Annotated in this window: 84 protein-coding genes and 1 pseudogene (1 of these 85 running past the window's edge); 41 read left to right on the forward strand and 44 right to left on the reverse strand. The window is 68.6% G+C overall.

The genetic code is table 11. The features are described from left to right. Positions 1-271: 271 nt before the first annotated feature. Together G4D86_RS02290 and G4D86_RS02295 are read left to right on the forward strand one after the other, a co-directional pair. Complete coding sequence (locus tag G4D86_RS02290) at positions 272-844, forward strand: TMEM175 family protein (protein ID WP_163988877.1); 573 nt, start codon at positions 272-274, stop codon at positions 842-844. Positions 845-925: 81 nt separating this feature from the next. Further along, positions 926-1,891, forward strand: a complete 966-nt coding sequence (locus G4D86_RS02295; RefSeq protein WP_163988879.1) for a DUF4253 domain-containing protein — start codon at positions 926-928, stop codon at positions 1,889-1,891. A 150-nt stretch (positions 1,892-2,041) separates the two neighbouring features. On the opposite strand, the gene G4D86_RS02300 is transcribed toward G4D86_RS02295, so the two are convergent. The 3 genes from G4D86_RS02300 to G4D86_RS02310 form a co-directional block, all read right to left on the reverse strand. Next, complete coding sequence (locus tag G4D86_RS02300) at positions 2,042-4,306, reverse strand: RCC1-like domain-containing protein (protein ID WP_240359993.1); 2,265 nt, start codon at positions 4,304-4,306, stop codon at positions 2,042-2,044. Continuing rightward, a complete protein-coding gene (locus G4D86_RS02305) occupies positions 4,303-5,142 on the reverse strand; it encodes a hypothetical protein (RefSeq protein WP_163988881.1) in 840 nt (279 codons plus the stop codon). The genes G4D86_RS02300 and G4D86_RS02305 overlap by 4 nt, the downstream gene beginning before the upstream one ends. A 100-nt stretch (positions 5,143-5,242) precedes the next feature. After that, complete coding sequence (locus tag G4D86_RS02310; protein WP_163988883.1) at positions 5,243-7,282, reverse strand: hypothetical protein; 2,040 nt, start codon at positions 7,280-7,282, stop codon at positions 5,243-5,245. A gap of 114 nt (positions 7,283-7,396) precedes the next feature. Here G4D86_RS02310 and G4D86_RS52535 point away from each other — a divergent pair, with 114 nt between their 5' ends. After that, entirely contained in the window at positions 7,397-8,698 is a 1,302-nt protein-coding gene (locus G4D86_RS52535) for a hypothetical protein (RefSeq protein ID WP_240359994.1), read from the forward strand. 21 nt (positions 8,699-8,719) lie between these two features. On the opposite strand, the gene G4D86_RS02325 is transcribed toward G4D86_RS52535, so the two are convergent. After that, positions 8,720-14,563, reverse strand: coding sequence for an AAA family ATPase (locus G4D86_RS02325; RefSeq protein ID WP_338050584.1), 5,844 nt, complete (start codon positions 14,561-14,563; stop codon positions 8,720-8,722). On the opposite strand from G4D86_RS02325, the gene G4D86_RS02330 reads away from it, so the two are divergent. Beyond that, positions 14,528-15,331: a hypothetical protein gene (locus tag G4D86_RS02330; RefSeq protein WP_163988887.1), complete on the forward strand. Its 804-nt coding sequence runs from the start codon at positions 14,528-14,530 to the stop codon at positions 15,329-15,331. The two genes, G4D86_RS02325 and G4D86_RS02330, sit on opposite strands and share 36 nt — an antisense overlap. Here G4D86_RS02330 and G4D86_RS02335 read toward each other — a convergent pair. After that, positions 15,321-17,075: a hypothetical protein gene (locus G4D86_RS02335; protein ID WP_163988889.1), complete on the reverse strand. Its 1,755-nt coding sequence runs from the start codon at positions 17,073-17,075 to the stop codon at positions 15,321-15,323. The genes G4D86_RS02330 and G4D86_RS02335 overlap by 11 nt on opposite strands. A 983-nt stretch (positions 17,076-18,058) precedes the next feature. Between G4D86_RS02335 and G4D86_RS02340 the strand changes: the two genes are divergently transcribed. The 4 genes from G4D86_RS02340 (at position 18,059) to G4D86_RS02355 (ending at position 27,295) form a co-directional block, all read left to right on the forward strand. Beyond that, positions 18,059-19,741: an Ig-like domain-containing protein gene (locus tag G4D86_RS02340; protein ID WP_205519431.1), complete on the forward strand. Its 1,683-nt coding sequence runs from the start codon at positions 18,059-18,061 to the stop codon at positions 19,739-19,741. A gap of 207 nt (positions 19,742-19,948) precedes the next feature. Further along, positions 19,949-21,553, forward strand: coding sequence for a vitamin B12-dependent ribonucleotide reductase (locus G4D86_RS02345; RefSeq protein ID WP_163988891.1), 1,605 nt, complete (start codon positions 19,949-19,951; stop codon positions 21,551-21,553). A gap of 9 nt (positions 21,554-21,562) precedes the next feature. Beyond that, positions 21,563-22,171: a nucleoside/nucleotide kinase family protein gene (locus G4D86_RS02350; RefSeq protein WP_163988893.1), complete on the forward strand. Its 609-nt coding sequence runs from the start codon at positions 21,563-21,565 to the stop codon at positions 22,169-22,171. Between the two features lie 477 nt (positions 22,172-22,648). Beyond that, positions 22,649-27,295 (forward strand): sacsin N-terminal ATP-binding-like domain-containing protein, encoded by a 4,647-nt coding sequence (locus G4D86_RS02355; protein ID WP_163988895.1) that lies wholly within the window; start codon positions 22,649-22,651, stop codon positions 27,293-27,295. A 25-nt stretch (positions 27,296-27,320) separates the two neighbouring features. Here G4D86_RS02355 and G4D86_RS02360 read toward each other — a convergent pair whose 3' ends face one another. Then, positions 27,321-28,295: a phospholipase D-like domain-containing protein gene (locus G4D86_RS02360; protein ID WP_163988897.1), complete on the reverse strand. Its 975-nt coding sequence runs from the start codon at positions 28,293-28,295 to the stop codon at positions 27,321-27,323. Between the two features lie 71 nt (positions 28,296-28,366). After that, positions 28,367-28,807, reverse strand: a complete 441-nt coding sequence (locus tag G4D86_RS54220; RefSeq protein WP_163988899.1) for an integrase core domain-containing protein — start codon at positions 28,805-28,807, stop codon at positions 28,367-28,369. Positions 28,808-28,891: 84 nt separating this feature from the next. Between G4D86_RS54220 and G4D86_RS54225 the strand changes: the two genes are divergently transcribed. After that, the gene (locus G4D86_RS54225; RefSeq protein WP_163988901.1) at positions 28,892-29,029 is read left to right on the forward strand and encodes a hypothetical protein; all 138 of its coding nucleotides are present in this window, start codon (positions 28,892-28,894) and stop codon (positions 29,027-29,029) included. Here G4D86_RS54225 and G4D86_RS54230 read toward each other — a convergent pair. The 3 genes and pseudogenes from G4D86_RS54230 to G4D86_RS02380 all read right to left on the reverse strand — a co-directional run. After that, positions 29,011-29,280, reverse strand: a pseudogene (locus G4D86_RS54230) (IS3-like element ISMtsp5 family transposase); the annotation flags it as partial. The gene G4D86_RS54225 and the pseudogene G4D86_RS54230 overlap by 19 nt on opposite strands. Further along, on the reverse strand, positions 29,277-29,444 hold the full coding sequence (locus G4D86_RS54235; protein WP_163987983.1) for a hypothetical protein: 168 nt from the start codon (positions 29,442-29,444) through the stop codon (positions 29,277-29,279). The gene G4D86_RS54235 and the pseudogene G4D86_RS54230, both read right to left, overlap by 4 nt. A 180-nt stretch (positions 29,445-29,624) precedes the next feature. Next, entirely contained in the window at positions 29,625-32,540 is a 2,916-nt protein-coding gene (locus G4D86_RS02380; protein ID WP_163988903.1) for a serine/threonine-protein kinase, read from the reverse strand. Positions 32,541-32,566: 26 nt separating this feature from the next. Here G4D86_RS02380 and G4D86_RS02385 point away from each other — a divergent pair, with 26 nt between their 5' ends. Continuing rightward, the gene (locus tag G4D86_RS02385; RefSeq protein ID WP_163988905.1) at positions 32,567-33,274 is read left to right on the forward strand and encodes a sigma-70 family RNA polymerase sigma factor; all 708 of its coding nucleotides are present in this window, start codon (positions 32,567-32,569) and stop codon (positions 33,272-33,274) included. A 47-nt stretch (positions 33,275-33,321) separates the two neighbouring features. Here G4D86_RS02385 and G4D86_RS02390 read toward each other — a convergent pair whose 3' ends face one another. Then, entirely contained in the window at positions 33,322-34,752 is a 1,431-nt protein-coding gene (locus G4D86_RS02390; protein WP_163988907.1) for an FAM151A/B family protein, read from the reverse strand. Positions 34,753-34,999: 247 nt separating this feature from the next. Here G4D86_RS02390 and G4D86_RS02395 point away from each other — a divergent pair, with 247 nt between their 5' ends. The 3 genes from G4D86_RS02395 (at position 35,000) to G4D86_RS02405 (ending at position 42,369) form a co-directional block, all read left to right on the forward strand. Further along, positions 35,000-40,684 (forward strand): sensor histidine kinase, encoded by a 5,685-nt coding sequence (locus G4D86_RS02395; RefSeq protein ID WP_275899091.1) that lies wholly within the window; start codon positions 35,000-35,002, stop codon positions 40,682-40,684. 160 nt (positions 40,685-40,844) lie between these two features. After that, on the forward strand, positions 40,845-41,891 hold the full coding sequence (locus G4D86_RS02400; RefSeq protein ID WP_163988910.1) for a patatin-like phospholipase family protein: 1,047 nt from the start codon (positions 40,845-40,847) through the stop codon (positions 41,889-41,891). A 217-nt stretch (positions 41,892-42,108) separates the two neighbouring features. Next, on the forward strand, positions 42,109-42,369 hold the full coding sequence (locus tag G4D86_RS02405) for a FruA-associating protein, FapA (RefSeq protein ID WP_240359995.1): 261 nt from the start codon (positions 42,109-42,111) through the stop codon (positions 42,367-42,369). A gap of 58 nt (positions 42,370-42,427) precedes the next feature. Here G4D86_RS02405 and G4D86_RS02410 read toward each other — a convergent pair whose 3' ends face one another. Next, positions 42,428-43,213 carry an endonuclease/exonuclease/phosphatase family protein gene (locus G4D86_RS02410; RefSeq protein WP_163988914.1) on the reverse strand — a complete coding sequence of 262 codons (786 nt, stop codon included), beginning with the start codon at positions 43,211-43,213 and terminating at the stop codon, positions 42,428-42,430. 367 nt (positions 43,214-43,580) lie between these two features. Here G4D86_RS02410 and G4D86_RS02415 point away from each other — a divergent pair, with 367 nt between their 5' ends. Continuing rightward, positions 43,581-44,147, forward strand: coding sequence for a hypothetical protein (locus tag G4D86_RS02415; RefSeq protein WP_163988916.1), 567 nt, complete (start codon positions 43,581-43,583; stop codon positions 44,145-44,147). A gap of 85 nt (positions 44,148-44,232) precedes the next feature. On the opposite strand, the gene G4D86_RS02420 is transcribed toward G4D86_RS02415, so the two are convergent. Beyond that, a complete protein-coding gene (locus G4D86_RS02420; protein WP_163988918.1) occupies positions 44,233-44,664 on the reverse strand; it encodes a hypothetical protein in 432 nt (143 codons plus the stop codon). Between the two features lie 206 nt (positions 44,665-44,870). Next, positions 44,871-46,625, reverse strand: coding sequence for a hemolysin D (locus G4D86_RS02425; RefSeq protein WP_163988920.1), 1,755 nt, complete (start codon positions 46,623-46,625; stop codon positions 44,871-44,873). Positions 46,626-46,850: 225 nt separating this feature from the next. On the opposite strand from G4D86_RS02425, the gene G4D86_RS02430 reads away from it, so the two are divergent. Continuing rightward, entirely contained in the window at positions 46,851-47,681 is an 831-nt protein-coding gene (locus tag G4D86_RS02430; RefSeq protein ID WP_163988922.1) for an ion transporter, read from the forward strand. Positions 47,682-47,714: 33 nt separating this feature from the next. Here G4D86_RS02430 and G4D86_RS02435 read toward each other — a convergent pair whose 3' ends face one another. Next, on the reverse strand, positions 47,715-48,488 hold the full coding sequence (locus tag G4D86_RS02435; RefSeq protein ID WP_163988924.1) for a hypothetical protein: 774 nt from the start codon (positions 48,486-48,488) through the stop codon (positions 47,715-47,717). A gap of 201 nt (positions 48,489-48,689) precedes the next feature. On the opposite strand from G4D86_RS02435, the gene G4D86_RS53695 reads away from it, so the two are divergent. Then, on the forward strand, positions 48,690-50,297 hold the full coding sequence (locus G4D86_RS53695) for a peptidoglycan-binding protein (protein WP_163988926.1): 1,608 nt from the start codon (positions 48,690-48,692) through the stop codon (positions 50,295-50,297). A gap of 3 nt (positions 50,298-50,300) precedes the next feature. Here the strand turns inward: G4D86_RS53695 and G4D86_RS02445 are convergent, their stop codons facing one another. Together G4D86_RS02445 and G4D86_RS02450 are read right to left on the reverse strand one after the other, a co-directional pair. Then, complete coding sequence (locus tag G4D86_RS02445) at positions 50,301-51,302, reverse strand: metallophosphoesterase (RefSeq protein WP_420821834.1); 1,002 nt, start codon at positions 51,300-51,302, stop codon at positions 50,301-50,303. 119 nt (positions 51,303-51,421) lie between these two features. Continuing rightward, entirely contained in the window at positions 51,422-52,390 is a 969-nt protein-coding gene (locus tag G4D86_RS02450; RefSeq protein ID WP_163988928.1) for a deoxyhypusine synthase family protein, read from the reverse strand. 217 nt (positions 52,391-52,607) lie between these two features. Here G4D86_RS02450 and G4D86_RS02455 point away from each other — a divergent pair, with 217 nt between their 5' ends. Both G4D86_RS02455 and G4D86_RS02460 read left to right on the forward strand, forming a co-directional pair. Then, a complete protein-coding gene (locus tag G4D86_RS02455; protein WP_163988930.1) occupies positions 52,608-53,009 on the forward strand; it encodes a hypothetical protein in 402 nt (133 codons plus the stop codon). A gap of 117 nt (positions 53,010-53,126) precedes the next feature. Further along, complete coding sequence (locus G4D86_RS02460) at positions 53,127-53,276, forward strand: hypothetical protein (RefSeq protein ID WP_163988932.1); 150 nt, start codon at positions 53,127-53,129, stop codon at positions 53,274-53,276. A gap of 117 nt (positions 53,277-53,393) precedes the next feature. Here G4D86_RS02460 and G4D86_RS02465 read toward each other — a convergent pair whose 3' ends face one another. Then, positions 53,394-54,356 carry a hypothetical protein gene (locus tag G4D86_RS02465; RefSeq protein WP_163988933.1) on the reverse strand — a complete coding sequence of 321 codons (963 nt, stop codon included), beginning with the start codon at positions 54,354-54,356 and terminating at the stop codon, positions 53,394-53,396. 245 nt (positions 54,357-54,601) lie between these two features. Here G4D86_RS02465 and G4D86_RS02470 point away from each other — a divergent pair, with 245 nt between their 5' ends. The 3 genes from G4D86_RS02470 (at position 54,602) to G4D86_RS02480 (ending at position 57,192) form a co-directional block, all read left to right on the forward strand. Further along, positions 54,602-56,113: a hypothetical protein gene (locus G4D86_RS02470; protein WP_163988935.1), complete on the forward strand. Its 1,512-nt coding sequence runs from the start codon at positions 54,602-54,604 to the stop codon at positions 56,111-56,113. Positions 56,114-56,289: 176 nt separating this feature from the next. Beyond that, positions 56,290-56,649: a DUF1428 domain-containing protein gene (locus G4D86_RS02475; protein WP_163988937.1), complete on the forward strand. Its 360-nt coding sequence runs from the start codon at positions 56,290-56,292 to the stop codon at positions 56,647-56,649. A gap of 183 nt (positions 56,650-56,832) precedes the next feature. Beyond that, complete coding sequence (locus G4D86_RS02480) at positions 56,833-57,192, forward strand: PilZ domain-containing protein (protein WP_163988939.1); 360 nt, start codon at positions 56,833-56,835, stop codon at positions 57,190-57,192. A gap of 24 nt (positions 57,193-57,216) precedes the next feature. Here G4D86_RS02480 and G4D86_RS02485 read toward each other — a convergent pair whose 3' ends face one another. The 6 genes from G4D86_RS02485 to G4D86_RS02510 form a co-directional block, all read right to left on the reverse strand. Continuing rightward, a complete protein-coding gene (locus tag G4D86_RS02485; protein WP_338050585.1) occupies positions 57,217-58,233 on the reverse strand; it encodes an amidohydrolase family protein in 1,017 nt (338 codons plus the stop codon). A gap of 54 nt (positions 58,234-58,287) precedes the next feature. Then, positions 58,288-59,730 carry an FAD-binding oxidoreductase gene (locus G4D86_RS02490; RefSeq protein ID WP_240359996.1) on the reverse strand — a complete coding sequence of 481 codons (1,443 nt, stop codon included), beginning with the start codon at positions 59,728-59,730 and terminating at the stop codon, positions 58,288-58,290. A 2-nt stretch (positions 59,731-59,732) separates the two neighbouring features. Continuing rightward, positions 59,733-61,565, reverse strand: coding sequence for an ABC transporter ATP-binding protein (locus tag G4D86_RS02495; RefSeq protein ID WP_240359997.1), 1,833 nt, complete (start codon positions 61,563-61,565; stop codon positions 59,733-59,735). Positions 61,566-61,621: 56 nt separating this feature from the next. Then, entirely contained in the window at positions 61,622-64,507 is a 2,886-nt protein-coding gene (locus G4D86_RS02500; protein ID WP_163988943.1) for a type 2 lanthipeptide synthetase LanM family protein, read from the reverse strand. A gap of 3 nt (positions 64,508-64,510) precedes the next feature. Next, on the reverse strand, positions 64,511-64,699 hold the full coding sequence (locus G4D86_RS02505; protein WP_163988945.1) for a DUF6229 family protein: 189 nt from the start codon (positions 64,697-64,699) through the stop codon (positions 64,511-64,513). Positions 64,700-64,927: 228 nt separating this feature from the next. Beyond that, positions 64,928-65,428, reverse strand: coding sequence for a tetratricopeptide repeat protein (locus tag G4D86_RS02510; RefSeq protein ID WP_163988947.1), 501 nt, complete (start codon positions 65,426-65,428; stop codon positions 64,928-64,930). Positions 65,429-65,616: 188 nt separating this feature from the next. Here G4D86_RS02510 and G4D86_RS02515 point away from each other — a divergent pair, with 188 nt between their 5' ends. From G4D86_RS02515 to G4D86_RS02530, 4 genes are all read left to right on the forward strand, one after another. After that, positions 65,617-66,168 carry an RNA polymerase sigma factor gene (locus tag G4D86_RS02515; protein ID WP_240359998.1) on the forward strand — a complete coding sequence of 184 codons (552 nt, stop codon included), beginning with the start codon at positions 65,617-65,619 and terminating at the stop codon, positions 66,166-66,168. Next, positions 66,165-66,905: a hypothetical protein gene (locus G4D86_RS02520; RefSeq protein WP_240359999.1), complete on the forward strand. Its 741-nt coding sequence runs from the start codon at positions 66,165-66,167 to the stop codon at positions 66,903-66,905. Before G4D86_RS02515 ends, G4D86_RS02520 begins: the two co-directional genes overlap by 4 nt. Positions 66,906-66,936: 31 nt before the next feature. Further along, positions 66,937-67,464, forward strand: coding sequence for a hypothetical protein (locus G4D86_RS02525; RefSeq protein ID WP_163988950.1), 528 nt, complete (start codon positions 66,937-66,939; stop codon positions 67,462-67,464). 67 nt (positions 67,465-67,531) lie between these two features. Next, complete coding sequence (locus G4D86_RS02530) at positions 67,532-70,366, forward strand: CHAT domain-containing tetratricopeptide repeat protein (RefSeq protein ID WP_205519433.1); 2,835 nt, start codon at positions 67,532-67,534, stop codon at positions 70,364-70,366. Between the two features lie 45 nt (positions 70,367-70,411). Here G4D86_RS02530 and G4D86_RS02535 read toward each other — a convergent pair whose 3' ends face one another. From G4D86_RS02535 to G4D86_RS02550, 4 genes are all read right to left on the reverse strand, one after another. Continuing rightward, positions 70,412-71,149, reverse strand: coding sequence for a hypothetical protein (locus G4D86_RS02535; protein ID WP_163988952.1), 738 nt, complete (start codon positions 71,147-71,149; stop codon positions 70,412-70,414). 74 nt (positions 71,150-71,223) lie between these two features. Further along, positions 71,224-71,592 carry a VOC family protein gene (locus G4D86_RS02540; RefSeq protein WP_163988954.1) on the reverse strand — a complete coding sequence of 123 codons (369 nt, stop codon included), beginning with the start codon at positions 71,590-71,592 and terminating at the stop codon, positions 71,224-71,226. 68 nt (positions 71,593-71,660) lie between these two features. Continuing rightward, complete coding sequence (locus tag G4D86_RS02545; RefSeq protein WP_163988956.1) at positions 71,661-73,118, reverse strand: RtcB family protein; 1,458 nt, start codon at positions 73,116-73,118, stop codon at positions 71,661-71,663. 33 nt (positions 73,119-73,151) lie between these two features. Continuing rightward, positions 73,152-73,571, reverse strand: coding sequence for an archease (locus tag G4D86_RS02550; protein ID WP_163988958.1), 420 nt, complete (start codon positions 73,569-73,571; stop codon positions 73,152-73,154). A gap of 121 nt (positions 73,572-73,692) precedes the next feature. Here G4D86_RS02550 and G4D86_RS02555 point away from each other — a divergent pair, with 121 nt between their 5' ends. Continuing rightward, a complete protein-coding gene (locus G4D86_RS02555) occupies positions 73,693-74,382 on the forward strand; it encodes a phosphoribosyltransferase (RefSeq protein ID WP_163988959.1) in 690 nt (229 codons plus the stop codon). Positions 74,383-74,414: 32 nt separating this feature from the next. Here G4D86_RS02555 and G4D86_RS02560 read toward each other — a convergent pair whose 3' ends face one another. After that, entirely contained in the window at positions 74,415-75,932 is a 1,518-nt protein-coding gene (locus tag G4D86_RS02560) for a hypothetical protein (RefSeq protein ID WP_163988961.1), read from the reverse strand. Positions 75,933-76,060: 128 nt separating this feature from the next. Between G4D86_RS02560 and G4D86_RS02565 the strand changes: the two genes are divergently transcribed. Next, positions 76,061-77,368 (forward strand): glycosyltransferase, encoded by a 1,308-nt coding sequence (locus G4D86_RS02565; RefSeq protein ID WP_163988962.1) that lies wholly within the window; start codon positions 76,061-76,063, stop codon positions 77,366-77,368. On the opposite strand, the gene G4D86_RS02570 is transcribed toward G4D86_RS02565, so the two are convergent. Genes G4D86_RS02570 through G4D86_RS02580 form a run of 3 tightly spaced genes read right to left on the reverse strand, consistent with a single transcriptional unit; the run spans position 77,357 to position 79,469 of the window. After that, a complete protein-coding gene (locus tag G4D86_RS02570) occupies positions 77,357-78,127 on the reverse strand; it encodes a hypothetical protein (RefSeq protein ID WP_163988963.1) in 771 nt (256 codons plus the stop codon). The genes G4D86_RS02565 and G4D86_RS02570 overlap by 12 nt on opposite strands. Continuing rightward, positions 78,114-79,055 (reverse strand): MbnB/TglH/ChrH family RiPP precursor modification enzyme, encoded by a 942-nt coding sequence (locus tag G4D86_RS02575; protein WP_163988964.1) that lies wholly within the window; start codon positions 79,053-79,055, stop codon positions 78,114-78,116. The genes G4D86_RS02570 and G4D86_RS02575 overlap by 14 nt, the downstream gene beginning before the upstream one ends. An 18-nt stretch (positions 79,056-79,073) precedes the next feature. Next, positions 79,074-79,469, reverse strand: coding sequence for a twin-arginine translocation signal domain-containing protein (locus tag G4D86_RS02580; RefSeq protein ID WP_163988965.1), 396 nt, complete (start codon positions 79,467-79,469; stop codon positions 79,074-79,076). Positions 79,470-79,784: 315 nt separating this feature from the next. Between G4D86_RS02580 and G4D86_RS02585 the strand changes: the two genes are divergently transcribed. The 5 genes from G4D86_RS02585 (at position 79,785) to G4D86_RS02605 (ending at position 88,847) form a co-directional block, all read left to right on the forward strand. Continuing rightward, positions 79,785-82,313: a VIT domain-containing protein gene (locus G4D86_RS02585; protein ID WP_163988967.1), complete on the forward strand. Its 2,529-nt coding sequence runs from the start codon at positions 79,785-79,787 to the stop codon at positions 82,311-82,313. Positions 82,314-82,435: 122 nt separating this feature from the next. Further along, complete coding sequence (locus tag G4D86_RS02590; RefSeq protein ID WP_163988969.1) at positions 82,436-84,115, forward strand: ligand-binding sensor domain-containing protein; 1,680 nt, start codon at positions 82,436-82,438, stop codon at positions 84,113-84,115. Positions 84,116-84,234: 119 nt separating this feature from the next. Continuing rightward, positions 84,235-86,055 carry an aspartate:alanine exchanger family transporter gene (locus G4D86_RS02595; RefSeq protein WP_163988971.1) on the forward strand — a complete coding sequence of 607 codons (1,821 nt, stop codon included), beginning with the start codon at positions 84,235-84,237 and terminating at the stop codon, positions 86,053-86,055. 10 nt (positions 86,056-86,065) lie between these two features. Beyond that, on the forward strand, positions 86,066-87,700 hold the full coding sequence (gene aspD, locus G4D86_RS02600) for an aspartate 4-decarboxylase (protein ID WP_163988973.1): 1,635 nt from the start codon (positions 86,066-86,068) through the stop codon (positions 87,698-87,700). 13 nt (positions 87,701-87,713) lie between these two features. Next, positions 87,714-88,847: a type II asparaginase gene (locus G4D86_RS02605; protein WP_163988975.1), complete on the forward strand. Its 1,134-nt coding sequence runs from the start codon at positions 87,714-87,716 to the stop codon at positions 88,845-88,847. A gap of 49 nt (positions 88,848-88,896) precedes the next feature. Here G4D86_RS02605 and G4D86_RS02610 read toward each other — a convergent pair whose 3' ends face one another. Both G4D86_RS02610 and G4D86_RS02615 read right to left on the reverse strand, forming a co-directional pair. Further along, positions 88,897-89,670 carry a zinc-dependent metalloprotease gene (locus G4D86_RS02610; protein ID WP_163988977.1) on the reverse strand — a complete coding sequence of 258 codons (774 nt, stop codon included), beginning with the start codon at positions 89,668-89,670 and terminating at the stop codon, positions 88,897-88,899. Between the two features lie 323 nt (positions 89,671-89,993). Further along, positions 89,994-91,469 (reverse strand): MFS transporter, encoded by a 1,476-nt coding sequence (locus G4D86_RS02615; RefSeq protein ID WP_240360000.1) that lies wholly within the window; start codon positions 91,467-91,469, stop codon positions 89,994-89,996. Positions 91,470-91,610: 141 nt separating this feature from the next. On the opposite strand from G4D86_RS02615, the gene G4D86_RS02620 reads away from it, so the two are divergent. The 3 genes from G4D86_RS02620 (at position 91,611) to G4D86_RS02630 (ending at position 96,328) form a co-directional block, all read left to right on the forward strand. Then, a complete protein-coding gene (locus G4D86_RS02620) occupies positions 91,611-92,507 on the forward strand; it encodes a LysR family transcriptional regulator (protein ID WP_163988981.1) in 897 nt (298 codons plus the stop codon). Between the two features lie 132 nt (positions 92,508-92,639). Beyond that, on the forward strand, positions 92,640-94,640 hold the full coding sequence (locus G4D86_RS02625) for a hypothetical protein (RefSeq protein ID WP_163988984.1): 2,001 nt from the start codon (positions 92,640-92,642) through the stop codon (positions 94,638-94,640). Between the two features lie 176 nt (positions 94,641-94,816). Next, complete coding sequence (locus G4D86_RS02630) at positions 94,817-96,328, forward strand: DUF8189 domain-containing protein (RefSeq protein WP_163988986.1); 1,512 nt, start codon at positions 94,817-94,819, stop codon at positions 96,326-96,328. 710 nt (positions 96,329-97,038) lie between these two features. Here G4D86_RS02630 and G4D86_RS02635 read toward each other — a convergent pair. Next, positions 97,039-97,860 carry a hypothetical protein gene (locus G4D86_RS02635; protein ID WP_163988988.1) on the reverse strand — a complete coding sequence of 274 codons (822 nt, stop codon included), beginning with the start codon at positions 97,858-97,860 and terminating at the stop codon, positions 97,039-97,041. Positions 97,861-98,033: 173 nt separating this feature from the next. Between G4D86_RS02635 and G4D86_RS02640 the strand changes: the two genes are divergently transcribed. Then, entirely contained in the window at positions 98,034-98,567 is a 534-nt protein-coding gene (locus G4D86_RS02640) for a hypothetical protein (protein WP_163988989.1), read from the forward strand. A 431-nt stretch (positions 98,568-98,998) separates the two neighbouring features. Further along, positions 98,999-100,555 carry an amidohydrolase family protein gene (locus tag G4D86_RS02645; RefSeq protein WP_163988991.1) on the forward strand — a complete coding sequence of 519 codons (1,557 nt, stop codon included), beginning with the start codon at positions 98,999-99,001 and terminating at the stop codon, positions 100,553-100,555. Between the two features lie 108 nt (positions 100,556-100,663). Here G4D86_RS02645 and G4D86_RS02650 read toward each other — a convergent pair whose 3' ends face one another. Together G4D86_RS02650 and G4D86_RS02655 are read right to left on the reverse strand one after the other, a co-directional pair. Beyond that, positions 100,664-102,091, reverse strand: a complete 1,428-nt coding sequence (locus G4D86_RS02650; RefSeq protein WP_163988993.1) for a serine/threonine-protein kinase — start codon at positions 102,089-102,091, stop codon at positions 100,664-100,666. A 182-nt stretch (positions 102,092-102,273) separates the two neighbouring features. Continuing rightward, positions 102,274-102,951 (reverse strand): DUF6348 family protein, encoded by a 678-nt coding sequence (locus tag G4D86_RS02655; protein ID WP_163988995.1) that lies wholly within the window; start codon positions 102,949-102,951, stop codon positions 102,274-102,276. Positions 102,952-103,287: 336 nt separating this feature from the next. Between G4D86_RS02655 and G4D86_RS02660 the strand changes: the two genes are divergently transcribed. After that, positions 103,288-103,698 (forward strand): hypothetical protein, encoded by a 411-nt coding sequence (locus G4D86_RS02660; protein ID WP_163988997.1) that lies wholly within the window; start codon positions 103,288-103,290, stop codon positions 103,696-103,698. A gap of 202 nt (positions 103,699-103,900) precedes the next feature. On the opposite strand, the gene G4D86_RS02665 is transcribed toward G4D86_RS02660, so the two are convergent. Both G4D86_RS02665 and G4D86_RS02670 read right to left on the reverse strand, forming a co-directional pair. Further along, complete coding sequence (locus G4D86_RS02665) at positions 103,901-104,266, reverse strand: hypothetical protein (RefSeq protein WP_240360001.1); 366 nt, start codon at positions 104,264-104,266, stop codon at positions 103,901-103,903. Positions 104,267-104,473: 207 nt separating this feature from the next. Further along, positions 104,474-106,117 carry an insecticidal delta-endotoxin Cry8Ea1 family protein gene (locus G4D86_RS02670; protein ID WP_163988999.1) on the reverse strand — a complete coding sequence of 548 codons (1,644 nt, stop codon included), beginning with the start codon at positions 106,115-106,117 and terminating at the stop codon, positions 104,474-104,476. Positions 106,118-106,575: 458 nt separating this feature from the next. On the opposite strand from G4D86_RS02670, the gene G4D86_RS02675 reads away from it, so the two are divergent. Both G4D86_RS02675 and G4D86_RS02680 read left to right on the forward strand, forming a co-directional pair. Beyond that, positions 106,576-107,349, forward strand: a complete 774-nt coding sequence (locus tag G4D86_RS02675) for a hypothetical protein (protein WP_163989001.1) — start codon at positions 106,576-106,578, stop codon at positions 107,347-107,349. Beyond that, on the forward strand, positions 107,346-108,836 hold the full coding sequence (locus G4D86_RS02680) for a putative metal-binding motif-containing protein (RefSeq protein WP_163989003.1): 1,491 nt from the start codon (positions 107,346-107,348) through the stop codon (positions 108,834-108,836). The genes G4D86_RS02675 and G4D86_RS02680 overlap by 4 nt, the downstream gene beginning before the upstream one ends. Before the next feature lie 40 nt (positions 108,837-108,876). Here G4D86_RS02680 and G4D86_RS02685 read toward each other — a convergent pair whose 3' ends face one another. Further along, positions 108,877-109,821, reverse strand: a complete 945-nt coding sequence (locus tag G4D86_RS02685) for a hypothetical protein (RefSeq protein WP_205519434.1) — start codon at positions 109,819-109,821, stop codon at positions 108,877-108,879. Positions 109,822-110,245: 424 nt separating this feature from the next. Here G4D86_RS02685 and G4D86_RS02690 point away from each other — a divergent pair, with 424 nt between their 5' ends. Beyond that, the gene (locus tag G4D86_RS02690) at positions 110,246-110,524 is read left to right on the forward strand and encodes a hypothetical protein (protein WP_163989005.1); all 279 of its coding nucleotides are present in this window, start codon (positions 110,246-110,248) and stop codon (positions 110,522-110,524) included. 74 nt (positions 110,525-110,598) lie between these two features. On the opposite strand, the gene G4D86_RS02695 is transcribed toward G4D86_RS02690, so the two are convergent. From G4D86_RS02695 to G4D86_RS02710, 4 genes are all read right to left on the reverse strand, one after another. Beyond that, the gene (locus G4D86_RS02695) at positions 110,599-110,742 is read right to left on the reverse strand and encodes a hypothetical protein (protein WP_163989006.1); all 144 of its coding nucleotides are present in this window, start codon (positions 110,740-110,742) and stop codon (positions 110,599-110,601) included. Positions 110,743-110,851: 109 nt separating this feature from the next. Beyond that, positions 110,852-112,963, reverse strand: coding sequence for a hypothetical protein (locus G4D86_RS02700; protein WP_163989009.1), 2,112 nt, complete (start codon positions 112,961-112,963; stop codon positions 110,852-110,854). Positions 112,964-113,119: 156 nt separating this feature from the next. After that, positions 113,120-113,320 (reverse strand): transposase zinc-binding domain-containing protein, encoded by a 201-nt coding sequence (locus tag G4D86_RS02705; protein ID WP_163989010.1) that lies wholly within the window; start codon positions 113,318-113,320, stop codon positions 113,120-113,122. Positions 113,321-113,761: 441 nt separating this feature from the next. Beyond that, positions 113,762-115,343, reverse strand: the 3' portion of a protein-coding gene (locus G4D86_RS02710; RefSeq protein WP_205519435.1) for a peptide-N4-asparagine amidase. 44 nt of this gene lie beyond the right edge of the window; only the last 1,582 of its 1,626 coding nucleotides appear in the window; the start codon falls outside the window, past its right edge; its stop codon occupies positions 113,762-113,764.

Raw genomic sequence — 115,343 nt, forward strand, 5'->3', positions numbered from 1 at the left:
CTGTAGCCGTACGTCATGTCGTCGGCCATGGCGACCGCGCTCGCGGCCAGCGCGGGGTTCGTTGCCACCATCAGTGTCGCAATCACCAGGCTTCGTCGGGAGTTCATCGTGTCCTCTCCTCGTGTCTCGATTTCTACGCTCGAAGCCGAGGAAGGTTTTTCCGGTGATTCCTCGGGGACATTGCTGACCGGCGGGCGCCGCGAACAAGGTGCCCGCGGTGAGACCCGTGCTGCGCTAGGGTCAAGGCCTCCTGAGGCACTTCGGAGGTGAGATGGGCAAGGGTCGTCTCGAGGCGTTCAGCGATGGGGTGCTCGCCATCATCATCACCATCATGGTGCTGGAGCTGAAGGTGCCGCACGGCGACACGCTCGAGGCGCTGCGACCCCTGCTGCCCGTACTGCTCAGCTACGTGCTCAGCTTCATCTACGTGGGCATCTACTGGAACAACCACCACCACCTGCTGCACGCGACCCACCGCATCAACGGGCGCGTGCTCTGGGCGAACCTTCACCTGCTCTTCTGGATCTCGCTCTTTCCCTTCACGACGGCGTGGATGGGAGAGAACCACTTCGCGGTCTGGCCGGTGGCCACCTATGGCGTCGTGCTGCTGCTGGCCTCGCTCGCCTGGCCCCTGCTGCATCGCGAAATCCTGAAGGCGAACGCGAACGACACGGCGCTCGTCACGGCGCTGGGCCGCGGTCGCAAGACCCGGCTGTCCAGTGCGCTGTACGCCACGGCAGTGGCGCTCGCGTTCGTACGTCCGTGGCTCGCCTGTGTGCTCTACGCCACCGGCGCCCTGCTCTGGCTCGTGCCGGACCGCCGCATCGAGGCGCAGCTGCAGTGAGGCGCGCCCCGCTTCATTCGAAGCTGGTGGTTCTGGAGTAGCCCGGCATGCGGACATTCCTCCACCGACCGGCTCCGCCAGTTGTCCCTGCGGGAGGCACGGCTGCTGGACCCGTCGCTGGCGGTGGGGGCCCAGGTGGAAACCCCCACGGAGGGGGAGGCGCTCGCCTCCGTCCTCGAGGAGATGCGTCCCCGGGCGCTGCGGGCCCGCCTGCACAGCCCCGAGCTGGATGCCCAGGGCTTCGAAGCCCTGCGCAAGCTTGTCCCGGAGGTGCCCACGCCCGAGGCGCTCGAGGGCCTGGGGCTGGGGCCGCTGCATGCGCTCTACCCGGAGGGCTACGGCGTCCTCTGGGTGGACGTGCCCGGCGAGAAGGCGGAGCGGCTGTGGCACATGTTGGATGCCCGGGCGTCCCGCACCGGCTACCGCCCCGTGCTCCTCGGCGGCGATGAGAGTGAGCTGCTGGCGATGCCGCTCGCGTGGCAGCAGTACCGTGACGAGCTGCCGAGGGAGGTCTCCCCGAACGACATCGGGCTGCCCATGCACGAGGACCCGATGGATGACCCTCCGACGGTGCTGGCGCACGCCGAGCGCCTGGACGTGGAGGCCCTGCTCGCGAAGGCCCGCGCCGCCGCGTCGGACGGTGGCGACGAGGAGGAGGCGCGCGCGGCCCGCACGTCGCTGGAGGCCGTGCTCGAGCCGCTGTCCGGCGAGCCCCATGAGCGCGTGCGCGTGGCGCTCGTGCCCACCGATGCCGCGTGGAAGACGCTGGCCTATCTACCGGTCCTCATGCAGGCGGGAGAGTCCACACCTTCCCTGGTGAAGGTGGCAGCCATGTCGCGCCGCTGGGAGGAGCGCTACGGCGCCCGCGTCGCCTCCGTCCGCCCGGCCACCGTCGAGTGGGTGGTGGACCGGGCCCCGAAGGACCGGGCCGCCGCGCTGGCCCTCGCGCACGAGCACCTGGCGCTGCAACCCTCGGAGAAGGGCACGGCCGAGCAGGAGGCCGACGCGCTGATGCAGTCCACCACGTGGTACCTCTGGTGGGACTGAAGGCCGCCGTCTACCGGCCGGCGAACGAGCGCCGCTTCCGGGCCGCGGAGATGGCCAACCCCAGCAGCGACGGGTTCCAGCCCCGGCGACGCGGCTGGAGCCCGAGCGGGCCGGGAAGCCTCCGCTACGACATCGCCAGCCTTCAGCAACTCACCAGACTTGCCCCGGGGACAGTCGCCTGTCCGAGCTACCTGTTCCCAACTGGCCGGCATAGTTGTAGCCCCAACCCCACACGGTGCCGTCTGCCTTCAACGCCAGCTGGTGTTCTTTGCCCGCAGCCAAGGCGGCCACCCTGCTGAGGCCAGGTACCTGCGAGGGCCACAGCTTACCGTCGGGCGTCGTATAACCGCCCAGCCGGCCGTCGCGGTTGTTGCCCCAGGCCCAGACGGTGCCGTCCGCATTCAGCGCCAGCGATTGGGCGAAGCCCGCCGCCACGGCCACCACGCCGGTGGGGCCGGGCACCTGCGTGGGTGTCAGATGCCGGTAGGGCGGCGCATCGACCAGGCCGTCGGCGCCCCAGGCCCAGGCGGTACCGTCCGACTTCGCCACCAGCGAGAAGTGGGAGCCTGCGGCCAGGGCCACCACCCCGGTGAGGCCGGGCACCTGCGTGGGTGCCAGACGCAGAGTGGTCGTCCCATCGCCCAGCTCGCCGTAGGAGTTGCTGCCCCAGGCCCAGACGGTGCCGTCCGCCTTCAACGCCAGCGTGTGCTCTTCGCTTGTGGACAGGGCTACCACATCGGTGAGGCCGGGCACCTGCGTGGGTGTCAGACTCTGGGTGGGCGTCACATTTTCCAGCCCGCAGGAGCCCCAGGCCCACACAGTGCCGTCCGACTTCAACGCCAGCGTGCAGTTGTAGCCCGCAGCCAGGGCCACCACACCGATGAGGCCAGGCACCTGCGTGGGAATCAGACGCCGGGTGGTCGTCCCATCACCCAGCTGACCTTGGACATTGTCGCCCCAGGCCCACACAGTGCCGTCCGACTTCAACGCCAGCGAGTGGGTGTAGCCCGCGGCCAGGGCCACCATACCGGTGAGGCCAGGCACCTGCGTCGGCGTCGAACGCTGGGTGGCCGTCCCATCGCCCAGCTGCCCATATGTGTTGTCACCCCAGGCCCAGACCGTGGCATCGACCTTGAGTGCCAGCGAGTGGCCTTCGCCCGCAGCCGTTTCCTGGCAGTCCGTGAACTGGGAGGGACTTGGAGTGACGTAGATGGATGGGGCGAAGCCCCAAGCCCAGACGGTGCCGTCCGCCTTCAACGCCAGCGAGTGGCCTTCGCCCGCAGCCAGGGCCACCACACCGGTGAGGCCAGGCACCTGCGTGGGCGTCAGGCGCCTGGTTCTTGTCCCATCGCCCACCTCGCCGCTGGAGTTGTCGCCCCAGGCCCAGACGGTGCCGTCGGCCTTCAGGGCCAGCGAGTGGCCGTAGCCCGCAGCCAGGGCTACCACACCGGTGAGGCCGGGCACCTGCGTGGGTGTCAGACGCTGGGTGGTCGTCCCATCGCCCAGCTGCCCATATGTGTTGTCACCCCAGGCCCACACAGCGCCGTCCGACTTCAATGCCAGCGAGTGGGTGTAGCTCGCGACCAGGGCCACCACACCGGTGAGGCCAGGCACCTGCGTGGGCGTCAGGCGCCTGGTTTTTGTCCCATCGCCCAGCTGCCCATATGTGTTGTCGCCCCAGGCCCACACAGTGCCGTCCGACTTCAATGCCAGTGAGTGGCGGCCCGCAGCCAGGGCTGTCACGCCTGTGAGGCCGGGCACCTGGGCAGCCGTCGGGCGCTCTGTGGTGGTTCCATCGCCCAACTGGCCGTTGGTGTTTGCGCCCCAGGCCTGGACGGTGCCGTCGGCTGTCAACGCCAGCGAGTAGCTGTCGCCCGCAGCCAAAGCGGTCACGCCCGTGAGGCCGGGCACCTGCGCCGGCCCCAATTCGTGTCCCGTCTGGGAGCCCCATGACCAGACCGTGCCGTCCGCCTTCAGCGCCAGCGAGTGGGAATCTCCCGCAGCCAGGGCCACCACGTCGGTGAGGCCGGAAACCCGCGTCAGCGCCGTTCGCTCTGCATTCGTCCCATCACCCAGCTGGCCGGACCTGTTTTCTCCCCAGCCCCAGACCGTGCCGTCCGCCTTCAGCACCAGGCTGAAGTGATAGCCACCGGACAGGCGAGGACCGGACAAAGTCGGACCGGCGTCCCCGCCACCCGGCGTACCCGAGTCAGCGGTGCTACCGGCGTCCACCTGCCCAGCATCGAGGGTGCCTGAATCTCCGGTACCCGCATCCTCGCCCCCCGTCCCTTGCGTGCCACATCGCACCGGGTTCCGCAGGCAGAAGTCGCTCTGCTCCTTCTCGAAGTCGATACAGCCGGCAAGGACAGCCACCAGCGCCGCCGCCAGCACCATGGAATGGGTGTGCACCTTCATGGCCACCTCCCCTGCACGAAGGCGGACGTCCCATCCGTGCTCACGTCAATTCCCAGCGGCGGCGACTTCGAGGGCTGTCCCAGCAGGTACATCCCCGCGGAGATTCCCAGTCCCACCACGCCGGCACTCGCCAGGCTGAGTCCCACCCACTGGTAGGTCCGCCCGCGCGAGGCGCTGCGCTTCGCGTCTTCCAGCGTGGCGAGGCTCGCTTCATTGCCGCGCAGCTTGGACTGCTCGCTACGGGCCAACAGGTAGGACACCCCACCGCTCACGAGCAGCCCCCCGCCAATCGTGGCCGGCAGCCACGCGCGCGAGTGGCTCCCACGATGACCGCTCTCCTGCATGACGGGAGCAGCCGGTTGCGCCTGGGTAGCGGGAGGCGGCACGAGAGCCATCCGGCGCTGGGCCTCCGCCTCCAACTCGAGCTTCACCTGCTGACGCACGGCCTCGAATCGCTGCGTCACCTTGGGAGAGACGAGCACGGGCAGCTTCGCCTCGGGTTGAAGGAGGAGGGCCGCCTTGAAGGCCGCGAAGGCGTCGTCTGGCTTACCGAGGTCCGCCAGGATGACCCCTTCGTAGAGGGAGAGGAGCGCATCGTCCTCTGCACCATTCGAGAAGCGCCTTGCTTCGGAGAGTTGCTCCAGCGCGCGTTCATATTCGAGGTCGTCGTAGAGGCGGCGCGCGGAGAGCAGATGGTCCTGCACCCTCCCCTGCTCCTGGGCCTTCAGGGGCAGGGTGTTGAAGCCCAGCAGCAGCAGCGCGGCGACGATGCGGCTCCGCTGAACAGCGACGAGCCGCGATGATCGGCCCTCACGATGAATGGCCTGGATGTCCATGGAAGCCCTCGCGTGCTCGAGAAAGCGCCACCACACTACTAAAGCAATGCCCCTCATACGAGAGTGGAGGGTGCATGGGAGCACTCCGGACATGACGCTGTCACGGTGACGCGGGCACGACCGTCCACGCGCGCTCGACGGTCGCCGAGCCCCAGGTGAGGTGAACGGTAGACTTTCCCGGCGCGATGCCCTCCAGACACAGGCCATCGGAGAAGGACTTCCGGCTGAACACCAACGAGTCACCGCTGAGCGCCACGCGCGGTCGGGTGGGAGGCTGCCCGAGAATCACCACGCCGCCCACTCCCAGCGGAGTGAGCGCCGTCACGCACTTCGCCGTGCCCCCGGGCAGGGTCTGCGCCTCCAGGCGCCGGATGTCCGTGATTGCCGAGGCATCTCGCACCTGGATGGTCAGGGTGTCCGCCCCGAGGGGAGACGACACGGTCAGCGTGTGTGGCACCGCCCCGGAGGCCAGGGCATCGGGAGCGCTCACGCTGGAAAGGGCCTCGGGGGTATCGGTCGCGACGCGCAGCGGGGCAATGCCATGGAGCACGGTGCCATTCGCGCGCGTGTAGCTCGCGGCCACCGTCGCCTTCGAGCGGACGAACAGCTCCACTGAGGGACCTCGCTGCGCCGGACTCCCGGCCTCGGCGCGAAGGGTATAGGCGATGCGGTCCACCTTCCGGGCTTCGATGTCGAGCTCGCCCGTGTCGTCGAGGTTGTCAGCGTGGAACTCCAAGCCATGCGTGCCCTCGGCCAGGGGCTTCACGGTCATCACCATCCTGGAGCCCACGCAGGTCCCGCCCTGGAGGGCCAGCCCCGCGCTCGGCCCGGGCGGAAAGACAGTCCAATCCCACGCGGGGTCCTGCTGGAAGGTGAGCTTCTGCGGCGGCCCCAGGGAGATGGGCACCGGCGACAAGCCCAGCTCCAGCGAGAGCAGGAGCTTCGTCGTGAGCCCAACCCCCACGACCTGGTCCTCGCCCAGTACACCTCCGTCGGGGACGGGGTCGCGATGCTCGATGCGCCAGTCGGAGTCGATGTAGCAGTCCCCATCCAGGAGCCAGGGGTACTCGCACCTTCCGTCGGAGACGCTGCCAGGACACTCGCCGCCGCGAGGAATCTCCGCCACGAGCTCCGTGCCCCCATCCGGAATCACCGACCCGACAACGGGTGGCGTGCCTTCCTCCAAGCCGCCCGCGGAGAACGAGCGCGTCAGGCCGCGCCCATCTCCGAGCCGCGCGTCCACGTCGCATGTCTCCCGGCCCACCAGCTCGAACCGGAAGGCACGGCCCGTGAGGCCGAGGGGCAGCGGGCCGGCAATCTCCACGCCCGACAGGACCGGCGCACACTGATTCCCCGCCACGGTCACCGTCGCCTTCGCACCGGGGGCATGAACACAGACGGAGTGCCCTCCCGCCGTGGTCCCCAGGACGATGGCCCGCGGCTGCTTTCCGCGTGCGGGCTCCTCGGTCAACGTCAGCTCCAACATCTCCGGGGCGTAGACGAGGAACTCCAGGGTGCCACCGCCCACGAGCGCCCAGGAGTACGTTCCGGGCTCGGCGGGTGCGAGGGCCTCGCCCTTCCCGTCCACCTGCTGCTTCAGCACGAAGCCCGGCGCATCGACCAGCGAGAGGTCGCCCACCGTCAGCGACGTGTCTCCAGCGCTCGCCTGGAGGTCGAAGCCGAAGCGGCTGCCCGCGGGGACCGGATGCACGGCTCGGTAGCCGAACTCGTCACAGAGGACCGAGACGCGCGTCTGCGTGACGGTCATCGCCTGGAACCAGGCCTCCACGGTGTGGGAGGTGCCGCGCGGGTCGAGGTATTCGACGGTGAGCTTCCCCCTTCCCTCGGCCTTCGCCCTCATGCGGATGAGCGCGGCACCGGCCTCGACCCGTTGCTCCCCCAGCTCGATGCGGTCACCCGACATGGAGACGCTGACCAGCGTCTCGACGTCCTCGTCCGGGCAGACCCTCAGCGGAGGGGCGCCCACGAGGCACTCGCCAACGGACACGAGCACCTCCGCGCCCACGGGAAAGGTGAGGACCGGGACGTCGTCGTCCTCCTCGCTCCCCGGGCCCGCGCGGCCACAGCCCACGGACGAGAACACCAGGGCCAGCAGGAGGACACAGACGGAACGGAGCATGCGCCCACTCTATGCGCGCCCGGACCGGAAAGCCGAGCTCGCCTGCCTTCGGCACGCGTGAGGAGCGGGAGTGTTTCGTTTACCTCTCACGACTCCCGTGCGACGAAGCCCTCCATGCCCAACTGGAAGCACCTGCAGAAGCTCAATGGCGGCGAGGACATCTGGTACTCGGATCCCCAGCTCTCACTGAAGAACGAGGTATGGCTCTATTCGGCGGGAGGCGAGCTCCGGGTCTGGAGCGATGGAACCCTCCACAAGCCGGAGCCCAGGGCGCTGAAGCTCACCACGCCCGTGAAGGCGCGGTTCACGCTCTTCAAGCCGCTGTCGCTCCTCTTCGTCGACGTGGAAGTACGAGGGACCCAGGCGGTGGTCCGCCGCGGCACCATGAACGGCGCCTATCTCCTCTCGCTCGTGGAGTCGACAGATGTCGAAGCGCTGGTGGCGCGCTACCGGACGCTCGGCTTCCGCGACGGCAACCCCTGGAACGCGACGAAGAAGCGCGTGACGCTCCGTGAGTACGTGAAGGGGACATCGACCGGTTGGGCCATCTCCGTCGATGGGGACCGGACCATCGAGGGGTATCGCAACGAGACAGTCACCGCCAACCACGAGGAAGCCATCGAGCAGGCGGAGAAGCTCATTCGCGCCAAGGAGAAGGAGGGCTTCGTCCTGCGCACGGTCGATCTCCGGGATGCGAAGTATCCCAATCCCGAACCGAAGGCTCCGAAGGGCGCCCCGAAGAAGTCCCCCGTGCCCAAGGGCCCCTCCTTCGCGAAGCCCCAAGACGCCTACGCGGCCGTCGACACGGCCATCGCGATGCTGAAGGACCTCCACGAGCGCTTCCCCCGGGCGCACTTCGTCGCGGAGCAGTTGGACTTGAAGAAGGAGCCCGAGCGCATGGACTCCCTCGACCAGCAACTGTCCATCTTCAAGCGCGAATACAAGCACCGCATCGGGAGCTGGAACGGGGCGAAGGCGCTCAAGCCCAGGAAGAGCGAGTCGAGCTGGGACTACTTCCTGCGCGTGTACGGCTCCATCACCTGGATCGTGGACAACACCGTCGACAACGGCCTGCCCACATTCCCCTGCGGCAACGTCACGGGCGGCGGCTGGAGCTGCCTGGAGATCGCCGACGACATCTACGAAATCGACGGGCTCGTCGAGGCCACCGGGAACGAGGACCTGAAGAACCTCTTCGTGTTCCACGGTGGGTGGCACGTCGACCGGTCCTTCGCCTTTGACCACCGCACGAAGTCCCCGACGGGGGAGCACGCCGTCGTTCCGTTCGACGAGAGCCTGCAGGCGCTCCCCAAGAAGACGACTCCCGCGCGCATCCAGCCCTTCGGCTTGTGGCTCCACAAGCACGTGTCACGACTCACGAGCATCGCGGAGGAGAACCTGCGCGAAGGACTCTGAGCCAGCCTTCCGGGAGTGCTCTCAGTGCGGTCCAGGACGGGGCAGCTCCACCGTGAAGGTGGAGCCCACATTCTCCGTACTTTCTGCCCGCACCGTGCCGCCGAGCGCGGAGACGACTTCGCGCACGATGTAGAGGCCCAGCCCCAGGCCGCCGTAGTGTTTCACCGAGACGGCTCGCTCGAAGCGCTCGAAGACATACGGCAAGCGGTCCGGGGCGATGCCGATACCGGAGTCCTTCACCACCAGCCGCGCGGTGCCCTCCCGGGCCTCCACGACGATTTCAATCGGCTTGCCGGCGCCAAACTTGAGGGCGTTGGAGAGCAGGTGCGCCACGACCTGCTCCAGCCGCTTGCGGTCCCACCGGCCCACCACCGGAGCCTCGGCCTCGAGTGACAGCGGGCAGCCCGCCCGCGCCAGCTGCTCGCTGAAGCGCCCCGCCACCTTCCGGGCCACCGCCGCCAGGTCCACCTCCTCCGGCTGGAGGCGGAGGTTTCCCGCCTGGATGGCCGAGTCGTCGAGCAGCTCGTCGATGAGCCCCGTCAGCCTCTGCATGTGCCGCTCGGCGCTTCGGGAAGTGCGAGCCACGGCCTCGGGCGAAGCGGCGCCGGCGGCTCTGCCCAGCCCCTGCACCGACAGCTTCAGCGCGGTCATGGGTGTGTAGAGCTCATGCGTGGCAATGGTGAGGAAGTCGTCGCGCTGCCGGACGGCCTCCTGTGACTCCCGATAGAGACGGGCGTTGTCGAGGGCCAGGGCGGCCCGGCGGGCGAGCTCCTGGGCCAGCGTCACGTCCGCCTGGCCATAGCGGCGGCCCGGCTTCGCGGAAGCGAAGGTCATCGCCCCGAGCGTCCGCCCATGGGCGATGAGGGGCACCGCAATCGCCGTATGCGTGCCGAGCGCGCGGATGAGCTCCGCGTGCTTTGCGTCATGGACGGTGGTCTCCAGTAGCGTGTCCGGGAGCTCCGGCAGGAGAAGTGGCTCTCCCGTCCGCAACACCCGTCCTGCCGGCTGCGGCGAGTCCCAGCCGGGGGGATAGCGCGCGGCGAGCTCGCGCAGGACTTCCTCCTTCGCCGCATCCGCGTGGAAGCCCGCCACCCGCTTGAAATTGCCATTCGCCGCCACGTCGATGACGCACCAGTCGGCGAGGAAGGGGACAGCCAGGCGCGCCACCTTGGCCAGAGTCGCTTCGAAGCCCAGCGACTCGGCCAGGATGGCGCTCGCTTCGGCGAGGAAGCGCACCGTCGCCTCGGCGCGCTTCCTCTCCTCGAAGAGAAGACTGTTCTCCAGGGAGACGGCGATGTGCGACGAGAGCAGCTCGAAGACACGCACCCGCTCTGGCGTGAAGGCGTCGGTGGCCAGATTGTTCTCGAGGTAGATGACGCCCACGCGCCGCGCCTGCCGGTGGATGGGCACGGCCAGGACGGACTTGAGGGCCCGCTCGGCCACGTCGGAGTCCGAGACGAATGCCCCCTCCTGAGCAGCGTTGCCCAGGACGACGGCCCTGCCCGTGCGCCAGACGGCTTCGACGACGGAAACAGGAAGCCGTGGCTGCGCCCTCAGCGGTACCTGGACCTGGGAAACCTCCCCGGTGGCGGACACCACCGCCCGCACCACGGGCGCGCCCTCTTCCTCGAGGACGAGGAGGCCGCGCTCCGCGCCAGCCGACTCGAGGCAGATCCGCATGAGCTTCTCGAGGAGGCGCCCGAGCACCACCTCGCCGGAGAGCGTCTCGGCGGCCTTCAGCAGGGTGAGCACATCGAGGCCCACCTCCCTGCTTCCCGGTGTGACCGGGGTCCTCCAGCGCGGCACGCCTGGAACCACGAGCTGGGCGTGCTCCTCCTCGAGCAGGTGGACCTTGGCCGTCGCCCCCCACCGGGCGTAGGCGTCGATGGCTTCCGCGAGGTAGCGGCCGGCGACGTACGGCTGTGCCCGGGCCAGGTAGAAGCGGCCACACAGCTCGTTGGCGAGGGCCTGGTCCTGAAGGAAGCCCTCCCGGTGCGCGCCCTCCATGGCCTGGTGGTAGAGGCCTTCGGCCTCCAGATGTTTCCCTTCCAGCCGTGCCCGCTCCGCCGCGACGAGGTGGTGCTTGTGGCGAAAGTTCTCCGGGCAATTCCCGGCCCAGGTTTGGAGCCTCTGCTCCAGCGGCGCCATCCGGGCCAACGCGGCGGCCTCCTCGTCCGGGGAAGCTCCGCCCGCCAGCGCCGCCAGCGTCAGGGCGGAATAGAAGCAGTGCTCGAATTCATGCACCCAGCTCCGTACGAGCTCAATCCACTTCGCCGCGGCCTCTGACATCTGGAGGGCATGGGAAGGGTCGCCGAGGAGATACGAAGCCTGAAGGCGCAAGGTCGCATAGATGCAGCGGACCGTCGGATTCAGCCCGACCGAGGCAAGAAATTGCGCTTCGTCGAACTCGGCATCGTCGAAGCAGCGAGGCCTCGAGGTCCAACCCTTGAGGCAGCGAATCGCCTGGCGGGAGCCGAGCAGGTGTTCGCTCACCAGGCGGATGCCGGTTCTGCGGCTGTACGCCATGCCCTCCTCCACCACTGGGAGGATGCGGTCCAGCTCCGTCCCTTGCGCCATGAGCGTCCAGGTCAAGAACAGGTGGCAGTATGACGTGAACTGAAACTCTCCCGACTCGAGCCCCTTCGCCATCGCCGTACGCAGGAGTGGCACGCTGGAGCGGAGCGGTGCCCGCCAGGAGTTCATGGAGACGGCGAACACGAAGAGCGTCCGGGTCTCCAGCGCGCGGTCCCCGAACCTCCGGCTCAGCTCGACACCCATTCGGCCAAAGGCATGGGCCTTCGCATACTCGCCTTGAACCCTGGCGAGGATCTGGCCGTATTCGGCATACATCTGCGCGGAGATGACCGAGTGCCCCTGCTCCAGCGAGCAGCGGACCGCCCAGAGCACGAGGAGGGTGTAGAGCTTCGGGTCGGAGAGAATCGCGGCGGAAATCATGTCCGCGAGGAGCTGCTGCAAGGCCGCGGGTTCCGCGTCGTGCACCCGCGGGGCGTCGAGCAGATCATCCGGCGTGCGCCCCCCGAGGCGCTCCTCGACGGCCGTGAACGCCGCTCGGATGGCCGCATCGAAGTCCCGCTCGGGGAGCTCCATGCCGAAGAGACGCAGGCCCTCATTCCCCCATTGGAGCGCCCGCGAGAAGTCCGCTCGCAGGCTGTAGGCAACCACGCGGACGACATGGAGAGCCACCTTCTCGAGGCGTGACTGCGCATGCAGGAGAGCGGCCTCGACGAGCGCCTCTGCGTCCTCGGGGGTCGCGACGCGAAAGGCCAGCTCCGCCGCGTCCCGGTGCAGGCGGAACGAGAGCTCGTGCTGGGAGTGCCAGGCCTCCGCGGGGAGAAGGCAGAGCGCGTGCCGCAAGTATGCGAGCGCGGCCTCGAAAGCCGAGGAGGCCTTGGCCTTGCGCGCGGCCCTCTCGTTGAGCTCGGCCAGGTGCAACCGCTCCGTGTCCTCGCGCAGGAGGCTGGCGCCCCGGTTCAGCTGGTCGACGGCCTCGAAGAGACGCTCGCAGCCCTCGGCGCGGCCCTCCAGCAGGCTTCGCCCTATCTCGAGGTGCAGGGCCTTCCTTCTGTCGTCGGAGAGAAGAGAGTAGGCCGCCTGCTGGACGCGGTCGTGCGCGAAGCGGTACGAGGCCGAAGGGCCCGCGGCTGCATGGGCTGGCTGCTCCCGGCGGGCCGCCAGGCCCACCGGAGCGAGCAGTCCTTCGCGGATGGCCAGCCAGAGCGGCCGAGCGGCATCTTCGGGGCGTTGCGCCCGCACCCTGGCCAGCAGCCCGACGTCGAACTGACTTCCAAGGCAGGCGGCCACCGTCAGGGCCTCCTGGGTTTCGTCCGGGAGGCGCCGGATGGAGGCCACCAGGAGGTCCACCACATTCTCGGGGACCGGGGCCTCTGCAATCCGGGGAAGGTCCCAGGTCCACACGCCGGCGCCAATGTCGAAGACCAGGAGTCCTGCTGCCTGGAGGAACCTGAGGAAGCTTTGGAGAAAGAAGGGGTTTCCGGCGGTCTTCTCGACGAGAAGGGCGCCGAGGGGGCGGGCGCGCTCCGGTGAGGCGTGGAGGACATCGCAGAGCAGCGCCGTCACCGCGCCGGCCTGGAGCGGACCGACTTCCAGCGCATGGACCGTGATGCCTGCTTCCCGGATGGCCTGGATGGCCTGCACTGCCGGATGCGCCAGGCCCACCTCCTCACTGCGCCAGGCCACGAGGACGAGAAGATGGCGGATGTCGGAATCCAACGCGAGCACGCGCAGCAGCTTGAGCGAGCCCGAATCCACCCACTGCATGTCATCGAGGAAGAGCAGGAGTGGGTGTTCGGGTGTGGCCAGCGCCCGCATGAAGGACAAGAAGACGAGGCGGGTGCGGCTTTCGGCTTCAGTGGGGCCGAGCGGCGGGAGGGGCGGCTGCTCACCGAGGAACTGCTCGAGCTCGGGGACGAGCTCGGTGAGGACACGGCCATTCGGGGAGACGGCCTCCTGGATTCGCTGCCGCCACGCCGTGGCGACCGGCTCCGGCTCGCCCAGGAGCTCGCGCGCGAGCCCCCGGAACGCCTCGGCGAACGGGGCCAGGGGAACGTCCCCCCGCAGCTGGTCATACTTCCCGGAGAGGAAGCGTCCCCTGGCTTCGGCCAGGGAGCGTATCTCCTGCACGAGCGCCGACTTGCCGATGCCGGCCATCCCCTCGACAACGAGGAGCTCCTTGGCGCCCGCCACGCAGCGCGCGTATGCGTCTGTCAGCTCGGCGAGCTCTCGCTCCCGGCCGTACAGCCTGGCCCCGAGAGTGAGCTCGCGTCTGTCGAGGCGGGCGAGCTCGAATGGCACCACCCTGCCCGAAGCCCGCCACTGCCGCTGCACCTCCACGAGGTCTGCATGGAGCGCCTCGGCCGTCTGGTAGCGCCACTCGGGCATCTTGGCCAGCAGCTTGAGGACCATGTCGGAGAGCACCCCGGGGACCCGGGAGTTCGCCTCAGCGGGCGCAGCTGGAATCCGGGCCAGGTGGGCATGGACGACCTCCAGCGGGTCCTCCGAAGCGAAGGGCGGGGTCCCCACCAGCATCTCGTAGAAGGTGGCGCCCAGGGAGTAGAGGTCCGCGCGGTGGTCCACCAGGCGCTTCATCCGCCCTGTCTGCTCCGGCGCCAGGTAGGGGAGCGTTGCCTCGAGCTCTCCTGACACGCCCGCCCCCTGCGAGAGGCCGGTGAGCGTGGTGGCCAGCTCGAAGTCGACGAGGGTGAGGTGCGTCCCTTCTCCGAGGACGAAGTTCGCCGGGCAGAGGTCCCGGTGAATGACGTTGTGTCCATGGACGGCTGCGACGATGGCGGCCATCTGCACCGCCAGGTCGAGAAAGGTGTCCACCTCGAGGCGCCGTCCACGAAGCTTGTCCTGGAGACTGGAGGGCCCGGCGTCCTCCAGGACGAGCGCCGGCCTGCCATCGCTTGTCTCCAAGGCCAGCGGCTTGACGACTCCGGGCACGTCCAGCGCGGTGAGCAGTGCATATTCATGGCGCAGGAGTGCCTCGGCCCTTGGGGTGTCCTGCTCCGGCCGGACAGACTTCACGACGACAGGGTGCCCATCCCTGTCCGCCCGTACGACGACGTAGCCGGCGCCCAAGTGCAGTGGCCGGGCCACTTGAAGCGCTCCCTCTTCCATCACAAGGTAATCGTCGGCACGGGGCCACCCCTCCGCAAAGACGCCTGCAGCCGTGGCCCCGCGGGCCTCGCCGGTCGGATGCGGTAGAGGGGGGCAGACGTCTGTAGAGACCCGCTCGAACCGGGTGATGTGACGCGCTCCGGCCGTCGACATGCCATCATCCCGAGACTCATGTCCCTCCTGGATGCGCTGCGCGCCCGGCTTCATGACTCGGGCCTGAACCTGCTCGGCGTGGCGGACCTCGCCGGATATGACGCTCGGGTAGGAGCGGCCCGCCAGTCCCAGGCGTTGATGCCGGGAGCCCGCTCCATCGTCGTGGTGGGCAACGGGGGCGCGGCGCTGTGGCGGGCCTTCCTGGCGGACCTCGAGAGGGACACCCGCCGCCTCACGCACGAGCCCCACCCGCTGGAGGCCTTCGTGCATCGAGAGGTGCAGCGGGCGGACGCGGTTCTGGGGGACCTTGCGCGCCGGTGGTACTTCGCTGCGTCCGATGCGCCCTTCCAGGTGGACTTCCGGCTCCTCGGGTACCTCGCCGGGTTGGGGACCGACAGCCGGCTCCGGTTGCTGATGCATCCGGAGCACGGACCGTGGGTGGGCCTGCGAGCCGCCTGTTTCGTGGACGCGGTGCTGCCCGCCAGCACTCCGGGGGGGCCGGACCTCTGCTCCGGCTGCCCGGCGCCGTGCGTCTCCGCCTGTCCCGGCGGGGCCTTCCCCGGGGGCACCTGGGACGTGGACCGGTGCAGCACCTTCCACGCCGAATCCGTGCAGTGCGCCAACACGTGCCATGCCCGGTGGGCGTGCCCCCAGGGCGCCGCGTCGAGGTACCCGGTGGAGGCGCTCGCCTACCACGCCAACACCTTCCTCGGCCGGCGCGGGTTGAGGGAGCACCTCGGGGTGCCCGAGTCCGAGGACCGCTACCCGGGCACCCCTCCGCTGTGGGGGAGCTGGCGCTCCCGCATCGACGTCAAGGGGTGAGCACGACGTAGTCGAGCAGCGCCAGCGCGGCGTCGTCGGCCAGCAGTGGGTTGATGGACGGGCTCACCTCGCCCAGGTTGCGTGGCACGAACGTCCAGCCGTTCCACGGGTACACCTGACTGATGTGGGCGTAGTACGGGTCGCCGCGCACGCGGTCGTGGAGCAGCCGCTCGAAGTCCAGTCCGCGCTGCGCCTCCAGCCAGGAGGTGGAGCGCTGCGAGAGGTCGACCTCCGGCGCGGCCACCCAGTCGAGCACGAGGCCCGGCACCGTCCGCAGCTCCGCGCCGCTCCAGTCCACGTAGGTGCCGGTGTTCGGCTCATACGTCTCGGGAACCAGGCCCCACCAGCCTCCTCCGTGGACGCGCACGAGTCCGCCGCACAGGTCCTGCACGTGCACGACAGCCTCGTCGCGCCGGGCCACGGCCATCTTGTCGGCGAGCCAGCCGACGAGCAGCGTGGCGGCGAGGGTGTAGCGGGCGCTTCGGGTGGCCCGGCCCAGCTCCAGCAGGCCGGCGACGTTGTAGGTGGCGAACCAGGGCGACTGGAGGCTTCCCGTGCCCCACGGGCTGGCGATGCCTCCCAGCGCATGCAAGTCATCCTCGAAACGGTGGTCTCCCCAGGAGAACCATGCGGGCGTCGTCATGCGGGCCAGCAGCGCGTCCGCCGCGGCGACGGCCGCGTTCTGCTCGCCCGCCGCGAGCAGGAGCCGGAGCTCGGCACCGGTGGAGACCGGGTCCACCCCGGCGGCAGGCTGCTGCCGCAGCCAGGTGGCCGCGCGCAGGGCCCCCGCCCGGAAGTCGGCGGCCCCGGGCAGCGACGGCAGCGTGGACAGCTTCAGCAGCGTCACCCCGATGATGCCGGTGGTCATCCGGTTCGGGAACCCGTTGGCCGGCGCGACGCCGTAGGCCCAGCTTCCCTCCGGCTCACCCGTGGCGGTGCGCCGCTCCAACCGCAGCAGGAAGCGCCCGGCGCGCTCGACGGCGGGCAGGACGTGCGTGTCTCCCGTCAGTTGCGCATAGGTGGCGAGGACCTCCGCGAGCGCGGCGAAGTTGAAACCGGCGTGGCCGTTCCACCGCCAGGTGAGCACGTCATCGGCGGTGCCGAGCACGCCATCCACCCCGCCCGCCAGCGTGGCGGAGTTGGCGAAGGCCCCCGTCGCGTCCAGCGTGACGTCCTGCTGCGGGTCCGGGAAGTAGGACGACTGGAAGGTCTGCACCGCGCCCAGCCCCAGGGCCGTGCTGGGGAGCTGTTTGTCGAGAATCTGCTGCAGGAAGGCGTGCCGGAAGCGCTGGAGGAACGCAGTCCTGCCGGTCGCCTGGTAGGCCTTGAGCAGCGCCAGGGCCTTGTAGGCGGTGGGGTCCGCGAGCTGGAGGGAGATGTAGCCCTGACGGGTGAGCAGTCCCGCGTTGGAGGGGTCCTGCGGGTCGTCGTAGTTGAGGTAGTTGGACGACCAGTTGTCCCGGTGGATGTCGAAGCTCATCCCCTCCACCCGGGCACAACCGGGACCCGGGTAGAAGAAGGGCGACGGGTCATGCTCCTCGCAGGTGACGACGAACTGCTGGCCATACTCCACCGCCGTCAGCCCCAGCGCCCGCACCACGAAAGAGGGCCTGGCCGCGCCGGACACTTCGTCGGGCGCCTGCGCCGCGGCGGGTGCCGCCGTGAGCAACATCGCCACCGCCCAGCCCGCGCTCGAGCGCCACCGTGAGACGGCGCCCACCTCATGCCTCTTGGGTGAATGCAATGGTGTATCTCCTGTAAAGGCGAACACCGTAGCAGCCGGCTCCCACGGGAGGGGCCACGACGGCGCCGGGCGAGGGGGACGCGGGGTGGGATGGCGCGGTGCATCGACGCGGTAGCTTCCTTGCTGCCGGGAGCGCGTGGGGCTCTCGACGTCGACGGTAGCCCCGCGGTGCCTGCTCGAGTACGTAGGAATTCGCGTCCCGATGGAGGATGCGGCCACCACTGTTTCGGAGTGATGGGATTGTCTTCCCGAAACATTGTCATCACAATCCACAGCTCCCCCGCCTTACCAGCTGGAGGCTCCCATGTGGCGACTGCTGTGTGTTGTGGCGCTGTGCACTGTTGGACTCACGGCTTGCGGTAGAGATGACGCCGGAGCGAACGAAGCGAATGAAACGCTCGAGAGTCGCGAGCAGGGGCTCGCCTGCGAGGTCGAAACCGGCTACTGCCCTGGCGAGACGACCTGCCATTACCGCTCGGGGCGCTGTGTGAAGCGCTGCTTCAACGGCGCGTGTGACTATGCCGGCGACGTCTGCTGCACGCAGCCCGATGGCGAGCCATACTGCAACAGCCGCTGTTTCTAGCCGTCTGGCCCTCCGCGCTCAGGTGCGGCGGGACACCGCCCCCTTCGCCATGAAGGGGGTGGTGTCGGGCCGCGGACATGCCCTCGGGCGCAGGAGCGTGCGGGGCGCCGAAGAGAGCAGCGCGCCCACGCCCGGCTCCTCGAGCCAGCCATTCACCACGTAGGCGCGTGAGCTGTTCCACGGAGACGGGTCGCGGCATTCAGGTCCCGTAGGTCCCCAGGGGGGAAGTATGAACAGGCTGTTTGTGATGGCTGTCACGATAGGCGGAGCGCTGGTAGCAGGGTGCGGTGGCCTGGCGGAGGAGCAGCCCGCCCCCTCCCCTGCGCCAGCGTCAGAGGCGTCCGTTGTCTCCTCCAGTCAGGCGCGCATCTTCCCGGGGTTCGAGGAGACGCTCGCGTGCGTGCAGGCATACGTCGACGCGGGGACCTGCGACTGGGCGCACTGGAGCGAGATGTGGGAGGCGTGCGAGACCTATGACTACCCGGAGCTCGAAGACGGGTTCTTCATCGCGGAGGTGCAGGCAGGACGCTGCACGGCCGCCAACTGGCCCACGCTGCGTGCGCAGCTCGTTGCTTCGAGCCCTTCCGTCCTCGTGCGCGCCCATTGCAACGCCACCGCCGAGGTGATTCCCGGGACGGAGCTCGACGGCTGCGTCACCCTGGCTGGCACGGGCGCCTCCTACGTCAGCGTGGCGCCTGAGGAGACCGTGACGCTCTATGCCGGCGCGGGCTGCACCGGCGAGGCACTCACCGTCCAGGCCGACGCCAATCTGTGCCAGACCTCGTACGCCAGCGGCGCGGCCACGAACGACAACGTGAGGTCCTTCCGGATTGAGGAAGCCCAGCAGCGACCGTCGGCGGCACGCTACACCTGCGCCCCCGAGGAGACGACGTGCGTCGAGAGCTTCAACGGCGGACTGGCCTCGGTCAACTCGACACATACCGTCAAGATCGTCCGCGTCACCCAGGCGGGGCGCACCACCGCCTCGATAGCCGATATCAAGACCGACCTCCGGCAGCTGTATGACTTCTATGACATTGCGTCTCGCAACCAGGTGGGCCTGAGGCTCCTTGATGGGAGTCATCAGACCGTGAACGTGCCGGGCACCTTCAAGTGCGGGAAGGTGAGGCTCCGGGCCAGGAAGGCCAGCACCAACTCGGGCGCGTTCGTGACCGTGTTCATGCTGCCTCACGGGGTGTGCAACTTCTCGGACGCCGGCTCGCGCCACATCTTCCTCGAGGACACGCTGCAGCGGACCTACGCCCACGAGATCGGACACGTCCTCGGCCTCGCACATGGCGAGCGGGCCGAAGACGATGGCAGTGACCCGACCACGTACATGGGCAAGATGCCGTCGGACAACTACAACCTGCCGCAGCTGCACTGGCTGGGTTGGACGAACAAGGAAGAGCTCGTCCAGGTCAACTCGGCCATCGAAGACGGGAGCGCGTTCGACGTCACCATCCGGCCGGTGGACCGGAATGCCGACAACGGCAGTGGACTCCCGCTGGGCGCCGTCTGGGAAATCCCCACCACCGGAAATCGGGTGTTCATGGCCGTACCGAAGTCACGCACCACCGACTTGAACCAGGTTGACGGCGGCGGGGTGTACGTCTACCGCGCGCCCAGGTGCGAGGGCTGCACGGGCATGTCCATGTGGACAATTCGAGAAGCGCGGTTCGGCCCCAAGTCCAACTCGGGTCACATCGTCATGGACATCGTCATCTCGCCGGTGGCCTACAAGAGCCGCAAGATCACGGTGGAGGGGAAGGAGGTTGAGGTGTTCGACTCCGTCACGCTGCGCATCCGGCAGGCGGCTCCAGTGGTGCTCACTCCGGCCGCCGACACGGTGGCGAGTAGCAACCGGCCGACCTTCAGCGGGACCGCGCAGGCGGGCCTCAAGGTGAATCTCTTCGTGGATGGCGTCGGCATGGCCACTCCCACGGCCACCGCCGAGGGTACCTGGAGCTTCACTCCGGCCGCGGCGCTGGCGCCGGGGGCTCACACGGTGCACACCACGGCGACGGATGTGGAGGGCAAGATCAGCCCGAAGTCCAGCACCCACACCTTCACCATTCCCTGAGCGAAAAGGGCGCATCGGCCCGAGGTGCTGATGATGGATGCGGGACTCCTCTCCGACATCCTCACACAGCTACCAGAGGGTGCCGCTACTTGCCTTGCGTGCCTCCAGCACCAGTGGCTAGAGGCGTAAGCTGACTGTCAGCGCGGCCTGTCGTGCTGCGTTGGGTGCGAAGACGCGCGCAGGCGCGCCAGCGAAGGAGTGAGGAGCATGGAGTTCAACAGGAGCACACAGCTTCCTGGCCAGCCGGAGCGCAGTCCTTTCTTCCAGGTCCTCAGCAAGCGGGTGCTGCACCGTCATGCTGACAAGGGGTGGACAGGACTCGTGGAGCGGGTTGTAGCCCTTGCCGCGCAGGCCGAGGCCATGTGGAGGGAAGAAGACGAGGCGCTCTTCCTCGAAGAGCTGCGAGCGGCACTCACCGCTGGCGAGTTCTTACCGAACAGCCCCCTGCTGGTGAATGCAGCGGAGCCCCAGCGTCGGCTGTTCGCCTGCTTCGCGCTAGACGCGCGCCAGGATGTGGCCTGCTTCCTCGAGACGGCGAGCAAGGTGCACGATGGCATGGGCGGCGTCGGGTACACCCTCGACATGTACCGGGACAGCGCCTCCGTGGCGGACTTCATCCGCCAAGTGGATGAGTACACCGTGGCCCACCAAGAGGGGCGCCTGCGGCCTGCCTCCAACGCGGCCACCGTCGACATCGGCCACCCGGGGGCGGAAGCCATTCTTCAGCTTGCCGGGCAGATGAAGGTGACGAACCTCAATCTGGGGGTGTCCGACAGCTTCATGGCCGCCGTGGATCAGGGAACGCTCCAGGCGAGGGAACTGCTGCAGCGGCTGGTGCGCAGCATCCACGCCACAGGCCAGCCCGGGGTGGTGTTTACCGACCGCATACGCCGGGTGGCGAGGGACCCGGCGGCGCCCTTCGCGACCAACGTTTGTGGCGAGGCACCTCTGGCGGCAGATGAATCTAGCCTGCTCGGCTCCATCAACCTCGTCCAGCTCGTAGAGCGCAGCCCGAGTGGCGCATTCTGGCTGGATGAGGCGCGTCTCATCCGGTTGGCTCGCATGGGCGTGCGCTTCCTCGATGGGATGCATGACATCCACAACCACCCGTCTGAGCAGCTGCGCATCAACTCCCTGGCTACGCGCAAGCTTGGGGTGGGCGTCATGGGGTTTGCCCACATGCTGGCGTTGCTGGGCATGCGCTACGGTGAACCAGCCTCAATCCAACAAGCAGAACGCATTAGCAGCCTGCTGATGCAGGCCGCAGCGGCCGAATCGGAGCGGCTCGCGGCCATCCGTGGGGCCTATCCCGCGTGGGCGGAGGGCCGCGGTCTGCCCCAGCGCCGCAACGCATCCCTGGTGGCCATCGCCGGGACGGCTACGCTCGCCCTCCTCGTGGGAACGACGGGCGGCATCGAGCCGGTGTTCGGCCGCGTCAGCAGGTACACCGTGATGGGGGAACCCCTGGAACTGGTGGACCCGCTGGTGTCCTTTCTGGCCAGCCAGCAGGGACTCGGGGAGGAACAGGTGCGGCGGGCCATGCTTGGCGAGCCGTCGCTGCACGAGGTGGCCGCGGAGCTTGCTTGGCTCGTGCCCACGGCACACGAAGTGCCCGGGGAGGCGCACATCCGCATTCAGGCCGCCTTCCAGCGGCACATTGATGGCGGCATCACGAAGACAGTGAACTGCCGCCCGGACACCACCCTGACCGACGTCGAACACTGGCTTCGGCTGGCACACCAGGAGGGGTGCCTGGGGCTGACCATCTACCGGGACGGCTCTCGCCAGGGGCAACCCGTCTCCCGTGTATAGGAGGCAACCATGGCCAGCCCCCTCTTCGTCTCCTTCGATGGGCCTAAGGGTACTGGGAAGACGACACTCATCCGCAGCGTGAGCGAGCTTCTCCAGCCGTACGTCACCCTTCGCTGTCTTGTCGAGAAGGACCTCGACCCCTTCGCCACAGAGAGTAGACGACTGCTATCCGCGGCGGGGCCCCGCCCGACGCAGGAAGTAGAGGCCGAGGTGGTGGAGAAGTTCGCCCGGGGACGTGCCTGGATCACCGAGCATGTCCTCAGGCTCGCGACGGAGCACGTGGTACTGATGGACCGCTGGTTTCCCTCCGATGCGGCCTTCCGGCGCCATGTGCCGTTCGCGGAAAGCCTGGAGGCAAACCAGCGGGCGGGAGTGGCGATCCCTGATCTGGTCATCGCCACGACGTGTGATCCTCGCGAGTCATGGCTACGCGCCCATGCCCGGCATAGGGGCCTCGACAGCGTCGTCATCCACGATGAGGTCTCCCATGCGGAGGCCACCCGGCGCTTCGAGGCCGCAGCCCAGACGCACCGCTGGGCGCTTATACGCACCGAGGAGCCTGCCGAGGTCATTGCGGGGCACGTGTACCGGCTGATCGCCGAGCACCTGCCCCTTTGAGCCGATGGGGTCCACCTCACACGTAGCGTCGGCCATCCTGGTCGCCGACGAACCGAGCGACTGGCAGTTCCACTCCCTTGAGGGGAGGACCGGCAGCGTGACGGTCACGCGCTCAGATAAGGGGGCGGACCCGTGGCAGTGTGTTGATGCCGTCCTGACGGCACCCGACGCGATGCGCGCCATTTTGGAGCACCTGAAACTGCCCACGAGGCCTGCTCAACTGGATCCAGCGCAGGGGCCACCCCAGAGCACGGGGTGTTGAGTCCCAAACCGTCACGGTGCCCCAGAAAATCACGCCCCTGCTGCCTCCCGCCTGGGTGGGCCGCCTGGGCAGGCGTGTGCTCCAAGCAGCTGCACGGCTTCGCCACCGGCCCCGTGCACAGCCCGAGCGGCACCCGTCCACGGCTCTCCTCGGCCCCTCTGCCAGCCCACCACTTATGCGCCCTAATCCTGGTGAATCGGCTTTAGACTCTACGTATGGCTAGAGCGGAATCCCTTGCCGCATCCTTCATCGAGGAACTGAGACAAGAGAACGAGACATTCTATGGAGATCCGCGCGGCCGCGGTGCCCTTAAGGATCTCCAGCAGACCTTTCCCCATCCGTGGCTCTACGTTGCCGAGTTGATCCAGAACGCGGTGGATGAGGGCGCAACCCGCCTCAACCTCGAAACAAAAGGAGAGGAACTGGTCCTTGAGCATGACGGACGCCCTTTCGAGCCAGAGAACGTTAGGGCCCTCTGCGCTCGCGGTGTGTCATCAAAAGGCGCGGGAACTGTCGGGTTCATGGGGGTGGGGTTCAAGGCAGTGTTCCGGAGCTTCGATACCGTCCGGATCTCGTCGGGGGAATGGCGCTTCAGGCTCTCGGTCCCCGTCCTCCGGGAGGAGTACGGCAACATCCACCGCGAGTGGCTCGGCGCGGTTCTCCCCTTTTGGGATGAGCACGCCCAGGCTCCTTCCGAAGGCATGAATTGCCGTTTCGTATTGTCAGGCCGTGTGCCTGGGTTGCCGCCCGTTGCTGATGATGTTCGTCATGTGCTGGGGGACGATCTCGCGTTGCTTGCGCTGCTAGCTCGGCGAGGATTCCAGTGGGTACGATGCGCGGGGCAGGAGTGGGGGCTTAGTGAGAAACGGACGCCACGCGAGGATGGGGCAGGAGAGCGAATCGAAATCGAGGCCATTGCCAAATCCGGCGGAACGCATCGCCGATGGATTCTGTTCTCTACTTCGTACATACCGTCCGCCGACGCCATCGCCCGCTTCCTTGAGCACCGGGATTCCGCCACTCCCGCTGAGCGCGAGAAGATGTACGCTGCAGCGCGGCAACCCCGCTCGGTTGAAGTCTTCTGCGAACTTGGCCCTGAAGATATCCCGCTCGTACCGAAGCACGGTCATCTCTTCGCGTTGCTCCCCACTGGACTAGCGATTCCCTTAGGGCTCCACGTACAGGCAGACTGGCTCCTAGCTATCAGCCGTCGCGAGTTGATGCAGATCGATGGAAACGCATGGCAGGAAGAGATCCTGTGCTGCCTTCCGCGGCTGCTGCGTCACTTCCTTGAGTGGCTAGTTAGCAAAGAAGGCCCGAACAAGGAGGGGTGGAACCGTGGGTATGACGTCCTACCTGACGTCAGCTTGGCGGACACCGCCGCGCAGCGCTGGTTTGGTCGCCCGCTCGCGAAAAAACGGTTTCTCGCCGAGTTGGGCGAGTTGGCATTCCTTCCCGCAGTGTCAAATGACGAGGCTGTGATCTCTGAGTTCATCTCTCCTACGCTCGGGCGTCTTCTCCCGTTGAATCAAGAGATGGAGAAAAGTGTTTATTACCCACGTGTACTGTTCGGGGGGCGAATCGTCTCGCGCGAGATGCTCGGTCTACGCGCCCGCACATCCCTCAAGTCTCTCGGGATGCTGACCGAACTGATACCTGTCGAACTCCAGCAGGAATGGCAGGCAGGCCGCGTCGGGGAATGGCTCGCGCTCTTCCCGGAAGAAGCACGTGATCAGCGCTTGGCCGACCTCCTGGGTAGCTTGGCCGAAGCAGGGGGGGGATGGAAGAACGCGCCGTTGCGGTGCATCCCCACCGAGGCCGGAACCTTGATTAGCCGCGCGGAGGCAACTCGGCTGCCGCCAGATTGGTCCTTCCTCTCGGGCGAAACCACGATCCAAGAGAATCTGCGCCCCTATCTTCCCGCGAAGGAGGCCACCGTCGCGCTCCAATTTGACAACCGGAGCCGGACCAAGCACCCCAGTGCGAGCACCTACCTCGCGGAAATCACCACGCTAAAACTGGAGGAACTCGTATTTCGCTGGTGGGAATCCCTACCAGTCAATGTCACCTTGGAGCAACAGGCGGGAGTCCGCGCCTTCACGTGCTGGGTACGTGGCAAACAGGCGCACCGGAAACAACTGATTCGTAAACTGCTGGCGGTGGACTCGCTGGGGCGCACCACCCTCCGCCCCATACACGAGACACTTCTCGCAGATCCATACGCGGCCGGGGAGCGGCGCCATTTCTTCCCCCGAGTGCCCGTTGTGGCTGCGATCTACCTGGAAGCTGATGAGGGTGCAACGCGCGCCGACTGGCAGTCTTTCTTTGAGTCCCTACAGCCATCGCCTCGCGGCCCTTTCTCCCTAGAATGGAAGGGAGAGGAAATGTACGAGCAGAAGCTTCGGCAACGCATCGGCTCGATATGGGATCCTCCCACGCAACGCTCCGGCTATGCCCGAGCGTCTGCGCGAGGCATCGATTTTGATGGCCGGAGATATCTGCTGCTTGACTGCGTCTTGCCCTCGCCACTCCGCGATCGGCTCACCGCAGCCGTCCTGCGCGCCGATGATTGTCGCGCCATCATTTCGTGGCTAAACGAGCGGCTCTCAATATTCCGGGACTGCACACGAAAACACGTAGCGTACATCCCCAGGAATGGCCAGTACCCCCTCGAATACGAACTCCAGCTTCCATGTAGTTGGGTGACCGAACTCCGGGATCGCAAATGGCTGTTCGCGCTCGATGGAACCGGTCCCTACAAGCCAGCGGACGTCCTAGCCGACCCGGATCCACTCCGCCCAGATGCGCCGGTGGCAGGCTATTTCCCGGCGGGATTCGCGGCGGCCTTGGAAGCAGCGGGTATTTCCTGGGGCAGTGCGATCCCGCGCGCGCCCGCGGTCCGACGTCTGCAGGTCGAGGGGCCCACCGCTTCGCCATCCATGCTCCATCAGCTTTTTCAGGAAGCCGTGGTCGAAACCCGAGATAACCCGAGCGGGCGCGAACTCCTCGCGCGTGTCCTGACCGAACACGACCTCTTCCCTGTTCCGGAGGGCGGAACTCCCGATGGAAAGCGACGGATTCCTTGGTCCCGCGTTATTCGCAAACCGCGTATCCGGAGCGATCTGGGCCGTTGGATTGTCGCAATTGAATCGTTCCCAGAGGGATCTGCGGAGCGAGCGTTACTGGCGGAAGTGGACGCATTCGACCCCACTCCCGAAACGACCAGCATGGCCCACGTGCTCAGCTTTCTGGAATGGGTGTACCACACCGAGCCCGACGCGGACCGCGTCCGACACGTCCTGCCTCTCGCGTACCAATACCTTCAGGAGGAGCTTCAGTTGCCTGGGGCTAAGGGGGAGGGCTGGAAGGCGCTGCATCCGACCGCCAAGGTCTTCGTCCAACGCCAGCGCTGCTGGGCAGCAGTGAATGGTCCGACTGAACTCTACTTTGACGATCTCCCGGCGACTCTGCCGCGCGAACTCAAGGAGAAGCTTCCGATTGTCACATCTGGACACCTTGGAAACACCGAGGAGACACGCCACGCAACGGTGGAGTTTCTCGGCCTGCAACGTCTGTCAAATCGTTTTTTGATACGACTGTCTACAGAAGGCGTTCTGCCGCTCCCCGGGACCTGGGCGCGAGGCTTCAAAGCCATCCAGGACTACCTCAGGGAGATGCTCGACGAAGCGCAGTGCCAGAGCCCACAAGACGAGGAGCCATCCGAAGCGCTTGCACCTGTCGAATTGTCTCGATACGAGCGGCTCCAGCGGAAGATCCTGGATCACCTTGACGTCGTCGCGAGCACTGAGCCGAGGGCCATCCTGCAGGCGAACGGGGTTGCGGTATCTGGAGCTCCCGACGACTTCGCTCCAGAGTTGTGCCAGGTCCTCTTCGAACTGTGGGGACTCGGGCGTCGTCGACTACAGCTCGTTGAGTTGTCGTCGGAGGTCACACACCTCCTCGGAAAGTTGGACTCCCCTCAAAAGCTGGAGCGGCTGTTGCATCAACTCCAGACCAAGAATGTGCCGAAACGGCTCGAACCTCCCACTGTCCCCACGAGCACCTCCAACACGCCTTTGGTCGAGGCGGACGTCCAGCCAACGCCGCTCCAGGCGCCAACGGTGGGCGAACAGGCCGTCCTCACGACAGATCAGAACCGCCCCATCTTGAGTCTCAAGCATCCCGCGATGCCGGTCACCAAGGACGAGGTGCCCGTGCCTTCGGGGCCACCCGAGTTGCCCTCGGTCCCCGTGGGCTCCGTGCCCAACGAAGTGCCAATCGAGGAGCCGCCCGACGAACCAGTTGACGCCTCCGGTGGCGATTACACTTCGGAGCGGCGCGAGGCCACGCTCGCAAAGCTGCACAAGAAGATTGAAGCCCTCTTGGCCCTGGGTCCTGTTCCGCAAGAAGCGGGCGAAGATGCTCAGGCCCATCCCGGCTCGATCCGGAGTGATGACCCTTACCGCAAGCGCGTCCTTGAGTACGAGCGAGCCCACGCGCGGTATCCGGACCTAAAACCGGATGGGCAACCGGGCCACGACGTCGATAGCTACTCCCATCCCGAAGGTCACCCGGAGAGGCGGCTCGTCCGCCGGATCGAGGTCAAGGGGCGCTCGGCACGCTGGACGGGCGGACAAATCGTGACGATGACAAGTCGCCAGTTTGTGGATGCGCTCGAACGAGTCGTGGAAGAGGGTACGAAGATTTCACCAGACTTCGACTACTGGCTCTATGTGGTCGAAAGAGAGGCTGAAGACCTCCTCAACGTGATCCCAATACGAAATCCGGCAACCTTCGCAACACGATTTGAGATTCGCGGGGGAACTTGGCGCCACCGGAGTGAGTCGGGAGAGGGAGTGTGAGGGTATGGCGGAGGGCACGGCCTCGTCACTTCCGCCTCATCTCTTTGAGTACTCGCACACCGACCTGAGCATCCATCCATCGGGTTCGAGGAGCACGATCCAGATCGACATGGACGCCAGCGCGCTTAAGCCGCTGGAGAGCATCTCTTTTATATTCGCGCTTCACGATCGGCTCGTATGCGAGCATGCATATGGTCCCATCGTGTCTGATATCGGTCACCTCGACGACGGTGGCGAACTGAACGACGGTGTCGCAGAGCAAGCCCATGTCACCGGGGAGGACCTCAAACAAGGGGGATGCGCTGTGTCGAACCCAATGCTCAGCAGTTCCACCGAAGAGGCCGTTCACGTGCTCTGCGACGGAGCTATCCTCTGGGATGTGTCTCGTAACGTTCGTCACAAAGAAACGTTCGCGGTAAATCTGCATCCGTTTCCGCTTCCGTCTCATCCGGCCTTGGATTGGCGCGGAGTCTGGCGGGAGACGCTTCGCTTCCCGATAGGTATTCACGAATGTGCTCGACAACAATTGACCTTTCTTCCATTCGGACTCGAACGCCTTTCGGAGTCTCCGAATCGTCGCCGACCCCCACTCACCTCGGACCTCAAGAACGAGTTCACCTTGGTTCTGGAGCCCACCATCGGTCAAGTTGGCTGAACCGATCCATGCCACCGCCTCTCCCGACGAGAGGCGCCAAAGGCAAATCTTGGCGTGGAATTTTCCATGCGAACCACAACTCCAGACCTTTGTCTTAAAGCTGGGGTACTGCTTAGCGAGCTCTCTAAGGTGCTCAAAGGTAGCTTTTCGCGTATTGCGTCCGAATGTCCCTGTGAGGAATCGGGCCTGGGCTCCAGTCGACAATGCAGCACCGATGACGTACTCAACCGCGCTCTGTGTGACGAACGCAGAAGCGCCCCAGAACAAAACACAGTTCATAGAGAGTTTCTGCATGACCTCCGCCAGAGGGTACAAAGGCGTGCTGGTGAGAACTTTCGTCTTCATCCTGTGGATCATGCACTTTCCTGCTGGAGTATCCCGACACAGAAGTATTCTGACATATGTACTGCACCAGATTATTGAGACACTTGGTTGGTAATATTCAGGCTGCTTGCTTCAGCTCCCGCCGGGCCTGCTCGGCGGGAGGAAGTTGTGGCGCTCCAACACCAGTGCTCGTTGTACCGGTGAGCCCACTCCAGCAGGGCCAGCCGGAGTTCCTCCACGGTGGCGAAGGTGCGCCTCCAGAGCAGTTGCTCCTTGAGAGTGCGGATGAAGCGCTCGGCGCAGCCGTTACCCTCGGGACTGCGGACGAAGGGCGGACTGGACTCGGCGCCCAGGAAGCGCAGCTCGTCCTGGAAGGCGTCGGAGGTGTACTGGCTGCCATTGTCGTGGCGGATGGACAGCCCCGCCGCCACGCCCCGGCCGTACGCGCCGAAGCGGGCTTTGACGCCCTGACGAATGGGCTTGAGGGCCTCTCGAAGCGGGTGCCCACCTTGGCGGCGTGAATGCCGACGCACTCGGCGGTATCTTGGTCGACGGCGATGAAGACGGTGGCCTGCCCCTGAAGCGTCGTCACGGTACAGGTGGCGTCGGTGCCCCACATGACGTCCGGAGCCTCGGTGGTAATGGTGCCGTCGTGGTTGCGCGGGCCCAGCACCCGGCGGGACCTGCCCGGTGCCAGCAGCCCTGCCTCGCGCATCAGCCGCAGGCAGCGGGCCTTCGACGTGCGCACGCCCTGAGCGCGCAGCCGGGCCCATACCTTGCGGTGCCCCTCGCCCAGAAACGGGGAGGCGGTCAGCACGCCGCGGATGGCCTCCAGCAGCGCCTCGTCCTTCAGCGCCGTCTTCGGTCCTCGCCGAGCTGTCGAAGGGAGCGCTGCCTGCCGGCGGGCGCGGTGCCGGTACACAGTGGCGCGAGGCACACGCCAGGTGACCGTCACAAGCGCCAGTCCGTACGGCTTGCCGCTGGAAGGCGAGAAACTGGCGCTCATCCTCTCGACTTCCTCCAGGGAAAACCCGGGGTGTTGCCCTCCAGCAGCCGGGCCTTCTCAGCCAGCAACTCGTTCTTCATCATCAGCTCGCCCACCATGGCCTTGAGCCGCAGCACCTCGTCGTCTGCAGGCTCGGGCTCGCGGCTCTTGAGGTTCGCCCGCATCCTCCAGCACCGGAAGCTACCAGACACTCCTGCTCCACTCGCTCCTGCGCGCTGGCCACCGCAGCAGGCCCTCTGGGGGAGCCTCTCCACTGCGGCAGCACCCGTAAGGCCCTCCTTCATGCCGCCAGCACCTGCTCCCTCTTGGCGCGCATGCGGGAGGTGCGTCCGGCAACCCGCTCATCAGCGCCCCATGCCCACTCCCGCCTCACGTCGCAACTGGGCCCCTGTTCCTCCCATGCGCGCCGCCAACCAACTCTCGACCTCCCGGGTCTCCTTGACGCGAGCGGTGGGGAAACGCTCGTAGACCGCGAGCGTGGACCGGACCAGCTCGAGTGCCCGTCGCGACTCCCGGGGCTCTCTTTCCATCGCACGGGCGAGGAGGAACTTCATGTCGGCCACGATGAGCACCTGCTCCCCAAAGGCGCCGCGCTCGTAGAGGGTCAGGGCGCGCTCCAGGTAGGGCCGTGCCTTGCGCGGTTCGTTCATCCCCAGGAGGGTCTCCCCCACCAGCGCCATGTCATAGGCCACCTCGGGAGACTCCGGTCCCAGCGCCTTCTCGCGAATCGCCAGTGCGCGTTGGTGGAGGGCCAACGCCTCGCGGTGGCGTCCCATATCCCGCAGGACCTGTCCCATGCCGCCCAGGGAACTCGCGACCTGGGGGGCCTCGGGGCCGAGCAGTTTCTCGCGCAACGTCACCGCGCGCTGATAGTGCTCGACCGACTCCTCATGACGACCCAGGCCCCTCAGCATGTTCCCGATGTTGTGGAACGAGGCGGCCACCGACAGGGACTCGGCGCCGTAGACGCGCTCGTCGATGAGGAGCGAACGCCGCTGGTGGGCGAGCGCGCTCTCCAACTCCCCCAGGTAGACTTCCTGGACGGCAATCGATTCGATGACCACGCCCAGGTCCGGATGGTTGGGACCGTAGAGTGCCGTGTAGTAGGTCTCCGCCTCCTTCAGAAGGGCCAGCCCCTCCGCGTGGCGGCCCGCGCGCCCCAGCATCTGCCCCGCGCCGAGCAGGGGCGTTGCAAGCCGGCCGTCGCCCTTCGGGTACGTCTTCCGGGCAAGCTCCAGCGCACGCAGGCTCTGGGCGACCGCCTCCGGGACGCGGCCCTTCGTGTACAAGAGGCTGGCGAGGTTGTCGGCCAGCATGGCCTCCAGCTGCGCATCTCCGCCGAGTCGTTGGACGGCGGCGGCGGCATGGTTCGCGTACTGGTCCTCGGGGTCGGCATCCTCCCCCAGGAAGCTCGCGACACGGACCAGGTCGACCCAGCCCTGCGCGACCTCCCGGTCCCGTCGCGCCGCTTCGGCGGTCTGGATGACCTTGTGCAGCGTCTGGCTGGCCTCACGGTCCTGCTCCGCGCGCGACTGGGCCTCGGCGAGCACCAGGAGCACCTCCACCTGGAGCGGAGGGTAGGCCAGCCCCTCGAGTCGCTCCGGCAACGCGGACGCCAGCTCGAGCGCGGCCTTCGGCTGGCCCGCCTGGAAGCGGGCCCTCGCCATGGCGACGTCCCGCCGGAGGTCCTCCATCCTCCGCTGGGACGCCGGGTCCCGTGGAGGAGCGTGGGATGCCGCCAGTGTCTGGACGTCCGAGCACCGGGAGATGTCCTGCAGGCCATGAACCGCGCGGACGGAGTTCTGGACGATGGCCGCATCCGCCCTGCTCAACACCTCCACCTGCGCGGAGAGGTCCTTGCGCCGCTGGTCGAAGCAAAGCAACTGCCGCTCGTACATTCCCTCCGTCTGCCGCCCGTGGACGCGGGTGGCCTCACAGGCCTGGCGCGAAGCGAGTGCCCAGTCCCGGGTGTACGCATCGAGCGTGCGCTCCACCTCGCGCCACGCGTCCGCCGCGTAGGGCAGCGGCTCCCGGGTCAGGGCGTCCTTGACGGCACGCTTGCCCGGCGTGTCCCAGATGCCCGCGAAGGCGTTCGGGTCGTCGACACAGAGCGCGGGCCTCGCGAAGAAGGAGAGGACGGCGCCCACCGCCACCACCAGCGAGGCCGCGACCACCCCCACGAGCACGCGGCGCTTCAACGAGCGGGGCTCCTGGCCCAGGGACCGCAACAGCTCGCGCATGGAGGCATGACGGGCCCCGGGCTCCGGCGCGAGCCCCCTCGTCAAGGCCGCGTGGAGCCAGTCCGGGACGCCCGCCTCGCGCTGGAGGCGGCGCGATTCGCGGGCGCGTTCGACGTGCGTGAGACCGGCCGAGGATGACTGGAGGGAGGGACGGACTCCGTAGAGCGCCTCGTGGAGCGCGACGCAGTAGCTGAACTGGTCACTGCGGGCATCGGGCTGTTCCCCGCGCGCCTGCTCGGGGGACATGTAGCCCGGGGTGCCGAGCAGGCTCCCCGTCTGGGTGAGCGCCGCTCCCGGCGCGGGCTTGACTGGCGACGAGGGCTGCCGCGCGGAGGGCGCCTCCCCGCCGTCGATGATGCGGACCAGGCCGAAGTCGGTGATGCGAACCCGCCCCTCCTTGTCGATGAGGACGTTGTCCGGCTTGAAGTCGCGGTGCACCAGCCCCGCCGTGTGAGCGGCGGCGAGCCCCCGGCCTGCCTGAAGGAACAACTCCAGCGCTTCGCGCCAGGGGAGCCGTCCCGACCGCAGGCGGGCGCCCAGCGTGGTACCCTCGACGAGCTCCATCGCCAGGAACACCTCCTCGTGGACCCGGCCGAAGTCGTGGATGGCGACGACGTTGGGGTGGACGACGCGCGCCGTCGCCTGGGCCTCCCTGAGCAACCGGGCCTGGGCCTCCGCGAGTCGCGACGGCGGGACGGTGTCGAAGCGAATGACCTTGAGGGCGACGCGACGGTCCAGCTCGGGGTCATGCGCGGCGTAGACCACGCCCATGCCACCGGCGCCAATGTGCTCGACCACCACGTAGCGCCCCAGCGTCGAGCCGGGGCTCAGGAGCTTGTGGGCAGGGTGCGCGAGCTCCATGGATTCGACCGAGCCGCCCTCCTCCGAGGCCACCGCCTCCGCCACCAACACGCGACAGGGAGGACACTCATCGAGGTGCACCTGGATGGAAGCCGCGTCGTCTCCGCGCAGCAGCCCCCGACCGAATGCGAGGAGGCTTTCCGTGCTGGGACACTGCATGTGCCCTCCGTGTAGGCTTCAGGTGCATGGCCAAGATACCGGAACCCGACGTCCACCCGGAGGACCTCGCGCTCGCGCGGGCCTGCGCCGGTGGCGACACCGCGGCGCTGACCGAGCTCGAGGCCCGCATCATTCCCCAGGTGCGCAGGGCACTGCAGCGGCGCGGCGTGGATGCGCCGACTTCCGACGACGCCCTCCAGCTCCTGCGCGCGCGGTTCCTGGTGGCGGACGGTGACGCGCCCCCTCGCATCGTGGAGTACCAGGGACGAGGCCCGCTCGCCGCGTGGCTCCGGATGACGGCGTTGCGACTGGCCTGGAGCCTCGCGAACGAGCGCACGGGAGTGACTCTCTCCAACGACACCCCCCTGGAGGCACTGGCCTCCACGTCGGACGGCGTCGAGCTCCAATACCTCAAGAAGCGCTACCGGGCCGACTTCAATGTGGCCTTCCGGGAGGCGATGGAGTCCCTGGAGCCCCGCGCGAAGACGCTCCTGCGGATGCACCTGGTGGACGGCATGGGAACGGCCCGGATGGCCGAGGCCTACGGCGTCGACCGTTCCTCGGTGAAGCGCTGGCTTGCCAGTGCCCGGCAGTGGTTGCTGGAGCAGACGCGAGCACGCTTCGCCGCCCGTGTAGGCGCACAGGCGTCCGAGCTCGGCAGCCTCCTCGCGAATCTCCAGAGCCAGCTCGACCTGAGCATCCAGCGACTGATGAATGGCCAGGACGTGATGTAGCCGGCCCCGGAGCTCCCGTCCCTCCTCTACGCCGAGCCCGAGACTCGCTAGCCGACGAAGAAGGGAGGCCGGACGAAGCCGCGCAACGTGTCCCTGGCCTTGTCCTTCACCTTGTCCACGGTCTGGTCGACGAAGTCTTCCTTGATGTCGACCATCCCCTGGACCTGGTACTCATTCTTCAGCTTGTCCTTGATTCCCCCCACGTCCGTGCCCGAGGCCGCGCCCCCCTTCCAGACGGAGACAGGGCCAATCTTCTGCAGCTCCGCGATCTGCTCCTTGCTGGGGAGATTGTCGTAGTTGAAGACGAAGGTGACGGGGCCCTTGATGTCTTCGCGCTGCGCCAGGTTCTTCATCCTCTCCACCTGCTGGTCGACGGGGACATCGTCTGGAGGATTGATGGCGAGCATGGCGTTGGGGAACATCCGGCGGGTCTCGGCGCCGTGCCTTTCCGTCTCACCGAAGCCGAGGTTGAACATCAGGCGCTCTTGCGGAATGCCCGAGGCCCTCACGTCCTCCAGGAACCTGTTGTCGAAGACCTGCTCGTTCTTGACGTCCAGCTTGACGCCGACGCCCTCCTTCTTGGATTCGTTCAGCCACTCCGAGAGGGTGAGGTTGTCTCCGTCCTCATGCCTCGAGTCATGGCGCATCTCAATCCTGCCTTCTCGATCGAGCTCCATGCTCACGTCGCCCTCGAACCAGTTGTAGTCCCCGTTCCTGGCCTTGTCGAAGTCGCCGCGGACGGTGGTGTTGTGGGCGTTCTTCGCCTCGGACAGGGGCGTGCCGGGCGTCCAGCGGTTGCCGTCCACAGCGGGCGCGGTGGACACCTCCTGGAGCGGCTTGTGCTCCTTGAGCAGCTCCTTCGCCGCCGAGTTCTTCCCCGCGGCCTGCAGCTCCGTCACCAGCGTCCCCGCGAGCTTCGCGAGGCCAGGCATCGACTCCTCCTGCAGCTCCGCCAGGCTGTCATCGAGCTGGTTGAGCTCGTTGTCATCGGGCGTCGCGGCGGCCAGCTTCTGGCCCAGCAGCTTCAGGCTCTCCGGACTGACCTTGTCGGCCACCACGGACAGGTTCTTCAGGGTCTCGTAGGTGGTGTTGAGCTTGCCGAACGCATCCTTCTTCTCGTCATCCAGAGAGCCCTTCCGGGTCCGCTCGCCGAGCTGGTCGGCCATGCCCTGAAGCGTCTGCTCGGAGGCCTTGAGCAGGGCATCGGCGTATCCCGGCTCGTTCGCGTGGGTCACGGTGAGGTCCGCCAGCTTCTGCGCCGCCAGGGAGGCGCCGCCGGTGCGGAACGCGAAGTCCACATCGTAGGCATCCCCCTCGAGACCACCTGGCCTGGCGTACTCGGAGGCGGGCTTGGCGGTGGGCCCCGTCGACGTGGCGCCGTCAGTGACGGTGGCTGACAGCGGCGTGACTTGCGCTCCTCCCGTGAGGTCCGGGCCGGCCGGCTTCGAGGCCGCGACGAACTCGTCGCGCGTGGGCATTCCGGGGTTCGCCCGGGGCGCGACTTCCGCCGGAGGAGGGGGAGGCGGCGGAGGCTGAACCTCCTTGGGCGCAGCGACGGTGGAGGGAGGGGGGCGGTTCAGACGGGTATCAAACCAGCTCATGGGCGCTCCGGGTGGGGAGATGGGGCCTTCACCCAGGTCGAGCGCCGTGGACGGCAAGTGGCGCATTTTTCCCGATGCTTAGGGGCGGCAAAGGCCTGATTACCTTCGGGGTATCGGGAGGACAATGAAACCAGGGCACCAGGCGTATGCGTTGGGCGGTCGGCTCCAGGCGGGGCACCGGGCGACCGTCCATCACGCCGTGCGTACCACCGATGGACGCGCGATCCTCCTCAAGGTCCTCGAGCCTGAGCACAGCCGCCCGGAGGACCTCGAGCGGCTGAGGAAGGAATACGAGGTGGGGCGTGCACTCGTGGGCCTGGCCGTCGTCGAGCCGCTCGCCCTCACGACCTTCGCGGGGCGGCCGGCGCTCGAGCTCGAGGACTTCCCAGGTGCTCCGCTCGAAAAGCTCATGGGCGCGCCGATGCCCGTCGGGGACTTCCTTCGCCTGGCGGTGCGGCTGGCCGGAATTGTCGCTGACATCCACGAGCGAGGCGTCATCCACAAGGAGCTCAAGCCGGGAAACATCCTCTTCGACCCCGGGAGTGGCGAGCTCAAGGTCTGGAACTTCAGCATCGCCGCGCGCAGCACACGGGCGCAGCCCCCACCCCGCGCCGCGCGGCTCGTCGAGGGGGCACTCCCCTACATGTCGCCAGAGCAGACGGGCTGGATGAACCGCTCCGTCGACAGCCGCTCCGACCTCTACGCCCTCGGTGTCACCTTCTACGAGCTGCTCACGGGGCGCCTTCCCTTCGATGCGCGCGATCCCCTGGAATGGGTGCACTGCCACGTTGCCCGCACTCCGCCCGCCCCTTCCGCGCTCGTTCCCCGCCTCGCGGGCGTCCTCTCGGACATCGTCCTCAAGCTCCTGGCCAAGCTGGCGGAGGAGCGGTACCAGACCGCGCGCGGGCTCCAGCACGACCTCGAGCGCTGTCTGTCCGACTGGCAGGCGAAAGGCAGGCTCGCGTCCTTTGCCCTGGGAACGCAGGACGTCTCGGACCGCTTCGAGCTTCCCCACAAGCTCTATGGCCGCGAGGCCGAGCTCACCGAGCTCCTTCGTGCCTTCGGGCGGGTCGTCGAGCAGGGCCCCCCGGAGCTCGTACTGGTGTCAGGGTATTCTGGCATTGGCAAGTCTTCGCTGGTCCGTGAGCTGCACAGGCCCATCGTGCAGGAGCGCGGGTTCTTCATCTCCGGCAAGCTCGACCAGTACCGGCGCGACGTGCCGTACGCCACCTTCGCCCAGGCGTTCGCCGAGCTGATCGATCAGATCCTCACCGAAAGCGAAGCAAGCGTGGCCGCCTGGAGGGAGCTGCTGCGGCAGGCGCTCGGCGCGAGCGCGCAGCTCATCATCGACATCATTCCTCACGTGGCGCTCATCCTCGGCCCGCAGCCCGCGCTTCCTCCCCTCCCCCTGCTCGAAGCGCAGAACCGCTTCCACTGGGTGTTCCGCCAGTTCATCAGCGTCTTCGCGCGCAAGGAGCACCCCCTCGCCCTGTTCCTCGACGACCTCCAGTGGCTCGACTCCGGGAGCTTGAAGCTCCTCGAGGACCTCGTCCTCCACCCGCAGTCCCGCTACCTCCTCCTCCTGGGCGCGTACCGCGACAACGAGGTGGGCCCCTCCCACCCCCTCGCGCTCACCCTCGACAACATCCGGAAGTCCGGCGAGCTCGTGCACGAGCTCGTCCTCACCCCGCTCACCGTCGAGCATCTGAGACAGTTCATCGCGGATGCCCTGCACTGTCCCCCCGGCTCCGCCGCGCCGCTGGCCCGCCTCGTCCACGAGAAGACCGCCGGCAATCCCTTCTTCGCCATCCAGTTCCTCACCACGCTCCACGAGGAGGGCCTGCTGGAGTTCGACCGCCGCGCCACCCAGTGGCGCTGGGACGTGGCGAAGATCCACGCCAAGGGCTTCACCGACAACGTCGTCGACCTCATGGTTCGGAAGCTCAAGCGCCTTCCACCTGCCACACAGGAGGTGTTGAAGCTCGCCGCGTGCGTCGGAAACACCACGAACCTGCACACCCTGGCAGTCATCTCCAACCAGTCGGGCGAGCAGGCCGCGCGCGAGCTCTCGGACGCGGTCCGGGAAGGGCTGATGCTTCAGCAGGGCGACGTCTACACGTTCCTGCACGACCGCGTCCAGCAGGGGGCCTATGTGCTCATCGAGGACAAGAGGAAGAAGGGCGTCCATCTCAGGATCGGGCGGCTGCTGCTGGCGAGCCTGGACGCACGGAGCATCGAGGAGCGCATCTTCGACGTCGTCGGCCAGCTCAACCACGGCCTTGCCCTCATCACCGACCCGGCGGAGCGGGACGAGCTCGCGAGGCTCAACTTCCTCGCTGGAAGGAAGGCGAAGGCGTCCATCGCCTATGCCTCCGCGAAGAGCTTCCTCGCCGTCGCGGCGGCCCTCCTGCCCGAGGATGCCTGGGAGTCCCGCTACGACTTCGCGTTTCCCCTCTTCCTCGAACGCGCGGAGTGCGAGTACCTGGGCGGCGCGTTCGAGCAGGCCGAGGCCCTGTTCGACCTCCTCCTTGCCCGAGCGAGGACCGACTTCGACAAGGCCATGGTGTACGAGCTCCGCCTGAAGCTCTGCCACGTCGCGGGCAGATACGACGAGGCGGTGGCGATGGGCCTCAAGGCCCTCCAGCTCTTTGGTGTGGACATCCCCGAGTGCGACGCGGTGCTGAGCGAGGCGACCCGCGCCGAGGCGGAGGCAATCCAGATCAGCCTTGGCGGGCGCCGCATCGCGGACCTCGCGGATGCCGCCGAGGCCACCGACCCGCGTGTCAGGGCCGTCATCGGTCTGCTCTCGAACGTGGCTCCCGCGGCCTACATCGGCAGCAGGCCCCAGGTCTTCCCGCTCGTCATCCTGAAGCTCGTCAATCACTCCCTCCGGTTCGGCCCCACGTCCGAGTCCTGCATGGGGTACAGCTGCTACGGCCTGATGCTCGTCTCCCTCTACGATGACCCTCGTGCCGCATACGAGTTCTCGGAGATGTCCATCAGGCTCAACCAGAAGCTCGGCGACATCAGCCGGCGGGGCACGGTCATGCACCTCCACGGCGACCACATCAATTTCTGGAGCCATCACATCTCGACGGACTTCCCCATCCTGGAGCGGGGCTTCCTCGCATGCCTGGATGCGGGCGACCTGGTCTTCGCGAACGCCATCGCGTTCCAGATTGTCTGGCAGGCCATCGAGCGGGGCGATGCGATTGATGATGTCATCAGCTTCTCACGGAGCTACGCGGCCTTCGCACGGGACTCCCGCAACGAACCCATCTACCAGACGATCCGACTGGAGCAGCAGTTCCTCGCGTGCCTGAAGGGACAGACCCGCGGGAATATCTCCTTCGAGGACGATGCGTTCCAGGAGGCCCCGTGCCTTGCGAAGATTGCCGACGCAGCCTTCGGGTGCGGCATCGTCTTCTTCCACATGATGAAGCTCATCACGGCGTATCTCGCGGGAGACGATGCCAACGCGCTCCATCACGCGGACGAAGCGAAGAAGACGCTCAGCGCAGTGATGGCCATGCCCATGGAGGCGACCTTCTATTACTTTCACGCCCTCCTGCTCGCCCGCATCCATCCGCGGAGGGCGGAAGCAGAGCAGCGGGAGATCGCGAGGACGCTCGAGGGCTACAACAAGAAGCTCGCCTTCTGGGCCCAGAGCTGCCCGGAGAACTTCCTCACGAAGCATGCCCTCGTGTCCGCGGAGATTGCCCGAATCACGGGAGACGAACTTCAGGCCGAGCGGCGCTACGAGGAGGCCATCCGGGCGGCGCGGGCCAACGGCTTCGTCCACTGGGAGGGCGTGGCCAACGAGCTTGCCGCGGCGTTCTACCGGGAGCGACGCTTCGAGACCATCACCGCTGCCTATCTTCGGGACGCTCGAGACTGTTACGTCCGGTGGGGCGCGGAAGCGAAGGTGAGGCAGCTCGAACAGCGCCACGCACACCTTCAAGAGGCACCTCCGCTCGGCCCCGCGGCTGTCTTCGCGGCCCGACCCGAGCAGTTCGACCTGCTCTCGGTGGTCAAGGCCTCGCAGACCATCTCCGGGGAGATGGTCCGCGAGCAGCTCTTGCGCACGCTCTTGCGGGTCGTCCTCGAGCAAGGCGGGGCGCGCCGGGCCCTCCTGGTCCTGTCCCGCGAGCGCGAGCTCGAGGTCGCGGCCGAGTCCGCCGTGGGCGAGGAGGGGGCACCGGACATGCTGTTCAGCCCGGCCTCGCAAGCGCTGGCGGCACGCGTCCCGGCGTCCATCCTGAAGTACGCGCAGCGGACCCGGGAGCACGTGCTGCTCGCCGACGCGGCCGCCGACGCGGAGCGGTTCTCGGGGGACCCGTACTTCGCGCAGGCGCGCCCGCGGTCCGTCCTCTGCCTCCCCGTGCGCAGGCAGGCGGAGGTCGTCGCCTTCCTCTACCTCGAGAACGACCTCGTCCCCGGCAGCTTCACGCCCGAGCGCCTGCTGGCGCTCGAGCTGCTCGCGGCCCAGGCGGCCATCTCGCTCGAGAACGCGCTCTTCCTCGAGCGCGAGCATGCCGGCCGCGTGGAGGCCGAGACGGCCGGGCGGCGTGCGCTCCTGCTCGGAGAGGCGACCGCGCTCATCTCCTCGACGCTCGACTACGTGGGCATGTTCGACGCGCTGACCCGCCTGTGCGCGCGCTCGTTCGCCGACTGGGCGATCATCGACCTCGCCGAGGGGGGCACGGTCGTGCGCCTGGCGGGCGCACACCGCGATCCGCGGAAGGAGCCGCTCCTGCGTGAGCTTGCGGAGCGCTACCCCGCGCGCATCGGCACGGCCACGCCGGTTGCGAGCGTGGTCCAGGGCGGGGCCCACGTCCACCTGCCGGCCCTCTCCGACGAGCAGATCCGGTCCTACGCGCTCGACGAGCACCATGCCGCGCTCATCCACGAGATAGGCACGCGGAGCGTGCTCATCGTGCCGCTGGTCGCGCGAGACACGCCGCTCGGGGCCTTGACGTTCGCGGCCGCCTCTCCGCACTGGTTCGGGACGGCCGACGTGGAGCTGGCGGTGGAGCTGGGCCGCCGCGCGGCGCTGGCCATCGACAACGCGCGCCTCCTCGCCGAGACGCAGCGGGCGCTGCGCCTGCGGGAGGAGTTCCTCACCGTGGCCTCGCACGAGCTCCGCACGCCGGTGACATCGCTCCGGCTTTCGGTGGAGGGCCTGCTCCGCGCGGCCTCGGCCGGGAGGACCGTCTCGGCAGAGATGCTGAACCGCAGCCTCAGCCGGGTGCTGAGCAGAACCGACAGGCTCGAGCAGCTCACCGGGGAGATCCTCGACGTGACGCGCATCGCGCAGGGACGGCTGGAGCTGAAGCGCGGCGAGGTCGAGCTCGGCGCGCTGGTGCGCGGGGTGGTGGAGCGCCTCGAGCCCGAGCTGACCGCGGCCCGCTGCAGCGTGTCCTTCACGTGCGCCGCGCCGGTGGTGGGGCAGTGGGACGCCGAGCGGCTCGCGCAGGTCGTGACCCACGTGCTCCACAACGCCCTCAAGTTCGGGCCAGGCAAGCCCATCGAGGCCTTCGTCAGCGAGGAGGCCGGGAGCGCGCGGCTCGTGGTCAGGGACCACGGAATCGGTATCGCCCCGGAGCAGCAAGGCCGCATCTTCGAGCGCTTCGAGCGCGGCGTGTCCAAGAACTATGGCGGGATGGGGCTCGGCCTGTACCTCAGCCGCAGGATTGCGGAGTCGCACGGCGGTTCGATCCAGGTCCAGAGCGTGCCCGGCGTCGGCTCCACGTTCACCGTCACGCTCCCGTGCGTCTGGCAGCCAGCGCTGACGGCGTCGCTCGACTGAGCCAGGGCGCGCCCTCGGGCACTTGACTGCTCGGGAGCTGCCGCGTCCGCATCGGCGTCACAAACAGCGCAGCCGTCTCTGTCTGAGTTGATGGCTCGACGCCCGTTGGACATCGAGGACCACCAACGCGTTCGCGGCAACACCTCGCACGGGGGCAACCATGGCTGAAATCCGTATCCTATCCATCGATGGCGGAGGCATTCGCGGAATCATTCCCGCGACCGTTCTCGAGCACATCGAAGAGAAGACCGGCCGCCGTGCCTCCGAGCTCTTCCACCTCGTGGCCGGCACTTCGACCGGCGGCATTCTCGGGTGTGGCCTCGTGAAACCTGACGGCGCCATGACGGCTGCCGAGCTCAAGCGTTTGTATGAGAAGCGAGGGCCGGAGATCTTCCGCATGTCGCCGTGGAAGACGCTGACCTCGCTCTCCGGCGCGACGGATGAACGCTACAGCGTCAGGAACCTGGAAGGGATCTTGAATGAGGTGCTCGGTGAGGTGCAGCTGGCGGACGTCAAGGGCGTGGAGCTCCTGGTCACCAGCTACGCGATCGAGCTTCCCGACAAGGTCGCAAACACCCAGTCCTACCAGGCCACGCGCGCGCCCTTCTTCTTCAAGAACTGGAAGGCGAGAGGCCAGAAGCTGGACCCGGGAGAATCAGCAGCTGATTTCGATTTCAAGCTGCGGGATGTCGCGCGTGCGACCTCGGCCGCGCCCACCTACTTCGAGCCCGCGCTGATCAAAAGCAGGTCAGAAGCCGCGTATTCGATGATCGACGGCGGCGTGTTCGCGAACAATCCGGCGCTCTGCGCACTCGCCTCCGCATACAAGCTCTGGGGTCGAAAACACAGCTATGTCGTCGTGTCGCTCGGCACCGGGCAGTTGCAACGCCCCATGTCGCACGCGAACGCGAAGGACTGGGGTGTCTTCGAATGGCTGCGCCCGCTCATGAGCGTGCTCTTCGACGCCAGCAGCGATACGGTCCACTATCAGCTCGACGAGCTCCTCGGCTCGAGCCATTTCCGGTTCGACATTCCCCTGGGCGCTGACCCGAACGATGAGAAGGCCGTCAACGACGACTTTGACGATGCGAGCCCCCCGAACATCAGGGCGCTGATCGACAAGGGGAGCGCGCTCGTCAAAAAAGAGGAGCAGAAGCTCGCTTCCCTGATCGATCGACTGAGCAGCCCGAAGGAGTCGCTGACCTGAGGATGAGCCTCCCTGGAATCGAGAGGGGAACCTCGAAGATTCCAGGCCCGCCGGAACTCGGATTCCCAGGGAAGGAGGTGCCCTCGGAGAGGATGGAACTGTCAGCGAGTGCTCAGCACCTACCTCCTCATTGCCCGAGAGGTCAGATGCTGGCCCTGACAGCCATGGCAACCATCCGACCATGCACGCGACCCATGAGCAGGTAGGAATTGAGGAGATGACGTCGGCGGACTTCGCAGCGCTGGAGACCTGGGACCCGACCCAGGTGAAGCTGACTCCGGCCATGGCGGCCCGGCTGTGGTTGCAGACGAGCCTCCGCCTCACCCGGGCCCAGAAGGAACTCCACGATGCCATCTTCACCCACGATGGCACCGACGAGAGCCTCGACCGCTATGCCAGCGCGCGGGCGGAGCTCGACTCAGCGGAGGCCTGGGCCCTGCTCATCGCCAAGGCCCATCCCCGGTGCGACCAGGGTTGACGGGCCTCTTGCCTCGTCACCCCTGACGACCCTGGAGGCAAGGAGAGGCGGCAGCGGCTCAGGGGCGTAGCAGCCGCGCGGCGATCGGCAGGTGATCGGAGGGCTCGGTCTCCGACGGCATCGGCGTCCGGTCGTCCAGCTCCGGCTGCCGGACCGGCTGCGCCCGCAGCGCGCGCGAGTGGAAGAGGAAGTCGATCGCCTTGGCCCTCCCGTTCGCGTTGCAGGTCGGCTGGTGCCGCCCCTCATGCGCATCGAGCAGCCCGGCCGCCGTGAACGCTTGGACCAGCGGCTCCCCGGGCTGCGCATTGAAGTCGCCGCACACGACCCACAGGGCCTCCGGGTCCCGCCGGACCAGCTCCTCGAGCAGCTCAGCCGCCTCCTGCATCCCCTGGTGCTGCGCCACGGGCCTGTCCGGCCGGTCCCAGCGCAGGTGTGTGCACGCCACGCGCAGCCGGTCCCCTCCGGCGTCGAAGTCCACGACCAGCGCCAGGTGCCCCGAGATGCGCCCGTCCTCCAGCCGGTCCCTGAAGTAGTGGGCCCGGTGGCCGAGGCAACGCTCCAGGCGGTGGAACACCGCGCAGCCGTCGGGCTTGCCCTGCTGCTTCAGGGCCAGCACGCCCGTGTACCCGTGCGGCTCCAGCGCCCGCTGGAGCGCGGCGAAACAGTCGGGCTCCACCTCCTGCAGACAGACGATGTCCGCGTCCAGCCCCGCGATACGGCGGGCCAGCGCCTCCTGGCGCCACTGCGGCCGGAGGACGTCCGCGGGCGTGTGCGGGAACCACTCGGGCTTGATGTAGGCGTCCGCCAGGATGTTGTACGAGGCAATTCGCAGATCCACCGACATCGGCAAGTCCTCCCGTTTCGCCGGTCAGGCGCACCCCAGGGCCGGGGAAAGCATCAGGTGCGCTGCCAGCAGGCTCAGGGCCGCCGCAAGAATAGGCGAATGGGGGCCCTGCCACCCACAGTGGTCCCTGCCCCACCGGCGAGCCGACTGTGCCTGACGCAACACCCCTACCGGCGGTGTTGCACCTCCAACGGGACGCACATCCACCGCGACAACAAATCAATACATATAACACGGCTGTCTTTGCGCCAAATCAATGCCACATCTATTCTCATACGAGAGTGGGTTCACGCCGCAATCCGCGGCGATGTCTCAGAAACCAAGAACCCACTTCGTGCCGGCCAATACCTATCTGATTGGGTGGGATATGAAGCGTCTTGGAACGTCCGTTGTCTGTGCGGTCGCTTTTGCGTCTCTGCTGGGTGCTTGTGGCCCCGCCCCCGAGGGCGAGGAGCTCGAGGGCGCAGAGCCCACGGCAGTCACGGCCAAGAGCCCCAAAACCCCTGGAGCCTCCGAGCCTGACGCGTCCGAAGTCGCGGAGCCTGGGGAGGTGCACGCGCAGACCTTCGTGGGGGATCTGGGCTCTGCATTGGGCTCCCCTGTCGCCACCTACCCATACATCAGCACTGCGTCCAGTCAGTGGAGCGTCAATTGTAACGGAGGGTCGTCGCGAGACATCGCCTACCTGTGGACGACGCCTGCAACGGGGTCGTATACCTTCTCTACCGGCGGCGCGAACTTCGATACCGTCCTCCAGATCCGCCCCTACAACGACACCGCGGCGATCCTAGGCTGCAATGACGATACATCCACCACGGTTCAGTCGAGAATCACTCTCAACAGTCTCTTCAAGGGTGCGAAGCTGTTGATCATCATTGAGGCCTACGCTGGCGACTACGGCAACCATGCCCGCCTGAACATCTCCAAGAACTAGAGCCAATCTCAGAACAGGCGCAGGCGGGTTGGAGCCAGGTGAACTGGTGGCCGAGCCATCATGGTGCAACTCGGCCACCAGCGCATCACTGCATCGACAGCGCCCAGGTGTAATTGCCGCTCGTTCCAATGGAGGTCAGGGTCGCCTTACAGGTAGCGGACGTGCCGCCTCGTGAGGTGCCCGTTCCGCTCGGCGTCCAGTACTCAGAGGTGCCCAGAAGCGGGTTGGGTGGAGTGTAGATGCTGCTCAGGCTGAAGCGACAGGTCTTGCTGCCGTTCGTGTAGTCGAAGTGGGCGGCGGTCGTGGTACCGCAGCTGGTCTGGTACACGGCCGAAGTCGAGTTGGCCGGAACCGCAGCGAGGCTCGGGATGATCGCAGCACACGCATTAAGGTAGGAATTGGTGATCGCGGTGGTGGTGATCTTGTTCTGGACCGTGAACGTCAGGGTCGCCGCCTGAGCGGAACCCATGCCCAGCGCGGCCACCGAAAGCGAGGCAAACAGCGTGCTGACTTTCATGTTCAACCCCTTGAATGTGGGGAACCCGTTTCCCCATTGCCAGGTTGAACGCCTGTTGCGCGCCTTTGTCTGAACCGACGCTCACACGATTCTTGAGAGTGGTTGGAGGGCAGGCAGGCGCAGCGCGGGAGGATTCCAGGCCCTTCGTCATTCTTCAGTTCGGTCACCCTCTCGGGAGTCCCGGAACAGCCCCCTCTCCATGCGGACTACAGACCCTCGACGACCCACCACGCGCTGCGCTTCCGGGGGTCACCGGCCTTGGTGATGTACGGCGACTCCTTGGAGAGCCACATGTACTGATTCCAGTACAGGTTCTTGATGGCATCCCCCGTGCCAGTCTTCTCCAGCCGGTAGTTGGCCTGCTTCGGTGAGCCGTAGAGCTTCACGGAGCCGGTCGACTCGATGTAGCTCAGGAACAAGCCGGGGGCATTGGTGAGGCGATAGACGCCATCGTCCTTGCTGCCCACCAGGATGAAGTCGAGCGGCGCCGCCCCCGCCCGGCAGTACACCCACTTGTTGTCAGCGATGCCATCCGGCGCCGCCATGTACTGGCTGTTGTCCACGCTCTTGATGCGCACCCGCTTCCCCGTGTCGGCCGGACGCTCGGGAATCTTCCAGCTGCTCGGCGGCGCCTGCCAGCTCGAGCCCTTCCACTTCCAGTTGAAGGGCATGTGCATGGACGGGTCGAACAGGTCCGAGTACCCATCCTCCGGCACGACGTTGTAGAGGCAAAAGCGCTGCTCCGACTCCAGCTCCTTCACCTTCGCGAGCTGGTCGCCCGACGGCACGCCCAGGCCCTTCATGCAGGCGGACACCGACTGCCCCTTGCCGCCCTGCCCGCTCGCAAGCACGTAGGTGCCGTCACGGTTCGCGTCGTTGTTGTACCAGCCGCGCATCTCCCCCTCGTCGAAGCTCAGCCAGTTGTCCGCGAGCCGGTTGGCTTCCGTCGTCGCCGCCTGCTGCCGCTGCTGGAGGGGGACGCCCATGGTCCGGATGAACGCCGCCCACAGGTCCTTGGTTGCCTCTGTCGCGACGAGCGCGTGGGTCTTCATGTTGCTCGGCTTGTAGGAGGCCCAGCCGCTGGTCAGCTGCGTCCCGGGATTCCAGATGACGTCCCCGCTCTCATACGAGAGGATCTTCGCGTTCGAGTGCGTGTGCTGCTCGGAGCCCGCCGCGCACAGGTAGCTCTTCACCTGGCGCACCCGCACATGGTTGTCCGCGGGAATTCGCACCACGTGCTCGGAGCTGAACGAGTCCTCGAACAGGTGCGCGGCCCGGCCGAAGAGGAAGTAGTTCCGGTCCACGTCCGTCAGCGCGCTATAGCCGCCACCATCCCAGACGCGCATCTCCGTCGGCGGCGCCATGGCCGCGTTCACGAAGTACTGGACGAAGCGGGCCCGCGACTCCTTCGCCGCCTTCACGCCGCCGTCGGCATCGCGGTCGTCGTAGCGGCGCATGAAGTGGTCGTACTGCACCTCCACCGGCTCCTGCGCCACGGCGTCGAAACAGTTGTGGGTGCCCGCCATCGAGTTCGTGGCGTTGAAGCCGCCGAGGTCCACCCAGCGCTCGCCCATGATTGCGTCGTAGACGGCCTTGTACGTGGACTGGTACCGCTGGTCGGCGTACTTCTGGGACCTGATGCGCGCGAGCTCCCGCCGAGCCCCGGGGTCGGAGAGGTTCGTGTTCTTCGCCTTGCCCTGCGTCCACGTCCTGCGCGGGTCGTTCGGGTCCGGCTTCATGATTGGATCGCCGCCAATCATCTCGAGCACCGACAGCCGGGTGACCCACTCGTGGCCCATGGGAACGCCATTGCCGAAGACGAGCCCCGCGCCGCTCTGGGTGAACCCCGACGCAGCCCGGGGTGTGAGGACAAGCGCGACGAGAATCAGCAGCGATACAGCGAGCGCGAGTGCCGCGCCGCCTGCGCGCGAGCGATGTCCAGACCCGGTGGATGGACGCATGGGAGCCTCCTTGGAAGGAACAGCATGAGTCCCCGGCAGGGTGCTCGGGGACACGCGCCGTGGAGCAACGGACGTGCCGTGGCTCTGGCTCCCAGAATCAGTCGGTTACGAGGATGCGGCCCACGAGGCCGCGTCGCGCCACCACGCAAGCGCGTCACCCGAGCACGCGCAGGCGCCCCGGTCTTCGCACCGCGCCCCCAGTGCTTGGAAGTATAGACTGGCGCCGTGTCCAGCCCCTCCGAGCAGAGCCCGTCCGACGGCGGCATCCGCCACCGGATGCACACCATCATCTTCGAAGCGGACACTCCGGCCGGCAGGGCGTTCGACATCGCCCTGCTGTGGGCCATCCTCTTCAGCATCGTCGCGGTGATGCTGGAGAGCGTGGCCCCCGTGCGCGAGCGGTACGGGCCGGTGCTCCGCGTCATCGAGTGGTGCTTCACGGCGCTGTTCACCGTGGAATACGTGCTCCGGCTCATCGCCGTCCAGCGGCCCCTGCGGTACATGCGCAGCTTCTTCGGGCTGGTGGACCTGTTGGCCATCCTCCCCACCTTCCTGAGCGTGCTGATTCCCGGCGCCCAGTCGCTGTTGGTGGTGCGGGTGCTGCGATTGCTGCGAATCTTCCGCGTGCTGAAGCTGGCCCACCTGCTGGGACAGGCGGAAGTCCTGCTCACCGCGCTGCGCGCCAGCCGGCCGAAAATCACGGTGTTCCTGGGCACGGTGCTCACCATCGTCGTCGTCACGGGCGCGGTGATGTACGTGGTGGAGGGCGGAAACAACGGCTTCGACAGCATCCCCCGGAGCATGTACTGGGCCATCGTCACTGTGACGACCGTGGGCTTCGGCGACATCACGCCCAAGACGGTGCTCGGGCAGCTCATCGCCTCCGTGCTGATGGTGATGGGCTACGGCATCATCGCGGTGCCCACCGGAATCGTCTCCGTGGAACTGGCCGCCGCCACGCGCCACGCCGTCGACACGCGAGCCTGTCTCGGCTGCGGCGTCCAGGGACATGACCTGGACGCGTCGCACTGCAAGTACTGCGGGCACAGCCTGTAACCCGCATCACGGGTCATGCGCTTCGAGCCGCAATCACAGCGGTCGGCCAGGCTGCCCGATGAGATAGGTGATGACCATCCCCTGCGCGCGATGAACCCCGCTGCTCCAGCGGTACCCATCGGCGCCAAGCCCCGCGGTCAGCTTCTCGAGGTCCGCCGGAGCATAGGTCCGCAGCGACGACACCACGCCATCCCAGAGGATGAGCAGGGGAAGGATGGGCACCAGATAGGTGAGAACCAGGCGCCACCATTGCGTCGGGCGGATGAGCAGGGTGAAGCCCCACACGAGGGGCACGATGAGCAGGCATTGGACGAGGAGGTGCGGCAGCGAGCGCTGGGTGAGCTCGAAGGCGGCGAAGGGGACCCCGCGCGCGGCGGCGTCCGCGAGGAGGGCGCGGGCCTGCTCCGGCGGGAAGTGGTGCAGCCCCTCGAAGAGGGTCCGCACCCCCGTCAGCTCCTCGGGGATGCGCGTGGCGTCGACCGGGGTGTCGCGGTAGTGCACGCCTGGAGGCAGCTCCTGCCCCGGGACGGGATGGAGGTCGGTGAGCGTCACCTCGGCCCCGCCGTGCACCGCCCGCAGCGCCGGCAGCAGGGTGCGCCACGGGCCCCCCGAGCCAGAGCAGAGGTCGACGACCCGGTCCGTGCCCGCCGTGCGGAGCAGCTCCGCCAGCTGCGGCGCCACACGGTCGTAGGGCCGCATGCGGTCGAGCACGACGCGCAGGTAGTCGACCTCGCCACGGCGCAACAGCTTGGGTAGCCACGGCTGGTCGATGAATTCGAAGAGGTGCAGGCGTGGGATGAGGGGCATCGAGAAGAGGATAGGGCCGGCTCGCGCCTCCCGTCCCCCTCGTCCCGGGTATGACTCAGCGAAGAACGGGCCTGGAATCCATAAGTTCCGGGCACTTCGCCCTTTCCGCCCCCCGGCCTCGCAACTTCCCCTCCCCTACTCTCGATAACCAAGAATCTGGAGCAGCGGCCTGATCGTGGCCCGCCGGAAGGGACTTGCCTCATGACGACGACTTCTGCCGTTCGCGCGTCTCAGACCCAGGCGACGCGCATCGCCGCCTCCTCGGCGGCCGCCTCGAACCCGAACGCCATCCTCTCGAAGTACCAGCCCACTGGCGCGTCCTCGGCCACCGCCCGGCAGGATGGGCTTCAGGGCGGTGTCGCCGCGTCGCGCAAGATGGCGCAGACGGACCTGCCCAAGATCAAGAAGTACGCCGACGAGTTCGCTGCCGCGGGCAAGAAGTACAACCTGCCCCCCGCGCTGCTGGCTGCCATTGCCTCTCGTGAGTCTCGCGGAGGCTCGGCGCTCGACAGCCGCGGCTTCGGCGACCACGGCAACGGCTTCGGCCTGATGCAGGTGGACAAGCGCTTCCACAGCCTGAAGGGCGGGCCGTTCAGCGCGGCGCACATCGACCAGGCCGCGGGCATCCTCAAGTCCTACCAGAACGAGATCAAGGCCAGGCACCCGGACTGGCCGCCCGAGCAGCAGCTGCGCGGCGCGGTGGCGGCGTACAACTCGGGTGTCGGCAACGTCCAGACCATCAAGAACATGGACGTGGGCACCACGGGCAATGACTACTCCAATGACGTGTGGGCGCGCGCCCAGGCCCTGGCTCCGAGCTTCGGTGGCAAGGCCGACGGCGCCGCGGGCCCCCAGGGACCTTCGCGCCCCAATGAGCCGCGTCCGAGCCCCTCCGCGCCGACCCTGAAGGAAGGCAGCCACGGCGCCCCGGTCTCCAAGCTGCAGAAGCAGCTGGAGAAGCTCGGCTTCGACGTGGGCAAGGTGGATGGCGACTTCGGTCCCAAGACCGAGGCGGCGGTGAAGCGCTTCCAGGCGAAGCACCACCTGGAGGCGGACGGCGTCGTCGGGCCCAAGACCCACGCTGCGCTCGACAAGGCGCTGGACCACCTGTCCAAGCCCAAGCCCACGCACTCGGACGGCTTCGACCGCGGCGCCACCAGGTGGAAGGACGCTCCCGCGCTGGCGGACGTGCAGTCCGGCAAGGCGCACCTCCAGCAGGGCATGGAGGGCGGCTCGGTCAAGCACCTCCAGAAGCTGCTGGGCCTCGAGACCGACGGCAAGTTCGGCCCGGCCACCAAGAAGGCCGTGGCGGACTTCCAGCGCGAGCACCACCTGGATGCCGGCGCGGGCCGGGGCTCGGTGGGTCCGAAGACGCTGGCTGCCATGGAGAAGGCGGCCACGAGCGACGGCCCTGGCAATGCGACTCCCGCGATGCGCAAGCTCGCGAAGGCGGGCCATGCGGCCGCGATGAGCATCGGCGGCTACAACAGCCAGGGCCTGTGCGCCACCGGCGTGAGCAAGGCCATCCAGAACGCCTTCGGCTTCAAGGTCTGGGGCAATGGCAACCAGATCGACAACAACCTGCCGCGCGACAAGTTCAAGCAGGTCCACATGTCGCTCGCCGAGGCGCTGAAGACTCCGGGCCTCGTCCTCACCTGGGAGAAGACCTCCACGGCGGCGGGCAGCAAGTACGGCCACACCGCCATCACCACCGGCGACGGCCACTCGTCCGTGAGCGACTTCATCGAGCGCAACACGCTGGGCGCCGGTGGCCGCACCGGGCTGAAGATCTTCAGGCCGACGATCTGACCTTCAGCGGGAGATCGCCTCGCGCCGGGCTGGCTGCGGCACCGCGGCCGGCTCGGGCACCTGGACGGAGGGGCTTGGCGCAGGGGCCTTGGGAACGAGCAGGGGCACGCGGCCCTCGGGATAGAGGGCCGTGAGCCGGTCGCCCCGGAGCTCCAGCGCCGCCACGTGGTGGCCGTACCCGGTGCTCAGGCCCGTGTCGATGAACACCACCCGCCCCCCGAGGCGCAGGCGGATGCGCCCGTCCTGGGTCGTCGTGTGCCCCATCACCATCCGCTTCGCGCCCAGCTGGCCCAGCACCTTCGTGAGCCCGGCCTCCCACGTCGCCTCGTCATCCAGCGCGTAGCCGCGGAACCACAGCGGTCCGTTCCGGGCCGAGGCCCCTCCGGGCGGCTGGCCCGGTGTCAGGTCCTGCTGCACCCAGCGGTTGAGGCCCTCCAGCGTCGTCTCCGGCAGGTCGGGCGCAATCCCCCCGTGCAGGAAGAGCGTGTCGTTGATGCGCACGACGGCGGCGTGCGTGCGCAGCCAGCGGCCATAGCGTCCCTCGGGCCCATAGGCGGCCTTGTGCCCCTGCGTTCCCCGGGGCGCGCCCGGCGCATCCGGCGCGGGGCTCTGGTCCGCGAACGAGGCCAGCTCGCCCGGGGCGACGTAGCGCAGGTCCCCCGTCATGTTCATCACCTCGTGATTGCCCAGCAGGGCGTGGACCCGGCCGCCCGCCTTGCGCGCCTCGACCTCCAGGCGCATGAGCAGCTCGTAGGCCTCGCGCGTCTGGTCGCCCCGGTCCGGGATGTCCCCCGTCTGCACCAGGTGCGCCTTGCCACCCGTCCAGTGGCCCTGGGCATCGATGAGCCCGGCCAGCTTCAGCACGTCGCGCAGCGCGCCCACGTCACCGTGGACGTCTCCCACGGCGACGATGCGCTCCACGCCCTGGAAGGCATACGGCTCCGTGCGGGGCGCGGCGGCCATGAGGACGGGACACAGCAGGAGGCAGAGCAAGGCAGGACGCACGGAAGGTTCCTCGGCACGACGTGGACGCTGACGCCGCGGAAGCCTAATGCACGCCCCCTCCCCTGCCCACTCCGCCTGAGCAGTCCCGGCCCAGGCCGGGAATGCCCAGGTGCGGCCCCTTACTCGCCGAGGACGTAGGAGAAGATGAGCGGCGCGACGATGGACGCGTCGCTCTCCACGACGAACTTCGGCGTGTCGATGCCCAGCTTGCCCCAGGTGATCTTCTCGTTGGGCACCGCGCCGGAGTACGAGCCGTAGCTCGTCGTCGAATCGCTGATCTGGCAGAAGTACGCCCACAGCGGGACGCCCTCGCGCCGGAGGTCCTGGTGCAGCATCGGCACCACGCAGATGGGGAAGTCCCCGGCGATGCCGCCGCCAATCTGGAAGAAGCCGATGGGCGAGCGCGGGGCCGTCTCGGTGTACCAACCCGCGAGCGTGGTCATGTACTCGATGCCACTGCGGACGGTGTGGACGTTCTTCACGTCTCCGGCGATGCAGTGCCCCGCGTACATGTTGCCCAGCGTGGAGTCCTCCCAGCCCGGCACCCAGATGGGCAGGTCCTTCTCGCAGGCCGCGAGCAACCAGCTGTGCCGGGGGTCGATCTGGTAGCTGCTGGCCAGCTTGCCGCCACGGAGCACGCGGTAGAGGAACTCATGCGGGAAGTGCCGGCGCCCGTCCCGGTCCGCCGAGCACCACTCCTCCAGGATGACGGCCTCGATGCGGCGCATGGCCTCCATCTCCGGGATGCAGGTATCCGTCACCCGGTTCATGTGCCGCTCGAGCAGCGCCTGCTCGTCCTTCGGCGTGAGGTCCCGGTAGTGAGGGACGCGCTCGTAGAACGCATGGGCGACGAGGTTGAAGATGTCCTCCTCCAGGTTCGCGCCCGTGCAGCAGATGGCGTGGACCTTGTCGCGGCGGATCAGCTCCGCCAGTGAGATGCCCAGCTCCGCCGTGCTCATCGCGCCCGCGAGCGTGACGAGCATCTTTCCGCCGCCCTCCACGTGACGGACGTAGCCGTCGGCCGCGTCGACCAGTGCCGCTGCGTTGAAGTGCTTGAAGTGGGTCCGGCAGAAGTCCCTGATGTTCAAGTGGTCAGCTCCCGGCGACGAGGGGTCGGCGTGGGGGCTGTCGCCAGGGCGCACCACGCCGAACGCTCTACGGCCCGAGGACGGGCCGCCATCGAAGCGCCGGGTGGCTGCAGCGAGGGCCGTTGTAACCAGCCCGAATGTTTGTCGCAAGCGGGGCTGGCGCGGCCCGGAGCTATGGATTGCGGCGGTTCCGGCGCCCGCGTATATGCGGAGCACCATGGTGGTGGTCCTGCGCATCTTCACGCTCGCACTCCTGCTCGGCTGGCAGGCTGTTGCCGTCGGGGCGAGCGGTCCTGCGCACTTCTGCCAGAAGCAGGTCGAGCGGCGCTCCGCCAGATGCCACTGTCCCCACGGTGAGCTGAAGGCGGAGCAGGCTCCGCACAGTCAGCCGACACTCCGGATGGACTGCTGCGACGAGCCGGGCTGGAAGTTGCCCGCGCCTGCCTTCGCGGACACCACCAGCAACTCGTTCCTGGTGGTGCCCCCGGCGGGCCTGCCTCCGACGTGGCCGAGCGTCTCTCCTCCCGAGGGTGGACGCCTCCCGTCACTCGCGCTCTGGGAGGCGCCTCGCGCCCAGGGCCCACCTGTCTTCCTCCGCATCCGCTCGCTCCTGATCTGAGTGCTCCCGGCGTGCACCTGGGCCCCGGCTCCCTCCTCATGTCCTGAGGGGGTCCGGGGACCTGTCAGCCGTTTCGCATTCACATCCTCACGGTGTTTCAGGAGCTACCGGATGAACATGTTCTTCGAAGTCATTGTCGGCGTCGTGGTGATCACCCTGCTCATCGTGGTGCTGGGGCCCGCCTTGTGGAGCTCGCGGCTCAGCATCACCGAGAAGCAGAAGCAGTGGGAGCAGCAGGGCAAGAAGCCCCCCGGGTCTGGTGACTGAACCGGAGTGAGGGCTTCCGGGGCCACCTCCTGGAGCGACTGCGCCGCCCAGGAGGCTTCCGACGTCTCATGCTCCCTGCCCGCCCTCGTAGGGCGGGCAGGGACTACCCCGGATGACCTAGTTGCAGATCTCGATCTCAGGGAAGTTGGGCTTCGGGTGGCAGACATTCGGCGCGCAGCACAGAGAGCCGTTGCAGAGCTCGCACGGCGTGCAAACGCCGTTGGAGCAGCTCTCGTCCGAGCCGCAGACGTTGCCACAGGCCCCGCAGTTGGTCTTGCTCGTCCTGGTGTTCACCTCGCAGCCGTTGTTGTAGGCGCCGTCGCAGTTGGACCAGCCCGTGGTGCAGGTGTTGATGCCACAGGCGCCCGAGGAGCAGCTCGCCACGGACACATTGGCGGTGTTCGTGCAGGCCATCGCCTGGCCGCCGCAGACACCCGCGCCGTTGCACGTGTCACCCGTGGTGCAGGAGTTGCCGTCGTTGCACGCCGTGCCGGCCGCGATGAACGCATAGGAACAGGCGGACCCATTCCAGGTGCCGGTCGCCGCGTAGCAGCTGTTCGGAGGGGTCTGGCAGATGTTCGTCTGGCTGGAGATGTTCAGCGCATACGCGCCCTTGGCAGAGGTGGAGGGGGCGTTCCAGCTGTCGACGACGATGCGGAGGACGGTGCCCTGGGTCAGGGTCAGGGTGAGCGAGGACGCGGTGGTGCCCGTCGCGTCATCATTGCACCCCAGCGCGTTGGTCGCCGTGACAGGGTCGAACGGATAGATGTGCAGGATCGTGTCGAACGAGGACCCCGTGGTGGTGAAGGTGTAGGTATTGTTTTGCGGAGCCGTCCACTTGAAGGAGGCATCCGGGGTGCCCGCGGCTCCGCAGGACGGGTTGAACTCGTTGGTCCCGTTGTAGAGGTTGCCGGTGATGGCGGGAGACGCCACGGGCATACCAATGTCGACGTAGACCTCCTGCTCCACCTCTCTCAGACTGCTCGGCTCCTTCGCGCCCGTCACCTCGTCCTCGACACCGCACGCGGAGAAAGCCACAGCACCTACGACAGCCAGCGAAATCATCCAACGACCATTCATGTATCGCACCTCCAGGAACTCCCTCTCAAAGCTGCAAAAACTCCTATATTCTGATTATTTGAGAGGATCCACAGGTTTGCATTGTTGGAAAGCATGAGCGGGCCCCCTACACGGAGAGGCGCGGTGAAGACAGACGCAAGGTCCTACTGGCCGGCCATGGGGTGAAGCACACCTAGGACTCGGAGCGACGCCGCTGGTACTCCTGGGACTGACCGCCCCACCAGCGGCACCTCCAAGGGGAAACCATGTTCCTGTTTCGACACGCGCCTTCACGTTCTCCGGTAGTGGTGCTCACCGGCCTGCTGTCCGTCGGGAGCCTCGCCGGCTGTGGTCCAGAGGGAACCGAACCTGTCGCCGCCACCGCCGCGCGGGCCTCCTCGCTCGTCACGCTCGGCGGAGACACGTCCTGTGCCTGGGGGAGCATGGACTGCAACCCGTGCGTCCCCGACGTGCCCGCCCGCTTCAATGAACTCAGGGACCACGGCGAGGTGCTCGGCTTCAACCCGGGGCCGTTCAACTTCAACGTCGCCTACCCGAGCAGCAACCACTGGGAGGGCATCCAGCGCCTGCCGCTCGACTCCGGCCGCTACTTCGTCCTGTCCAAGCGGGACGACGGCTCCGGCGGCAACGTGGGCCACCTGGTCCACATGGCCAGCCGCAACGGCGACGGGCTGCGCTTCCGCTCCAACCGACTGTCCACCAGCATTGCCCAGCCCGAGGACACCGCTCCGCCGGGAGATGACCGCGCGGTGACGGCGCTGCCGGTGCTCGGCGGCTACGTCCACGGCGGCGGCATGCAGGCGGTGGGCAACATCGTCGCCCTTCCCATGGAGGAAGGCCCCGGCGCTGGCCGCGTCGCGCTCTACGACTACAACTCCACCCTGAACCCGAGCCCCTTCGCCTACGTCACTGGCAACACCGCGAACGCGGGGACCGCGTCCCTCTCCAAGCTGTCCGATGGGCGCTACCTGCTGCTGCTCGGGCAGTACGACGCGAAGTCGCTCGAGGTCTTCTTCTCCACGGAGACCCACCTCCGCTCCGGCACCAACCAGTGGCTCCGCACGGACCAGTGGTACGACGGGGAGCTGGCCTCCGGCGACTGGGGGCCGTTCCAGAACCTCAACCTCGTCACCGACTGCAGGGACTCGCAGCTCTACCTGGTGGGCACGCGGCTGGGTGGGCTCCGGTGGGGCGCCGTCAGCGATGACTACGCGCACCTCTACCGGGTGAACATCGACGGCCACCTGCGGCTCGAGCACGTCGCGTCGAAGCACCTGTACTGCAGCAACGACGGCTCGCGGCAGTGCAACCTCGACGCGGCCGGCGGCGTCTTCGTCGACGTGGACCGCAACCTCCTCCTCTACGCCACCGAGCATGCCGATGACGGCCCCGCCGGCGCGGTGAAGATGGTGGAGTTCCGCAACACCTGGGCGGATGCCCGGTGCGGCGCCGACATCACGCACGCCTACGTCGACTTCTACGACGACTCCGACTTCAGCGACCGGGGCTTCATCTACGACTACGCGGACCGCGGCCTGAAGAACTGGGGCAGCTTCCACAGCATCGACGCGTTCAACGACAAGGCCTCGGCCGTCCGTTGGTGCATTCCGCCCGGCTGGCGCGTGCGGCTCTACGGCGACTCGAACTACAGCGGTAGCTACAAGGACCTCATCGGCACCGGCACCCTCCGCGAGGTCAACCTGAACAGCTGGAGCTTCGGCGACAAGGTCTCGTCCGCGCGCTGGCTGGCGCTCTGAGCGGACCGCCCGCGCACCACCGCTCAGAGCTACCCCGACTCCCCCCCGGAGTCGCGGCGTCGAGGGCGCCGTCGGGTATCTCACGGACGCTGGAGGCCAGGGATGACGAATGGCGCACCGTGGCGCTTGGATACCCTCCGCACCTGACTGCCGCTGCACCCGAGCGTGGAGGACGTATGCCCTATGTCGATGGTTTCGTCGTGCCGGTTCCCACCAAGAACGTTGCCGCCTACCGCACCATGTCGCGCAAGGCGGGCAAGCTGTGGCGCGAGCACGGCGCCCTTGCCTACTTCGAGTGCCTCGGCGACGACGTCAAGCCCGGCAAGCGCACCTCGTTCCCACAGAGCGTCAAGCTGAAGGCGGGGGAGACCGTGGTGTTCTCCTGGATCATCTACAAGTCGCGCGCCGAGCGAAACCGCATCAACAAGAAGGTCATGGCCGATCCCCGCCTCATGAAGATGATGGACCCCAAGGCCATGCCCTTCGACAGCAAGCGGATGATCTACGGCGGGTTCAAGGTGATGGTCGAGCTCTGACGTCTGGCCATTCCCCGCACCGGAGCACCCACGCGGTGCGGGGCCGGGCCCGACGGGCAAGACACCTGACGGTACGTGACGACTGTTGGACGGTGGAAACCCGGCGCTCGCGTGTTCCAGAATTGACTATCGGGCTCTCAGAATCGCATCAATCACGAACCGTGTCTGGCAATCATTCCGTCCATGCCAGACAGACACGAGCAGATTGACCGCCGCTCCTTCCCGCGTCTCCAGGCTCCGCTTTATTCGCGCCCGGCGCGGCTGCAGTTCGGTTCAACGCGGCAGGTGCTGGACGTCAGCAGGAGCGGCGCCCGCATCTACTCCGACGAGTTCCACTCGGAGGGCAGCCAGTTGGAGCTGGAGCTCTTCCTGGCGGATGCGGGCTCGCTGGAGTGCAAGGCGCGAGTGGTCTGGACATCGAAGCTTCCGCCGGGCGCCGTCGCCCGCTACGAGGTGGGGCTGGCCTTCCTGGACGCGCCGCCCGCCACGTGGAGCCGGCTCCAGCCGCTGCTCGTCCCCGACGACGTGCGGGAAGCCTCCTGAAGGAAGGGCCTGGAATCGGTGGCGTCAGAAGACATGGCAGGCGCACCCCAGCGCGCCCCAGAAACCGAACAGCCCACCGCCGGGCGAGGAGCGGTGCTCGGTGTGGACCGCGCGAGGCGCATGCGCGCCACAGGCCGTGCCGGGCGCGTGCGTGTGCCGCTCCAGGGCGAGCCCGTGTCCCGCCGACGCCAGCGGCGCATGCTGGTAGCCGCCGAAGCGGCTCACGGGTGACCAGTCCGGCATGGGACTGGGAAGCTCGGGAGCGAGCGGGCCGAACTCCCCGGTGCCGTGCACCACCCAGCCGCCGACCACCGTCAGCACGCTGGTGAGGTCCTTGATGGCGTCCTCCGGCACGCTGAAGAAGTCCGAGGACAGCAGCGCGAAGTCGGCGAAGTGGCCCGGCTTCAGGAGCCCCTTGCGGTCCTGCTCATGCGAGAACCAGGCGCTGCCGTGCGTCCACAGGCGCAGCGCCTCCTCGCGCTCCAGGCGATTGTCGTCGCCGTACATCGGCAGCCCGCCCACGGTGCGGCCACTGACGAGCCAGTACAACGACACCCACGGGTTGTAGCTGGCCACCCGCGTCGCGTCCGTGCCGGCGCCCACCGGCACGCCCGCGCTCAACATCCTCCGCACCGGAGGCGTCTGCGCGAGCGCCCGGGCGCCGTAGCGCTCCGCGAAGTACTCGCCCTGGTACGCCATGCGGTGCTGGATGGCGATGCCGCCCTGCAGGGCCCGTACGCGGTCGATGTTGCGCTCGGAGATGGTCTCCGCGTGGTCGATGAGCCAGTGCAGGCCGTCGAAGGGCACCTCGCGGCTGACCTTCTCGTAGACGTCCAGCACGCGGCTGATGCTCTCGTCGTAGGTGGCGTGGATGCGGAACGGCCAGCGGCGCTCCGCCAGCAGGCGCACCACGGACTCCAGCTCGCCCTCCATGCCCGGCGGCAGCGCCGGGCGCGGCTCGCGGAAGTCCTCGAAGTCCGCCGCGGAGAAGACGAAGTGGCCTTCCTCGCGGGTCCGGACGCGGGCTGGGTCAACGGCCAGGTCCTGCGCGTCAACGGCGGAATCATCTGAACCTCCCCTGCCCCGCGGACACGCTCACGGCAGGGAGAGCGTCTGGGCGTGGTGGAAGACGTTCTGTGGGTCGTACTTCTGCTTGATGCGTTGGAGCTTGGAGAGCTGGCTCCCGTAGTAGGCACGGCGGAAGCCATCCAGGCGCGGGTCCGCGTAGCCCTGGTACACATGCCCGTTGGCGTGCGGGAGCACCGTCATCCACGAGGCATCCACCCACCCACGTGCGTGCTCGCGCAGGGCATCCACGGACCGCGAGCCCACGGTGGCGGTGTGGCGAATCAGCATGCGCGCGTGCCGGTGGAGGAAGCTGGAGGTGCCATCGGTGAGCGCATACGCCCCACCCCAGGGAATGAACTCGAGCTCCCGGAACTGCGCATAGCGGCGGTCCGCCTGGAACTGGTCCACACACTCCCTGATGGCCTCCGGGTCCAGCGGCTCATCGAAGAAGCTGGAGCGGGTGAACTGGTAGCCGGTGGACTGGTAGGGAAGGCTCGGCATCCAGGCCGGTGCGGCCTCATGGTCCAGCAGTCCGACCAGGTACTCCGCTGCCGCCGCGGGCGCGAGGCGCCACCTGCGCAGGTCCCCGGCCAGCGGCCCGAGCCAGCGATCCAGCGTCTCCACGAGGCTCACGACGCGCGCGCCCCGCCCGAGGATGACGCCGAAGAGCTCCACGTAGGCCGGAGCTTCCGGGTCATCCGGCGCGACGAGGCCGAGCTCGAGATTCACATCCGGGTCCGCCTCGGGCGCATGCTGCTGCCAGAGCGCTATCAGCTCGGCGGCCTCGGTCAGGGCCCAGCGGCCGTGGCAGACGGTGATCCCCTCCAGGGGATGGGTCCGCAGCGTCAGCTCGGTGATGATGCCGAAGCCGGAGGCGCCAGCGCCACGAAGCGCCCAGTAGAGGTCGTCCGCTTCCTCCCGGCTCGCCTGGAGCACACGGCCGTCGGCGCAGACCACCTGCAGGTGCTCGACGTGGTCCGTGGTGAGCCCGTAACGCCGGCCGAGGAACCCGAAGCCCCCCACGAGCGCGAGCCCGCCGATGGCGACCCGGGGACACCCTCCGGTGGGAATGACGCGGCCCACGGCGGCCAGGCTCCGGCTCACGTCGGCCGAGAGCGCACCCGGTCCGATGACGGCGACACCGTCTCTCGACTCGACGTGGTTGAGCTCCGAGAGGTCGACGACGACCGGAGCACTCGTCGAGAGGTCCGCGAAGCAATGCCCTCCACTTCGCACCGAGAAGGGCAGCTCCTGCTCCCGGAGGAACTCCAGCGTCCGCTGCACGTCCGAGATGCTCCGGCAGCGGACCAGGGCCTGGGGAGGCACGAGCGGCCGGCCCGCCGCGAACTGCTTGCTCGCGAGCAGCATCCGCTCATCTCCCGGAAGCACCACCGCGCCCTGGAGGACTCCGCGGAGCAGGGACCAGTCGACGTCCCGGCAGAGTGCTTCGGCTTCGGTCGAGGTCATCATCGTCAGGAAGTATCGTCCTCCAGCCCGTGCAGTTTCGTCTGCAGTCGATAGAGTTCGGCGTAGCGGCCGTCCAGCGCCATCAGCTCGTCGTGTCGGCCCTGCTCTACCACTGCGCCGCGTTCCAGGAAGTAGATACGGTCGGCGTTGCGCACGCTCGCCAACCGGTGGGTGATGAGCAGCACGGTGCGTGCGCGGGCCAACTGCCGGAGCGACTCGTAGACGGCATGCTCGGCCCTCGCATCCAGGGGCGCTGTCGGTTCATCCCAGATGACCAGGGGTGCATCCCGGTACAGACCCCGGGCCACGGCCAGCCGCTGCCACTGCCCGCCCGAGAGGTCCTGGCCGCCCCGGAACTGGCGCGACAGGAGCGTCTCCCAGCCCTGTGGCAGGCACTCGATGACCTCCAGCGCACGCGCCTGCTCGGCGGACTGGAGGAGGACGCGCGAGTCGGGGTCCTCGCGCTGGTGCCGGCCGAGACGGACGTTGTCCCTGGCGCTGCGGGGCCAGCGGATGGGGTCCTGCAACACCATCACCACCCGGTCCGCGAGGCTGTCCGGCGCCATGTCCCGCAGGTCGACGCCGTCCCAGGTGATGCGGCCCGACGTCGGCGGGTAGAGCCCGGCAATCAGCTTGGCCAGCGTCGTCTTGCCCGAGCCATTCTCCCCAACGAGGGCGATGCTCTGGCCGGCCTCGATGGTCAGGGACACGTCGCGCAGGGCCTGCCGGCCCTCCTGCCCCGGATAGTGGAAGCCGACGCCGTGCAGCTCGATGCGCCCCGGGTTCTCCGGCGCCTTCACCCCGGTGGCGGGACGCACGCGCCGCGAGGACTGCTCGAGGAACTCGCGGTAGTCGCTGATGTACAGGCCCTTCTCGAACAGGCCGTGTGCCATCTGCATCAACTGGGTGAGCGCCGTGCTCGCGCCGCGCACCGCGATGACCGCCGTGCCGACGATGGCCAGGTCCAGCCATTCCGCGTGCAGCATCCCCGCGAGCGCGACGAAGGTGGCCACCAGGCCGATGCTGGAGAGGAGCCGGCCGACCGCGCCCGCTCGTGCTTCCGCGACCCCCATGCGGACCAGGTGGTCCTGCAACGCCATGGCGCTGCGCCGGTACTCGGACAGCACGTAGTCCTGGGCCTGGTTGGTGCGAATCTCGGGCGCGGACTCCCGCTGCGTCGCGAGCTCGGCCATCATGTGGACCTGCCGCGTGAGCGAGATGGTCGTCGGCATGCCGGCGTACTGGAGCCGCGCCGCGTGGAGCGCCGCCCAGCCCTCGGGCAGCAGGGCCACCACCAGCAGGGGCAGCAGCAGCGGGTGGAGCCAGAGCAGCGCGAGCGCCGCGCCGCCCACCGAGAACGCGGCGCGGAACGCGTCGACGAGGCAGGTGGTGGCGCCCTCCATGTGCAACACGCCGCGGTCCCGGGCCCGGTGCAATTGGTCGTAGAAGCCCGGGTCGTCGAAGGAGGACAGCTCCACCTGGAGGCTCGTCCGGAAGAGCTCCTCCTCCGCGACGCGGAACACGCGGGGGACCAGGTTCGCTCGCGCCACGGAGGTGGCCGTCTCCAGTCCCATGCGCGCCAGCTGCACGCCGCCCAGCAGGAGCAGCGCGGGGAGCGCCGCCTGCAACCGCTCGGGCGCGGAGCCCTCGGCGAAGAGCTGGCCGAGGACCTGCGTGGTCAGGAGCAGTCCCCAAGCGGTGGCCGCCCCGGCGAGCAGCTGGGAGACGACGACCACGAGCGCGGACCGGGGCGCCGCGCGGCGCAGCACGGACAGCACCGGGTGGACGGCCATCGACACGCGCCGGGCGAGCGCCCACAGGCCGTGTCCCGCTGGCACGCCTCGGTCGAGGCGCCAGTACGGTGTCTCCAGCTCGGCCTGGGGTGCGTCCGCGCTCAGGGGTCTCCACCCCCGACCGTCAGGATGGACGGCAGTCCATTCTCCGGGTGGGTCCTCAGCAGTTGGTAGACGACGCCGCCCAGGCCGGGCAACAGGCCCGGGACGAAGGCCTCCCGCGCCATTCCACAGGAAGGACCCCGCTCCTCGATGCTGGTGAGAATCGTGCCCAGCAGGTGCTCGCGCGTCAGGCCCTCGGGGCCCTCACCGGCGGCAATCGCGCGGTCCATCAACTCCCATGCGCCCAGGTCGCCGTGGCAGGCGCAGTGGTTCCAGCCGATGCCCAGGCGCCACGTCGCCGCGGCGGCCCGGCGCAGCGTCAGCCGGGTCTGCGCATGCTCCAGTCCGGGGTCGAGGTCGGCATGCGCCAACCCGATGCCCACCGAGCCGTGACACCACGCGGCCGCCGTCTTCAGCCCGTCGAGCAGGCGCAGGTCCAACCAGTTCTGCTCGCCTTCGTCGAAGAGCGCATCCTCGAAGGCAAAGGCCGCCCGCGCCGTCTGCGCATGGCGGGGAGCGCCCGTCACGCGGGCGAGCCGGGTCAGCGCCCAGCCGATGCCGGTGACGCCGTGCGCGAAGCCGCCCACGCCTTCCGGCCAGCTCTGGTGGGACCAGTAGGCCCCGTCGCCCTTGAGCCGCGCCAGGTCGCACAGCTGGTCTCCCAGCGCGCTCGCCAGCTCCAGAGGCCGCGCGGCTCCCGTCCTCCGCGCCAACGCAAGGAGCGGGGCAATCGCTCCGGCCTTGCCCGAGAGCACGTCGTGGATGTCGTCGGCCGCGGCGGCCTCGGGAATGCCCTCGGCGAGCGCGGTGGCGCGCGCCACGCCGTCACCACCGTCCAGCCCCCAGCCGGACAGGACCAGGCGCGTCCAGAGCTGCGAGCCGAGGCCGATGTAGCCGCCCGGCGCCTGCGGCCGGAGCTTCACGCCCCGGCTCCGCTGCATGCCGGGCCGGGCCTCGGCCAGGTCCAACGTGCGCAGCGTGGCCGCGAGGAGCGCCTCCAGGCCTTTCACCGGGTCCGCCCTGCCCGCCCCGGCTTCGCGCAGGTACGCGCCCAGCAGGAGCGCCACGCCGGAGGTGCCGCCGTACAGGTCCTGCTCCAGCGGCTGCACGGACCAGCCGGTGGGCCTGAAGATGGGAGCAATCCAGGTGACGGTGTCGTCCCTGCCGCGAATGGCGGTGGCGGCGAGGTCGCCCATGATGCGCGCCATGATGCGCCGGCGGGAGCGCTCGAGGCCGTCCGTCCGCACCCGCTCGGGCCGGCGCGGCACTTCCTCCGGCCGCCAGCCGTCGTTGATGTAGGCGCTGACCAGCGCGGACTGGATGACGTTGCGCTCCAGCGTGAAGTCCGCGGCGCGCCAGTGCTCCAGCGCGGCTTCCACCAGGTTGCGGGGCGGCAACCAGGACGTGCCTCGGGGACCTTCCAGCCGGCCCTCGGCGGCGACCGTGGTGAAGATGGGGATGTCGCCCTCGAGCAGCTCCTCGACCTCTGCCTCGATGACCGCCGGGTCACTGGGAGCAGTCGACACGTTGGCGGCCATCTTCGCCAGCAGCTCCATGGCGCGCTGGCGCGGCGGCGCCGGCTTGTGCAGGGACACCGGGTGCCACAGCATCCGGGCCAGCTCGGAGTACACCTCGGTGGCCCGCGTCACCACGCGGATGCGGCAGCCGGAGAAGGGCTCCAGCATGCTCCGGAGCCGTCCTTCCGTGTCCAGGCGCCGCAGCGTCGAGGTCATCTCGTCGAAGCTGGTGATGACCTCGGGCCAGTACCGCGCCAGGGCCGGCTCCGGGCTGGGATGATTCTGGGAGACGGGAGCTTCGACGCGGGTGTCGCCGATGCGCGCCTCGTCGGTGCCGGCCTTGATGACCCCCGGTTGCCGCAGATGCGGCTGCTGCCCCGGCAGCATGCCCACGGCGGAGCTGTCCACGCCGCGCCACCCCAGGCCCTCGCCCCGTCCCGGCAGCAGGCCGATGGACAGCACGGTGCCAGCGACGAGCTCCGCCGCGAGGTCCAGCGCCTGCCCCAGTCCCGATGGGTGAGGCGGAGGCTTCGGGGTGAAGAGCGTCTCGCAGTCCACGATGACGGGACTGCCACCATGGGCGATGAGGTTCTCCGCGTGCAGGTCGCTGCCGCCGAGCAGCCGCATGATGGCGAGCCAGTGGCCGATGCCCCGGTAGAAGTCGAGCAGCTCCTCCCTGCCGGAGGCATGGCGGTGCGGGATGAACTCGGCCCAGCCGTGGGCCTCTCGCAGCACCACCGAAGGGACGCGGATGGACAGGGTGCCACCGTGATACTCGGCCAGCTCGGTGACGAACTGTCGCAGGGCCAGGTCGATGGCCAGCGAGCGCGGCTTGTAGACGAGCCTCCCGCCCTCGCACTGCAGCAGCGCGACGGTCATACCGCCGCAATGACTGTCACCCGCGCCGAAGCCGAGGCTCCGCAGCTCGCCGGGCGCCGCGCCGCACAGGGCGCCCAGGCTGGCGCGGTCCACGGCCCAGCGCTGCGCGAAACGCAGCGAGGCCTCGCAGCGGTTGCGGACCAGCTTCTCGATGCGGGGAAGCAGCGTCGGATACGGACCCGCGAGGCCGTCCCAGAAGTCACGCCGGGACGAGAGCTCCAGGAATTGGGTCCAGCGCAAGGCCGCGTCTTCGCCGGTGAGGCGCCCCGTCACCCGCGCCGCGTTCAGCTCGAGCACGAGCAGGCGGGTGAGCTTCCTGCCGAGGACGGAATAGAGCGAGTCACGCGTCGCCGCGGCAACGAGGTCGCGCTCGCCGCCGGAGAGACCAGTAACCCGCTCGAGCTGGGTTGCCAGCTCCTCCACGGCGGGCAGGAGCAGGCAACCCAGGGATGCGTTGAAGTTACTGGCGTCTGTATCAGACGCCGTCACGGCTCAGCAGCACTGGAAGGTCAACGAACCGGTACACGCCGTGCCACACCGGCCGGTGATGGTACCTGCTTCACAGATGATGTCCGCCTCCGTGAACTCGCCACCGACGAACAACGGACCCGCCGGGTTGTCCATGTCGGCGTCATTGCGCCACTGTTCCACGAGATCGCTTCCCTGAGCAGCATTGTCCATGACGCTCTCCTCTGGCTCCAGTTGACGAACGTGCCGCAGGGATGAACGAGACGGGCGGCCGCAGACCGACCTGCGCGACTTCTGGCCTACGCCACTCGCACGGTTCAGACCTCCGACACGCGACGGAGGATAAGCATGTCTCCCTGGCGAATCAATGTGACCCCCAAGGCCATGTGAGCCATACGGAAACCCCTTACGTGAATCATTTACTGTCTCACGGATGATTTTCTATGGGACCGTGTCGGTGAGCTTGCGCGCGTAGCGTGCGAGGGAGCGGTTGTAGCGAGGCAGGTATTTCGACAGGGCCGTGAGCGCCACGGACACCGCCTCCCGCTCGCGTCCCAGGTCCACCAGCGCCAGGGACAAGAAGGCCGCCACCGCGCCATCCAGCGGGTCGGACTCCCTGGCGACCTCCTCCGTGAGCAGCGCGAAGGCGTCTTGTGGCTTCCCCAGGCTCCGGAGCGAGCTGGCCATCTGGATGACCGCGCGCCGACGACGGTCGCCCGGCAGGCCCGCGTCGAGCGCGGCCGCGTACAGCGGAATGGCCCGGTCCGGATGGCCGACGGAGTCGAATGCGGAAGCCCGCTCGAACAGTCCAATCGCGCTCCCTGCGGGCAGCTGGGCGACCAGCGCCTCCATGCGGCCGACGAACGCGGCCCCGTCGTTTCCATCCAGCTCGGCCCAGAGGGCCGAGAGCCGCTGCTCCCAGTTGGCATCCGCGTCAGTCATGCGGCGGAGTGTCCCCGATGGCCACCGCCACAGTGGGCGGAAAATCCCCTGGAAAATAGGGGTGAGGGGAAAAAAGGTCGGCCGACGTTGAGGAGGAACAGGGCGGCCGGTGCCTCCCTTCACCGTCGCTGCCTTGCTCTTGCGGAGAGGTTTCGAACACCATGGGCGCTTCCTGGAGGGTCTTCCACGTGGAGCTGCAACAGAGACCGGAGCCGGTCGCGAAGGCCCTCCCGGACGAGGGACTCGCGCAGCTCCGGCGGGACCTGGAGCGCGCCGTCTCCCGGGTATGCCCGCCGGCCCTGGCCAACCGCCGTGAAGACCTGGTGCAGACCGCGATGATTCGTGTCGTGGAGCTCCAGCGCCGGGAGCCGGACCGTTCCCGGCTCTCCCCTGCCTACCTGTACCGGGTTGCCTACACGGCGCTCATCGACGAGATGCGCAGCCTGGACCGGCGCCGCGAGGTGGCGCTCGAAGAGGTGGAGGCGATGCCGCGTCAACCCACGACGCCCGGAGACCCGGAGCGCTCCGCGGGGGCCGCGCAGATTGGCCGGGCGGTGCGCGACTGCCTCCAGCGGCTGGTGCAGGACCGGAGGCTCGCGGTGACGCTGTACCTGCAAGGACACACCATTCCGGAGGCCGCGGAGCTGCTCGCCTGGGACGGCAAGCGCACCGAGAACCTGGTCTACCGGGGGCTGAGCGGGCTGCGCGCCTGCCTCGCGACGAAGGGATTCCAGCCGTGAGTGAACGCATGCCGGACGACAAGCCCGATGACGCCACCGTCGAGCGCCTGCGCGCGGCCTTCCGCACCGGGGACACACTGGAGGAAGCCGGCGAGCCCGTGGACTCGGACCGCATCTGGCGCGCGGTGAGCGGCGAGTCGACGCCCGAGGAGCGCCGCGAAGTCGTGGCCCGCGTGGCCGCGGACCCGGCGTGGGCCTCCGCCTGGCGCCTGGCGCACGAGCTGCATCTGGCCGCCGCCGACGCGACGGCCCGGCGGGAGCGCGAGCCGTCACCGGAGGCGAGGGCCCGGCGCGACCCGGAGCGCCCGAGGTCGCGGGCCCCCCGCTTCCACCGCGCGTGGAGCCGTCCTGCGTGGGGCGCGCTGGCGACGGCGGCGCTCGTGCTCCTCGGGCTGGGTGTCTTCCTCCGGCAGGGAACCGACAACCCACCGGTCATCCGCGGCGGGGACACCGTGTCCATCGTCTCGCAGGTGCCCGAGGACGCACCCCTGCCGCGCGAGCGCTGTGTGCTGCGCTGGAGCGGGGGGCCGCCGGGGACGCGCTATTCACTCCAGCTGTCCTCGGAGGACCTGAGCGTGGTGCATCGCGAGGACTCGCTGACGCTCGGTGAATACGCGGTGCCCGCCCGGGTGCTCTCCGCGCTCCCACCGGGGACGAAGCTGTTGTGGCAGGTCGAGGCGCGGCTGCCGGATGGGGAAGTGCGGCGCAGCGCCACGTTCGTGAATCGAGTTCAGTGAAGCTGACATGCCGATGGCGGAGGGGGATTCCATGAAGACCGAAGGTGCAATCAAGGGGCAGCGCGGGGGCGCATGGGTGCTGGTGCTGGCAATGGTGCTGTGCGGATGGGGCCCGCAAGCGTGGGCGCAGAGCACCACCACCACCACCCGGATCACTCGGGTGACGACGCGGCCTCTCACCGGTACCGCTGGCGACATGGTGGTGGCCTCGGTGGTGGACACGGGAATCCGCACCGGAGCGAGCGTCCTCGTGAGGCTGCGAGTGGTGGACGCCGCCGGCACCGTCCTGGCGCAGACCACGGGAACCGTCAGTGAGGGCGTACCGCTGCGGCTGACGTACCGGGCCACCTCGTCCGTGGGGGTCTCCGCGCAGGTGGACGTCCCGCTGGGGCCCATCGTGCTCTCCGCACCGGTGGTGACGATTGAGCGCTGGAATCCCAGCCTCCCGTTGGCCACTCCACTCCCACCCGTCATCTGTCAAATCACGGGTGAGGACACCCCACCGCCCGGGCCCACGCTGGACTGCACCCGCCAATACCTGAACATCACCTCCAACTGACGTGCCCCCACCGCCGCGACACCCCTGCCGCCCTCTGCTCATCCTCGCCTTCATGGCGGGGCTGGGCATGGCGTGCCCTGCCCTGTCCGCGCAGGGCGCGGGTGTGGTGGTGCCCGCGGCGGTGGCGGAGTGCGTGGCACGCTTCGAGGCGCGGCCCGGTGAGCGTGAGTCCGCGCTGTGCTTCTACCTGAGCGCCCAGGGCCCGCAGGGGCGCGACGCGGCCCGGCAGGAGCTGAAGGCGCTGGAGGCCCGGTACCCCGAGCAACCCTGGCTTCCCCTGGTGCTGGGACATGTGGAGCTGCTCTCCGGGCTGCGCCCGGCCGAGGAGGCCTACCGCCGTGCGGTCCAGGGCTTCGTCCGCCTCCAGAACGCGGAGGGCGAAGTGCTCGCCGCCATCAACCTGCGCAACGTACTGGTGACGCAGGGGCGCACGGAGGAAGCCCGGGAGTGGACACAACGCATCGGTGAGGTGGCCCGGGCCTCGGGCAACGCGGAGCTGAACGCGCGCGCCCTCATCGTCGAGGCCAACGAGCGCTTCGACGTGGAGCACGACGTGGGCGGCTCCTTCCGTCTGCTCAAGCGCGCGGAGGCGTTCGCCTTCCCGGACGGCAGCGCCGGCCTCAAGAAGCAGTGCCTGACGTCGCTGGCCACCGTCAGCACGCGCCTGGGGCGGCTGGACGAGGCCGTCGAGTTCTACCACCGCCTGGCGGAGCTGGCCCGGAGCATGCGCGAACGCCCGGAGGAGGCGCGCGTGCGCTTCGCGCTGGCCACCCTGGCCTTGCAGCGCAATGAGCGCCAGCCAGAGCCCGGCGGCCGCGAGCGCATCCTGGCCCTGGCCCGTGAGGCGCTGACCGCGGCGGAGCAGGCCGGCAGCAAGACGCTGGAGGCGATGTCGCTGCGGTTGGTGGCGGACATGCTGGGCGACTCCCCCGAGGAGCAGCGCGAGGCCGAGCAGCACCTGCGGCGATGCCTGGTGCTGGCGGACGAGCTGGCGATGCCCGAGCGGCGCATCGCCTGCCTGTGGACTCGCGCGGAGCGGCTGTCCTCGGTGTCTCCGGCGGCAGCGGACCAGGACGCGGATGCGGCGCTGCGCCTCGCCTTCGAGCATGGCAATCCGCACACCCTGGCCCTGGCCCTGCGGGTGCGCGCGACGGTGGCCCTGCTCACGCAGCCGCTGCCCGAGGCGCTCCGGCATGCCGAGCGCGCCCTCGACGGAGCGGAAGCGCTGCGGGAGATGCAGCGCAATGCCTCCAGCCAGGCCGAGGTGTTCGCGAGCTGGACCAGCGACTACCACCGGCTCGCGGGCTGGACGCTGGAGGCCGGCGGCGCGACGGGCAGGCCCCCACAGGTGGCGCCGCGCGAGGCCCTGGAGCGCGCGTTCCGGGTGAGCGAGCGGCTGCGGGCGCGCTCGCTGCTCGACGCGCTGGTGGCCTCGTGGGCCCTGTCCGATGCATTTGATGAGCCGGGCCGGCGCGCGGCGCGCGCCCAGGTGCAGCGGAAGCTGGCGGCGGTGCAGCGGCGCCTGCTCGAACCCGGGCTCGCGACCGGCCCGCGGGACGCGGCCCTGCGTGAGCTGCAGGAATTGGAGCGGAGTGAGGAAGAACTGCGCCCGGCTCCGCGGCATGGGGCCGTCGGGTTCGCATCCCTGGGGGACGTCGAGTACGGGCTCGCTCCGGATGAGGCGCTGCTCGCCTTCCTCGTGGGCGACGACAAGGACTTCTATGGCAATCCCGCCGGAGGCGCATGGCTGCTCGCGGTGACGCGCGAGGGAACCCGCGTCCACCGCATTCCCGAGCGTGCGCGGCTGACACCGGCGGTGGCCCTCTTCGCCGGCCTCATCGAGCGCAGGGACGGCTCCGAGGCGGGCGCCGCCGCGGCGCTCCACGCGCAGCTCCTCGCGCCCGCGCTGGCCGGACTTCCTCCGGGGGTGCGCCGGCTGCTGCTGGTGCCGGATGGGCCGCTGCATGACCTGCCCTTCGCCGCGCTCCGCGAGCGTGCGGACGGACCGCCGCTGGTGGCCCGCTATGAGCTGGCGCTGGTGCCGTCCGCCAGCCTGTGGCGCTACTGGCGCGCGCAGCCGCCGCTCGCGCCGGGAGGCGAGGCGCTGGTGCTGGCCGACCCGGACCGGGGAGGCGGCACGCGGGTGGCGCGGGCCACGGCGTCGGAGCGGAGCGGCGTCTTCGAGGAAGCCGCCCAGCTCGGCGCGCTGCCGGAGGCGCGGTGGGAGGGACACGCGGTGGAGCAGGCCCTCCAGGAAACGAAGGTGACCCCGCGGCTGCTCGTCGGCGCGGCAGCGTCCGAGCGGGCACTCAAGAGCGCCAACCTCGCGACAGTGCGCGTGCTGCACGTGGCGGCGCATGCCGTCGTCGACGCGGAGGCTCCCGAGCGCTCGGCCCTCGTCCTCGCCCCGGGCGCCGAGGAGGAGGACGGCATCCTGCAGCCGCGAGAAATCGCGGAGCTGCACCTGGCTGGAGCCCTCGTCGTGCTGTCGAGCTGTCGCAGCGCGTCCGGCGCGGTGCTGCCGGGCGAAGGCGTGCTGAGCCTCGCCCGCGCCTTCTTCGAGGCAGGCTCACGCGCGGTGGTGGCCAGCCTGTGGCCACTGCGGGACGATGAGGCGGCGGAGCTCGTGGCCCGCTTCTACCGGCACCTCGCGCGCGGACTGAGCACGTCCGCCGCGCTGAGGGCCGCCCAGCTCGAGGCCATCAATGACGGACAGCCCACGTCGGCATGGGCGGGGCTGGTCGTGCTGGGGGATGCGTCGCTGGTGGCGGTGGAGCCACGCGAGCCGGAGGACGCACGCGCCATGAGCCTTGTCATGGCGGGAGCGGGAGCGGCGGTCCTCTGCCTGCTCACCACCGTGCTCGTCTGGCGCCGCCGGAGGCGCCCTGCTCCGGTGCCATGAGCGTCCCGCGCACGAAGTCGCCGGACGCCCAGGTGAAGCCCCTGGCTACAGCGTCTGCGCGTCCGGGCGGGGAGGCGCCTCGCGGCGGAGGTTCTCCTCGAACACGATGGCGGTGCCGGACACGACGGAGCCCAGCTCGGGCAGGTCGTAGGTCTCCTGGGTGAGGAGGATGGCGTCGGCCCCGAGGTGGCACGCCGCGGCCCGCATTTCGACCATGGCACGCACCTGATGCGGGGACCCTCCGGGGTCGTACCCCGGGGACAGCTTGAGGTGGAGGCCGGCGATCTCCTGGTAGCGCACGTCGGGCTGCTTCGTGCGCAGGACGGCGAGACGGCAGCCGGCCGGCTTGGCGGCGAGGTCCGCGACCAGCCCCGAATGGGAGATGTTCACCGGCGAGTCGAAGGCGTAGGCCAGCGCCTCGACCTCATCGCGCTCACCCGGACGCCCATACTCCTCCGACTCGATGAAGACCTTCTCGCCGCCGATGCCACAGACCTTGTCGTTCAGCAGCTTCTCCGCCTGGGCCCGGTCGAGCCCCACGCCGGTGAGCACCAGCCGCCCCACCTTGCGCGTATGGGTGGCCCCCTCCAGGTCCTGCTTCACGTACTCCACGGCGCAACCGGCGGGACGCGCCGAGAGCGATGTGGTGCGCTCCGTCACGTGGACCGAGGGCGGCCGCTGGAGCAGCACCTGCTGCGCCCTGCTCGACTCGGTGGTGGCACAGCCAGTGCCCGTGAGCAGCGCACACAGGGCCAGGGAAGACATGGAGAACAGAACGCGCATCGGCTCCTACCTCGGTGAGGCGCGCTCTATACCATGACGGGGGTGACGCGCACGACGTCACCCCCGCGCCCTCATCACCCGCCCGCCTTCATGCAGACGGCTTCCACGTTGTTCCCATCCGGGTCGATGAGGAACGCCGCGTAGTAGTCCGGGCCGTAGTCCGGACGCGGACCGGCGGCACCGTTGTCCTTCCCTCCCGCCTTCAGCCCCCCGGCGTGGAACGCGCGCACCGCGTCCTGCGTGGCCGCGCGAAACGCGAGGTGCGCGCTGGCGCCGGTGGCGTCGGCCTTGTTGAGCCAGAGCGCGGGCGCGCCCGGCGGCCCGAAGCCCGCGCCTTCCGCGTTCTGCCCGCTGACAACGAGCCCCAGTGGCGCGAGCGCGGCCTCGTAGAAACGGACGCTCGCCGCGACGTTCTTCACCTTCAAGCCGATGTGGTCGTACATGACTGCTCCCGTGATTGAGATGGGCGCACCGTACGGGCCCGGCACCAGCCGGTCTTACACGTCCTTGCTCAGCCCTTGAGCACCGCGAGCGGCACCAGCTTCGCCACCTTCCGGGCGATGCCCGCGGTCTCCACCGCGTCCACCACACGCTCCACGTCCTTGTAGGCCGTGGGTGCTTCCTCCGCGAGCTCCGCATTCGAGGGGCACTCCACGATGATGCCCCGCGCATTGAGTTCCTTGCGCAGCTCCGCGCCCACCACCTGCCGCTTCGCGGCGGCGCGGCTCAACTGCCGGCCCGCGCCGTGACACGCGCTGCTGAACGACACGGACCGCGACTCGCTCCGTCCCGCCAGGACGAAGGAGCACGTGCCCATGCTGCCGGGGATGAACACCGGCTGGCCCACCTGGCGCCATGCCTCGGGCAGCTCCGGGTTGCCCGGCCCGAAGGCCCGCGTCGCGCCCTTGCGGTGGACGCACAGGCGCTGGCCGCCGTACTCCTCCACCTTGGCGATGTTGTGGGCCACGTCGTAGACGATGCGCGGCCACACGTCCGCGCCGAGCCTCCGGCCGAACACCTCGCGCACGCGGTGCGTGAGCACCTGCCGGTTGGACCACGCGAAGTTCGCCGCGGCGCACATGGCCGCGTAGTAGGCCTGTCCCTCCGGTGAGGAGAACGGCGCGCACGCGAGCTGCCGGTCCACCAGCCGGAGTCCTTCCCGCGCCAGGGCCCGGTCCATCTCCCGCACCGCATCCGTGCAGACCTGGTGCCCCAGCCCGCGCGAGCCGGTGTGGATGAGAATCGTGAGCTGTCCCTCGAACAACCCGAACGCCTTGGCGGCGGCGGCGTCGAGGATGCGGTCCACGCGCTGCAGCTCGATGAAGTGGTTGCCGCCGCCAAGCGTCCCGAGCTGGTCATGCCCCCGCTCCCGCGCCCGGAGGGAGACGCGGGCTGCCGCGGCGGCGGGCAGGTGGCCGCCCGACTCGATGCTCGGCAGGTCGTCCTCGGTGCCCATTCCCAGATTGCACACCACGTAGGGGACGCCCTCGGTCAGCACCCGGTCCACCTGCTCCGGATTCAAGGCCAGCCGGCCGTGCCGGCCAAACCCCGTGGGGATGCTCCGCGCCAGGTCGTGGGCCAGGGCCGGGATGACGTCCCTCACGTCGTCGTGGCGGAGCCCGGTGGACAGCAGCCTCACGCCGCAGTTGATGTCGAACCCGATGCCTCCGGGAGAGATGACGCCGTCCGGCAGCCGCGTGCCCGCCACGCCGCCTACAGGGAAGCCGTAGCCCTCGTGCATGTCCGGCATGCCGATGGCGAAGCCCTGGATGCCCGGCAGCGTCGTCACGTTGATGAGCTGAACGATGCTCCGGTCCTGCGCCATCTTCTGGAGCAGCTCCTCGTCGGCGACGATGCGGGCCGGTACGCGCATGTCCTCACGGAAGCCCGCGTCCAGCTCGTAGAGCGCGGGCCCGACCTGGCGAAGGCGTGGCGTGGGCTGTTGCTGGACTTCGACGGTGGGTTCCATCCTCGCCTCGCTGCGGCCAGGGCCGTGAGCAGGTCAGACGTCGAGCACGATGAAGGCGATGAAGCGGTCCTCGTGCTCGCGAATCTCCAGCCCGTGGAAGGTGGCGGCCTTCACCGCGGTCTTGAGCACCTCCGGCGTGAAGCCGCGGATGCGGGCGTGCAGCTTCCGCTCGGCGAGCGTGTCCACCACGACGTGCGTGTAGACGCGCTTCTTCATGTCCGAGCGGGAGATGAGCTCGTTGAGCCAGTCGACGAGCAGGGCCTCGGTGTCCGCCGCTTCGAGCGTGAGGTGCTCTTCCTCCGCGCCGGACGGTGGCTCCGGCGGAGACTCGCCGAGCATGACCTCGGCCAGTGCGTACCCCGCCTCCTCGAAGAGCTCCGCCAGATCGGTGCCCTCGACGCGGATGCGGACCTCACTGGTGTGCGGCTCGAACTGCCAGGTCCCCGTTTCCACGCCCCCTCCCCGGTTGTGGGCTGTCACTTCAAGGTGGAGGCGACTGTGGGCGGATGCCACCCGGCACGGGGCGCCCCTAGCTTGAAGAAGACCGGTGACCAGGCCGCGTCGGGGGGATGCCATGTACTTCGAGGACCGCGTCGATGCGGGCCGGAGGCTCGCGGAGCTGCTGCTCGAGCATGGCTATTCGGGAGAGAACACCCTCGTCATGGGACTGCCTCGCGGGGGCGTTCCCGTGGCCTACGAGGTGGCGTCCGCACTGGGCACTCCCCTGGACGTCTGGGTGGTGCGGAAGGTGGGCGCGCCGGGCTTCCAGGAGCTCGGGCTGGGCGCGGTGGCGGAGGGAGGAATCGCCTACCTCAACCGCGAGCTGATGGAGGAGGTCGGCGCCACGGAGGAAGAGGTACGGGACACGGTCCGACGGAAGAGCGCCGAGGTGAACGAGCGCGTGGCGCGCTACCGCCAGGGCGCCCCGGCGCCCGCGCTCGAGGGCAAGGTCGTCATCCTCGTCGACGACGGAATCGCGACGGGAGGCACCTTCCGGGCTGCCATCCAGGCGCTCCGCCTGCGGCATCCCGGTCGCATCGTGCTCGCCGTCCCGGTCGCCGCCTCGCAGGCGCTCGCCGAGCTGCGACCCCTGGTGGACGACGCGGTGTGCGTGTTCCCAACGCCAGCGCTGTACGCCATCGGCCAGTGGTACTCGGACTTCCACCAGGTGCCGGACGACGACGTGGTGGACCTGCTGGAGCAGGCCCGGCTCAACCTCCGCCCTCGGTGGCCTGGCCCACCCATCGAGCCCGCGCACGTCTAGTTGAGCCCTCTGTGAATCGCCCCGGCGCTCCGTCAGTACATGGAGCGCCGGGTGAAGCCGGCGAGCGCGGCCAGCGGCAGCACGGAGCGCGTGAGGTACGGCAGGCGCCACATGCCGCCATGGTTGGCGCCCTGCATGATGAGCTCCAGCGGGTGCCGCAGCGGCACGCTCGGGTTGGAGAGCGCGTCGGGGTTGCGCAGGTCATGCACCCAGAGCGCCGCCATCAGCGCGTTGGTGGTGGAGGGCTCGAAGATCTCCACGCCGAAGCTGCGGGCGCCCCGGAAGCCGGCGGCGAGCAGCGGGTTCTTCACCACCGAGTGTGTCGCCGTGGACGGCGCCACGTTGATGGACACGCGCTGCCCCCCCGCGCGGGTGACGATGGCCCGCCACTGCTGCAGCCGCTTGGCCAGCGCGTAGTTGGGGCCCTGCTGGAGGACGATGCAGTCCACCGTGCCGTAGCGCTGGCCGTTGCTGCACTCGATGATGCGGCCGGTGTTCGGCTGGTACAGCGCGCCACGGCTCACCCCGCGCAGCGTGGCCTGGGCCGTGCGCCCCACCATGCCCCGCTGCGCGTAGCGGGCGGCCACCGCGCGCGAGACGTCCTCGGGCACGGCGAACACGTCCGTCGGCGTCGCCATGTACGCGAGCGACGTGCCGAATCGCGCGGCGCCGAGCGCGGTGACGATGGCATCCATCGCCACCGTCACTCGCACATGCCGCTCGCCGTCGAGGTACGCCAGCGAGGCGACATCCAGGTCCCCGGAGAGCGCCCGCAGCCAGGCGACGATTTCCGGCGACTGGGTGAGCAGGTCCGCGCCCGCGTGGGCACGGACATGCTCAGCGCCCTCCCCTGCCGGCGCGCTGGAGGGGACTGGCGCGAGGAGCCGTCCGTTCCCCGTGGACGCGAGCTCGACGAGGCGCTGCCACACGCGAGGCCGCTGGAGGTCCACCGCGGCCACGTTGGCGCGCCAGCGCATGAGCCACGGAAAGGGCCCCGCCTCCGACGCCGCGCCGAGCAGCACCATCGTCCGGTCCGAGAGGTCCAGCCACGCCGGGTTGCGCTGCACCAGGCGCAGCGCCTCGGCATGCGAGGGCTCGATGACACCCGCGCGCTCCCACGTCTCCAACTGGCGCAGCAGTGCGTCGCCGGAGAGGCTCTGCCCCCGGTACGGCACCTCCCACGTCACGGGCGCCGAGCGCTCACGACCTTCGAGCGTGGCGGTGCGGAAGCCCTCGCCCACGGGCGAGGCCATCGCCGTGTCGAGGGTGAGGGGCTGTCCGTCGCGCCAGAACTGGAAGGCGCGCCGCGTCGCGTCCAGGCCGGCGCGCGCGATGGCGAGGGCATTCTCGGGGCTCTCCAGCGAGCGCTCCACCAGCAGTCGCACGTAGTGCGGGTAGCGCTCACGCCAGCGCTTCTCCGCGCGCAATTCCCGCGAGGCGTCGGCGCCGATGGCGTCGAAGGCGGCCTCGAAGACGGCCCGCGCCGTGTCGCTGGTGCTGCGCCGCCCGTCCGGAGTGGACGGGAACTGGATGCCGCTGTCGGTCGTCATGCTGTCCCCTGGTTCGCGGCGGCAGCATGTACCGGTGCCCGTCGCAACGTTCAATGGCGGAGTGCACGGGTGACGCCTTCCCACCGGGACGAAGGCACTGCGCCGCCACCGGGAGTACCGTCCGAGCCATGGCCCGCTTCCTCCTCGCCACCATTCCCCTCACCGGCCACTTCAACCCCGGTGCGCCCATCGCCCGCCGGCTCGTCGAGCGCGGGCACGAGGTGCGCTGGTACACGGGCAGCATCTTCCGTCCCAAGGTCGAGGCCACCGGGGCGCGCTTCGTGCCCATGCGGGCCGCGAGGGACTTCCACGACTCCACGGTGAATGACGTGTTCCCCGAGCGCGCGGCGCTGGGCGACTTCGCGAAGCTCAAGTTCGACCTCACGCGCTTCTTCATCGACTCCGCGCCCGGACAGGTGGCGGACCTGGAGGCCGAGCTGCGGGACTACCCGGCGGACGTCCTGGTCTGCGACACCGGCTTCGTCGGCGCGTCCGTCCTCCAGGAGCGGCGAGGCCTGCCGTGGGCCGCCTTCGGCATCACCGCGATGACGGTCGGCAGCGCCGACACGGCGCCCTTCGGCCTGGGACTGATGCCCATGAGCACGCCACTCGGCAGGCTGCGCAATCGCGCGCTCGCCTGGGGCCTCAACCACGTCCTCTTCCGCGACGTCAACGCGCACCTGCGGCGCATGCGCGCCGGGCTCGGCCTGGCCGCCACGCCCAGGCCCATCTTCGACGTCCCCGTGTCCCCCTTCCTCTACCTCCAGGGCACGGTGCCGTCCTTCGAGTACCCGCGCGGAGACCTTCCCCCGCAGGTCCACTTCATTGGCCCGTTCCTCCCCGAGGCCCCGGCCGACTGGAAGCCGCCCGCGTGGTGGAACGAGCTGCGCGAGTCGCGCCGCCCCGTGGTCCACGTCACGCAGGGGACGCTGGCGACGGAGGAGCCGCACCTCCTCCTCGCCACGCTCCAGGCGCTCGCGGACGAGGACGTGTGGGTGGTGGCGGCCACGGGAGGCCCACCGGTGGAGTGGCTCGGTGCTGGCCCCTTCCCCGCCAATGCCCGCATCGAGCGCTTCATCCCCTACGCGCACCTGATGCCGCACGTCTCGGTGATGGTGACCAACGGCGGCTATGGCGGCGTCCAGTGTGCCCTCGCACAGGGTGTGCCCCTGGTGTGCGCGGGCACCACGGAGGAGAAGCCGGAGATCGCCAACCGCATCGCCTGGACGGGTGTGGGACTGAACCTCAAGACGAAGACGCCCACGCCCGAGCAGGTGCGGCGCGCGGTGCGCACCGTGCTCGCGACGCCGGACTTCCGGAAGAAGGCCCAGCGGCTCCAGGCGGAGATTGCCACGCACGACGCGCCCACCGAGGCCGCCGTGCTCCTGGAGCGGCTGGCGGAGACGCGCGCGCCGGTGCTCACCTCACGTCAGTGAACCAGGCCCCGGGGTCTCCCGGAGCCGCAGCGCGCCGGCCACCCGCAGTGCCGCCACCACGTCCGCCGAGCTCCCTGGCAGCGCACCCGCGGCGTCCAGCGGCGTCCCCTCCGAACCGGCCGCGAAGGCGCTCGCCTCCTCGGGCGTCGCGGGGCGCCAGAGCCCCGGTACTCCAGGCGCGACGAGGACGGGGTACCGCCGCGCTTCAGGCTCGGGCAGCGGCGCCTGCTTCAAGAGAGCCCCGAGCACGGCCTCGGGTGGCGCGTCGAACAGGATGCACGCGGCGGACGGGTGCCGCTCCAGCACGGCCCCGGGTGCCAGCTCGGGCACGGTGCCGCCGTGAGCGGACGCCGCGAGCTTCAGCGTCCACAGCGCGCGCTCCAGCTCCGCTATCGGCCGCACGTGAGGCGCCGCCACGGTGCGCGCCACGAAGTCCAGGAACGACAGCCCCTCGGCGATGAAGAAGAGGGTGAAGCACGGCACCTCCCGAAGGTAGTCGCGCAGCACCGCGTCCGCGCTCCCGCCAAGCGCCATCAGCGTCAGCCGCGCGGACCGCCCCACGCGCTGGTGTCGCCACCACCGGGGCACCTCCGCCGTCAGCGCGAAGCCGGGCGAGCCTCCCACCTCACGCAGCCAGTGGCGCTCCTCCTCCGCCAGTGCCCGCCCATCCAGCGACGCCAGCACCGGGGCCGCGTCCCGTCCCGACGAGCGCGCCTCCACCAACTGCCCGAGCGCGGCCTGCCAATCACGCAGCGCCATGGCGCGTCCCCTTCTCCGCCAGCGCCAGGTGCCAGTGCCATATCGCCCGTGCCCGCTCGACCTGCCGGAGCACCGCTTCCGGCGCCATCCGAGCCTCATCCAGCAGCTCATAGCTGATGCCCGCCAGGTGGGGCGCGCGCGGCACCAGCCACTCGAGCAACTCCCACACCGGCTCCGGCACCGCATGGCTGTGGACGTCCATCAGGAAGCCGTTGTGCGTGTCTCCCCCGGCGATGTGTACCTGCACCACGCGGTCCAACCGCAACCGGCCCAGTGCCTCGAAGGCGTCGAAGCGGTGGTTCACCGCGTTGCAGTGGAGGTTGTAGAGGTCCAGCAGCAGCCCGCAGCCGGAGCGCTCGACGAAGTCATTGAGAAAGCCCACCTCATCCCGGCCGCCCTCCGAGGGCAGACCTGGCAGGTACCAGGTGAGGTTCTCCAGCAGGAATGGCACTCCATAGCGCCGGGCCAGCGCCGCGCCCCTGGGGACGATCAGCTCCAGCGCCTCCTCCGTGAAGGGCAGCGGAAGCGGAGTGCCCACGTTCAGCTCACCGCCGCCGGGAGCTTCCACCGTCAGGAATCCCAGGTGCTCGCTGTGCCAGGGAAAAGGCCGCAGCGCGTGCAGCGCGTCCAGCAGGTCCAGGTACGCCGTGTTCCACCCATGCGCCGAGCCGATGGACAGCCCCAGGCCGTGAACCACGACGGGGACGCCTTCCGTGTCGCGCAGCGCCTGTTCCCAGCGCGCGGGCTGTGGCACCAGCCGGCGCGCGCCGCCGGAGAACTGCTCGTGGCAGAGGATGTCCGGGCTGAGTTCGAGGAAGTCCACAGCGCCCCGGCACGCCTCGACAGCGGGCGCGCCAGGGATGTACGTGAGCCCCACGCCCAGCCGGCGGGGCGGAACGAAGTCATCCGGCTTCCAGGTTGAATCCATCCCGCCGGCCATGGCGCGTCAGAAGCCCGCGGTCCCGAAGTCCTGCACCAGCGTCACCGGCTCCACCTGGTCGCCCAGGTAACCGGTGTTGAGCACCAGCTCGCGGATGATGCCGCGGTCCTTGAGGATGCCGCCCAGGCCGCAGTTGGGGCAGCCGCTCGGCTTGATGAGGTCGTCGAGCGCGGCGTGCAGGTCGGCCAGCGTCGGCGGCGACTTGTTGTTGAAGACCACCTTGGTCCGCACCGCCGCGAGCGGCAGCGTCACGGGCTTGCCGCACAGGCCCGTGGTGGCGGCCTCCGCCTTGCCCACGGTGGCGACAAGGCCCGCCGCGACAGTGCCGGTGACCACGGTCTTCATGAAGTTACGGCGGTCCGCCGAGGGCGCGCCCTCGGGCTTCTCGTCATGCTTGTCCATGTTGGCTCCTGTGGTGTTGCGATGGGATACGACAGGAGTGCGCTGAAATCTGGTTGCAAATGCGCCCCCCGTCGTTGAACGGCGACCCCGGAAATTCTTCCCCGGATTCGTCGAACGTCCCGCACGCCGCACCGCGGCTCGCCCATGCCGGGCGAAGTGTGGCCCGGTGGCCACGGGCTCGTGTCACTCGCGGACCACGGGTGGCATCGACCCGGCCAGCCGCCGGCTCACGAGCGCGGGCGGCTCGCCACATTTCGCGCTGGCCCGGGGCCTGCAATCCCCCGGGCACACCCCGAAATCCGAGGCCCTCGTTCCATGCGAGTCCTTCTCGCCACGCTCTCCGTCTGCCTGCTGTCCCTGACGGCCACCGCGCAGCAGCCGCCGTGTCCCACGCCGCCGTCGCCGCTCAGCCCGGGCGCCATCTCCCAGGGCACGCTGGTGGCCCGGCTGCGCCAGCACGCGGACGCCACGGGCTGCCCGGACACCGCGCCGCGAACTTTCAGCCTCCAGCACACGGAGGTGGACGCCGAGGTGAGCGGCTTCCTCGCCTCCGTCACGGTGACGCAGGTCTTCGAGAACCCCTACACGGAGCCGCTGGAAGCGCTCTACGTGTTCCCCCTGCCGGAGAAGGCGGCGGTGGACGGCATGGAGCTCGTCATCGGCGAGCGCATCATCAAGGGCGTCATCCAGACGCGCGAGCAGGCCCGCGCCACCTACGAGCAGGCGAAGTCGGAGGGGAAGACGGCGGCGCTGCTGGACCAGGAGCGTCCCAACGTCTTCACCCAGTCCGTCGCCAACATCCTCCCCGGCGAGCGCGTCCGCGTGCGCATCCACTACGTGGACCGGCTCCCCTACGAGTCCGGCACCTACCGCTTCACGTTCCCCATGGTGGTGGGCCCCCGCTACATGGGTGGCCAGGCCCTGCCCTTCCGCCAGGGCGAGGGCACGTCCGCGGACACCACCGCCGTGCCCGACGCCAGCCGCATCTCTCCGCCCGTCCTCCCGCCCGAGCTGCGCGAGGGCCATGACATCCAGGTCAACGTGCGGCTCGACGCGGGCCTGCCCATCCAGGCGCTGCGCTCCAGCTCGCACCGCGTGGAGGTGGCGCGCGAGGGCCGCGGCCGCGCCCGCGTGCAGCTGGGCCGCGACGAGCGCATTCCCAACAAGGACTTCACGCTGGAGTACACCGTCGCCGACGCGCTCATCCGCCCCGCCGTCCTCATGCACCGCGAGCCGGGCGCGGACCACGGCTACTTCCTGGTCATGCTCAACCCGCAGCTCCAGCCCTCCGACAAGGAGGTGGTGCCGCGCGAGCTGTACTTCGTCCTCGACACCTCCGGCTCACAGTCGGGCCTGCCCATCGAGAAGTCGAAAGCAATCACGGCCGAGGTGCTCCGCCACCTGAACCTCGAGGACTCGTTCCAGGTGCTCGACTTCAACACGGTGGTGAAGAAGTTCGCGCCGACGGCGGTGCCCGCCACGCGGGAGAACGTGGAGCGCGCCCTGCCCTACGTCGCCAACTTCTGGGGCGGTGGCGGCACGGACGTGCGCGCCGCCACGCAGGAGGCCATCGTCCCCGCCAACGACCCGGCCCGGCTGCGCATGGTGCTCTTCATGACGGACGGCCTCATCGGCGGAGACGACGACGTGCTCTCCACGCTGCAGGAGCACCTGGGCGAGCAGACGCGCATCTTCACCGCCGGCGTCGGCGAGGGCACCAACCGCTACCTGATTGCGAAGATGGCCGAGGTGGGCCGTGGCAGCTCCACCTTCGTCAACCTCCGGCGCCCCGAGGATGAGGTGGCGCGCGAGTTCGAGACGCGCATCCGTGGCCCGGTGCTCACCTCGCTGCGCACGGAGCTGGACGGCCTGCCGGTGGCGGACGTGTACCCGAAGGTGCTGCCCGACCTGTTCAGCGGCCAGCCGCTGTTCCTGGTGGGGAAGTTCCACGGCACGGGCGAGGGCGTGCTGCGCATCTCCGGCCGGGTGCGCGGCATGGAGCGCCACTTCGAGGTGCCGGTGAGCTTCCCTGAAGCCGCCCCGGAGAACTCCGCGCTCCGGAGCCTGTGGGCCCGGCAGCGGATTGAAGAGCTGACCGTCGAAGGCTATCGGGGCGAGTCGCCGGAGGTCGTGCAGGGCATCACCGCCACCGCGCTCCAGTACGGGTTGATGAGCAAGTACACGTCCTTCGTCGCGGTGGAGCAGGTGGCGCGCACGGCGCCGGGCGGCGAGTCGGTGAAGGAGCTGGTGCCGGTGCACCTGCCCGAGGGCATGTCCTACGCGGGAGTCTTCGGGGAGCTGAGCCGCGAGGAGATTCCACCGGGAGACCCCATCATCAGCGTGCGGGCCCCGCGAGACGCGCGCAGGGTGACGGCCTACTTCCCCTTCGGCCTGGTGAAGCCGCTGACGTTCGATACGGTGACGGGCGGGTGGCGGGGCCGGTTCCTGGTGCCGCTGTCGGTGAAGGACGGTTACTACGAGGTCGTCATCGCCGCCGAGCTGCCGGATGGACGGGTGCTGCGCCGCGAGGTGCGCTACCGGCTGGACTCGAAGGGCAACGACTTCGACGTGACGCTCTCCTCGATGGAGCTGGCCCAGGGGGACACGCTGAAGCTGGAGGTGGATGCGGTGGAGACCACCAAGGAGGTCAGCGTGTACGGCGAGCTGTTCGGCGAGGAGCAGCGCCTGCTGGAGACGAAGGATGGCCTGCGCTTCTCCGGTGAGCTGAAGGTGCCGTGCGACGCCGCGCCCGGGGAGTACGAGCTGGTCTTCGTGGCTCGGGACCCGGCGGGCAACCGGTTCGAGCGGCGCGAGAAGGTGCGGGTGCACGCCACGGTGCAGTAGTCGCCCGCTCCGTCAGGCCGCCGGCTCCTTCCCTGGGGCCGGCGGCCTGCTGACTTCCGGCCGCACCTGTGGCCGGAGGGTGACACGGAGGGCTGGCCCGCGGTTCGCAATGAGAGGGAGCCATGTCCATCGCGCTCTCCGTCGTCACCGCCGCGGCGCTTGCCGCCACCGTCACCAACACCGAGACGGTGCATGACCTGGAAGCCTTCGCCGGTCATGTCGTTGCCTGCACCGAAGGGGGGCTGGAGCTGTTCTCCCCCACCGGCAAGCCCGTCCGGGTGCTCACCGTGGAGGATGGACTGCCGAGCCACTTCTGCCGCGCGCTGGAGCGCACCGGGGACCAGCTCTTCGCCGCGACGGATGAGGGACTGGTCTCGCTCGACGCCCGCTTCCAGGTACGGCCCGTGCTGGACGTGCGGTGGCATGCGCTGCCTCCCGCTGACGGCGCGAGCACCGGTGAGTACGAGGCGCGGCTCGGGAAGCTCGCGGCGTCGCTGCCTCCCGGCTCCACGTACACCGCGCTGTCCACACGCTTCGCGGGCACGGCGGACGGGCGCGTGCTGGAATTGGGCACGGCGCGGATGTGGCCCGTCCCCGGACCCGTGCGCTTCCTCGCGGAGGAGCGGCGGGGCCTGAAGGTGGGGACCAGCGAGGGCGCGTTCTTCATCGACATCAGCGGGAAGCTGGCCTCCGCTGTCGACGTGCCCGTGGGCCCGCTGGAGTATGCGCGCACCGCCGGGGGCGAAGTGACGCTCCTCGGCTCGCGGGGCGACGCGAGGACGTGGAACGGGGAGCTTCCCGAAAGAGCCCTCGAGCAACCCTCGGAGCTGCCCATGGGTGCCACGTCGATGAGCGGCGCTGCGTGGGTGGGGACGCGCGACTCGGGCGTGTACCTCCGAGCCGCGGGAAGATGGCAAAGGGTGACGCCCACAGGACAGCTCTGCGGGAACCATGTCACCGCGCTCACCCGGCACCGGGGGCGGCTCGTGGTGGGGACGTTCGACCGGGGCGTGTGCTGGCAGCGCGACGACGGCCGCTGGCAGTCGTTCCGCACGCCCGCGCTCCCCAGCAACATGGTGCTCGGCGTTGTCAGTGACGGGGAGCGCCTCTACGTGGCCACGACCTACGGGCTGGGCCTGTACGACGGAAAGGTGTGGACGCAGGTGGCGTATGGCGGGCGCAACCCCGTGGCGCTCGGAAAGCTCTCGGTGCTCGCGGCCGTGCGGATGGACAGTGGCGTGGCGCTCGTGGACGGGCGTGGCGCCTCCATCGTCGCGACGGGTGGGCAGACGTTGTCCCTGGTGGAGCGACTGCCCATCCCCGAAGGCTGGAGTGACCACCCCTACGTGGCGGACGGCGCGGGCCGCTTCCTCTGGGTGGCCAGCGAGGACCGGGGCCTGGTGCGCTGGGATGGCTCGCGGTGGCAGCGCTTCCACGACGGGAGAGACCTCACGGACAACTGGGTGACGGCGCTCGCCACCGACGCGGAGGGGCGCGCCATCGCTGGCACCTGTCAGGACGGCTTCAGCTACTTCGACGGCTCGCGGTGGACCCGGGTGCGTGAGTCGGAAGGGCTGCCCTCTCGCGCCATCGTCGCCACGGCGCTCGTGCCAGGGGGCGCGCTCATCGGCACGCTGCTCGGCGCGGCGCACTTCGACGCCACGAAGGGAGTCGTGCGCGCCCTTCCCCGGCTCGCGGACCCGCGCGTCTACGCCATCCTCGTGGAGGGTGGGTCCGCCCTCTTCGGCACGGAGGGCGGATTGTCCTGGTTGGCCTGGAAGGAAGCTGCCCTGGAGTCGTAGCCAGCCGGGCGCCGGGACCGCGCGGACTGGCACATGGCGCGCGGGGCCCTCCATGCCCAGCCTGTAAGACGAATCGCTCTTCCAACCCCCGAGCCCCCCGGATGCCCAGCGCCACCCCCATGCGCGACCGTACTCACGCACTGCGGCTGGCCGCGTGGGCCGGGCTCGCGCTCAGCGGCATCCTGCTGGTGCGCCTGCTGGCGAGAGACCTCCCGAGCGCCGCGAAGGCCACGGGCCTGCTCGGCCCCGTCTTCGCGTTCCTGGCCAACCAACCCTTCGTGCTCCTGTTCGCCACGGTCGCCGTGGGCTACGCCCTGGGCCGGATCACGCTGTGGCGCTTCAACCTGGGCGCCACCGCGTCCACGCTCATCGTGGGCCTGGGGCTCAGCCTTTGGGCCAGCCTCCGCGGCGTCACCTTCTCCGTGCCGGACTTCGCCAGCACGCTCTTCTTCAACCTCTTCATGTTCGCCGTGGGCATGAAGGTCGGCCCCCAGTTCCTCTCCGGCCTGCGGCGCGACGCGCGGGCCTTCATCGTGTTGGGGCTGCTCGTCCCCCTGCTCTCCGCGGGCCTGATGGTGGGCCTGGGCGCGGTGCTCCACCTCGCCCCGGGGCTTACGCCGGGAATCTTCGCTGGCGCCAACACCGCCACCGCGGGGCTCGGCGCCGCCAAGGACGTATACCTGCGCGAGCACGCGGGCGACCCCACCGTGCTCGCCAACCTGTCCACCGCGTTCGCCTTCGGCTACTGCGTGAGCCTGGTGCTCTTCGTCTTGATGATGAAGGTCCTCCCACGCTGGTTCGGACGAGACGTGAAGCGTGAAGCCCGGGCGTACCAGCAAGAGCTCGAAGCAGGAGAGGCGCATCCGCTCCCCGGCACGGCCCTCGCGCTGGCGCCGGAAGCCGAGTCGCTGGAGGTGCGCGCGTTCCGGCTGGAGAACCCGGAGGGAGAAGGGCAGACGCTCGCGCAGCTGCGGGAGCGCTTCCCGCGGGTGGCCCTCGAGCGGGTGCAGCGTGGAGGGCAGCCGCTCGACTTGAGTGATTCGCTGCGCCTGCGGCCCGGCGACCTGGTGGTGGTCAGCGGCCCGCTGGCGGCCATGGTGAAGGCCACCCAGGTGGTGGGTCCCGAGGTCCCGGACGCCGTGCTCCGCGCGGTGGGGTTGGAGACCGTGGAGGTGGTGGCGCAGACGGAGCGCTCCGTCGGCAAGCGCGTGGGCGAGCTCATGCGGACGGTGGGGCACGGCTTCTTCCTCAACGCACTCTTCCGCGGCGGCGCGGAGATTCCCCACGGCCCCGAGACGGTGGTGCGGCGGGGCGACGTGTTCCGCATCACCGGCAGCCAGCTGCGCATCCACCAGCTCGCGGAAGCGCTGGGCGGCCGCGTGGTGCGCCCCAGCATGGCGACGGACATCGTCACCCTGGCGCTGGGCCTGTCCGTCGGCGCGTTCCTCGGAACCCTGCCGATTCCGCTCTTCGGCCTGAAGCTGAGCCTGGGCTCGGCCGTGGGGTTGCTCCTCACCGGCATCGTCCTGTCCACGCTCCGCACCCGAGACCCGCGCCTGGGAGGCCCCTTTCCCGAGCCCGCGCGGCAGCTCCTGGAGGACCTGGGGCTGAACGTCTTCATCGCCGTCACCGCGCTCAATGCCGGCGCGGGCGTGATTCAGTCCGTCCGCGCCGGGGTGCTCGGGCCCATCGCCATCGGCACGCTGGTGGCGGGACTGATTCCTCCCGTCATCGGGTGGGTGGTGGGCCAGTACCGCTACCACATGAACGCGGGGCTGCTGGAGGGCGCCATCGCGGGAGCGCGGTGCAGCAGCCCCGGCCTGCGCACCGCGCAGGAAGACACGGAGAGCACCGTCCCCGCGCTCTCCTATCCGGTGACCTTCGCCATCAGCAACATCGTGGTGACGCTCGGCTGCTACCTGCTGGCCAGCCTGGATTGAGGAGCCCGACATGCAAGCGCATGAGGCAGAAGACAAGCCGCTCGAGATGCTCAGCCCCTTCGAGCTGAAGGACCTGCTCATCGAGATTGCCGAGGAGTCCATCCGCACCCGAGCGGCGGTGATGCTGAACGCCGGGCGCGGCAACCCGAACTGGATTGCCACCACGCCGCGGGAGTCCTTCTTCCTGCTCGGCTCCTTCGCCATGGCGGAGGCGCGGCGCACCTGGAACGAGCCGGACGTGGGGCTCGCCGGCATGCCCCACTCGGTGGACATCGCTCAGCGCTTCCAACGCTTCCTGGACGCCTGTCCACCCGGGCCCGGGGTGGAGCTGCTGCGCGGAACGCTCGAGCTCGGCGTGCGGGAGCTGGGCTTCGAGGCGGACGCGTTCGTCTGGGAGATGGTGGACTCCCTCACCGGTGACAACTACCCCGTGCCGGACCGGATGCTGGTGCACGCCGAGCGCATCGTCGAGGCCTACCTGGCCAGGGAGCTGTGCGCCGGACGTCCTCCCCCGGGCCGCTTCAAGCTGTTCGCGGTGGAGGGTGGCACGGCGGCGATGAGCTACCTGTTCCAGTCCCTCTGCGCCAACAAGCTGTTGAACAAGGGCGACACCATCGCCCTGGGCACCCCCATCTTCACCCCATACCTGGAGATACCGCACCTGTCCGAGTACCAGTTCAACGTGGTGCCCATCGAGCAGAGCGAGATGGACACGGACGGGAGACACACCTGGCAGTACCCGGACGAGGAGATAGACAAGCTCGCGGACCCGCGAATCAAGGCCTTCTTCATCGTCAACCCGGCCAACCCGGGGGCGGTGGCCATCCGTCCCCGGACGCTCGCCCGCGTGGCGGAGCTGGTCCGCACCCGGCGCCCGGACCTGCTCATCCTCACCGATGACGTCTATGGCACCTTCGTCGAGGGGTTCCGCTCCTTCGCCGCGGAGCTCCCGCACAACACCCTCCTGGTCTACTCGTACTCGAAGCACTTCGGGTGCACGGGGTGGCGGCTGGGCGTGGTGGCGATGCACGAGCACCACGTCGCCGACACGCTGCTCTCCCAGCTGCCCGCGGAGACGGCGTCCGAGGTGCACGACCGCTACCGCTCGCTGTCCACCCACCCGGAGAAGCTCCCGTTCATCGACCGGCTGGTCGCGGACAGCCGCTCGGTCGCGCTGAATCACACCGCGGGGCTTTCACTGCCCCAGCAACAGATGATGATGCTCTTCTCCGCGTTCGCGCTCCTGGACAAGGACGACGCCTACAAGAAGCGCTGCAGGCAGATCTGCCACGAGCGCCTCGCGGCGCTGTTCCGGGGGCTGGGGGTGGAGCTCAAGCCCAACGAACTGGGCACGGCGTACTACCAGACGCTGGACCTCGAGGCCTGGTGCCGCAAGCACATCGGGGAGGACTTCATGGACTACGTGCAGCGGCACCGGGACCCGCTGGACGTCGTCTTCGCGCTGGCCCGGCGCTACGGCACGGTGCTCCTGAACGGGAGCGGCTTCCATGGGCCACCGTGGTCCGCGCGCGTCTCCCTGGCCAACCTCGAGGACGAGGCGTACCCGCAGATAGGACGGCACCTCAAGGAGCTGGTGGAGACCGCCGTCGAGCGGTGGAAGCGAGAGAAGGACCAAGTCCACTGAGGAGGAGCCTGTCATGCGAGCTTTCCATTCCCCTGTCCTGAGGGCGCTGCCGGTAGCGCTGTGCGCCCTGGCCTGCGTCGCGTACGCCGCACCTCAGGCCCCCGCGGCACCGACCCCCGCGACGCCGCCCGCGGCGACCGAGTCCAGGCCCAGGCCCAAGCCGCGCGTGCACATCCTCGCCACCGGAGGGACCATCGCCGGCGCCCAGGCGAGCCAGAAGGAGTACGGCTACAAGTCGGGCGCGTTCAAGGTCGAGGACCTGATAGCCGCCGTCTCGAACCTCCAGGAGCTGGCGACGCTGTCGGGCGAGCAGGTCGCCAGCATCGGCAGCCAGGACATGAACGACCAGATCTGGCTGCGCCTGGCCCACCGGGTCAACGAGCTGCTGCAGTCCGATGACGTCGACGCGGTGGTGATTACCCACGGCACGGACACGATGGAGGAGACGGCGTACTTCCTCGACCTCGTGGTCAAGAGCACCAAGCCGGTGGTCCTGGTGGGCTCCATGCGACCGGCCACCGCGGTGAGCGCGGATGGCCCGGCCAACCTCTACAACGCCGTGGCGGTGGCGGCGGACCCGGGGGCCTGCAACCGCGGAGTCCTGGTCGTCATCAACGATGAGGTCCACGCCGCGAGGAACGTGGAGAAGATGAACACCACCAACGTCGAGGCCTTCAGCAGCCCCGAGCGGGGTCCCCAGGGCCTCGTGAACACGGGCAAGATTGCCTGGTTCGAGCGCATGGACAAACGCAACACCGTGCGCTCGGAGTTCAGCGTGGAGAAGCTCCAGAAGCTGCCCCGCGTCGACATCCTCTACGCCCACGCGAACATGTCCGCGGACCTCATCGACGCGGCGGTGCGCGGCGGCGCCAAGGGCATCGTCATTGCCGGCGTGGGGGACGGCAACATGACGGAGGGTGCCCTGGCGGCGCTCGAGCGGTGGGCCAGACAGAAGGGACTCCTCGTCGTGCGGAGCACGCGCGTGCCCACCGGCATGGTCCTGCGCAACAACGAGGTCAATGACGACAAGGCGGGCTTCGTGGCCTCCGGTGAGTTCAATCCGGCCAAGTCCCGGGTGCTGGCCCAGCTGGCGCTGACCGAGACCCGGGACCCGAAGCGGGTGCAGCAGATGTTCAACACGTATTGAGGGAGGGCCCCCGAGTCATGAACAGACCCGGGGGCCGTCGCGCCAGCTCTCAGTACAGGTAGTCCAGCGCCGTGATGTCGGAGCTGGTCCACTCGCCGGTCTCGGTCGACCGGAAGCAGGAGTTCATGATGGACCCGCCCACCACCGCCGTGCTCGGCGTGCCGGGGATGAGGATGGCGCCAATGCCGCCGTCACCCTCGTTGCTGGCGCCGCCGCCGCAGCTGATGGCGCGGTTGTAGTAGTCCGTGTGGCGGAAGCCGATGCAGTGGCCCAGCTCGTGGGTGATGACGTGCTCGTTCACGTCAATGCTGTACTTGTTCAGCCCGGTGCCGATGTTGATGTCGGTGTACGGGAGGCCGCCCGCGGGGAAGCCCGCGGAGCCGCCGGTGCCGCCCGCGGTCTTCGCGATGATGGTCGCGGTGCAGCCGGCCACCGGACCGCGCACGAACCGGATGGCGAGGTTCCGCTGGTTGTAGTTCTCGATGGCCAGGTCGAGACCCGCGCTGAGGTTGGCGTACCTGTTGAACTGGGCCGTGGGGTTGACGCAGATCGTCGTCACGAGGCCGGTGTTGATGAGGTTGGTCGTCCGGTACTGCTCCTTGCCCCCCGCGCCGGACGCGATCATCTCCCGGGACGCCTCGAGGCTCACGCGAGCGTCGCGCCCCGCGTACACGGCACCATCAACGACCTGGATGTCGTCGGCCTGATACCCGGCCTCGACCAGGTTGGCGATGATCTCCTGGTTCTCCATCTCCGGGTCGGTACCGCAGCCAACCAGCAACGCGCCACAGCTCACCGCGAGGACTGCCGCCTTCTTGAGCATTTGTTCTTCCTCTGATTCGGGGGGACACGCCGCCTGAACTTCCCATCAGCCGCGGACAGCGTGCCCTGCCACTGAGCAAATGCTGGACCAACCGGGAACCCACGGGAAATCGCCCGCATCCGGGAGGTGCTTGGAGCGCCAACACCCCAGGCTCCGGGGTGCTGACGTAAAGAGATGTGACACCCGGAGATACAAGGGGTTGACCTGACTGGCTTTATTCCTCGGGGCGCGGGCATCCCAATGCCGGACAGTGGTGTCTTTGAATAAATCACCGACTTTTGGGACTGCAATCACAGATAAATACTCGGAGTGCGGCCACAAGATCAACGGTGTTTTCTGGACGGACGGGAGGCAGGGGTTCGCGATGGGCGCTCCCTGCGTGGCCTCATGACAGACGCGATGGCGAGGGCGACGGCGACGAGAGCCGCGGCGACGGTGAACGTGAGCCGCATGCCGGCCGCAACAGCCTCGGGACGCGCGGTCATGATGTTCGTCGTCGCCGAGCCGAGCGCGAACACGGTGCCCATGACGGATGCGCCGGTGATGAGCCCGAGGTTGCGCGCCAGGTTGATCATGCCGGAGATGACGCCCCGCTGGTCCGGCTGGATGTTCGTCATGACGGCGGTGTTGTTGGCCGCCTGGAACAGCGCATAGCCGGCGGTGATGACGACGAGCGGGGCGACGTAACCCGGGACGCCGAACCGCGTCGGCACCAGGGGCAGGATGGAGGAGCCTGCAGCCATTCCGATGAGCCCGGCGAGGGTCATCCGGTGTGCGCCAAACCGGTCCACGATGCGGCCGGCCGGCACGCCCGTCAGCGCGGCGACAATCGGACCGGACGACATGACGAGCCCGACACGGGCTGCGTCGAGCGCAAGCGCGCCGGAGAGATAGAACGGGCCCACCACCAGCGTCGCCATCACCACAGTGGTGACCAGAGTGCTCATCGCGAAGCCCGCGCTCAGGACCGGATTCCGGAACATCGCCAGGCGGATCAAAGGTGACGCGGCTTTCACCTCGGCGAGCGCGAAGAGGCCGACGCCGAAGACGGCCGCGAACAGCAGCGTCACGTTGAGCAGGCCGAAATTGCCACGCCCCATCGTCATGGCGAGCGCATAGGCCGCGAGCGACAGGGCCAGCAGCAGCGTCCCCACGAGGTCGAAGCCGGTCCGCTCCGTCTTCGTCCCCTGTCGATCAACGGGCAGGAAGCGATGCGCGAGAAACAGGGTCAGGATGCCTGGCGGTACATTGACGAAGAAGATGGCCGGCCAACCGAGCCCGGCGATCAGCACACCGCCGAGCGAGGGACCGAGCGCGGTGCCAACGGCGGACATCGTGCCGAGCAGTCCCATGGCGCTCCCCGTCCTTGCCTTCGGTACCGTCTCACCGACGAACGCCAGGGTGAGGGCCATCATGATGGCCGCGCCAAGGCCCTGCGCCGCCCGGGCGGCGATCAGCAGCCCAAGCGTGGGGGCGACGCCGCACAGGACCGAGGCCACCGTGAACAGGAAGATACCGGCCAGGAGCAGCCGTCGGCGGCCGGTGAGGTCGCCGAGCCGTCCGACGCTGACGATCAGCGTGGTGATGGCGAGCAGATACGCGAGGACGATCCACTGGACTTGCTGGAAGGAGGCGGCGAACGCCCGCGCCAGCGTGGGCAGACCGACATTGGCGATGCTGGTACCCAGCGAGGACAGCAGCATGGAGAGCGAAAGGCTGGCCAGCGCCTGGCGAGCCGAAGGAGCGCGTTCCGCACTTCCAGCGACTTCCTCAGTTCGTGTTGCAATGATTGACTTCAAAATGACCTCCGCTTTTGACAGCTCTCGAAATGGAACTGCCTGAACCATGCTCCCTTGTCTGACATGGCGGAAGACGCACCATTTGCACTGTATCCGTGCGTCTGACGCCATCTCACGAACAGGCCGTGCTACAACCCATGCATGTCGCCCCCGGACCTGAACCTGCTGGTCACTCTCGATGCGGTGCTCGCGGAAGGGAGTGTTGCGCGCGCAGCCCAACGGCTGCGGCTGAGCCCGTCGGCGATGAGCCGCGCGCTTTCGCGCTTGCGAGAGACGACGGGTGATCCACTGCTGGTCAGAGCCGGACGAGGTCTCGTTCCCACACCCCGAGCGCTCGAGCTCCGCGAACGGGTCCGTCAGCTCGTTCAGGACGCGGAAGGGGTTCTCCGCCCCGCGGAGAAGCTCGACCTCGAGCAGCTCGTCAGGACGTTCACGCTTCGCACCCGCGAAGGCTTTGTCGAGAACTTCGGACCGGCGCTCATTGCTCGCGTCGGCGAGGAGGCGCCAGGGGTGCGGCTCTGTTTCGTGCAGAAGCCAGACAAAGAGAGCACGTCTCTTCGCGAGGGGACCGTCGATCTGGAGACTGGCGTGGTGGGGAAGACGACGGGTCCGGAGGTGCGTGCACAGGCGTTGTTCAGGGATCGTTTCATTGGCGTCGTACGGATGGGGCACGCGCTGAGCCAGGGCAGGATCACCCCTTCCCGATATGCGAAAGGCAGACACATCAACGTCTCGCGGCGGGGGCTCGACAAGGGACCGATTGATGAAGCCTTGAAGCCGCTCGGGCTGGAACGAGAGGTCGTCACGATTGTCGGTGGCTTTTCGACCGCGCTGGCGCTCGCTCGGGCCTCTGACCTGATCGCCACCGTTCCCGACCGGCAGACCGGAAACCTGCGCGCTGGATTGCGTGGGTTTCCCCTTCCCTTCCCCGTGCCGGAGGTCACGATCTCATTGCTCTGGCACCCTCGGCTGGATGCCGACCCTGCGCATCGCTGGCTGCGCGGCCTCGTTCTGGAGACCTGCGCGGCGCTCCGCTGAAGGGCACGGGCGACACCTGCCTGCGACCTTCCGCGCCGACGGGCTCCGTCGCTACCGTGAACGACGACTCCAATCCCCGGGGGGCACGCGTGGTTGGTGAGGGGACGCGTCGGTGGTAGACGCTCGGCCACGATGAAGGCCCCCGACGAAACGTCCCACGCTCCCGCCGCCGCCCTGGCTCGTGCCGTGACGTGGGCCCGGCGACTGGGGGGCGCAGGCGCCATCATCCTCTTCGGATTGCTCGTCGCCCGCGCCACCTGGTCGCTCAACCCCCAGACGCCGCAGGTCCCCCTCTACAACTCGGACTGCGCCATCCCGGTGATGATGTGCAACGCGGAGGGGTGGAGCCTCTTCGACTTCTACTACTACGGGCAGGATCGTTTCGGTGCCTGGCCCTTCCTCTCCGCGCGAGTGGTGGGACACCTCTTCGGCTTCACCTGGACGTACCTGCACCTGCACGCGTGGCTCACCGCATGGCTGCTCGGAGGCGCCTTCGTCGTGGGGGCGCTCAGCCGAGGCTTCCGCCTGCTCGGGGCCGGCCTCTACACCGCCGTCCTCCTCGCGAATACGCCCCTGCGCGGCATCCTCTTCGAGCTGGCCCAGGTGTACCCGTGGCAGCTGACGGCGCTCCTGCTCGCGTGGTGGAGCCTGCGCCAGGACAATGAGCTCGTGAGGACTCACGAGGGCAGCGCCCCGCCTCGCCGCACCACCCGCCTCTTCCGCGCGCGCACCTTCCTGTTGTCCTTCCTCTCCATCTGGACGTCCACCGTGAGCGGCCCGCTCCTGGTCATCCTCGCCACCGCGGAGGCGGTGCGTGCGCGCCTGCTCGCCCCGGGCCTCTTCGAGGGCCGCCGCTTCTGGCGGCGCTGGAGTGGAGCGTTGTCGCTCATCGTGGCGGCCGTCGTGGTGGAGAACCTCATCCGCTTCGGCTACCGGGACTTCGCCAGACACCGGTTCGGCCTGCCCTATCGCACCCAGGTGAGCATCGACTGGGAGTACCTGGGCCAGAACGCGCGCGTCATGGCGGACAACCTGTCTGGCCTTCCGTTCCTGCCGTGGCTCGTCGTGGGCACGGTGGGCGCCTGCGTGTCCACCGCCTTCCTGTGGCGCACGCTGCGCACTCGCGCCATTCCGGACGCGCTGCGGCTGGAGGGCGCGGTGCTGGTGCTGGCCACCTGGCTCCTCGCCGCGGCGCACGTGGTGCTGCTCACGGTGATCGACCACGTGCGCAACAACGATTACTCGACCCGCTACTACGCGCTGCTGTTTCTCTTCGGCACCTTCAGCGGAGCGCTGACGGTGGCGCTCGGCATGGGGATGGTGCCGGGGCTGTCCCGTTGGCGCCGCCACGTGTACACCGCACTGGGTGCCACGGCGCTGGCGGGCAGCGCGTGGGCCCTGCCTGCCCCGGTGCCAAACCCTGGCTTCCTCGAGCTGGAGGCCGTCGCCCGTCGCCTCGAGCAGCGCAAGCCAGGAGTGCCGCTGCTCGGCAGCTATTGGAACACCTATGTCATACGCTCGCTCCAGGGAGAGGGAGCGTTGCTCCCCAGCCCGCACGAGCACGAGTACCGGCGCACCGTGTGGTGGGATCGCGAGCTGAAGAACCACCCCGAGGTGCTGGTGGAACACATCGAGTTCCCCGCCTCCGGCACCGCCGAGAAGCCCGAACCGTGGATCTTCCAGTACGGAACGCTGCTGCGCCTGGTGCAGCCCCGCTGGGAGACGGGGGCCGGACGGACCTTCTCCCTCTACCGCAATGCGCTCACCGAGGGGCAGCCGCACACCCAGGGGCCGGCGCTCGCCGAGTGGAACCTGTGCATGCCGGGGGCCTCCGTCACGCTGGGCTTCACGCCTCGCGCACGAGCCCTGGTGCTGGTGGCGGTCAACGGTGCCACTCCGCCGGTGACGCTCACCGCGGAGCCGCTCGTCGTGGAGGGCTCTGGCGCCACACCCGCGCCCATCCCCTTGCGCACCGTGGATCGGCTGTACAGCGGAGTGGTGGACGGCGGGGGTGCGATGCTGCGCGGCGTGCGCCTCACCGTCACGGACGAGCGTACCGGCAAGCCCACCGACTGGCTCTGCCATGCCGAGGCCAGCTTCGTGTTCGAGGCCGGGGGCGCTGCGCTGCCTTGAAGTGTTGAACAAGAAGGGACTGTCCGCTCCTGCACTCCGGCTGCATCAGTAAATAATGTTCATCATGATTTCACTGCCAGCGGGCCGGGTGGGCTGACAGAACCCGGGCCCCGTCCTTCGCGAGATGAGGGGGCCATGGAGGCCCCGTCCGGCGGAAGGCGGCGGAGACGGACACCATGTTGATTGGAATCGCCCCCCACCGGAAGACCGCGCTGCTCGCGGCCCTGGGAGTTGGCCTCGCTTCGCTGCTGGGCTGTGACGGAGGAATGGAGGCGCCCGAGTCCGCCGAGCCGACATCCGCTCCGGCGGAGACGCTCACGAACACCGCGGCGGACCTCTACGTGGCCTCCACGACGCTGTGGCGGCCGATGACCGTCCCGGTGTGCTGGGAGAACCCGGGTGCGGACGCCACGCAGCGGCAGTGGGTGCGCAATGCGGTGGCGCGCACGTGGGAGGCGCGCTCGGGCGTACGCTTCACGGGCTGGGGCACGTGTCCGGCTTCGTCCACGGGCATCCGCATCAACATCAGCGACGTCGGGCCGCACGTGAAGGCGCTGGGCAACGGGCTCAACGGCATGGCCCAGGGCATGGTGCTGAACTTCACGTTCAACAACTGGAGCACGTCGTGCCAGAGCCAGCTCCAGTTCTGCATCGACGCCATCGCGGTGCACGAGTTCGGCCATGCCCTGGGCTACGCCCACGAGCAGAACCGTCCGGACCGGCCGTCCACCTGCACCGAGCCCGCGCAGGGCTCCTCGGGTGACTGGCTCATCGGGCCGTGGGACCTCGGCTCGGTGATGAACTACTGCAACCCGAACTGGAATGGGAACGGCAACCTCAGCGCCACGGACGTCCAGGGCGCGCAGCTCACGTACGGCGTCCCCTGGGAGTCGCTGGGTGGCGGCTTCCTCTCCGGCCCCGCTGTCAGCTCGTGGGGCGCGGGCAGGCTGGACCTGTTCGGTCGCGGCCAGGACAACCAGCTCTGGCACCTGGGCTTCAACGGCGCGCAGTGGGTCGGCTGGGAGGCGCTGGGCGGCTCGCTCAACGCGGATCCGGCGGCGGTGAGCTGGGGTGCCAACCACATCGACGTCGTCGGGCGGACCACGGACAACTCCTTCATGCTGAAGACGTGGACGGGTACGCAGTGGAGCGCGTGGGCATCGCTGGGCGGCGGCTTCAACTCGGGCCCGGCCATCGCGTCGTGGGGCGTGGGGCGGCTGGACATCTTTGGCCGCGGCACGGACAACGCGCTCTGGCACAAGGCGTGGAACGGCTCGCAGTGGGTGGGCTGGTACTCGCTGGGCGGCAATCTCACGTCGGACCCCGCGGCGGTGAGCTGGGGGCCCAACCGCATCGACGTCGTCGCCCGTGGCGCGGACAACTCATACATGCACACGGCGTGGAACGGCTCCGTGTGGAGCGCGTGGACGTCGTTGGGCGGCGGCTTCTCCTCGTCGCCGGGCATCGCCTCCTGGGGGCCGGGCCGGCTGGATGTCTTCGGCCGTGGCCTGGACAACCAGCTGTGGATCAACTCGTGGAACGGCTCCGGATGGTCCGGGTGGCAGTGGCTCGGCGGTGACCTGACGTCGTCGCCGGATGCCGTGAGCTGGGGCTCGGGCCGCCTCGACATCTTCTATCGCGGCCCGGACAACACCATGCGGCACTCGGCGTACAGCAACGGCTGGTGACCAGTCCCCCCTGATGGAGAGGGTTCCCGCGTAGTCTCCCTCCTCGAGCCACTTCCCCAGGTAGGCGATGAGCGGGTCCACGGACTTGAAGCTCGGAGTCATGAAGCCCGCTCCGGAGGGCTCACAGAACTCGCTGTAACCGGGTCCGCAGTCCTGGAACAGCCAGCCCTGCTCCCTCATGAAGTCGTCATCGAGCCCTTCGATGCGTCCCGCGAGGAAGACGGGCCTGGGCACCTCCTCCGGGCTGCTCATGATGGGAAAGTCGATGCGAAGGTTCGGAGTCCCGGGAGGCGCCGGGCTGTCGACGTTGTGCCCTCGTGGCATCACGTGGATGGGGCGGCGGCCATGCCCCGTGAGCACGACGTCTCCCCTGTGCCCCTGCGACGTGGCCGTGTGCTCGAAGCGCAACCGCACCGAGTACCCGTCATACGTCCCCGCCTTCGTGTGGACGTCCTCGAGCCGCCCCAGCTTCGGCGAGGGACGCACGATGCGAGGCGCGCATGCACTCAGACAGAAGCTGGCGGCGAGGCCCAGGACGAGCAGGAGGCGTCTCATGACGGAGGAGTCTTCCGTCCGCGGTCCCCCCTGCGCAAATCATGGAATCATCATGACTGCATGCGGGGCCCGCGCCCCCGGGTGAGGAGTGCACGCTCACTGTTCGGAACCGTCGGGAGCTGGGGGCGGAACGCTTCCGGGGTCCGCATGAGCGCCTACCGGAGACGGACGATGGCGAAGCGGATGGTCTCCCCCGGCACGGGCCGGATGGAGTCTCCCGGCCCGAACTGGAAGGTGGCCGGGGCCCCGCTCGCATCCATTCCGAAGAGGATGTAGCCGGCGCCCACGCCCCCGCGCGGCCGGGTGTCGTCTCGGAGGTCCGGATAGGAGCGGCAGTCCACGTCCTGCTGGCGGGCAGCCGCGCGGGCGTCGGGGGCCAGGCTGGCCTGCACTGCGTCGCACCCGTAGTGCCTCAGGGAGGAGGAGTCGAGCGCCAGGACGAAGACGTGCGAGTCGTCCAGCGGCACCGGCGGCGCGGCGACGATGAGGATGTGCCCGGTGTCGCCCCGCATGTGCTCGGGGCGGGGCTGCTCGCACCAGTCGCCGATGCACCACACCACGATGTCCCCGGGACGGACGTCCGCGAGGCGGACGATGCGCTGGAAGGGCGCGTCCGCGGGCAACTGCGAGAAGTAGCTCCAGTAGACGTGGGCGCGCGGGTAGGGAACGTCCCGCTCCTGCGGGTCGCGGCCCTTGAAGGACTGCACGGCCTGGATGTAGCGGACGTCGGGGAGCTGCTCGAGGTTGTAGGACACCCAACCGGAGCAGTCGGCGGCGATGGACAGCCTGCCCCTCTCGTCCACCTGGACGTCGGCGCCGCGCGCCTCGCCCTCGTGCAGGTAGCGGGTGGAGTCGAGCTCCCGGACGAGCGCCTGGGCATCTCCCAGAAGGCGCATGCCGGGCGAGGGGGGCTGGGCGAGGGCAGCGGCGGCACCGAGGGCGCCGAGGAGAGGGGCGAGCAAGGCCATGGCGCTCATGCATCGGCTCCAGCCAGAGGAGTGGGGAAGGCCCGCACGTGGCGCCTACCGTCTTCCAAGGTAGTGTCCTCCCACGCCCGCGGCGAACGCGACGCTGCACGGCCGAAGCCGCCTCCCGAGCGGCCACGCGGGCGAAGCGGGCCGTGCTCGAAGGGGCGGCCTACTCTTGGGGCATGAAGACCGCCAGCATCCTCGCCGCCACGCTGCTCTCAGGGAGCGCGGCGCTCGCGAAGTCCTCGTCGGACCTGCAGGTGCGCTCTCCCCAGGGCACCTTCAGCGCACACGTCACCCAGCAGAACATCAACGGCCCAGGGCTCCAGCTCGAGGTGACTCCGGAGTCCATCCGCGGGCAGTCCACCGGGCGCCCGGTGGACCTCACCCTCGCGGATGGGCGGATCCATGGCACCGTGGGGCAAGCTCCCGTGGACCTCCAGCTCCGCGAGCGGACCGAAACCCTGGAACTCAAAGGCACCTTCGCCGGGCAGCCCTCGGAGCTCCGGCTGAGCCACGAGGAGCTGGCGGGCAACGTGGGCGACTGCGGGTACGAGCTCACCATCGAGCGCAACCGCCGCTGGTACGAAGGCCGGCGGACCTGTGGCTCTGGCCCCCAGACCCCGGTGACAGTGGTGATTCCCTCCGAGCTCAAGAAGGAGCCGGGCGAGCAGCTCATGTCCGCGCTCGCCATCTTCCTGTCACAGCCGCGCTAGGAGTGTGTTGCCGTGAGGCGCAAGGGGCCGGATGAAGGGCACTGAAGTTGCCCCGGTTCCGCCTCCGGACCCGCCGCCGCGGGTCGGCTCCGTGGGCGTATTGGCGAGCACCTGGTTGATGACTTCGGTCAGGCCGCCGAGGTCCCTGGTGCCCGCCATTTCGATGAATCCCCTCGACGTGTAGTGGCACGCAGCCAGGACATGCACTCCTCCTGAGGAAGGGGGACGGCCCGCATGTCATTAATCTCAAATTCCAAGAAATAGATGTAAATCTGTTAATATTGGATATGGCCGCGATCCCGGTGTCAAAGCCTCGACTCTGTGCCCTGATATGCACTAGCATTGGAAAAATCCAATGACGGTGGGCGTAAATGCCTCGGGGAGAGGCGGCACGCCAATTGACTCTGGGTCACCCAGAGGGGGAACAGGACATGTGTCAGCGGCTCTGTGGAAACCACTCGGTCCATGGCGGCGAGCCTGAGAAGTCGGGCTCCTCCCGCCGCCAGTTTCTCGCGGCGGGGGCTTCAGCCCTCGGTGCCGCGGCCATCTCGGCACTTCCCACGCCGACGCTGGCTGCGCCCTCGCAGGGGGAGACGTCGCAGGAGCGCGGCGCCAGCGACCGTGACATGCCAGTGGAGACCGGTACTTCGCAGCGGCGCTACCTGATCAGAGGCGGCGCGGTCCTCAGCATGGACCCGAATGTAGGGGACTTCGCCCAGGGCGACGTGCTCATCGAGGGCAAGAAGATCATCGCGGTCGGGCCCCGCCTGCACGCACCGGGGGCGGCGGTCATCGACGCAGCGGGCATGATCGTCATGCCGGGGTTCGTCGACACCCACCACCACCAGTACCAGACCGCGCTGCGGAACTTCCTGCCCGACGGCCTGCTGTTCAACGACGGGCTGCCACACGGCCAGAAGAACTACCTCGACCTCATCCACTCCACGATCACGCCGCTCTACAGGCCGAAGGACGCCTACATCGCCGAGCTCGTCGCTTCGCTCAGCCAGCTGGACGCTGGGGTGACCACGGTCGTCGACACGTCGCAGGTCGGCCATTCTCCGGAGCACACCGATGCCGTCATCGCGGGGCTTCAGGAAGCGGGCCGGCGCGCGGTCTTCGTGTACTCACCGGGCGTGGGCCCCCGCAGCATCTTCCCGATGGATCTCCAGCGGCTTCGGAGGCGCTACTTCTCCTCGAACGATCAGCTGCTGAGCCTGGCCATGGGTGGGGAGGTGTTCGATCCCGCCTTCCGTACCTTCTGGACGATCGCGCGCCAGAATGAACTGCACATCGTGACTCACCTCGTCGGCAGCCTGGGCCAGGAGACGCTCGTGGAGCAGCTCGCGAGTGAGGGCCTGCTCGGGCCAGATATCGAGTTCATCCACGCCAGCCGACTCTCGGAGGGCTCGTGGCAGGCCATTGCCGAGTCGGGGGCCACCGTCTCGCTGGCGACTCCCATCGAGATGACCATGCGGCACGGCCTGCCGCCGATCCAGACCGCGCTCGATCACGGCGTCCAGCCCGCGCTCAGCACCGATGTCGAGTGCACGATGACCGCGGACTTCTTCACCCAGATGCGGACCGTCTTCACGCTTCAGCGGGCGCTCATCAACGAGCGCGCGCTCAACGGGGAGACGAACCTGCCCGAGCTCCTCACGAGCCGCGATGTGATTCGCTTCGCCACGGTCGAGGGGGCCCGGGTCGCCCGTCTCTCCCACAAGGTCGGCTCGCTGACTCCGGGCAAGGAGGCCGACATCCTCCTCCTGCGGGCGGATGCCATCAATGTGGCCCCGCTCAACAACGTGCCGGGGGCCGTCGTGACGTTGATGGAGCGCAGCAACGTGGACACGGTCATTGTCGCGGGACGAATCCGGAAATGGCGAGGAGCCCTGGTCGGCGTGAACTGGCCCCACCTCCGGGCCACCCTCGAGGCGTCCAGGGACTCCATCTTCCAGGCCGCGGGCATCGAGCGCGTGCTCTTCTGAAGTGGTCACTCCGGGGCCTTGCGTGAGCGAGGCCCTGGCATACTCCCTGCGCGACCACGCTCCTGCCCAGGCCTGCCTCACGAGGCCGTAGCGAGCCTCCTTCCACACCTATGGAGCGTCGTCGCCAGGGTGCTCCGTGGGAGCCGAGGTGGCGGGGCGCGGAGGTGGGTAGGCGGGGCCGTAACAAGCGCCTTTGTGCACGTAGTAGGGCTCGTCACAGTCCTTCAGGCTTGTTTTCACCTCCACCCAACATCCACCATTGATGGAGACATGCGCCCGGTGGGCACACCGCCCAGACGCATCGGGCCGGAGCTGCCCTCGGAGCGGTTTGGGCGGTAGATCCACGGCAATGACAGACAAGACGAACGGTGCCCGGGTGAGAGACACCGGGGCCGTCAGTGCGGTGTCGCCGACGGCGATGGTGCCGCCATCCTTCGACTCTTCGGTGGCGGATGCGTGAGCCTGTTCGGTCTTCTCTCGAGGCTGCGCGCTCAGCATCCATGCGGCTCCCAGCGCCACGGCGGCTCCCAGGCTGGCGGCTGCCATGAGCCGGGACCACGAGGCAGGCCCCCTGTCCTGGGGAGGGACCCTCCCTGCCTCCTCGACAGGGAGCTCCTTCCGGGTGAAGAGCGGCACATCCGCTTCACGCCCTGCTCTCCGCGCGGCCTGCTCCAGCGCCTCGGCCAGCTCGCCGGCACCGCCACGCGCTTCGGGGCGCACGGAGAGCATCCGTGACACGAGCCTGCTCAACTCCGCGCAGCAGCGGGCATTGATGCCATGGGGAGGCACGGGGCCCGTACCCTCCGGGCCCCAGAGGTGGGCCACCTCGTTCAGCAAGGCTGGAGTGGGAGGGTAGTCGTCGGTCACCAGCCGGTAGGCGGTCATCCCCAGCGCGAAGACGTCGTCGGCCGGTCCGGGCGCATACGGTGGGTCCGACGGCAGGTAGGGAAGGCGCACGGAGCGCCACGCCTCCGGTGAGCGGTAGGGCGGCGTCCCGGGAGGAAGTGGCGACGACGTAAGCAGCGCGGCACCCACGTAGCTTCCGGAGCCGAAGTCGGTCAGGAAGACCTGTCCGTCCGCGGAGCGCACGAGCACGTTGTCACCCTTCACGTCGCGGTGGACGCCTCCCGCGGCATGCGTAGCCTCTAGCGCCCGCGCGAGGCTGGCGAGAACGCGGAGCACCTGACGCGAGGTGGGGCACTGCGCCTGCGCCCAGTCATAGAGGGACACGCCTTCCACCCACTCCATCGCGAGGTAGGGGTGGGCGAGGCTCCCGGGCTGCAGCCAGAGCCCATGGCCCATGAGGCGCGGGACGTTCGGATGGCGGAGGCGGGAGAGCAGCTCCACTTCTCGCGCGAAGCGGCCATCTTCGGGGTGCAGGGCCACCTTGAGCGCCACGGGACCGAGCACGTCCTCCACACCGAGCGCACGGTAGACGGTGCCGTACGCACCCGAGCCGCGCCGCTCCAGGACACGCCAGGGCCCCACCCGGGTCCCCGGCGGCAGGCGTGATGGATGCAGTGGGCCGGGGTCCATGACGTGCCCCACGAGGCGGGAGGAGGTTCGCTGCAAGCGCCGCGAGCCTACTCGCTACATCCGCAACTGTCAGCGTATCCTCTGGAGTCGGTTCCGGCACGAGCCCCGCCGCGACCAGGCGCAGACAGCCACACAGTTCCATTCGAAGCGCTCAACCCCCAGCGCGCCAACTCCGCCAGCCCTCACCCGCCCTGCCCCGCCGTTGGCACGAGCACGTAGTACTGCTTGAACATGTACGGCTTCACTCCCCGCGGCCACGGGAACGTGAGGGCGCGCTCGCACAACTGCGCGGACACGACTCCGTCCGCCCGGCACTCGCCCTCCCCCGCCGACGCTCCCACTACGAGCATGACCGTGAGCGCATGCAGCGGAGTTCCGGGCGCCTTCGAGAGGCTCTCATGGAGCACCGGCTCGAGGTGGCTCAGGAGCTGCTCGTGGAAGGCCCTGTTCGGCTTGAAGCCCGGTGGCGCCTCGCCGCGGACTCCCGTGAGCCCCTCGTAGACGCGAAAGCTCGCGGCGGACAGCGGAGGGCTCTGATTCGAGCTCGCGAGCGCGCGGCCAATCGCGAACCCGTACTGGCTTACCCATTCGCGAATCGCGGTCATCACCGCGCCGTCCTGGCCCGGGTCGACACCAATGCTCCCGGCGAGGAGGGACTCCACCGGAGCTCCATCCACCTCACAGCCGAATTCCAGCCCGACCAGGTACAGGAATTGGTCTTTCTGGTGGACGTTTTGGGTGACCTTCGTGGACAGCGCGAGGGAGCGCGTCCCTAGCCGGACCGTGTTCGCCTGCGCCGAGGCCTCGAGCCCCTGACGCGACAGCAGCGCCGCGAGCTGCTGCGCGGCCACGGACGACATGTCTCCAGCCCCGGCCTGCTGGGGCGTCGCCTCGCGCAAATGCCTCACGAGGGCGACAAAGAGGGCACCTCCCACCACCAGAGCGATGAGCAGTAGAAGGAACCAGCGAGATGCGTGCATGGGCCCGCACGCTAGCCTTGCCTTCACAGCATCCGCCATCCTTCGGACTTCACGGACGCCAGCAACTCCGGTGGTCCACAGCGCTCACACCGGCCGTGAGCGCTTGGGGACCTCCACCCGGTCCAGGTCCCTTGCAGCCACCACATCCACCCGCCCAGCTCCACCGAGCCCGTCGGCAAGCGGCGGCCGTGCCCGGCTTGCGAGATGATGGGGGCAATGAGCACGACAAACCGGAAGAGCGTCGACATTTCGGTGGCCCTGCGCCAACTGCTGGAGAACGCCAAAGGGCCCGTCATCCTCCCGTTCACCCACGAGGGCATGCCGCCGGGCTCCGCCGCGGCGTTGGGCATGGACCTCCTGCTCGGAGGCTTCGCGCTCTTCGCCGCGGTGATGGGGCTCGTCATCTTCTGTCCTGGGCGAGGCGCTGGCGAAGCAGGTGCCAGACATGAAGGGCCTCATGTTCTCGACGCTGAAGTTCTCGAAAGGCGATTTCGCGGGGGCGTGGCCGCCACCCTGGATGCGCTCGTTCCGGAGGTGGGCCGCTTCTTCCCGGTGCGCCCGGGCGTCCCCCGCTCCCGGGATGCGGTGCTGGACATCGAGGCGTCGGAGCCGCCGTCCCCCGATTAGCACGGGATTGTTGAGACACCAGGTTGGTCGTAATCAGGCCGCCAGCTTCGACTGCTGAAGTCATCCCGCAAGAACGGGGCAACTCCAGACATGCGTCCAGAGGAAGAAGACATCACGGGCCATGGGCCCGTCATGCCACCTGGGGAAGGCCACGGCCAGCGTCTCGCGCAAGGGCTCAGGCGCTGGCGTGGCCCGGGCCGCTCTAGCAGCCGCAGGTCAGGAAGCCGCCCGTCTGGTACCGGTATTCCGTGTGCGTGTAGTTGCCAGACTCGTCGAAGCACACGCGGTAGCTGTACTGCTGCGCGTAGGCGGCGAGATTGACATCGCAGTTGCCGAACTCGTCACAGTACGTGCCGCAGACCAGCCGGGGGTAGCAGGTGATGCTGGAGCCATCCCAGAGCCACTCGGACCAGTTGGCGCACGAGCCCAACTCGGCCTCCTGCGAGGCCAGCGCCTCGGCCTCCACGGCGGCGGCCTCCTCCTCCGTCATGGGTCCACCGCAGGCCGTCAGCGCCAGGCTCGTGCACACCACGGCAACCCCGCGCAGCAACGTGACTCCAGGCTTCATGAGCGCTCCTCGATCCGGAGACGGTCCCCGGGATGGAGCCACGGACCTCCGGTGGGGCGTCACGCTAGGCGGGACACTCCCGCCGGGCGTCTTTGTCCTGGAATCCCGCCCCCCTGGAGTGTTCTCCGAACGACAGCAGAGTGGCCCCGCGGGGAGGAGACGCGATGACGGGAACCCACAGCTCGCGTCACAGGGTCGTGCATCCGTCTAGTCTGGCTTCTTCGGCTCGTAGTAGTCAGGCAGCGGCGAGAAGCCGAACCAGAGCGCGTTGATCTTGCTGGGCTGCCCCTGGTACACGGGCGTGCCCTCGATGCGGACGGCGCTCAGGCGGTGGTTGGGATACGAGGCTGACTGGTAGTGGCGGCCCAGTCCCGTCCGGTTGCCGAACGTCCCGGCACTCGTGCCGTCGCTGAAGTGGAACCTGATGCCCGAGAGTTCCCAGTCCCACCACGTCTCGACGCGCGTGATGTATTTGCCCGCGGGCACATCCACGTCGTGCGGCGCGCCGCCGCCCGTGTTGCCCACCCCGTTGCCCTCGTGCCCGTCGTAGTAGAACTTGAGGAAGTCGATCTCGTTCCACTCGCGGACGTGAACCTTCGAGATCCGGCCCGGCCGATCCTCCCACCTGTGGTCGCGCGCGCCGTGCTCGTTGTTCGCCTTGTAGACGAGTCCGGTGCTGGGGCCGACCCAGACGGGCTCGCGGTCGAGCGGGATGGGCAACACGTGCTCACGGTCGGGATCGAGCATTGACCAGAGCAGGGCCGGGTCGCTGACGTTGCTCTGGAGCGCGGCGCGGAAGCTGTTGAGCGCCTGCTCCTTGTAGTAGTGCACCAGCACGGTGTGATCGCCGCCCCCGCGCGCGCCGATCCCCTTGGCGAAGCTCTGCACCTCGCGCGCGACGTGGTCGCGGATGACGGTCGAAGCGCGCCCGAGGACGTCCTGTGGGAAGTCCTCGATGTCCATCATCGACTCGCGCCATTTCATCTCGCCGGGGAGGGCCACGTCGCGGATGAATTTCTGGTAGTCGGAGATAGCGTCCTTGAGCGCCTGCTTGTGCTTCTCGACGCTGACCTTCTTCTCGCCGAAGATTTCCTTCGACTTGACGACGCGCTCGCGCAGCAGCGCCAGGTGCATCGTCGCCAGGTCGAAGGCGAGCCCTACGGAGCCGGGCGTGTACTTGCGCCCGATGAACAGCTCCTTCGCGTCGTTGAACTGGCCCAGGCAGGTGTCGAGCCACGTCTGGCGCTCGGTCTGCTCGTCGGCGTCGAGGTACTCCTTCAGGTTGTGGCGCAGCGAGCCGACCTTGCTCTTCAGGAGCGCGCGGTCGTACTCGTCGATGACGCCGTGCACCCACGCCTTCATCCGCTCCTCGGAAGCCTTCACGAGGTCTTCGACCGTCGGCTTCTTCTCGGGCCAGATGACGCCGACCGCCGCGGCGATGCCGGCGCCGACGGTCGGGATCTTGCCGACGGCGGCGAGGACGGCCATGCGCGAGAGATCGTTGAGCTGAATGTTGAACTCGTCCATGAAGTTGACCGCCCTGGTCGAGTCCGGGTTGGGGAACTCGTGGTCGGGCTGTCTGATCTGGCAGTCCTCGCCGAGCGTGACGGGGCGGTTCGTCTTGACCTTGACCGGCGCGGCGAACCAGTCCGAGAAGGGCGTCCGCCCCTTGCGGAAGCCGATCTTCTTCTCGCCGGAGGGCAGGCTCAGGCGCACCTTCTCGCCCTTCTTGAGCCAGCCGAAGGTGTCGCCGTAGGCGATGCGGTACGAGGTGTCGTCCGTGTTGGCGACCCAGTAGCAGACCTCTTCCTTGTACTCGTTGGTGACCGTGAACGTATCCGCGACTCTCATGAGGGAACGACCTCCTTCTCAGGGGGACAGAGGAGCCGGAGCATTCATGTGCAAGGGTGTTGCCATGCTCGGCGAGGACGGCTCGAGCGTCATTCCCCGAGGGAGGCGTCATGGGGAGACGCGCCCGCGTCAGGGGCGGACGCGCACTCCAGCGTTGCCCGCGTACGCAGGCGCGTGAGGGGGGAACGCGCTGCTACCCGGGATGAGGACCACCGGGCTGCCCATGGGTGAGCCGTCCATCGTCTCGTCGTAGCCGCCAACCATCTGGTTGCATCGACTCCACCGTCGCAGCCAGGGCCGGGCTCTCCTCCTCCAGCCCCGGCTCCGCCCCCGCTCGAGGGCATCGATGGCAACTGTACCGTGGTGGCGGAAACAGTCATGCGGTGTGCACACAATGGAACGTGCGAGTCGCATCGAGGCGGCGGGTGCGCGGAGTCGCGGTGGTATCTTCCGCGCCCATGGACCTGCGAATCGTGCTCGGCCTCGTGCTGATGCTGGTGTCGCCAGCGTGGAGCCAGCCCGCGGCTTCCACCGGCCCTTCCTTCCAGGACCTCATGTCGGCCGCGACCCGCGCGTACGATGAGCTCGACTTCGAGCACGCCCTCGAAGAGCTCGACGCGGCGACGCTCGCCGCGCGCGACGACGATGAGCGGGCCCGGGCAATCATCTACCGGGGGTTCGTGCTCGCGGACCTGGGGCGGCGGCAGGAATCGCTCGCCGCCTTCCGCGCCGGGCTCGCGCTACGGCCCGCCGCGAGCCTCCCGGTGAAGGTGTCGCCCAAGGTGACGCGAGACTTCGAGGACGTGCGCAAGAGCGTGCAGCGCGAGCAGGCGCGCAAGCCCCGCCCCCCGGCGGACGCGCCGCGCGCGGTGCCGGACGCGCAGCTCGCGCAGACGCGGCCGTCTCCCGTGCTCGTTCCTTCGGCTCCCATGGCGGAAGCGGACGTGCGCCCCGCGCGCTCCACGCCGGTGCTCCCCATCGCGTTGCTGGGCGCGGGCGCGGTGCTCGGCGGCGCCGGGGGCTACTTCGGCCTGAAGTCCCGGAGCAACGTGAATGCGGCGCGCGACGACGACTTCCATGACGACCGGGTCTCACACCTGGACAGCGCGCGGGGGCAGGCGCTCGCAGCCAACGTCCTGCTGGGCGCGGCCGTCACCGCCGCCGCCGGAGCGGCCGTCACCTGGTTGCTCACGCGCGACACGCCGTCTTCGCTCGCGGAGGTCTCGCCATGAAGCGCGTCGTGGCCCTGGGGCTCGGGCTGCTGTGCGTCACCTGCACGGTGCCGGACATCGAGGAACTCGAGGAGGAGAAGCCCAGCGGGTGCGACACGGACCATCCCTGCGACGTCCGCGTGCTGCTGAAGTACGACGGCTTCCGTCCGGGCTGCGTCACGCTGCGGCTGGTGGACGTGGAGTCGCCCTCGCGGACACAGGAGCTGCCGGTGGACCCGCCGGTGACGGAGGCGAGCGGCTCGCGCGAGGTGGGCTTCATCCGAAGGTCCGGGTGGAGCAGCACCGTGAAGGTGACGGCGTCTGCCCGTGAGTCCTCGTGCGCCGGGAAGGAGGTGGCCATTGCCACGGCCGACAAGGTGCTCATTCCCGACGAGGGAACCGCCGATGTCACGCTGACGCTGAGGGCGGTGGACGAGGACGGCGATGGCTACGTGAGAGAGGACTCCGGGGGCACGGACTGTGATGACCACACGGCCTCCGTATCGAAGGGCCTGGAGGAGCGCTGCGACTTCCTGGACAACGACTGTGACCACACCGTGGACCCGGCGCCTGTCTGCGACGGCGTCGAGTGGAGGCCGGCGCTTTTCGTCAGCGGCGCGAACCTCCGGGATGTGGCCCCGCACGCGCGCGGCCGGGCCTGGTTCGTGAGCGACAACAACGACGTGCTCGCCTACGTGAGCCGGGAGGCGGACGGCGGCGGCCAGATGCGGCAGTTCACCGACTGCCTCGGCGGGTGGTCCACCGCCTGGGCGCGGCCGAGCGACGGGCGCGTCTTCGTGGGCTCCTGGGAAGGGCGGCTCGCCACGCGGACGACGGTGGCCGCGGAGCCGTGCTCGAGCGCCGCCTTCGACGGAGGCGGCGCGGCCATCCAGGACATCGTGGGCTTCGAGCAGGACGGCGGCACGACGCTCTACGCGGTGAACGAGGCGGGGGACATCGTCCGCTGGGACTACCCGGCGCCCCCGGTGCGCGTGGCACACGTGGACGCGGACCTCCGCTCCATTCATGGCACCGGGCCGGGGACGCTCCTCACCGTGGGCTACGCCCTGAATGGTGATGTCTCCACGGCATACCCGGTCGCCTATCGCTCCAACCCGGACGGGGGCCCCTGGCTGCAGGAGTCGCTGCCGCCACCCTCCGCCGGGCAGCACGCCCTTCACTCCGTGCACGTGGTGAGCCCGGCCCTGGCCTACGCCGCGGGAGACCAGGGGCTGCTCCTGGAGCGGGAGGGAAGCGTGTGGCGCACGAAGCCTCCGTACCCCATCTTCGAGGATGGCGGCGTCTCACCCGACATCTTCGACGTGGTGGCCTTCGGCAAGACGGCCGTCGTCGCGCGCCTGAGCACGGACGACCTCGTGCGCTTCGACGGAGAGAGCTGGCACGACTTCCTCTTCGGCACCCAGGGCTTCACGACGCTGGAGGGGCTGACGTCGGACGAGTTCTGGAGCGCGGCCCAGGACGGCACCGGGTTCTACTGGGGGCCGTAGGCCCCTCCGGTGAGGCCTACGGCTCGGGAATGCGCGGGGCTCAGCTTCCGCCGGGGCCCTTGCCGCCGTCCTTGAGGTTCAGCATCGCGACGGCGACGTCGAGCCTCGGGTCCTTGAGGTGCTCCGCCTCGGCCTGGAGCTGCTTGTACTGGCTGGTGGTGACGCGGGGCAGGTCGCCGTCGATGCGCTTCTCGTAGATGGGCTGCCCGGGCCGGTCCTTGTGGAAGAACCGCTGGTCCACGGACTCCGCGCGGTGGGTGTCGGGGCGGACGTTGAACCGCGTGTCCACGCGGATGTCGGGGTTGCCGCTGATGGCCTTGTCCGCGGGAATCATGGCCGTGTTGGCGCCATGCGAGGCGGAGGCCAGGTTCTGGCGTGACTGCGTCTTGCTGCCACCCTCGCCATGGCCCATGCCGTGGAGGATTTCGTAGTCCGTCCCCTTGTCGGCGGTGCCGAGGCGCTGCTGGTACTTCGTCGAGCTGGGCTCGCCGCCCGTCATCTCCTTGAAGACCTTGGTGTGCTCGCCCTTGTCGCGGTCAGGCACCGAGGTGAGGACCGGCTGCGGCCCGAGCCCCCGCTTTTCCGTGGGGCCCTCATAGAAGAGCCCCTTCTTGTCCCGGGCCTGGCTGCCGTAGTGGGCCAGCGTGTTGAGCCTGTCCTCGGGGCCGTCCTTCACGGTGCGCAGGGACGACATGTCGCCCGTGCGAGCGGCGTGGGTGTCCTGCAGGCCTACCTCCTTCTGTTGCTTGTACAGCTCAGCCGCCGAGGGAGGCTGCTCGCCCGTCGCCGCGGCCCGCTTGGGTCGTTTCGAGCTGCTCGCCTCGAACTCGTCCGGCGCCGGGCGCTTCTTCGAGGAGGAAGACGCGCTGGACTGGGCGGACGGAGGGGGAGATGGGCTGCGGGAGCTCGTGGGGCTCGGAGAGCGTGGCAGGTCGACTTTGGGAGTCTTGGGGGTGGAGGGAGGCGAGATTCGGAGCTTGGCCATGAGGCATTCCTGCGTGAGGAGATGCCCGGCCTTCTAGAGCAATGACTTGCATTAGTAATCACCCGAAAGGGTGAGACGGCTTCTGGGATGGATGGATTTGTCAGTGATGGAAAGTTCCCCTGCCGGCGGGGTGGTGGGGGTGTTGTCTATGGGAAATCCCCAGGGTGGGGCGCTTTGATTCTTCCGCGTCTGTATTTGTCCAGCCGTCCTGGCACCCATCTCATGAACAACATCCGCGGTGCCCATATCCCACATCCAAAGTGCCCGAAGCATCCGAGGCCGTCCTCCTGGTGGCGCTGGACGACGCCTTCGTCGCCATCCCCCGCCGCCCTGTCTCCGTACTACCGCTGACCACTCCCGCATCTTCAATGACGTAGTCCGCCCCCGCGCCGACGCTCAGGAGGAGGACGGCCGCCCCCAGACCATGGAGCAGCGCGCCCACGCCGGTGATGACGCCCACCGGGAACTTCCTGCTCGAGTGCTGGCCGATGACGGCGAAGAGCGGAACCATGCAGGGGCCGGGCGCCACGGCGAGGCCTGTCTGGAGCGCGGACCAGTGCCAGCGCTGCTCCATCTGGACGTCTTCCCGGACGGCACATGGAAGGTGCTCGACGTCGGCCAGTCCGGCGAGGCAATGACGCGCCTCAGCCAGCACGACCGACGCCCTCAATGGGAGCGCGCCTCCGTCACCCGCAGTATATGAGTGGCCATCCACCACGTCCCCACGTCCACCCTGCCGAAGGCGCGGCGGCTGAACCTCAAGCGCTCATTGCGCGTTCAGTACCGCCCGCCGTGCGGTGACCGCTGAGCGGTATGGACGCGCCCTGGCTGATAGCCCACGAAGAGGTGGGTGAGCACTGAAGCCAGCGCCTCCTCCAGCATCTGGATGGCGCGGTGCTTCTCCCCATTCCCCAGGTGCATGTACTGCATCGTGGTGCAGAGGCGGCGGCCGGGGCCTCGGCGTGTGCGGATCTGGTGAAGGCTCTCGCGGCTTGCCTTGCGTGAGCCCTGAGGACGAGCGGTCGCTCGATCATGACGTCCCGTGGAGACGCCGCAGTGAGGGAGACATGTCGAGACCCGAGTCGTCCGGGTAGCGGGCTCGCCATTCACCTTCGACGGGAGGCGCTTCTATCATCCAGCCGAATTGCGCGTCGACATGTTCGGTCAGAATCGGCGGGTCGCCGCGCAGTTCCCAATCACTGAGCTGCTGGCCCGCCAGTTGGAGGAACCACAACGGAACGGGCAACCCCCGGAGGGCCGACAAGCCGCGGTGCAGGCTCCATTCAGGATCCTCGAGCCACCGCTGGTGACTGAGTCCCTGCAGATTCAGGATCAGGAAGCGGCCGCGGCGCTCGTCGACCATGATCGGCCAGACGGTCCTGAGGAATTCGACCGCTACCAGCACATCCCCCAGTCGTGGCGTGCCTGAGCGTAGGTTCGGAATCAACTGCGCGATCTCGCGATCGCGCGCGAGGTCGTCTTCGCCGTAGTTTTGGGGCAGCCGAAGCCAGAACGGGTTGGCCTGTGACGGTTTCGCGGCCGCGGCAACCTCCAGGAAGATGATGGCGTAGGCACGCCAGCCTTCCGGATGATTCGTCGGTGGCGGAATCAGCGTGAAGTCGCCGTGCTGGACCAGTTCGCCGACGATCCGGTTCACCATCATACTATTCCCGACGTACGCGCTCAGGGCTCTCAGTGCTCCCGCGGCGCGCAGGACCGCCAGTTCCCATGGAGGCGCGGGCCGTGGACTCCAGACAGTCAGACCCATCGCCGGGAACTCTGGCTGGATCGACGCCAGCTCGTCGCGAGGCGCGCCGCGCGCGATGGTCTCCCACTCGTCGAGCGAACCGAGTTGCGCAGGTTCGAGATCGCCGGCAAACCGGTTCGCGAAGTAGTCCGCCCGATCGATTAAGTGCTGGACCATCTCGGCTTCCCGGCGGCACCAGACGGACGCGTCATAGCCAGGGGTTCGCACGCGGACCACCGCCGGCGATGCCGCGAAGAGTCCCCAGATCATGCCGGTATTCGTTTCCCAGGATGGGATGTAGGTGGCGTCAATCGCACAGCGGGAGGACTTCCACACCTGCATGTGCCGGAGCTGCGGCTTGACCTCGGCGGAGCGATGGCTGATCGCAATCAGGCGACGGGGCCACTCGGGCTTTGTCGCGCTGAACGCAAAGCAGGCGATATCAGCGGGTCGCACCACCTCCCAGGACAAATCGAGGGCGTGCTCGGCCCACGCCATCGCCTTGAGCGTCAGCGCCCAGCGTCGCACCACACCCGTGGCGAGCGTGCGGAGTTCCTCGTCGTCCGATGTCAATGCGCGGCGGAAGCCGAGGCGCAGGCCCGGGCTGCGCAGGAGTCTGGCCGCAAGACGGATCGCGCTCTGCGTCAGTTCGGCCGGGACGTCGAGACTCAGCCATCGCCACGCCTGTTGCCAGGGGATTCCCTGACCGACCCGCACGTCGAGCGGATCGAACGGCGCAAGCGTCCCGTTGCCTTGCAGCGTGAGGTTCAGCAGCAGCTCGAGATGGCGATCACCGAAGCGATTGGACGCGACCCACGGGTCCGGAAGCGTGAATTGGCGTGGTGCGCCAAGCCGCAACGTCGTGGTCTGGGCGATGAGCTCGGGATCGGTGGTCGGTGGAGTGAAGACGAGATCGCGCAGGAAGGAGCCGATGCACCCGAGGATCCACGCGCGGACCTGGTCGCCAAATATCATCTGCGCATCGCCGTAGGCGGTGATGCGCTGCTGCGATGCCATGAACTCTTCGACCGCAGTTCCTGCATTGTGCGGCCCGGCGCTGACCGACGCGAGCATCACCGTGAACGCGTCGTGCGAGGTCCGGCGAAGCGGGAGAGACGCGGCGGCGAGCGTCGCGCCGATGTTGAAGTCCGGCCATTGATCGACGTCATCCGGCGGGTCGTAGATTGGTGCTGCCGTCGGAATCGGTAGCACGTTGGCGGGCTGAATCCCTCTCGTGATCCACGGATCGGAAATCCAGTCCACCGTCAACATGACGGTCTGGTCGGACGGCGCGCGCATGCGATCGCGTACGTCGATCCACGCCGCCGTGAGCGGAGCGCGAAGATCGTCGAGGAGCCAGCGCAGCGACGTTGCGGATTCATTCGGCGCGGCCATGGGCAGATAGTAGTCCCATCTGGCTCTGCGCCGTTGCAGCCTTATCGCGTCGACGGTGTGTGTGCAGCGGTTGACGGATAGGAAGAATTGGAGGCCTCTTTCGCGTCCACGTCCGGTGGCCCTTCGCTCCGCCAGGCTTCGGGCGCCCGCTTCGCGTTACAGGAGGGGCATCCCTCGCCCATTGCACGAGAAGGCGACGAGCAGCTCGTCCTTGCAACTTTTGCAGCGCACCCGCGCGAACGCGTGCGCCAGCACCCCGCACTCCAGGTAGTGGGCGAAATCCCGCTCCACATACCGGGGCAGGCCGCGCCTCACCTCGCTCGCCTCCGTCAACAGCGTGGCGAGGTGGTCCCTCACCGCTCGTACAGCACCGTCCCCTCCGGCCGCCTCCGACGGTACTCCCACCCGTGCTCCCCCACCTTCCCCTCTCCAACCACACATCGCCAGGGCACACGCTACCGTTGGGCTCCCACGAACCTCCCTGGAGGACCGTGCTCCGCTGGCCCTGTCTCCAAAATGTCTCCAAAGCTGGAGGGGGCTCTGGGCGACAGTCGGGACTGGTGGGGACTGCCCCGTGGACTTGAAGTGCCCTGATTCATTCACGATTCAGCGATAGGCGTGTGCCGTCGCGGGTTTCGGGCACCCCGTGCCCACGGGTTCAAATCCTGTCTTCCGATGTTCGCCGCTCGAAGCCCCCGCACCTGCAGGCATGAGCTCCCGGAGTCGAGAGGTGGACCTCAAGAACTCCGGGAGCTTCGCCACAGGTCTCGCGGGCTACACCACCGAAGGAGACCTCCCTCAGTCGCAGCCCTGAACGTCCTCGGTGACGAAGCCGTTCTTCGATGAGATGCGGCGGTCGTAGCAGGCGCCGTTCTCCGTCAACTGGTAGCGGTGGGTGGACGTTCCCACCGCGTTCCGCTGCGCACGCGGCACGCCCAGGTTGTAGGCGGCCTCGCCCGTGTAGACATCGGTGAACTTCCGGCGTGCCTGAGCGGAAGAGCCTCGCATGGTGCTCGCATCCTCCGAGTCGCTGACAGTGATGGTCGTGCTCAGCCGGTTCTCGGCGTTGATGCCGACGAGCCCATCGAGCACGAAGCGCTTCTCGGAGCGGCTCACCGTCGGAAGGCTGCCAGGGCTGTAGGCGATGACGGTGCTGGAATCACTCCAGGACGCCGTGAGCTGATCCGGATTCTCCTGGTCGCCCACCCAGCGGTGCATGCTCGAGTTGGAGACGGACTGCTCCACTGCGGTCACCACCCTCCCCTTCGGCGTCTGGACATAGCCGGAGATCCGCAGGTGATGGCTGCCCCGCGTGTCCACCTGGTTCCAGCCATCCACCACCGAGTGCCCCGACTCATTGGCCACCGGCCCCACCTCATGCGTCAGCAGCCCACCCGTCACCCGTGCATTGCCCGAGGCGCGCCAGACGAGCACGCTCGTCGGCAAGTCCCACCCGGGCCGGCCCTCGGGGACCCCCAGCACCGACACCTTCACCTGGTGCGGCTGGCCGTCGGTCAGCAGGCCGGCGAAGGGCGTGAGGTCATAGCGGATGGGGCGCACGTCGAAGGCGCGCGGCGCCGGCAGCGTGTACCAGAGGAACGGGTTGGACCAGCCACCCGTGTAGACATGCGGGAAGGGCATGGCGATGCCGGCCACCCTGCCATCCACTTCAATCTGCACCTCGCGGTACGGGCCGTCATCCGCCGGGCACGAGTACGGCACCACCGTCGGCGCGGTGATGTACCAGAACTCCTCGCAGCCTCCGCCCGAGCCCGTCGCATACACCTCGGCCACGAGCCGCTCCGTGTTCTTCGGCACCGTCACCTCGCCAAGGATCGCACTGCCCTCGCGGTGCGGGTTGGACAGCGGCAGCACGTCGCTGGCCGTGTCCGCCGCCTTGTAGCGGCCCTGCGCCGGGTAGAACGTCAGGTACACCTGCACGTCCAGCACGCCGGTGTAGGTCTCGTTGACCACGTTGCCAATCAGCATCCACACGGACTGGGGCTTCGAGAGCAGCGGCGCGTAGTCGGTGACGTCCTTCTCCACCGCCCACTGGATGCCGTCGCGGGACGGCTCCGGCGTGGACGTCTTGAAGATGGCGACCCCGCCCACCTCCAGGTGCCCGAGCCGGTCGTACTGCACGCCCTGCACCTTGCCCTCCATGCGCAGCACCACCTTGTTCCACGGACCGGGGCAGCCCGCGGGCGGGGTGAAGGTGCTGGTGTACGGCGTGAAGTCGTCGAACTGCTCGTCGACGATCTTCACCGTGCACGACGGCGTCGCGGGCTTTTCCACCGGACGGACGGCGGTGCGGGGGTCGTCCCAGTCGGTGCCGAACTCGGGAGGCGGCTCGGCGGCATACGCGGGGGACATCGCGCCG

The sequence above is a fragment of the Pyxidicoccus caerfyrddinensis genome (assembly GCF_010894405.1).
Taxonomy (GTDB): domain Bacteria; phylum Myxococcota; class Myxococcia; order Myxococcales; family Myxococcaceae; genus Myxococcus; species Myxococcus caerfyrddinensis.

Bases quoted from the DNA above. Each gene is read 5' to 3' on its own strand.
- G4D86_RS02540 (WP_163988954.1), bottom strand. From the start codon at position 71,592: ATGTACGACCACATCGGCTTGAAGGTGAAGAACGTCGCGGCGAGCGTC.
- G4D86_RS02360 (WP_163988897.1), bottom strand. From the start codon at position 28,295: ATGAAGACGAAAGTTCTCACCAGCACGCCTTTGTACCCTCTGGCGGAG.
- G4D86_RS02700 (WP_163989009.1), bottom strand. From the start codon at position 112,963: ATGGCCGCGCCGAATGAATCCGCAACGTCGCTGCGCTGGCTCCTCGAC.
- G4D86_RS02400 (WP_163988910.1), top strand. From the start codon at position 40,845: ATGGCTGAAATCCGTATCCTATCCATCGATGGCGGAGGCATTCGCGGA.
- G4D86_RS02325 (WP_338050584.1), bottom strand. From the start codon at position 14,563: ATGAAGCCGGGCGCGCAGCGCATCCAGGAGGGACATGAGTCTCGGGAT.
- G4D86_RS02305 (WP_163988881.1), bottom strand. From the start codon at position 5,142: ATGGACATCCAGGCCATTCATCGTGAGGGCCGATCATCGCGGCTCGTC.
- G4D86_RS02625 (WP_163988984.1), top strand. From the start codon at position 92,640: ATGAAGGCCCCCGACGAAACGTCCCACGCTCCCGCCGCCGCCCTGGCT.
- G4D86_RS02345 (WP_163988891.1), top strand. From the start codon at position 19,949: ATGGAGTTCAACAGGAGCACACAGCTTCCTGGCCAGCCGGAGCGCAGT.
- G4D86_RS02355 (WP_163988895.1), top strand. From the start codon at position 22,649: ATGGCTAGAGCGGAATCCCTTGCCGCATCCTTCATCGAGGAACTGAGA.
- G4D86_RS02415 (WP_163988916.1), top strand. From the start codon at position 43,581: ATGAAGCGTCTTGGAACGTCCGTTGTCTGTGCGGTCGCTTTTGCGTCT.
- G4D86_RS02620 (WP_163988981.1), top strand. From the start codon at position 91,611: ATGTCGCCCCCGGACCTGAACCTGCTGGTCACTCTCGATGCGGTGCTC.
- G4D86_RS02590 (WP_163988969.1), top strand. From the start codon at position 82,436: ATGTCCATCGCGCTCTCCGTCGTCACCGCCGCGGCGCTTGCCGCCACC.
- G4D86_RS02455 (WP_163988930.1), top strand. From the start codon at position 52,608: ATGGTGGTGGTCCTGCGCATCTTCACGCTCGCACTCCTGCTCGGCTGG.
- G4D86_RS02585 (WP_163988967.1), top strand. From the start codon at position 79,785: ATGCGAGTCCTTCTCGCCACGCTCTCCGTCTGCCTGCTGTCCCTGACG.
- G4D86_RS02460 (WP_163988932.1), top strand. From the start codon at position 53,127: ATGTTCTTCGAAGTCATTGTCGGCGTCGTGGTGATCACCCTGCTCATC.
- G4D86_RS02645 (WP_163988991.1), top strand. From the start codon at position 98,999: ATGTGTCAGCGGCTCTGTGGAAACCACTCGGTCCATGGCGGCGAGCCT.
- G4D86_RS02510 (WP_163988947.1), bottom strand. From the start codon at position 65,428: ATGACTGACGCGGATGCCAACTGGGAGCAGCGGCTCTCGGCCCTCTGG.
- G4D86_RS02695 (WP_163989006.1), bottom strand. From the start codon at position 110,742: ATGCACCTGGGGAATGGGGAGAAGCACCGCGCCATCCAGATGCTGGAG.
- G4D86_RS02300 (WP_240359993.1), bottom strand. From the start codon at position 4,306: ATGAAGGTGCACACCCATTCCATGGTGCTGGCGGCGGCGCTGGTGGCT.
- G4D86_RS02545 (WP_163988956.1), bottom strand. From the start codon at position 73,118: ATGGAACCCACCGTCGAAGTCCAGCAACAGCCCACGCCACGCCTTCGC.
- G4D86_RS54225 (WP_163988901.1), top strand. From the start codon at position 28,892: ATGACGTCCGGAGCCTCGGTGGTAATGGTGCCGTCGTGGTTGCGCGGG.
- G4D86_RS02670 (WP_163988999.1), bottom strand. From the start codon at position 106,117: ATGAGAGTCGCGGATACGTTCACGGTCACCAACGAGTACAAGGAAGAG.
- G4D86_RS02575 (WP_163988964.1), bottom strand. From the start codon at position 79,055: ATGGATTCAACCTGGAAGCCGGATGACTTCGTTCCGCCCCGCCGGCTG.
- G4D86_RS02535 (WP_163988952.1), bottom strand. From the start codon at position 71,149: ATGCGCGTTCTGTTCTCCATGTCTTCCCTGGCCCTGTGTGCGCTGCTC.
- G4D86_RS02565 (WP_163988962.1), top strand. From the start codon at position 76,061: ATGGCCCGCTTCCTCCTCGCCACCATTCCCCTCACCGGCCACTTCAAC.
- G4D86_RS02665 (WP_240360001.1), bottom strand. From the start codon at position 104,266: ATGAAGCCTGGAGTCACGTTGCTGCGCGGGGTTGCCGTGGTGTGCACG.
- G4D86_RS02570 (WP_163988963.1), bottom strand. From the start codon at position 78,127: ATGGCGCTGCGTGATTGGCAGGCCGCGCTCGGGCAGTTGGTGGAGGCG.
- G4D86_RS02690 (WP_163989005.1), top strand. From the start codon at position 110,246: ATGGAGCAGCGCGCCCACGCCGGTGATGACGCCCACCGGGAACTTCCT.
- G4D86_RS02650 (WP_163988993.1), bottom strand. From the start codon at position 102,091: ATGGACCCCGGCCCACTGCATCCATCACGCCTGCCGCCGGGGACCCGG.
- G4D86_RS02580 (WP_163988965.1), bottom strand. From the start codon at position 79,469: ATGGACAAGCATGACGAGAAGCCCGAGGGCGCGCCCTCGGCGGACCGC.
- G4D86_RS02605 (WP_163988975.1), top strand. From the start codon at position 87,714: ATGCGAGCTTTCCATTCCCCTGTCCTGAGGGCGCTGCCGGTAGCGCTG.
- G4D86_RS02680 (WP_163989003.1), top strand. From the start codon at position 107,346: ATGAAGCGCGTCGTGGCCCTGGGGCTCGGGCTGCTGTGCGTCACCTGC.
- G4D86_RS02470 (WP_163988935.1), top strand. From the start codon at position 54,602: ATGTTCCTGTTTCGACACGCGCCTTCACGTTCTCCGGTAGTGGTGCTC.
- G4D86_RS02640 (WP_163988989.1), top strand. From the start codon at position 98,034: ATGAAGACCGCCAGCATCCTCGCCGCCACGCTGCTCTCAGGGAGCGCG.
- G4D86_RS02480 (WP_163988939.1), top strand. From the start codon at position 56,833: ATGCCAGACAGACACGAGCAGATTGACCGCCGCTCCTTCCCGCGTCTC.
- G4D86_RS02380 (WP_163988903.1), bottom strand. From the start codon at position 32,540: ATGCAGTGTCCCAGCACGGAAAGCCTCCTCGCATTCGGTCGGGGGCTG.
- G4D86_RS02425 (WP_163988920.1), bottom strand. From the start codon at position 46,625: ATGCGTCCATCCACCGGGTCTGGACATCGCTCGCGCGCAGGCGGCGCG.
- G4D86_RS02560 (WP_163988961.1), bottom strand. From the start codon at position 75,932: ATGACGACCGACAGCGGCATCCAGTTCCCGTCCACTCCGGACGGGCGG.
- G4D86_RS02505 (WP_163988945.1), bottom strand. From the start codon at position 64,699: ATGGACAATGCTGCTCAGGGAAGCGATCTCGTGGAACAGTGGCGCAAT.
- aspD (WP_163988973.1), top strand. From the start codon at position 86,066: ATGCAAGCGCATGAGGCAGAAGACAAGCCGCTCGAGATGCTCAGCCCC.
- G4D86_RS02310 (WP_163988883.1), bottom strand. From the start codon at position 7,282: ATGCTCCGTTCCGTCTGTGTCCTCCTGCTGGCCCTGGTGTTCTCGTCC.
- G4D86_RS53695 (WP_163988926.1), top strand. From the start codon at position 48,690: ATGACGACGACTTCTGCCGTTCGCGCGTCTCAGACCCAGGCGACGCGC.
- G4D86_RS02330 (WP_163988887.1), top strand. From the start codon at position 14,528: ATGTCCCTCCTGGATGCGCTGCGCGCCCGGCTTCATGACTCGGGCCTG.
- G4D86_RS02475 (WP_163988937.1), top strand. From the start codon at position 56,290: ATGCCCTATGTCGATGGTTTCGTCGTGCCGGTTCCCACCAAGAACGTT.
- G4D86_RS02490 (WP_240359996.1), bottom strand. From the start codon at position 59,730: ATGATGACCTCGACCGAAGCCGAAGCACTCTGCCGGGACGTCGACTGG.
- G4D86_RS02410 (WP_163988914.1), bottom strand. From the start codon at position 43,213: ATGTCGGTGGATCTGCGAATTGCCTCGTACAACATCCTGGCGGACGCC.
- G4D86_RS02385 (WP_163988905.1), top strand. From the start codon at position 32,567: ATGGCCAAGATACCGGAACCCGACGTCCACCCGGAGGACCTCGCGCTC.
- G4D86_RS54235 (WP_163987983.1), bottom strand. From the start codon at position 29,444: ATGCGGGCGAACCTCAAGAGCCGCGAGCCCGAGCCTGCAGACGACGAG.
- G4D86_RS02595 (WP_163988971.1), top strand. From the start codon at position 84,235: ATGCGCGACCGTACTCACGCACTGCGGCTGGCCGCGTGGGCCGGGCTC.
- G4D86_RS02465 (WP_163988933.1), bottom strand. From the start codon at position 54,356: ATGAATGGTCGTTGGATGATTTCGCTGGCTGTCGTAGGTGCTGTGGCT.
- G4D86_RS02655 (WP_163988995.1), bottom strand. From the start codon at position 102,951: ATGTCGTCCGTGGCCGCGCAGCAGCTCGCGGCGCTGCTGTCGCGTCAG.
- G4D86_RS02555 (WP_163988959.1), top strand. From the start codon at position 73,693: ATGTACTTCGAGGACCGCGTCGATGCGGGCCGGAGGCTCGCGGAGCTG.
- G4D86_RS02350 (WP_163988893.1), top strand. From the start codon at position 21,563: ATGGCCAGCCCCCTCTTCGTCTCCTTCGATGGGCCTAAGGGTACTGGG.
- G4D86_RS02530 (WP_205519433.1), top strand. From the start codon at position 67,532: ATGGCGTGCCCTGCCCTGTCCGCGCAGGGCGCGGGTGTGGTGGTGCCC.
- G4D86_RS02420 (WP_163988918.1), bottom strand. From the start codon at position 44,664: ATGAAAGTCAGCACGCTGTTTGCCTCGCTTTCGGTGGCCGCGCTGGGC.
- G4D86_RS02290 (WP_163988877.1), top strand. From the start codon at position 272: ATGGGCAAGGGTCGTCTCGAGGCGTTCAGCGATGGGGTGCTCGCCATC.
- G4D86_RS02630 (WP_163988986.1), top strand. From the start codon at position 94,817: ATGTTGATTGGAATCGCCCCCCACCGGAAGACCGCGCTGCTCGCGGCC.
- G4D86_RS02525 (WP_163988950.1), top strand. From the start codon at position 66,937: ATGAAGACCGAAGGTGCAATCAAGGGGCAGCGCGGGGGCGCATGGGTG.
- G4D86_RS02390 (WP_163988907.1), bottom strand. From the start codon at position 34,752: ATGCCCACGCGCGACGAGTTCGTCGCGGCCTCGAAGCCGGCCGGCCCG.
- G4D86_RS02435 (WP_163988924.1), bottom strand. From the start codon at position 48,488: ATGCCCCTCATCCCACGCCTGCACCTCTTCGAATTCATCGACCAGCCG.
- G4D86_RS02405 (WP_240359995.1), top strand. From the start codon at position 42,109: ATGACGTCGGCGGACTTCGCAGCGCTGGAGACCTGGGACCCGACCCAG.
- G4D86_RS02685 (WP_205519434.1), bottom strand. From the start codon at position 109,821: ATGGCCAAGCTCCGAATCTCGCCTCCCTCCACCCCCAAGACTCCCAAA.
- G4D86_RS02635 (WP_163988988.1), bottom strand. From the start codon at position 97,860: ATGAGCGCCATGGCCTTGCTCGCCCCTCTCCTCGGCGCCCTCGGTGCC.
- G4D86_RS02675 (WP_163989001.1), top strand. From the start codon at position 106,576: ATGGACCTGCGAATCGTGCTCGGCCTCGTGCTGATGCTGGTGTCGCCA.
- G4D86_RS02395 (WP_275899091.1), top strand. From the start codon at position 35,000: ATGAAACCAGGGCACCAGGCGTATGCGTTGGGCGGTCGGCTCCAGGCG.
- G4D86_RS52535 (WP_240359994.1), top strand. From the start codon at position 7,397: ATGCCCAACTGGAAGCACCTGCAGAAGCTCAATGGCGGCGAGGACATC.
- G4D86_RS02660 (WP_163988997.1), top strand. From the start codon at position 103,288: ATGAGCACGACAAACCGGAAGAGCGTCGACATTTCGGTGGCCCTGCGC.
- G4D86_RS02610 (WP_163988977.1), bottom strand. From the start codon at position 89,670: ATGCTCAAGAAGGCGGCAGTCCTCGCGGTGAGCTGTGGCGCGTTGCTG.